Source organism: Bradyrhizobium sp. Leaf396, assembly GCF_001424605.1.
Classification (GTDB): domain Bacteria; phylum Pseudomonadota; class Alphaproteobacteria; order Rhizobiales; family Xanthobacteraceae; genus Bradyrhizobium; species Bradyrhizobium japonicum_C.
In genome coordinates this window covers 224,237-319,926 of record NZ_LMQJ01000064.1, presented here as the reverse complement: position 1 = coordinate 319,926, position 95,690 = coordinate 224,237, and the positions used below count along the sequence as shown (strand labels likewise).

80 protein-coding genes, 1 pseudogene and 1 riboswitch (1 of these 82 cut by a window edge) are annotated in these 95,690 nt (G+C 64.3%); of the genes and pseudogenes, 19 read left to right on the top strand and 62 right to left on the bottom strand.

The features are described 5' to 3' along the window. Positions 1–304: 304 nt before the first annotated feature. The 5 genes from ASG57_RS32805 to ASG57_RS32785 form a co-directional block, all read right to left on the bottom strand. Positions 305–886, bottom strand: coding sequence for a hypothetical protein (locus tag ASG57_RS32805; protein ID WP_057198948.1), 582 nt, complete (start codon positions 884–886; stop codon positions 305–307). Between the two features lie 61 nt (positions 887–947). Then, positions 948–3,173: a TonB-dependent receptor gene (locus ASG57_RS32800; RefSeq protein WP_057198947.1), complete on the bottom strand. Its 2,226-nt coding sequence runs from the start codon at positions 3,171–3,173 to the stop codon at positions 948–950. Positions 3,174–3,286: 113 nt separating this feature from the next. After that, positions 3,287–3,501, bottom strand: a riboswitch (cobalamin riboswitch). Positions 3,502–3,947: 446 nt separating this feature from the next. Next, complete coding sequence (locus tag ASG57_RS32790) at positions 3,948–4,160, bottom strand: hypothetical protein (protein WP_057198946.1); 213 nt, start codon at positions 4,158–4,160, stop codon at positions 3,948–3,950. A 153-nt stretch (positions 4,161–4,313) separates the two neighbouring features. Then, complete coding sequence (locus tag ASG57_RS38875) at positions 4,314–4,490, bottom strand: hypothetical protein (protein ID WP_196232397.1); 177 nt, start codon at positions 4,488–4,490, stop codon at positions 4,314–4,316. A 102-nt stretch (positions 4,491–4,592) separates the two neighbouring features. After that, the gene (locus tag ASG57_RS32785) at positions 4,593–6,329 is read right to left on the bottom strand and encodes an adenylate/guanylate cyclase domain-containing protein (RefSeq protein ID WP_057198945.1); all 1,737 of its coding nucleotides are present in this window, start codon (positions 6,327–6,329) and stop codon (positions 4,593–4,595) included. Positions 6,330–6,646: 317 nt separating this feature from the next. Between ASG57_RS32785 and ASG57_RS32780 the strand changes: the two genes are divergently transcribed. Then, the gene (locus tag ASG57_RS32780; protein WP_057198944.1) at positions 6,647–8,833 is read left to right on the top strand and encodes a lytic transglycosylase domain-containing protein; all 2,187 of its coding nucleotides are present in this window, start codon (positions 6,647–6,649) and stop codon (positions 8,831–8,833) included. Between the two features lie 104 nt (positions 8,834–8,937). Here ASG57_RS32780 and ASG57_RS32775 read toward each other — a convergent pair whose 3' ends face one another. The 16 genes from ASG57_RS32775 to eno all read right to left on the bottom strand — a co-directional run bounded on the left by ASG57_RS32775 (position 8,938) and on the right by eno (position 25,692). After that, positions 8,938–9,909 carry a tripartite tricarboxylate transporter substrate binding protein BugD gene (locus tag ASG57_RS32775; protein WP_057198943.1) on the bottom strand — a complete coding sequence of 324 codons (972 nt, stop codon included), beginning with the start codon at positions 9,907–9,909 and terminating at the stop codon, positions 8,938–8,940. Positions 9,910–9,990: 81 nt separating this feature from the next. Then, the gene (locus ASG57_RS32770; protein ID WP_024341333.1) at positions 9,991–11,232 is read right to left on the bottom strand and encodes a threonine synthase; all 1,242 of its coding nucleotides are present in this window, start codon (positions 11,230–11,232) and stop codon (positions 9,991–9,993) included. Between the two features lie 123 nt (positions 11,233–11,355). Continuing rightward, a complete protein-coding gene (gene lpdA / locus ASG57_RS32765) occupies positions 11,356–12,777 on the bottom strand; it encodes a dihydrolipoyl dehydrogenase (protein ID WP_057198942.1) in 1,422 nt (473 codons plus the stop codon). Between the two features lie 17 nt (positions 12,778–12,794). Continuing rightward, a complete protein-coding gene (locus tag ASG57_RS32760; RefSeq protein ID WP_156402889.1) occupies positions 12,795–13,034 on the bottom strand; it encodes a hypothetical protein in 240 nt (79 codons plus the stop codon). A gap of 16 nt (positions 13,035–13,050) precedes the next feature. After that, positions 13,051–14,421, bottom strand: coding sequence for a pyruvate dehydrogenase complex dihydrolipoamide acetyltransferase (locus tag ASG57_RS32755; RefSeq protein WP_057198941.1), 1,371 nt, complete (start codon positions 14,419–14,421; stop codon positions 13,051–13,053). Between the two features lie 62 nt (positions 14,422–14,483). After that, the gene (locus ASG57_RS32750; protein WP_057198940.1) at positions 14,484–14,936 is read right to left on the bottom strand and encodes a nucleoside deaminase; all 453 of its coding nucleotides are present in this window, start codon (positions 14,934–14,936) and stop codon (positions 14,484–14,486) included. Between the two features lie 3 nt (positions 14,937–14,939). Then, entirely contained in the window at positions 14,940–15,242 is a 303-nt protein-coding gene (locus ASG57_RS32745; RefSeq protein WP_018320291.1) for a DUF5076 domain-containing protein, read from the bottom strand. 3 nt (positions 15,243–15,245) lie between these two features. Next, complete coding sequence (locus ASG57_RS32740) at positions 15,246–16,640, bottom strand: pyruvate dehydrogenase complex E1 component subunit beta (RefSeq protein WP_057198939.1); 1,395 nt, start codon at positions 16,638–16,640, stop codon at positions 15,246–15,248. A gap of 29 nt (positions 16,641–16,669) precedes the next feature. Next, entirely contained in the window at positions 16,670–17,692 is a 1,023-nt protein-coding gene (gene pdhA / locus ASG57_RS32735) for a pyruvate dehydrogenase (acetyl-transferring) E1 component subunit alpha (RefSeq protein WP_024341327.1), read from the bottom strand. Positions 17,693–17,951: 259 nt separating this feature from the next. After that, positions 17,952–19,469: an aldehyde dehydrogenase gene (gene adh / locus ASG57_RS32730; RefSeq protein WP_057198938.1), complete on the bottom strand. Its 1,518-nt coding sequence runs from the start codon at positions 19,467–19,469 to the stop codon at positions 17,952–17,954. Positions 19,470–19,681: 212 nt separating this feature from the next. Next, positions 19,682–20,644, bottom strand: a complete 963-nt coding sequence (locus tag ASG57_RS32725; RefSeq protein ID WP_057198937.1) for a GAF domain-containing protein — start codon at positions 20,642–20,644, stop codon at positions 19,682–19,684. A gap of 200 nt (positions 20,645–20,844) precedes the next feature. Beyond that, positions 20,845–21,162, bottom strand: a complete 318-nt coding sequence (locus tag ASG57_RS32720; protein ID WP_024341324.1) for an FtsB family cell division protein — start codon at positions 21,160–21,162, stop codon at positions 20,845–20,847. Positions 21,163–21,363: 201 nt separating this feature from the next. After that, positions 21,364–21,915, bottom strand: a complete 552-nt coding sequence (locus tag ASG57_RS32715) for an NADPH-dependent FMN reductase (RefSeq protein ID WP_057198936.1) — start codon at positions 21,913–21,915, stop codon at positions 21,364–21,366. A 204-nt stretch (positions 21,916–22,119) separates the two neighbouring features. Beyond that, entirely contained in the window at positions 22,120–23,118 is a 999-nt protein-coding gene (locus ASG57_RS32710; protein WP_057198935.1) for an MBL fold metallo-hydrolase, read from the bottom strand. A 117-nt stretch (positions 23,119–23,235) separates the two neighbouring features. Then, on the bottom strand, positions 23,236–24,369 hold the full coding sequence (locus tag ASG57_RS32705; protein ID WP_057198934.1) for a zinc-binding dehydrogenase: 1,134 nt from the start codon (positions 24,367–24,369) through the stop codon (positions 23,236–23,238). Between the two features lie 39 nt (positions 24,370–24,408). Then, positions 24,409–25,692, bottom strand: coding sequence for a phosphopyruvate hydratase (eno, locus tag ASG57_RS32700; RefSeq protein ID WP_057198933.1), 1,284 nt, complete (start codon positions 25,690–25,692; stop codon positions 24,409–24,411). 128 nt (positions 25,693–25,820) lie between these two features. On the opposite strand from eno, the gene queF reads away from it, so the two are divergent. Further along, positions 25,821–26,309 (top strand): preQ(1) synthase, encoded by a 489-nt coding sequence (queF, locus tag ASG57_RS32695; RefSeq protein WP_024341319.1) that lies wholly within the window; start codon positions 25,821–25,823, stop codon positions 26,307–26,309. 42 nt (positions 26,310–26,351) lie between these two features. Here the strand turns inward: queF and ASG57_RS32690 are convergent, their stop codons facing one another. From ASG57_RS32690 to tpiA, 6 genes are all read right to left on the bottom strand, one after another. After that, a complete protein-coding gene (locus ASG57_RS32690; RefSeq protein WP_057198932.1) occupies positions 26,352–27,557 on the bottom strand; it encodes an MFS transporter in 1,206 nt (401 codons plus the stop codon). After that, complete coding sequence (gene kdsA, locus ASG57_RS32685; protein ID WP_057198931.1) at positions 27,557–28,405, bottom strand: 3-deoxy-8-phosphooctulonate synthase; 849 nt, start codon at positions 28,403–28,405, stop codon at positions 27,557–27,559. The genes ASG57_RS32690 and kdsA overlap by 1 nt, the downstream gene beginning before the upstream one ends. A 118-nt stretch (positions 28,406–28,523) precedes the next feature. Then, positions 28,524–28,850 carry an NIPSNAP family protein gene (locus ASG57_RS32680; RefSeq protein WP_057198930.1) on the bottom strand — a complete coding sequence of 109 codons (327 nt, stop codon included), beginning with the start codon at positions 28,848–28,850 and terminating at the stop codon, positions 28,524–28,526. A gap of 81 nt (positions 28,851–28,931) precedes the next feature. After that, a complete protein-coding gene (gene pyrG / locus ASG57_RS32675; protein WP_024341315.1) occupies positions 28,932–30,563 on the bottom strand; it encodes a CTP synthase in 1,632 nt (543 codons plus the stop codon). Positions 30,564–30,729: 166 nt separating this feature from the next. After that, positions 30,730–31,113 (bottom strand): preprotein translocase subunit SecG, encoded by a 384-nt coding sequence (gene secG, locus ASG57_RS32670; protein WP_024341314.1) that lies wholly within the window; start codon positions 31,111–31,113, stop codon positions 30,730–30,732. 140 nt (positions 31,114–31,253) lie between these two features. After that, complete coding sequence (gene tpiA, locus ASG57_RS32665; protein ID WP_057198929.1) at positions 31,254–32,009, bottom strand: triose-phosphate isomerase; 756 nt, start codon at positions 32,007–32,009, stop codon at positions 31,254–31,256. 221 nt (positions 32,010–32,230) lie between these two features. On the opposite strand from tpiA, the gene ASG57_RS32660 reads away from it, so the two are divergent. The 5 genes from ASG57_RS32660 to ASG57_RS32640 all read left to right on the top strand — a co-directional run bounded on the left by ASG57_RS32660 (position 32,231) and on the right by ASG57_RS32640 (position 39,429). Beyond that, positions 32,231–34,129: a SurA N-terminal domain-containing protein gene (locus ASG57_RS32660; RefSeq protein WP_057198928.1), complete on the top strand. Its 1,899-nt coding sequence runs from the start codon at positions 32,231–32,233 to the stop codon at positions 34,127–34,129. Positions 34,130–34,143: 14 nt separating this feature from the next. Next, on the top strand, positions 34,144–35,157 hold the full coding sequence (trpD, locus tag ASG57_RS32655) for an anthranilate phosphoribosyltransferase (RefSeq protein WP_057198927.1): 1,014 nt from the start codon (positions 34,144–34,146) through the stop codon (positions 35,155–35,157). Between the two features lie 6 nt (positions 35,158–35,163). Then, positions 35,164–35,985: an indole-3-glycerol phosphate synthase TrpC gene (gene trpC / locus ASG57_RS32650; protein ID WP_057198957.1), complete on the top strand. Its 822-nt coding sequence runs from the start codon at positions 35,164–35,166 to the stop codon at positions 35,983–35,985. Position 35,986: 1 nt separating this feature from the next. Further along, positions 35,987–36,520: a cyclic pyranopterin monophosphate synthase MoaC gene (gene moaC / locus ASG57_RS32645; RefSeq protein ID WP_057198926.1), complete on the top strand. Its 534-nt coding sequence runs from the start codon at positions 35,987–35,989 to the stop codon at positions 36,518–36,520. A gap of 176 nt (positions 36,521–36,696) precedes the next feature. Then, positions 36,697–39,429: a bifunctional diguanylate cyclase/phosphodiesterase gene (locus tag ASG57_RS32640; RefSeq protein WP_057198925.1), complete on the top strand. Its 2,733-nt coding sequence runs from the start codon at positions 36,697–36,699 to the stop codon at positions 39,427–39,429. A 114-nt stretch (positions 39,430–39,543) separates the two neighbouring features. Here the strand turns inward: ASG57_RS32640 and ASG57_RS32635 are convergent, their stop codons facing one another. After that, positions 39,544–40,881 carry a S41 family peptidase gene (locus ASG57_RS32635; RefSeq protein ID WP_057198924.1) on the bottom strand — a complete coding sequence of 446 codons (1,338 nt, stop codon included), beginning with the start codon at positions 40,879–40,881 and terminating at the stop codon, positions 39,544–39,546. A 303-nt stretch (positions 40,882–41,184) separates the two neighbouring features. Here ASG57_RS32635 and ASG57_RS32630 point away from each other — a divergent pair, with 303 nt between their 5' ends. The 6 genes from ASG57_RS32630 (at position 41,185) to ASG57_RS32605 (ending at position 46,508) form a co-directional block, all read left to right on the top strand. Continuing rightward, positions 41,185–42,318, top strand: coding sequence for an alpha-hydroxy acid oxidase (locus ASG57_RS32630; RefSeq protein WP_057198923.1), 1,134 nt, complete (start codon positions 41,185–41,187; stop codon positions 42,316–42,318). A 29-nt stretch (positions 42,319–42,347) separates the two neighbouring features. Next, positions 42,348–42,971, top strand: a complete 624-nt coding sequence (locus ASG57_RS32625) for an HAD family hydrolase (RefSeq protein ID WP_024341302.1) — start codon at positions 42,348–42,350, stop codon at positions 42,969–42,971. A gap of 155 nt (positions 42,972–43,126) precedes the next feature. Next, positions 43,127–43,333, top strand: a complete 207-nt coding sequence (locus ASG57_RS32620) for a hypothetical protein (protein ID WP_024341301.1) — start codon at positions 43,127–43,129, stop codon at positions 43,331–43,333. 206 nt (positions 43,334–43,539) lie between these two features. Then, on the top strand, positions 43,540–44,751 hold the full coding sequence (locus ASG57_RS32615) for a molybdopterin molybdotransferase MoeA (RefSeq protein WP_057198922.1): 1,212 nt from the start codon (positions 43,540–43,542) through the stop codon (positions 44,749–44,751). Positions 44,752–44,928: 177 nt separating this feature from the next. Then, positions 44,929–45,630: a transcriptional repressor LexA gene (lexA, locus tag ASG57_RS32610; RefSeq protein ID WP_024341299.1), complete on the top strand. Its 702-nt coding sequence runs from the start codon at positions 44,929–44,931 to the stop codon at positions 45,628–45,630. 443 nt (positions 45,631–46,073) lie between these two features. Then, a complete protein-coding gene (locus tag ASG57_RS32605; protein WP_057198921.1) occupies positions 46,074–46,508 on the top strand; it encodes a hypothetical protein in 435 nt (144 codons plus the stop codon). A gap of 114 nt (positions 46,509–46,622) precedes the next feature. Here the strand turns inward: ASG57_RS32605 and ASG57_RS32600 are convergent, their stop codons facing one another. The 4 genes from ASG57_RS32600 to ASG57_RS32585 all read right to left on the bottom strand — a co-directional run bounded on the left by ASG57_RS32600 (position 46,623) and on the right by ASG57_RS32585 (position 51,402). Then, positions 46,623–48,908 carry a ComEC/Rec2 family competence protein gene (locus tag ASG57_RS32600; RefSeq protein WP_057198920.1) on the bottom strand — a complete coding sequence of 762 codons (2,286 nt, stop codon included), beginning with the start codon at positions 48,906–48,908 and terminating at the stop codon, positions 46,623–46,625. Between the two features lie 97 nt (positions 48,909–49,005). After that, positions 49,006–49,239: a DUF2171 domain-containing protein gene (locus ASG57_RS32595; RefSeq protein ID WP_024341296.1), complete on the bottom strand. Its 234-nt coding sequence runs from the start codon at positions 49,237–49,239 to the stop codon at positions 49,006–49,008. 89 nt (positions 49,240–49,328) lie between these two features. Further along, the gene (locus ASG57_RS32590) at positions 49,329–49,715 is read right to left on the bottom strand and encodes a nuclear transport factor 2 family protein (protein WP_024341295.1); all 387 of its coding nucleotides are present in this window, start codon (positions 49,713–49,715) and stop codon (positions 49,329–49,331) included. Between the two features lie 10 nt (positions 49,716–49,725). Beyond that, positions 49,726–51,402: a glutamine--tRNA ligase/YqeY domain fusion protein gene (locus ASG57_RS32585; protein ID WP_057198919.1), complete on the bottom strand. Its 1,677-nt coding sequence runs from the start codon at positions 51,400–51,402 to the stop codon at positions 49,726–49,728. A 142-nt stretch (positions 51,403–51,544) separates the two neighbouring features. Between ASG57_RS32585 and gltX the strand changes: the two genes are divergently transcribed. Beyond that, a complete protein-coding gene (gltX, locus tag ASG57_RS32580) occupies positions 51,545–52,972 on the top strand; it encodes a glutamate--tRNA ligase (protein ID WP_057198918.1) in 1,428 nt (475 codons plus the stop codon). Between the two features lie 145 nt (positions 52,973–53,117). Then, complete coding sequence (gene gltA / locus ASG57_RS32575) at positions 53,118–54,419, top strand: citrate synthase (RefSeq protein WP_024341292.1); 1,302 nt, start codon at positions 53,118–53,120, stop codon at positions 54,417–54,419. Between the two features lie 660 nt (positions 54,420–55,079). On the opposite strand, the gene ASG57_RS32570 is transcribed toward gltA, so the two are convergent. The 6 genes from ASG57_RS32570 to lpxA form a co-directional block, all read right to left on the bottom strand. After that, entirely contained in the window at positions 55,080–56,402 is a 1,323-nt protein-coding gene (locus ASG57_RS32570; protein WP_057198917.1) for a TRAP transporter large permease, read from the bottom strand. Between the two features lie 15 nt (positions 56,403–56,417). Next, positions 56,418–56,960, bottom strand: coding sequence for a TRAP transporter small permease subunit (locus ASG57_RS32565; RefSeq protein ID WP_057198916.1), 543 nt, complete (start codon positions 56,958–56,960; stop codon positions 56,418–56,420). 121 nt (positions 56,961–57,081) lie between these two features. Further along, on the bottom strand, positions 57,082–58,122 hold the full coding sequence (gene dctP / locus ASG57_RS32560) for a TRAP transporter substrate-binding protein DctP (RefSeq protein ID WP_024341288.1): 1,041 nt from the start codon (positions 58,120–58,122) through the stop codon (positions 57,082–57,084). A 495-nt stretch (positions 58,123–58,617) separates the two neighbouring features. Beyond that, positions 58,618–59,817, bottom strand: a complete 1,200-nt coding sequence (gene lpxB / locus ASG57_RS32555; RefSeq protein WP_156402887.1) for a lipid-A-disaccharide synthase — start codon at positions 59,815–59,817, stop codon at positions 58,618–58,620. Continuing rightward, on the bottom strand, positions 59,814–60,671 hold the full coding sequence (locus tag ASG57_RS32550) for an LpxI family protein (protein WP_057198914.1): 858 nt from the start codon (positions 60,669–60,671) through the stop codon (positions 59,814–59,816). The genes lpxB and ASG57_RS32550 overlap by 4 nt, the downstream gene beginning before the upstream one ends. A 19-nt stretch (positions 60,672–60,690) precedes the next feature. Further along, the gene (gene lpxA, locus ASG57_RS32545; RefSeq protein ID WP_057198913.1) at positions 60,691–61,482 is read right to left on the bottom strand and encodes an acyl-ACP--UDP-N-acetylglucosamine O-acyltransferase; all 792 of its coding nucleotides are present in this window, start codon (positions 61,480–61,482) and stop codon (positions 60,691–60,693) included. Positions 61,483–61,658: 176 nt separating this feature from the next. On the opposite strand from lpxA, the gene ASG57_RS32540 reads away from it, so the two are divergent. Next, the gene (locus ASG57_RS32540) at positions 61,659–62,003 is read left to right on the top strand and encodes a KTSC domain-containing protein (protein ID WP_057198912.1); all 345 of its coding nucleotides are present in this window, start codon (positions 61,659–61,661) and stop codon (positions 62,001–62,003) included. A gap of 5 nt (positions 62,004–62,008) precedes the next feature. On the opposite strand, the gene fabZ is transcribed toward ASG57_RS32540, so the two are convergent. The 16 genes from fabZ to ASG57_RS32460 all read right to left on the bottom strand — a co-directional run bounded on the left by fabZ (position 62,009) and on the right by ASG57_RS32460 (position 83,206). After that, positions 62,009–62,470, bottom strand: coding sequence for a 3-hydroxyacyl-ACP dehydratase FabZ (gene fabZ, locus ASG57_RS32535; RefSeq protein ID WP_024341283.1), 462 nt, complete (start codon positions 62,468–62,470; stop codon positions 62,009–62,011). Continuing rightward, positions 62,467–63,534 carry a UDP-3-O-(3-hydroxymyristoyl)glucosamine N-acyltransferase gene (lpxD, locus tag ASG57_RS32530; RefSeq protein ID WP_057198956.1) on the bottom strand — a complete coding sequence of 356 codons (1,068 nt, stop codon included), beginning with the start codon at positions 63,532–63,534 and terminating at the stop codon, positions 62,467–62,469. Before lpxD ends, fabZ begins: the two co-directional genes overlap by 4 nt. 125 nt (positions 63,535–63,659) lie before the next feature. Next, the gene (gene bamA, locus ASG57_RS32525) at positions 63,660–66,185 is read right to left on the bottom strand and encodes an outer membrane protein assembly factor BamA (protein WP_057198911.1); all 2,526 of its coding nucleotides are present in this window, start codon (positions 66,183–66,185) and stop codon (positions 63,660–63,662) included. Between the two features lie 176 nt (positions 66,186–66,361). Next, positions 66,362–67,513, bottom strand: a complete 1,152-nt coding sequence (gene rseP / locus ASG57_RS32520) for an RIP metalloprotease RseP (RefSeq protein ID WP_024341280.1) — start codon at positions 67,511–67,513, stop codon at positions 66,362–66,364. Between the two features lie 43 nt (positions 67,514–67,556). Next, positions 67,557–68,780 carry a 1-deoxy-D-xylulose-5-phosphate reductoisomerase gene (gene dxr / locus ASG57_RS32515; RefSeq protein WP_024341279.1) on the bottom strand — a complete coding sequence of 408 codons (1,224 nt, stop codon included), beginning with the start codon at positions 68,778–68,780 and terminating at the stop codon, positions 67,557–67,559. A 4-nt stretch (positions 68,781–68,784) separates the two neighbouring features. Next, complete coding sequence (locus ASG57_RS32510) at positions 68,785–69,627, bottom strand: phosphatidate cytidylyltransferase (RefSeq protein ID WP_024341278.1); 843 nt, start codon at positions 69,625–69,627, stop codon at positions 68,785–68,787. After that, positions 69,624–70,382: an isoprenyl transferase gene (locus ASG57_RS32505; RefSeq protein WP_024341277.1), complete on the bottom strand. Its 759-nt coding sequence runs from the start codon at positions 70,380–70,382 to the stop codon at positions 69,624–69,626. The genes ASG57_RS32510 and ASG57_RS32505 overlap by 4 nt, the downstream gene beginning before the upstream one ends. A 10-nt stretch (positions 70,383–70,392) precedes the next feature. Continuing rightward, on the bottom strand, positions 70,393–70,956 hold the full coding sequence (gene frr, locus ASG57_RS32500) for a ribosome recycling factor (protein WP_024341276.1): 564 nt from the start codon (positions 70,954–70,956) through the stop codon (positions 70,393–70,395). Between the two features lie 68 nt (positions 70,957–71,024). Next, positions 71,025–71,741, bottom strand: a complete 717-nt coding sequence (gene pyrH / locus ASG57_RS32495) for a UMP kinase (protein ID WP_024341275.1) — start codon at positions 71,739–71,741, stop codon at positions 71,025–71,027. A gap of 60 nt (positions 71,742–71,801) precedes the next feature. Then, positions 71,802–72,725, bottom strand: coding sequence for a translation elongation factor Ts (tsf, locus tag ASG57_RS32490; RefSeq protein WP_024341274.1), 924 nt, complete (start codon positions 72,723–72,725; stop codon positions 71,802–71,804). A 134-nt stretch (positions 72,726–72,859) separates the two neighbouring features. Further along, positions 72,860–73,855, bottom strand: coding sequence for a 30S ribosomal protein S2 (locus tag ASG57_RS32485; RefSeq protein WP_024341273.1), 996 nt, complete (start codon positions 73,853–73,855; stop codon positions 72,860–72,862). Between the two features lie 203 nt (positions 73,856–74,058). Beyond that, the gene (locus tag ASG57_RS32480) at positions 74,059–76,704 is read right to left on the bottom strand and encodes a caspase family protein (RefSeq protein ID WP_057198910.1); all 2,646 of its coding nucleotides are present in this window, start codon (positions 76,702–76,704) and stop codon (positions 74,059–74,061) included. Positions 76,705–76,922: 218 nt separating this feature from the next. Then, positions 76,923–77,450, bottom strand: a complete 528-nt coding sequence (locus ASG57_RS32475) for a DUF2846 domain-containing protein (RefSeq protein ID WP_057198909.1) — start codon at positions 77,448–77,450, stop codon at positions 76,923–76,925. A gap of 159 nt (positions 77,451–77,609) precedes the next feature. Next, entirely contained in the window at positions 77,610–78,362 is a 753-nt protein-coding gene (locus ASG57_RS32470) for a carbonic anhydrase (RefSeq protein ID WP_024341270.1), read from the bottom strand. Between the two features lie 130 nt (positions 78,363–78,492). Next, positions 78,493–81,996, bottom strand: a complete 3,504-nt coding sequence (gene dnaE / locus ASG57_RS32465; protein WP_057198908.1) for a DNA polymerase III subunit alpha — start codon at positions 81,994–81,996, stop codon at positions 78,493–78,495. A gap of 484 nt (positions 81,997–82,480) precedes the next feature. Next, positions 82,481–83,206, bottom strand: a complete 726-nt coding sequence (locus ASG57_RS32460; protein ID WP_024341268.1) for an outer membrane protein — start codon at positions 83,204–83,206, stop codon at positions 82,481–82,483. Positions 83,207–83,458: 252 nt separating this feature from the next. Here ASG57_RS32460 and ASG57_RS37330 point away from each other — a divergent pair. The 3 genes and pseudogenes from ASG57_RS37330 to ASG57_RS32450 all read left to right on the top strand — a co-directional run bounded on the left by ASG57_RS37330 (position 83,459) and on the right by ASG57_RS32450 (position 85,428). Then, a pseudogene (locus tag ASG57_RS37330) lies at positions 83,459–83,752 on the top strand (DUF3551 domain-containing protein). Between the two features lie 16 nt (positions 83,753–83,768). Continuing rightward, on the top strand, positions 83,769–84,029 hold the full coding sequence (locus tag ASG57_RS32455) for a DUF3551 domain-containing protein (protein WP_057198907.1): 261 nt from the start codon (positions 83,769–83,771) through the stop codon (positions 84,027–84,029). Between the two features lie 172 nt (positions 84,030–84,201). Further along, positions 84,202–85,428, top strand: a complete 1,227-nt coding sequence (locus ASG57_RS32450) for a hypothetical protein (protein ID WP_230646612.1) — start codon at positions 84,202–84,204, stop codon at positions 85,426–85,428. 120 nt (positions 85,429–85,548) lie between these two features. On the opposite strand, the gene ASG57_RS32445 is transcribed toward ASG57_RS32450, so the two are convergent. From ASG57_RS32445 to ASG57_RS32410, 8 genes are all read right to left on the bottom strand, one after another. After that, the gene (locus tag ASG57_RS32445; RefSeq protein WP_057198906.1) at positions 85,549–88,698 is read right to left on the bottom strand and encodes a GAF domain-containing hybrid sensor histidine kinase/response regulator; all 3,150 of its coding nucleotides are present in this window, start codon (positions 88,696–88,698) and stop codon (positions 85,549–85,551) included. Between the two features lie 331 nt (positions 88,699–89,029). Beyond that, on the bottom strand, positions 89,030–89,734 hold the full coding sequence (locus ASG57_RS32440) for an ABC transporter ATP-binding protein (protein WP_024341266.1): 705 nt from the start codon (positions 89,732–89,734) through the stop codon (positions 89,030–89,032). 7 nt (positions 89,735–89,741) lie between these two features. After that, positions 89,742–91,022 carry a lipoprotein-releasing ABC transporter permease subunit gene (locus ASG57_RS32435; protein ID WP_024341265.1) on the bottom strand — a complete coding sequence of 427 codons (1,281 nt, stop codon included), beginning with the start codon at positions 91,020–91,022 and terminating at the stop codon, positions 89,742–89,744. 73 nt (positions 91,023–91,095) lie between these two features. Continuing rightward, a complete protein-coding gene (gene proS / locus ASG57_RS32430) occupies positions 91,096–92,415 on the bottom strand; it encodes a proline--tRNA ligase (protein WP_024341264.1) in 1,320 nt (439 codons plus the stop codon). A 252-nt stretch (positions 92,416–92,667) separates the two neighbouring features. Continuing rightward, the gene (locus ASG57_RS32425; RefSeq protein WP_024341263.1) at positions 92,668–93,204 is read right to left on the bottom strand and encodes a copper chaperone PCu(A)C; all 537 of its coding nucleotides are present in this window, start codon (positions 93,202–93,204) and stop codon (positions 92,668–92,670) included. Between the two features lie 28 nt (positions 93,205–93,232). Next, positions 93,233–93,730 carry a TlpA family protein disulfide reductase gene (locus tag ASG57_RS32420; protein ID WP_024341262.1) on the bottom strand — a complete coding sequence of 166 codons (498 nt, stop codon included), beginning with the start codon at positions 93,728–93,730 and terminating at the stop codon, positions 93,233–93,235. After that, entirely contained in the window at positions 93,727–94,938 is a 1,212-nt protein-coding gene (locus ASG57_RS32415) for a sialidase family protein (RefSeq protein WP_057198905.1), read from the bottom strand. Before ASG57_RS32415 ends, ASG57_RS32420 begins: the two co-directional genes overlap by 4 nt. A gap of 26 nt (positions 94,939–94,964) precedes the next feature. Then, positions 94,965–95,690, bottom strand: the 3' end of a protein-coding gene (locus ASG57_RS32410; RefSeq protein WP_057198904.1) for a TonB-dependent receptor family protein. The gene runs 1,680 nt beyond the window's last position; only the last 726 of its 2,406 coding nucleotides appear in the window; the start codon falls outside the window, past its right edge — the gene reads right to left on this strand; the stop codon is at positions 94,965–94,967.

Here is a 95,690-nt window from a genome sequence, read left to right as displayed (position 1 = left end):
GGCTCACGGAGAGCAATCCGCCCTGCCCCTGACCTCTCGTGCACGACGCTGCCGCGTCCACCGCAAGCCCGGCTCGCGAACATGACGACCACACGATCGCCCCTCAAGGACGAGCCGGGATGAGCCACACATACGCCGTTTCCGAATTTCGGTAAAGCGGAATCTTTTTGCGCGCGGATTGACAGAGGGCGACACAGGCACGCCGCGGCCCCGGTGGAGCGCCGGCGTATTCCGGGCAAGCTCAAGATGCCGGGCGAACCGCCCCGAACTGCGGTTCGCTCCCTACGGGCCAGGAAACGACCGCTCAGGCCGACATCGCACTCTTGCGGCTGAACGGATCGACCAGGCGGACGACCTCGCAGACCGCGACGAGGCCGGCAAGCCAGACCGCGCTGGTCAGCCCGAGGCGTGCCACGATGTCCGCCGTGAAGGCGGCCTCTCCACCCAGGAACGGCGTCGCGGCGAAGAGCGCAAGCTCGTAGGTCGCATAGGCCGCAAACAGCGCAATCGCGAGCATCAGGGCCGCACGGCCCTGCGGCAGTGTGCGCAGCACGGCCGACGCTGCCGCCGTGGACAACAGCGCCGCCGCGCCGATCACAAAGCCCCAGGCGATGCCGTTGCCATCGACCGGATAATGCAGCACGCCGAAGCCGATGGTCTGGTTCACGAGCCAGGCGCCGGTCACGACGAGAAGCGCCGGACGCAGCGGCAGCATCGCGGCCGCCAAGACGGCGAACGCTGCGAAGGGCGTCGCGCAGGCGAACGCCAAGCTTGCGAGCGCGCATGAAACCGTCAACAGCGCAAAGCCGAACATAGGCGCAAGACGCGGCGCCACCGGATGGAGGCGGAAACGGTCAGTGTCGGATGAGAAAATACTGAAAACCATGAGTGATCTCCTTCTTGTCCAATTCTAGATTGATTTGCGGGCACATGACAGCCCCGTGGGATCAAAACGTCGCACCGGCCTTGAGCAGGTAACTGCGACCGGGCAGCGGGTAGGCGTTGAAGCGTCCGTCCGTGAAGGTGCTTGCGATGGCGTAGTCGTAATAGAGCGCGTTCAACACATTGTTGACGCTGAACGACCAGAAGTAGCGCTCATATTGACCACTGACCTTGAGGTCGATCGTGCCATTGGCCGGAATTGGCTTCTGCGTTCCCGCCTGATCGTTGTCCATGCGGCGCTCGCTCCAGAAGCGTGCGGTGGCATCGAGCACCAGATAGTTCTGCCAGATGTTCCAGGTAACGCCTGCACTGGCGGTGTAACGCGAGACCAGCGGCACGTCGTTGCCCGCCCAGATGCCTTCGCGGAAGACAGCTCGTGTGTAGGCCATGCCGGAACGCAAAAGCAGGGCGTCGCTGATGCGATAGGAGATACTGGTCTCCGAGCCGTAACGGCGGGTCGGATCGAGATTGGTGTTATAGAACAGGACCGGATTGAAATGGATCTCGTTGGTGAGGTCCATCAGGTAGAGACTGCTCTGCATCTGCAAGCCACCCCCTCTGATGCGCAGCCCGCCCTCGATGTCCTGCGAGGTCTGGGTCTTGAGCTGGAACGTTTGCGGCAGCGGGTTGAAGAACGGATCGAATGAAGGACCCGACGATACCCGCTCGTCAACGTCAGGGGTGCGGAAGGCGCGCGCAGCGCGGCCAAACAGCGCGACGGTGTCGCTGACGCGATGCTCGGCACCGAGGTGCAGCGCATACTGAGTTTCATCGCTCCGCAGCGGAAGCGCGCCGATATCGGCATTGAACGGAGCCGCCGGGTCGAAATTGTCACGGGCCGTGAGATGGATGCTCTGCACCCGCGCGCCATAGGAGACGTCGGTTGTAGGCGTTACACCCAATGTGTGCTGGACATACCCGGCAACCGTGCGCTGTCTGAGATCGTAATTGTGCCAGGCAGCGAGACCCTGACCTGCCCCGCGGTTCTGCCGAAAGCTCGCATCGTAATAGTCGACTCCGGTCAACAGCTGCGACGGCATTCCGCCCAGCAGGCTCTTCACGCTGAGACGCGGCGTGATCGACCATGTCGCGAGTTCAGCATCGACATAGGTCGACGTGAATAAAGCTGGGACCGGCGTCGGGCTCGAGAAAAACGCGCTCTGCTGCTTCTTGTCACGCATGCCGCCGTCAACGATAAGATCGACGCCGTTCACCAGGGTCTTCGTGAATCCCGCCGTCGCGCCAAAGCCCTGCTGGTTGGCGTAGTTGAATGGCGTGCTGGTGCCTCGACGGTTCGTCGCGAGCTCGTCGAGGCCGATCGAAGGATCGACGAGGCGGCCACCCGGCAGCCGCAGCGCCTGATTGTCGCCGGTGACGGTCAGAAAGGCGGTCAGGCCAGGCGTCGTGTAGTTCAAATTGCCGACGCCGTTCTCCTGGACGTAACGATTGTTGTCTCGGTAGCCATCGGACCTGGCGGCATTGCCGTAGAACGAGGTCGACCAGGGACCAGAAGTGAGCGCGGTCGAGACGTTGCCAAGCCGGGTGTTGAACGAGCCGAAACCGGCCTCGATGCGCGCGGTCGCCGGTGGGCCGCCGACGCCGTTCTTGGTGACGATGTTGATGACACCGCCGACCGCATTGTCCCCGTAGAGCACCGCTCCGGAATTGCCGCGCGTGATCTCGATGCGCTCGATGGCATTGAGTGGGATGGTGGCGAGATCCACCTGCGCCATGTCGATATCATTCAGCCGCCGTCCGTTGACCAGCACCAGCGTATTCGCCGTAGCGAAGGAGCCGAAGCCGCGCAGGTCGACGCTGGTCTTGGCACCGATCGGGCCACCATAGAACGTTGTGATCTGGGCACCTGGCACTTGTGCCGCGATGATTTCGGCCAGATTCTGCGTGGGCGCGTGCGCGACGTCCGCGGCCGTGACGACGGTCGTGGCCGCGCCGACGATGCCGCCATCGTTGTCGGCCTCACTGCCCGGGCCGGCCGAGTTGGTCCCCGCCGGCGCCCCGGTCGGCGTCGCCCGGCGCCGCCCCCTATCGCCTTCGCCGGTTACCCTCGCACGCGTACGGTTCTGATCGTCAGAGTTGGTCACCTCGACCGGCGGCAGTTGCTCGGCGGCAAGCTGCTCGGCGTTGGCGATGGAGAGATTGAGCGAATGAAAGGAAAAGGCCGCAACGATGCCGGCGCAGCAGCGCCTGGCGGCAGTGACGAAACAGGACACAATTCTAGCCTCGGAAGACGTCAGTGGCACGTCACAGCGAACGAGGCTTTACGGCGGAGCGATCGATTGCTCCGGTGAAGCTGATGTCCGTACTCCCCGACCGACATCTTCGCGTGTGACCACGGCTGACGGCAGGTCTCCTGGCTCGCGGGTCGTCACCTCTGCATCGCCTTCCCAGGACCGAGATTCCCAGTGGCATAGGACGAGAGATTCACCGCTTACAGTTGCGGGGGCAGCCGTGGCGTTGAGAAGATCCCGGCGTTGGGAAGACCTCGCACCACATTCCCTTTTGATCTCCGAAAGGAGAACCGTCGGCAGCCAATCTACGGGGCGCAGAAGCCGGGAGTCAATCGATCGGCAGCTGCTACGCGACGATTGCTCGGCATCGACGATTCAGGTCCGCCCCCGTAAACGCTGGGCCCGGGCCCAGGCGACAGCGACGTCGCGTGGCGGATCATCGACGCGCTTGATGGGCATCAACTCGCCGGAGGCGGATACGATCGCTGTTTCCTCGCGCCGGCAGCGCGTGCAGACAAAGCGGACCTCGTTTGGAGACGCCGACCAACTCGACCGCTTGACGTTGGCCGCCATCGGCCAAGCATCGCAGTGCGAGCACGACACCAGAAATCGGCCGGGATCGAGCATACCCATTCCATTGAGCTCCGCGTCTGCCCGCCTCTATCAATGATTGATCCAGGTGAATCGTTCCGGTGCCTAGGCACCAGCCCCTGTGACCTCAGGCCGGAATCGCGAACTCGCGGCTCTCCAAACGGTTCAGCGCGCCCCTTTGAGGGTGCAGGAGGTCGTGCAGGTGACCGTGGTCCCGCGGTCGCACGCTCTGCAGGCATTGACGCACTGGCTCAAGTCGCGTGGATTGTAGCTGTAGTTTCGCATCGGACAGGCTGGCGTCGTCGAGCCGGTGATGTCCTGCTCCTGATCGCAGGCCACCGTCATGAGCGCGATAATGATCACGGCAACGAGGCGCATGGGGTTGCCCTGTCAAGCATGACAAATGACACTCACGAGACACGCTGCAATGCAACGAACCCCGGCCTTACCACCACGAGCCATCACCGGTCAGCGGCAGCTCGCTTGCCTTGAGGATGCGCGCCAAATGTTAAGAACGGATTGCTGCCGGCCTCAGGCCGCAGCCGTGGTGGCGATCGCCCGCCGGATGTCGAGCGCCAGCTGGCGATACTGCTCCCCGAGTTTCAGATAAAACTCGCGCTTGCTGCTGTCGGTCGCAAGCTTGGCGATCAGCTCGCATTCGGCGGTGAGCGTCTCGAACCGTTCCAGCCTGTCCGTAAGATGTGTCATCGGCGTATCCCCGTCAGACGCCTCAGGGGCAACAAACCTAATCCCGGGAAATAGGTCACAGCGAACATCGTTATCGGGTAGCATCAATTTTTTCGCGGCAGACTATTTCTGGTCCAGCCGCCAAGCGCCGTCCCAACCGGCATCGGGCGGATTGGCTGCGAACTGGGCGATGCGGCCGAGCATCGTGCGCGAGGGCCCGTCACCGGGGATCGCCTCGAGCGCCGCGTTGAAGGCCGCACGGGCGTCGTCGAAGCGCCGGGCACGATAGGCAGCGAGGCCTTCGGCATAGTGCGTGCGCAGACCCGCCTGCGCATCGGTGAGTGCGCCGGCCCTGCCCATCACTTCGAAGATCGCCTGGGGCGCGCTCTGGCCCGCCACCGCCAGACGGTCGATCTCGCGCAGTTCAAGGCGCGCGCCGATGGCATCCGCCGTGCCCTGCGCGATCAGGATGCGGGTGCCGTAGACTTTGTTGACGACCTCCAGCCGCGAAGCGAGGTTCACGGCGTCGCCCATGACGGTAAAACTCATCATGAGCTCGGAGCCGATGCTGCCGGTGAGAACCTCACCGGTGGCAATGCCGATGCGCAGGTCGCACAGTGCCGGCATGGCGCGGATGCCAAGCAAATCGGGCAATTGCTTTTGGAGCGCAGGCACCTGGTCGGCCATCTCGATCGCAGCAAGCGCGGCAAGCAGCGCCGCCTCATCCTCCTCGATGAAGGGCGGCCCCCAATACGCCATGATGGCGTCGCCGATATACTTGTCGATGACTCCGCGATTGCTCCTGATCGGGCCGGACATCACAGTGAAATAGTGATTCATTACCTTGACGAGGCCGCGCGGCGTCATGCCTTCGCTCATCGAGGTGAAGCCGCTCATGTCGCAGAACATGATGGTCATCACCCGGCGCTCGCCGTCGATCGCGACCTCCGGCCGGTCGATCAGGCCCTGCACCACCTTGGGGTCGATGTAGCGGCCGAACGTCTCGCGGATGCGCTCGTTGTGCCTGAGCTGCTCGATCATGCGGTTGAAGGCCGCGGCGAGCTCGCCGATCTCGTCCTGCGTGGAGACGGTGATGGGCTTGTCGAACCGGCCTGCCTCGACCTCGCGGGTGCCGGCCAGCAGCAGCCGCACCGGGCGAGTGATGCCGCTTGACACCAACAGCGCGAAGGCAAATCCGACGATCGCCGCGAGCAATGTCACGACACCCGAAACGATGATGGCCTGGTGCTGGCGGCCGATCACTTGTGACGTCGAGAAGAAGACCTGCGTCAGCATGTCGGCGCGGATCGTGTCGATCTTCCGGTTGAACTGATCGCGCAGCACGTCGATGTGCTCCAGCGTGCCGCGGGCCTCGGACATCTGCTTCGCCTCGACCTGCTTGATGAGCTTGGTATGGTCCTCGCTCAGGTCGCGGCGCAGCTCGCTGACGGCGGTCTCGATGCGGCTATCGATCCGCCCCAGTGCGGCGTTGTCGGAATACGTCCTGGGATCATCGATGATCGCGTTGATCAGTTTGCGCGCGGCCTCCGCCTCCTCCTCGATCTTGCGGTCCGACGCCTCGAAGTCGCGAAGGCGCGCCGCGTAGGCCTCCTCATCCGAGGGCGCCTCCATCCGGGTCATGACCATCCGCCGTAGCGCCAGCCCCCGCTCCAGCGAGCGGCTGTTGGCGCGCGCCAGATGGCTATAGGCCGGGATGTATCGATTGGTGAGCTCGTCCAGGAGGACGCCGACCTGGCTCGACATCGCCATCGACAGGATCGACGTGAACAGCATCAGGACGATCAATCCGAGGGCGATACCGACGATCTTGCGCCGGATCGACTGGTTGAAAATCGGCATAGGTGCGCAGGCAAAGGCTGAAGGAAGGAACGATGGAACTCCATACACCTGACTGGCCACTGGAACACGCGTAATCTGCGCCCTGCAGTCGCCCCAGGTCGGGTCTGCCGTCGAGGGAGTCCTCATCGTTAACAAAGGTTAAAGCGCGACCTTTTCGCCCTTGCGCAAGTTCCGCTTATCACAACCGCATTTTGCCGCATTGTTGCGACAGCGTGAGGAATGCGACACGATGATGTCGCGCCGTCCGGTGCTTTGATTCTCAAGCCGCATGCCATCGCGGACCTTGGTTTGTAGTGGTTTCGCAGGGGGACCATCCAATGAACCAGTGCCTACGCTCGCTCGCGTGCGTCGTTGCCGTGGCCGCGATGGCCTTCGTTCCCGCCGAGCTCTCGGCCAAGAGCAGCCACAAACCGTCCGCGCCGAAGAAGACGCATGAGGCCAAAGCCGGCAAGCACGGCCATGCCTCTGCCGGCAAGGCAAGGCGCGGCAAGCACTCCGAGGCGAAACGGAAGCCAAAGAAGACGGCCGACGAGCCCCCGGGCAAGCCGGTACTGCCGCCGCTGACCGGCGACCTCGCTGCACTGAAGGACGCCATCGATCTCGCGCGCAAGGGCAGGACCGATGACGCCAGCGCGGCGCGGGACCGTATCGCGGACCCTGCCGGACAGAAGCTCGCCGACTGGTTCATGCTGCGTCATTCCGACAGCACGGCGAGTTTCAAGCGCTACGCAGCCTTCCTCGCCGCCAATCCAGACTGGCCGAGCCGCACGCTTCTGCGCCGGCGCGCCGAGGCGCGGCTGTGGCAGGAGAAGAGCGACGCCGCCACCGTGCACAAATTCACGTTGGACCGGCCAATCAGCGCCAAGGGCAAGTTTGCGCTCGCTCGCGTACTGCTCGCCGGGGGCGAGACCGACAGGGCGGCGCGGCTCGTACGCGAGGCCTGGCGCGCTGAGGAATTGTCCGAGCGCAGCGAGGAGGATTCCTACGCGACGTTCCGCGACCTTCTGTCCGCCGACGATCACCGCGCGCGCATGGACAAGCGCCTCGGCGCCAAGGATTACGCAGGCGCGAGGCGCGCGGCCAAACGGCTCGGCGAGGACGCGCTCGCGATCGTGAAGGCCTGCGCCGCCGTCACCGGCAAAGCGAGCAAGGCCAAGGATTATCTCGAGGAGGTTCCGGCCGGCGAGCGGCACGATCTCGGCTACGTGCTGTGCCGAGCGCAATGGCATCTTCAGAACGACCGCATCGACGACGCGGCCGAGGTGATCCTCGCTGCCAAGCCCGACATGATGGCCGCGCAGGACACCGATGCCTGGTGGCGCGAGCGCCGCATGCTGGCGCGCAAGCTGCTCGACCAGGGCAAGGCCAGGACCGCCTACGAGGTGGTGCACACGGCCGCGGTGCCCGAAAAGGAAGTCTATCGCGTCGACTATCACTTCATGTGCGGCTGGATCGCACTACGCTATCTCCACGATCCCAAGACGGCGATGGCGCATTTTGCATCGATCGACGCCGGGTCGACCAATCCGATCGCGCTGTCGCGGGCACATTACTGGCGCGGCCGCGCGGCAGAAGCCATGGGGGCGATGGCAGATGCGCGCATGAGCTATCGGGCGGCGGCGCGCTATCACACCGCCTATTACGGCCAGCTCGCCCGCGCCAAGCTCGGCCTCGAAGGCATCGAATTGCGACCGCCCGCACCCCTGCTGGCCGCCGCCGATACACACGTCGCGGACGAGCGCGTGCGCGCCGCCGACATGCTCTACGCCCTCGGCGAGCGCGACATGGTGTTCTACTACGCTCGGGATTTCGCCAAGGAGAGCACCGACGTCGCGGCGCTCGAAGCACTCGGCGAGCTCGCCGGCCGGCACAACCATGCGCGCGTGATGCTCGAGGTCGGAAAGACGGCGCTGGCGCGCGGGCTCGCGCTCGATCATTATGCGTTCCCGACCATCGGCATTCCCGAGCACAAGCAGGTCGCGCCCGCGATCGAGACGAGCGTGATCTATTCGGTGGCGCGGACCGAAAGCTCTTTCGAGCAGCGAGACAAGTCGCACGCCAATGCGGTCGGGCTGATGCAGGTGACACCGGAAGCCGCGCGCGACACCGCAAAACGCTTCGGCCTTAAATACGACTGGGACAAGATGGTCTCCGATCCCGTCTACAACACGCAGATGGGCGCCGCCGAGCTCAGCGCGCTGCTCTCGGAATATCGCGGCAACCAGATCATGACCTTCGCCGGTTACAATGCCGGCCGCGGCCGCGTGCGCGAATGGGTGCAGAAGCGCGGCGATCCCCGGGACCCCAACGTCGATCCGGTCGACTGGGTCGAGCGCATCCCGCTGTCGGAAACGCGCAACTACGTCCAGCGCGTGATCGAGAACGTGCTGGTCTACCGCGCAAGGTTCGAGGGCAGCAGCATGGTCGCCGGCAAGAGCGACCAGCGGGTGGTGACCAAGGACGCGGCCGCGGCAACTCCGGTGGCATCTACGGACGCGGACTAGGTTGGGTTCATAGGGTGGATTGACCGAAGGCGTGATCCACCTCTTCCCCGGCGGCAAAGAAGGTGGAGAACTACGCTTGGCTGATCCACCCTACGCACCTGCGATCAGTCCACCTTGATGTTCGCGGCCTTGATCATCGGCCACCATTTGGCGATCTCGGCCTTCTGACGCATGCCTAGCGCTTCGGGCGTGAGTTGATCCTTCGGTGTCATCTCCAGGCCCTGGCTTTCGAGCTGCTTCCTCACGGCGGGATCGTTCAGCGCCTCGACGGCCGCGGCGTTGAGCTTGGCCACGATTTCCTTCGGCGTGCCCTTCGGAACCCACATCCCCGACCACAGCGTCATGTTGAAGCCCTTCAAGCCGGCCTCGTCCGCCGTCGGGATCTCCGGCGCCGATGCCAGGCGCTTGTCGTCGGTGATGGCGTAGGCACGAATGGTGCCGGCGCGGACCTGACCGATGGAGTTGGAGGTCTGGTCGACCATCAGGTCGATCTGTCCGGCGATGAGATCGTTCAGCGCCGGCGCGGTGCCGCGATACGGCACGTATTGCAGCTTGATGCCGGAAACGTTCTCGAGATAGACGCCGGCGATGTGGCTGCCGGAGCCGGCGCCGGCGGTGCCTGCGGTCGGGGGCGACGGCCGCGATTTCAACCACGCCAACAGCTCCTTCAGCGAGGTCGCGGGCACCGAATTCTTGGTGACCAGGATCATCGGATTGCTCGGCAGCAGCACCACGGGCTCGAGGTCGGCGACGAGATCGAACTTGAGCTTGTAGACGGCACCGTTGGCGACGTGGGTGCCGAGATGGCCGAAGGAAATGGTGTAGCCGTCCGGCGGCGACTGCACGGCGCGGCCGACGCCGATCGAGCCGCCTGCACCGGTGACGTTCTCGATCACCACGGGCTGGCCGAGCGGCACTCTCATGCGCTCGGCAAGCACCCGCGCCATGGCATCGGACGGCCCGCCGGCCGCGAAAGGCACGATGATGGTGATGGGACGGGTGGGATAGTCATCGGCGCGCGCGGCGCCGGTCACAACGAGAATAGCAATCAGCGCAGCCCAGACGGCCTTCGTCATTGTTCTCTCCCCAGCGAAATCTTTGTTTTTGGCCCTCTGCCCGCGTACGGGAAGAGGGATCATTCGTAGCCTATCGCGCCGCTAGAACTGCGCGTAATCGATCGGCTTGTGGCGGTCGAGCGCGCGGGTGACCGGCGGCAGCGGGTACTTCAGGCCAGTCGCGCAGTTGAACAGCATCACGCGGTCACCCTTCGAGACGCGGCCGTCGGCGAGGCTCTGCTTGTAGGCGGCGTAGGTCGCGGCGCCCTCAGGGCACAACAACAGCCCCTCCTCACGCGCAACCTCGTTCAGCGCAGAGGAGATCTTGTCATCGTCGACGGCGATCGCGAAGCCCTTGCTTTCGCGCACAGCACGCAAGATCAGGAAATCGCCGATTGCCTGCGGCACGCGGATACCCGACGCAATGGTCTGGGCGTCTTCCCATCGTGTGGCGTGCTCCGTGCCAGCCTCGTAAGCGCGCACCATCGGCGCGCAGCCGGAGGCCTGCACCGCAACCATGCGCGGGCGCTTGCTTCCGATGAAGCCGATCTTCTCGAGCTCGTCGAACGCCTTCCACATGCCGATCAGGCCGGTACCGCCGCCGGTCGGATAGAAGATCACGTCAGGCACGTCCCAGCCGAGCTGCTCGGCGAGCTCGAGACCCATCGTCTTCTTCCCTTCGATGCGGTACGGCTCCTTCAGCGTCGAGGTGTCGAACCAGCCGACCTTTGCCTTGCCCTCGCCAACGATCTTGCCGCAATCGTCGATATAGCCGTTGACGCGGTAGACGGTCGCGCCCTGCAGCTCGATCTCGCTGACGTTCACTTCCGGCGTGTCGGCCGGACAGAAGATCGTTGTCTTGATGCCGCAGTTCGTCGCATAGGCCGCCAGCGCCGCGCCGGCATTACCGTTGGTCGGCATCGCCATGTGCTTGATGCCGAGCGCCTTGCCCATCGACACCGCCATGACGAGGCCGCGTGCCTTGAATGAGCCGGTCGGCAGCCGCCCCTCGTCCTTGACGATGATCTCGCCGCCGCCCAGCTTTGCGCCGAGCTTCGGCAGCCGGATCAGCGGTGTGGTCACCTCGCCGAGCGAGACGATGTCCCTGCATTTGCGCACCGGCAGCAGCTCACGGTAGCGCCACATGTCGCCGGGACGCTGGCTGAGCGCATCCTTGGTCAGCGCCTGCTTCACGCCGGCGAGGTCGTAGCGCACGAGCAGCGGCTTGCCGGCCTTGGAGAGGTTGTGGACCTGGTCGGCGGCGTAGTGATCGCCTTCCATCGCGCATTCGAGATGGGTGACGAAGGTCGGGCGTTCGATGGTCAGGTTGTCGTTGTCTTTCATCCGTGGGCTCTTTCTTCTTGCTTATTGAAGCAGCTATTTCCTCTCGTCATTGCAAGGAGCTCTTGCGACGAAGCAATTGCTTCGCTTCGCTCGCAATGACGACGGCGGGCGGCGTGCTCGCCGTCAAACATTCAACACCCTTCCATACGCATCCAGCACGGCTTCCTTCATCATCTCCGAGAGCGTCGGATGCGGGAACACCGTGTGCATCAGCTCTTCTTCCGTCGTCTCCAGATTCATGGCGACGACGTAACCCTGGATCAGCTCGGTGACCTCGGCGCCGACCATGTGGGCGCCGAGCAGCTGGCCGGTCTTCTTGTCGAAGATGACCTTGACCAGGCCCTGGTCCTCGCCGAGCGCGATGGCCTTGCCGTTGCCGACGAAGGGAAAGCGGCCGACGCGGGTCTCGCGGCCGCTCTCCTTGGCCTTGGCTTCGGTGAGGCCCACCGATGCGACCTGTGGATGGCAGTAGGTGCAGCCCGGGATCATGTTCTTGTCCATGGGATGCGGGTTGAGGCCCTTGATGGCCTCGACACAGATCACGCCTTCATGTTCGGCCTTGTGCGCGAGCATCGGGGGGCCCGCGACGTCGCCAATGGCATAGATGCCGGGGACGTTGGTCCTGCCGTGGCCGTCGATCACGATGATGCCGCGGTCGGTCTTCACGCCGAGCTTTTCGAGACCGAGGTTCTCGATGTTCCCGGCGACGCCGACCGCCGAGATCACTCGCTCGAACTCGGAGGTAACGGGCTTGCCCTTGCCGTCATCGATGGTGGCGACGACGCTATCGGCCTTCTTCTCCAGCTTGGTCACTTTGGTCGAGGTCATGATCTTGATGCCCTGCTTCTCGAGCCGCTTGCGCGCAAGACCTGCGATCTCGGCATCCTCAACGGGCAGGATCTGCGGCAGCACCTCGACCACAGTGACGTCAGAGCCCATGGTATGGAAGAACGAGGCGAACTCGATGCCGATCGCGCCGGAGCCGACCACCAGCAGCGACTTCGGCATGCGCTCCGGCACCATCGCCTCGAAATAGGTCCAGATCAGCTTCTTGTCGGGCTCAAGCCCGGGCAGCACGCGCGGCCGCGCACCTGTCGCGACGATGATGTGCTTGGCCTGATAGGCACCCTCGCCCAACGCGCCCTTCGGCCCCTCGACGTCGGACTTCTTCACGGTGATCTTGCCCGGCGCGTCGATCATGGCGGCGCCCCAGATTACGCTCACCTTGTTCTTCTTCATCAGGAAGCCGACGCCCTCATTGAGGCGCTTGGAGACGCCGCGCGAGCGCTGCACCACCGCCTTCGGATCGAACGAGACCTTTTCCGCCGAGAGGCCGTAATCCCCGGCATGCTGCATGTAGTGGTAGATCTCCGCCGAACGCAGCAGCGCCTTGGTCGGGATGCAGCCCCAGTTCAGGCAGATGCCGCCCAGATAGGATTTTTCGACGATTGCGGTCTTGAGGCCGAGCTGCGCGGCACGGATCGCAGCAACGTAGCCGCCGGGACCTGAGCCGATGATGATGACGTCGAAGGATGTATCGGCCATGGCGGCTCCCGTTCAACTCAAGAGGCGCCGCGGGCGCGGCGCTTGACGACAACAAACCTGACCAGCCATTCGATGGTCCCAATAAGGACAAGAATGGCCAGCGCGCTCAACACGATGGGTTGAGCGATGTTCCGCGACAGCTGCTCTCCCGACAGGAAGGCGGACTGAAGAAAATCGAGCCCGACCGGGTTGAGCGCGACGCCAGCGCCGAGCAGCAGCGATATCCATGGCCAGCGCGTCCGGGCATGCAAGATCACCCCCTCTGCCGCCGCGTCAGACCATCATCATGACGGGATTTTCGATCAGCTGCTTGAATGCGCCGATCAGCTCGGCGCCGAGGGCGCCGTCGATGGCGCGGTGATCGCAGGACAAGGTCACGCTCATCATGTGCGCGATCTCGATCTTGCCGCCGCGCACCACGGGGCGCTCCTCGCTGGTGCCGACGGCAAGGATCGTCGCATGCGGCGGATTGATCACGGCCGTGAAGTGATTGATGCCGTACATGCCGAGATTGGAGACGGCCGTTGTGCCACCCTGGTATTCCTCGGGCTTCAACTTGCGGGAACGTGCGCGCGCGGCGAAATCCTTCATCTCGTTGGAGATGGTCGAGAGCGTCTTGGTCTCCGCCTTGCGGATGATCGGAGTGATCAGGCCGCCCGGCATCGCCACGGCAACACCGACGTCGGAATGGTGGTGCTTGACCATGCCGCTTTCGGTCCAGCTGACGTTGCAGTTCGGGATCTTCTGCAGCGCGACCGCCATCGCCTTGATGACGAAGTCGTTGACGGAGATCTTGTAGAGCGGCTTCTTCTCCTTGTCCTTCGGCGCGGCGGCGTTGATCTCCTCGCGCGCGGCGAGCAGCTTGCCGATGTCGCAGTCGATGGTGAGATAGAAGTGCGGGACGTTCTGGATCGATGCGGTCAGGCGCTGCGCAATCGTGCGGCGCATGCCGTCATGCGGGATGATGTCGTAGGAGCCGGGCTCGAACAGCGACAGGATCTGCTTGTCCGACATGGTCGGCGCGATCGAGGGCGCGCCTGACGGCGCTGCAGCCGGTGCTTTCAGGCCCTTGCCGGACTTGGCCTGCTCGACGTCGCGGGCGACGACGCGGCCGTGTGGACCAGAACCGGCGATCATCGCAACATCGATGCCTGCTTCCTTCGCAAGGCGTCGCGCCAGGGGCGACGAGAACACGCGACCGCCGTGGCCATTGGCCTGTGCGGCCGGAGCCGCAGCCTGCGGCGCAGCTGTCGCGGCGCTCGGAGCCGCCCTGGGCGCCGCCGGCGCAGGAGCAGGCGCAGCAGCAGGAGGCACAGCGGGCTTGTCTGCCGTCTTTTCAGCAGCTTTCGGGGGCGCGGCCGACGCGCTGGGCTTGGCGCTACCCGCAGCCTTCACGTCCTCGCCTTCGCCCGCGAGCACGGCAATCACATCGTTGACCGGAACATCCTGCGTTCCCTCGGGCACCAGGATCTTCGCAATGGTGCCCTCGTCGATGGCCTCGACCTCCATGGTCGCCTTATCGGTCTCGATCTCGGCGATGACGTCGCCGGATTTGACCTTGTCGCCTTCCTTCTTCAGCCACTTGGCGAGGTTGCCCTTCTCCATCGTCGGCGACAGAGCGGGCATCAGGATGTTGATGGGCATGCTGACCTCACGAAGAACTTCTCAAAACGTCGCCTCCGACAGCGAAGACGACCAGACCAGGTTTAGTTGCCGATGTCGCCCTGCCACAGGCGCTCATTGGCAGCGATGGAACGCCAATTCTTCATCATGGTGATGGAGCGGTCATCGGCGAGGTCGATCCAGGGGATCCCGAACTTGTCGAGGATGTCCTTGGATCCCTCGAAGGTGACGGATTCCCCGATCACGACCAGCCTGACCTTGAACAGCGCGAGCGCGCCGGCGCACATCGAGCATGGCGACAGCGTGGTGTACATGACGGTGTCGTGGAACGAGATCGCGCCCGCTTCGCGCAGGCAGCTCATCTCGCCGTGCAGAATGGGATTGTTCTCCTGCACGCGATTGTTGTGGCCGCGCGCGATGATCTTGTTGTCGCGCGTCAGCACGGCACCGATCGGCAGACCGCCCTGCGCGATCGAAGCTTCCGCCTCGCGGATCGCTTCCAGCATGAAATCGTAGTGATAGGATTCGATAGCCATTCGTCAGTGCCCCTTGCCGCGCGGCGTCGTCGTGCCCGTGTCGGTGGGACGCTCGATCTCGGCCTGGAACATCTCGAGGATCCGGTTCAGCGCGTCCTCCTCGGTATATTCGCTCTCGCGCGCATAGGCGCGCGCGGCGTGACGGGCGAGATCGACCAGCAGGAGGCCCCACATGTCGGGCTCCTCGAAGGCGCGCTGGAACGCCATCGACAGCCCGCCGTCCAGCACGAACACGCGCAGGATCTCGACCGCGTCGTCGCGGGTCATGACATCGGGCGGCAGTGGCTGCTCCTTCGGGCCCGCCATGGTCTACCTGTAACAGACGGCTTTGGCGGCCTCGACGACTTCCGCCGCCGAGGGCAGAGCAAGCTTCTCCAGGTTTGCGGCATAGGGCATGGGCACGTCCTTGCCGGAGACGCGGGTCACCGGCGCGTCCAGGTAATCGAAGGCGTTCTCCATGATGCGCGCGGCGATCTCGGCGCCGACGCCACTCTGGGCCCAGCCTTCTTCCACCGTGACCGCGCGACCGGTCTTCTTGACGGAGTTGATGATGGTCTCGGTGTCCATCGGCCGCAGCGTGCGCAAATCGATCACCTCGGCCTCGATGCCGTCCTTGGCGAGCTCATCGGCGGCCTTGAGCGCATAGGTCATGCCATTCGACCAGGAAATAATGGTGACGTGGCTGCCCGACCGCACGATGCGCGCCTTGCCGATCGGGATGATGAAATCATCCAGCTTGGGCACTTCGCCGGTGTGACCGTAGAGCACCTCGTTCTCGAGGAAGATCACCGGATTGGGATCGCGGATCGCGGCCTTGAGCAGACCCTTGGCGTCGGCGGCCGAATACGGCGCGACGACCTTGAGGCCCGGAACGTGCGAGTACCAGGCCGAGTAATCCTGGCTGTGCTGGGCGGCGACGCGCGCAGCCGCACCGTTGGGACCGCGGAACACGATCGAGCAGCCCATCTGGCCGCCGGACATATAGAGCGTCTTGGCCGCCGAGTTGATGATCTGGTCGATCGCCTGCATGGCGAAGTTGAAGGTCATGAACTCGACGATCGGCTTCAGGCCGGCCATCGCGGCACCGACGCCGACGCCTGCAAAGCCGTGCTCGGTAATCGGAGTGTCGATCACGCGCTTGGCGCCGAACTCCTGGAGCAAGCCCTGCGTCACCTTGTAGGCGCCCTGATATTCGGCCACCTCTTCGCCCATCACGAAGACGTCGGCGTCCCGGCGCATCTCCTCGGCCATGGCGTCACGCAAGGCTTCGCGGATGGTCTGCGTCACCATCTCGGTGCCGGCAGGCACCTCCGGATCGGGCTCGGCGACGGCCTGCTGCGGCACGCCGGTCGGCGCCTTCGACTGCGGCATCTCCGGCTTGGCAGCAGCCGGCGGCGCGGACTCGGCGGCCTTCTCCTGCTTGGCGGGCGCAGGCGCCTTGGCAAGATCAGCCGCGCTTTCGCCGTCGGCCAGGATGGTGGCGATCGGCGTGTTGACGGCGACGTCGGCGGTGCCCTCAGGGATCAGGATCTTGCCGAGCGTGCCCTCATCGGTCGCCTCGACTTCCATCGTCGCCTTGTCCGTTTCGATCTCGGCGATCACATCGCCCGACTTGATCGTCTCGCCCTCTTTCTTCAGCCACTTGGCGAGGTTGCCCTTCTCCATCGTGGGCGACAGCGCGGGCATCAGCACTTGAATTGGCATATCGACTCCAAAGGAAAGCTTGCGCGCGTTCAGCGGTAAACGTCGGTCCAGAGCTCGGCTGCATCCGGCTCGGGATCATGCTGGGCGAAATCGGCGGCGGCGTTGACGACGTCACGCACCTCGGCGTCGATCGCCTTGAGATCCTGCTCGCTGACCTTCGCTGCGAGGAGGCGATTGCGCACCTGCTCGATCGGGTCCTGATCGTGGCGGACCTTCTCGACCTCCTCGCGCGTGCGATATTTTGCGGGGTCGGACATCGAGTGACCGCGATAGCGGTAGGTTTGCATCTCCAGGATGAACGGGCCCTTGCCCGCGCGGCACCAGGCCGCAGCCTCCTCGCCCGCCGCCTTGACGGCGCGCACGTCCATGCCGTCGATTTGCTTGCCGGGGATGTTGAAGGACACGCCGCGCTTGGAAAAATCCTGCTGCGCCGAGGCGCGCGAGACGGAGGTGCCCATGGCGTAGCGGTTGTTCTCGATGACGTAGATCACCGGCAGCTTCCAGAGCTCCGCCATGTTGAAGCTCTCATAGACCTGGCCCTGGTTGGCCGCGCCGTCGCCGAAATAGGTGACGCTGATATTGTCGTTGCCGCGATAGTGATTGGCGAAGGCAAGCCCGGTGCCGAGCGAGACCTGGGCGCCGACGATGCCGTGGCCGCCGTAGAAATGCTTCTCCTTGCTGAACATGTGCATGGAGCCGCCCTTGCCCTTGGAATAGCCGCCGCGGCGGCCCGTGAGCTCGGCCATGACGCCGTTGGCGTCCATGCCGGTGGCAAGCATGTGACCGTGATCGCGATAGCCGGTGATGACCTGATCGCCCTGTTTCAGGGCCATCTGCATGCCGACCACCACGGCCTCCTGGCCGATATAGAGATGGCAGAAGCCGCCGATCGCGCCCATGCCGTAGAGCTGCCCGGCCTTTTCCTCGAACCGCCGGATCAGGAGCATGTCGCGGAACGCCTTGAGCTCCTGCTCCCTGGTGAATTCCGGAGGCGAACCGCCGTCAGTCTTGTCCTGTGGAGTGCTTGCGGCGGCTTTCTTGGGTGCGGCCATAGGAATTCCGGGTCAGAGAAAACTTTCGCCCTCTCTAACCCAAGTCAACCGCGTGCGGAAGCACCGCGGCGGCATGCCACGCCTTTCATTATGCCGCACTGCAACCTGATCGAAATATTGCAAAATCTTTGGCGCGGATCGGGCAACAAATCTATGCAAGCGATCGCGCGCGAATCGTGAGCGGATCAACAACGATTGGCCACATGGCCGCGTTTCAGAGAACGGCGCCGGAACGGCGCCGCCCTCTCGAACTATTCGTTCAGAAGAAGCCGAGCTTCTTCGGGCTGTAGCTGACCAGGAGGTTCTTGGTCTGTTGATAGTGATCGAGCATCATCTTGTGGGTCTCGCGGCCGACGCCCGACTGCTTGTATCCGCCGAACGCCGCATGCGCGGGATAGGCATGATAGCAGTTGGTCCAGACACGGCCGGCCTGGATCTCCCGGCCGAAACGGTAGCAGCGATTGGCATCGCGGCTCCAGACACCGGCACCTAAGCCGTAGAGCGTATCGTTGGCGATCGCGAGCGCTTCCTCGTCAGACTTGAAGGTCGTGACCGAGACGACCGGGCCAAAAATCTCCTCCTGGAAAATCCGCATCTTGTTGTGCCCCTCGAACACGGTCGGCTGGATATAGAAGCCGCCGGCGAGATCACCCGTCAGTTCGGCACGTTGACCACCGGCGAGCACCTTGGCGCCTTCCTGCCTGCCGATGTCGATGTAGGAGAGGATCTTGGACAGCTGCTCGCCAGAGGCCTGGGCGCCGATCATGGTCGTGGGATCGCGGGGATCGCCCTGCTTGATCGCGGCGACCCGCTTCAACGCCCGCTCCATGAAGCGGTCATAGATGTCCGCGTGGACAAGCGCGCGGCTCGGACAGGTGCAGACCTCGCCCTGGTTCAGCGCGAACATCACAAATCCTTCGATCGCCTTGTCGAAGAAGTCGTCGTCTTCGGCGATGACGTCCTTGAAGAAGATGTTCGGCGACTTGCCGCCGAGCTCCAGCGTGACCGGAATGAGGTTCTGGCTGGCGTACTGCATGATCAGCCGGCCGGTCGTGGTCTCGCCGGTGAAGGCGATCTTGGCGATGCGCGGGCTCGACGCCAGCGGCTTGCCCGCTTCCAGGCCAAAGCCGTTGACGATGTTGAGGACGCCCGGCGGCAGGATGTCGGCGATGATCTCGGCCCAGACCATGATCGAGGCCGGGGTCTGCTCGGCAGGTTTGAGCACGACACAATTGCCGGCAGCGAGCGCCGGGGCGAGCTTCCAGCAGGCCATCAGCAGCGGGAAGTTCCAGGGGATGATCTGGCCGACAACGCCGAGCGGCTCGTGGAAATGATAGGCGATGGTGTCGTGGTCGATCTCGCTGATCGAGCCTTCCTGGGCGCGGACGACGCCGGCGAAGTAACGGAAGTGATCGATCGCGAGCGGGAGGTCGGCGGCGCGGGTCTCGCGGATCGGCTTGCCGTTGTCCCAGGTCTCGGCAATCGCAAGGCGCTCGAGATTGTCTTCCATGCGGTCGGCGATCCGATTCAGGATCGCGGCGCGCTCGGCGACGCTGGTACGGCCCCACCCCACCTTGGCGGCATGCGCCGCATCGAGCGCCGCCTCCACATCCTGCGCGTCGGACCGAGCGATCTTGCAGACGATCTGACCGGTCACAGGCGAAGCATTGTCGAAATATTTGCCGGAGGTCGGCGCCACGAACTTGCCGCCGATGAAATTGTCGTACCGTTCGGCAAAGGGAACCTTGGTGACGCTGAGGAATTCCACCTTGTTCATTGATCACTCCCGATGTTTGCTGTTTGCGCAATTCGTCGCGTTGGCGCGACTTGCGCGGACGATGTCGCGGGAGGTGTTTCCTGTCAGCCCGTGGGAAAGCGATGGCGCGGCCGACCTGTCGCAGTTCTGCGACAGTCGCGGGCGAGGCAGTGCGGGATTGCGTGCACGCAGCTTCCACACCGTCGTCGTTGCGAGTGCGCAAATTGCGCGGCTCAATGCGCGTTCAACCCGAACCGCTTGAGCTTCCGGTGCAGCGTGGCTCGGCTGATGCCGAGGGCCTTGGCGGCTGCCGAGACATTGCCGCCGGCGCGGAGCAATGCCCGCTGCAACACCGCGCGCTGACCGCCGGCGAGATGATCGCTCGCGGAATCGTCGCCGAGAAGGTCGGCGGCCGGCACCGGCTGCAATGCCCGGCCGAGCGCCAATCCGAGCGCCACCCGGGCAGAGCGGGTCGCGCCGATCACGAGATCGTCCGCATCGACGGCGATGAGACCGCTGCAACTCCCGTCGGCAGCTTGCGTCAGCACGATGCGGGCATGGGCGAAGGCCTTTCGAAACAGGTCGGCCTCGATACGCTTGGCCGCCTCGCCCGTCGCAAGCGCTATCAGGCCGGCAAAGGCGTCGGTGCGATCTGCGCGGCAGGAGGATACGTCGAGCACGCCCGCAAGCGCCGCATCGTGGTCGTAGATCGGAACAGCGGTGCAGCTCAAAAGTGTGTTGCGGGCAAAGAAATGCTGATCGCGATCGATGGTCAGCGGACGCTGCTCGACGAGGCAGGTACCGATGCCGTTGGTGCCCTCGTGCTCCTCGCTCCAGAGCGCACCGGTCCAGAGGCCCCAGGACTGAAAGGTCGCGTCGTCCGCCACCATGCCGCGGCGATCGACCGGCACGCCCTCCCGGTCGGCGAGCAACACGCAGCACCCCGCGGCGCCGACGGCCTGATAAAGCCGGTCCATTGCGCCTTGCGCCGCGGCCAGAAGAGGCGCGATGCGCTCGCGCGCCTCGCGCAGTTCGGCTTCGGTCAGCCGCATCGGTGCGGTGCGGCCGCCGGGATCGAGACGATGCAATCTGGAGGAACGGCGCCAGGACGCCACGAGCGCGGAACGAGCCGCCTGGCCTGACGCGATGGCGGCCTCGATACGGGCCGCGTGATGCCGGGGCGTTGACCCATTCATCACTGTTCCTCCGGATGAAAGCCTAGAGCGTGCCGGCGCGGCCTGTTTGATCTGCGTCAACTTGGAGCACCGCGACAAAGCCATGGGGCCGTTGCGGCGCTGCCGTCAAGACAGTCACCCGGTTCCCGGCTTACGACTTTCGCCGGAACTCAGACAGGTACATCGGATTTCGGCAGCAGCTTTCGAAGAGCTGCGAATGGCTAATTCGCCGGGATGATCCGAACGAGATCGCGCGGATTGACATAATCGAGCTGGTAGCGCGCCCGCTCATCCAGCATGTCGGGGTCGATCTTCTCGGACCGCAGCAGCGATACCCGATGTTCACTCCTGGCGCGCTCACGCTTGAGCTGGGCCAATTCGCTGGTCAGCGCGATGATCTCCTGATCGAGCTCCTGGCGGGCGTTGAGGCCGTATTTGCCGGTATAGGCATTGACGCCGAAATAGCCGACGATGGCCGCCGCCATCGCATAGAGGGCAAGTCCGGTCAGGATCGATTTCAGGCGGGCGCGCGAGACCATCCCGGGAAGATGGGACAGGTTGGTTAAGAGAGCGCTAATTGCAAGCGGCTCCCCGCCCCACCAGACCCTCATGGTGAGGAGGCGCGAAGCGCCGTCTCGAACCATGCAGGCCCGACTGTCCCCGCGGCCATCCTTCGAGACGACCGCTTCGCGGTCTCCTCAGGACGAGGACCTGGGGTGTGGCCGCGGGGTTATCTGGCCTCAGCCTTGGTGCTTCGCCACGTGCGCAGCGAACGCGTCGATGTACTGCTGCAGCACCGCCTTGAGCGAGTCCTTGGTCAGGTTGCCGTCTGCGTCGAAAGCGTCGCCGACTCCGCTGAGGTAGATTTCCGGCTGCTGGAGGACGGGACCGGAAATGCCCGGCAGCACGTTCTGCAGATGCTTGGCCGCGCTGACGCCGCCGAGCAGCCCAGGCGAGTTGGAGATGATGCCGACCGGTTTGCCGAGGAGCGAGCTCTTACCATACGGCCGCGATGCGACATCGATGGCATTCTTGAGGACGCCCGGGATCGAGCGGTTGTATTCGGGCGTGACGAACAGGATGCCGTTCGACGCCTGGAGCTTTTCGCGGAAGGCGACCCAGTCCGCGGGCGGCGTGCCCTCGAGATCCTGGTTGAAGAACGAGATGCCCGCCGGCGTGATCACCTCGAGCCTGAGCGAGCCAGGCGCGAGCTTGGCGAGCGCATTGGCGATCTTGAGCGAGAAGCTCTCCTTGCGCAGGCTGCCGGCGATGGTGACGATGTTGTAGGCCATTGGGTGTCCTTGAAGGCTTGAGCGAAAGTGCCGGGTGGGGACTTAAGCGAACCGGACCGATGGATGCAAGTGCATGAACCGGTCCGATTTGGAAACGCTACGTTTCGCGAAAGTCGCCTGTCATGGGAGGCCGACATTGATCCTCTCAAAACAATCAGGCCGCCAAGTGGCGGCCTGATGTCACGGCAACCCTGCAGCTCCGGCTCAGATCGTCGGATTCCACGCTGACGGGATCAAGCGATACTTGGCGCCGTCTTTCGCGACGTGACCGATCGAAGGGAAAGTGAAGTGGAAGCCGATCACGGTCGCCTTCTCCGCGGCCGCCATATCGTAGAACTTGTGGCGCATCGCCTGCGCCATCGCGGCATCCATGTCGAACATCACGTGCCAGTCCGGATTGCGCAGGAAGAACTCCGGAATGTTGGTGACGTCGGACTGGATCAGTACCTTGGCATCGCCAGAAGCAACCGCGAACGAGGTGTGGCCGGGCGTATGGCCCGGCGTGGCGATCGAGGTGATGCCCGGCGCGACCTCCTTGCCCCAGTCGTACCTCGTGACCTTGGACTCGAGACCGGCGAAGGTCTTCTTCACGTTGGCAAAGTTGTTCTTCAACGCGGGGTTGGACTCGGCCTTGGCGGCGTTGTCCTCGCTGGTCCAGAACTCCCACTCCTTGCCAGGCACCATGATCTCCGCATTCGGAAAGGCCAGCGCGCCATCGGCCAGGCGAATCCCGTTGATGTGGTCGCCGTGCATGTGCGACAGCAGCACAACGTCGACGTTCTTGGGGTCGACGCCGGCAGCCTGAAGGTTTTGCAGCGTGCGACCGACCGCGCCTTTGCTCGCTTCGAAATTCGCGATGCCGTTGCCGGTATCGATCAGCACAAGCTTGGAGCCGGTGTTGATGAGCTGCGGATTGAACGGCACCGTGACCATGCCCTTTGGCATGTAGGCCGCCTCACCCGCCGCCAGCGCCTCTTCCTTCGAAATGTTGGCGACGAACTTGTCCGGCATCGGGAAGGTTCGCGCGCCATCGTTGATCGAAGTGCACTCGAAGCTGCCGACCTTGTAGCGATAGAAGCCGGGCGCCTGCGTCCCCACCTGCGGCGCTGCGGCATTCGCGGCGATGGGCCGGAGCCCGGTAGCGGCAGCTGCGCCCATGGCGGCAGCGCCTGCGAGCAGGTGACGTCGATTGAGATCGATCATGAAAATGTCCCTTCTGAGCGTCCAGCGGCTGTTCCGCTTCAAATGGCGGCGGAATAATCGCCCGCTTCGCTCAGAAGGCAAGACCTTCCCTTGGTGACGTGCCGTCGCACGCCACGATTATTTATTTGGGTTGATGAGGAATTTTTCGCCGGTGGCGCGTTTGGCGTACACCGCGATGTTGGCGAGATCGAGCGCCTCGGGGAGCGAGACCACCTTGGTGTAGTGGCTGGCGAAGGTCGTCTTGAGCTCGGACGCCACGCGCTGGCGCAGGCGGCCGATCTCGGCAGGACCGATCTTCTGGAGGAACGGGGTGAGCAGCCAGCCGCCGACGCCCCAGCTCAGGCCGAAGGAACGGTTCAGCTCGGTCGGGCGCGGGTCGAGGCTGCCATAGATGTAGACCTGCTTGTACACGTTGGAGCCGTAGCGGCTGTATTCCTTCGCCGTCTTGTTGGCAGCGATCTCCATGGCCGTGAGGATCTGGCCCGCCAGCTTGCCGCCGCCGATGGCGTCGAAGGCGATCGTCGCGCCGGTCTCGACCAGCGCGTTGGTGAGATCGTCCATGAAGCTCGGTGCGCTGGAATCCACGACGTATTTGGCACCGATCTTGTGCAGGATGTCGGCCTGCTCCTTGCTCCTGACGATGTTGACGAGACCAATGCCGTCCCTGATGCAGATCTTGTTGAGCATCTGGCCGAGATTGGAGGCGGCGGCCGTGTGCACGAGCGCCTTGTGGTTCTCCCGCCGCATCGTCTCGGTCATGCCCAGCGCGGTCAGCGGATTGACGAACCAGGAGGCACCGTCGGCGGCCGTGGTGCCCGCCGGCAGCTCCATGACGTCGCGGACCTTGAGCACGCGGTACTGCGTGTACATCGCGCCGCCGATCATCGACACCGTCTTGCCCATCAGCGCTTTGGCCGCGTCCGACGAGCCGGTCCGGATCACCGTGCCCGCGCCCTCGTTGCCGACCGGTAGCGACTGATCGAACCTCGCCGCCATCATCCGCATCGCTCCCTCCGGCATCCTGGCGGTGATGACCGGCATCTCCTTGGTGCCGGACGCCTTGGCGGCGGACATGTCGGCCGGGCCGATCAGGAGGCCGAGATCGGAGGGGTTGATTGGCGTCGCCTCGACGCGAACCACAACTTCATCGTCGGCCGGCTCCGGGGTCGGGACATTCACGAGGAACAATTCCAGCTCGCCGCTCTTCTTCAGCAGCGAACGCAATTCCAGTCCCGTGGTGCCGTCGCTCATGTCGATCCTCCCCTGTGGTTGTTTCCGTGAAGCGCTGGCTTATGCCAGCGCCTTCAGTGCCGCCTTGCCGCCATAGAGTGCCTGCTTGCCGAGCTGCTGCTCGATGCGCAGGAGCTGGTTGTATTTGGCGGTGCGGTCGGAACGTGCAAGGGAGCCGGTCTTGATCTGGCCGCAATTGGTGGCGACCGCGAGGTCGGCAATGGTGGAATCCTCGGTCTCGCCGGAGCGGTGCGACATCACCGAGGTGTAGCCGGCCTTGTGGGCCATCTCGACGGCAGCGAGCGTCTCGGTCAGCGTGCCGATCTGGTTGACCTTGATCAGGATCGAGTTGGCGCGGCCGGCCTTGATGCCCTCGGCAAGGCGCTTGACGTTGGTGACGAACAGATCGTCGCCGACCAGCTGGCACTTCTTGCCGATGAGGTCGGTGAGCTCCTTCCAGCCCTCCATGTCGTCTTCCGACATGCCGTCCTCGATGGTCACGATAGGATAGCGCGCGACCAGGTCTGCAAGATACTTGGCCTGGTCGGAGATCGAGCGGCTCTTGCCCTCGCCTTCATAGACATACTTTCCGTCCTTGAAGAACTCGGTCGAGGCGCAGTCGAGGCCGAGCATGATGTCGGTCCCCGCCTTGAAGCCGGCCTTGCCGATCGCGTTCATGACGAAGTCGAGCGCGGCGTCCGCCGACGGCAGGTTCGGGGCAAAGCCGCCCTCGTCGCCGACATTGGTGTTGTGGCCGGCCTTCTTGAGCTCCGACTTCAGGGTGTGGAAGACTTCAGCACCATAGCGCAGACCCTCGGCAAACGAGGATGCTCCGACCGGCAGGATCATGAACTCCTGGAAGTCGATCGGGTTGTCGGCATGCACGCCGCCATTGATGATGTTCATCATCGGCACCGGCAGGAGCCGCGCCGAGGTGCCGCCGACATAGCGATAGAGGGGCATGTCGAGCGAGTTCGCGGCCGCCTTGGCGCAGGCGAGCGAGACGCCGAGGATGGCGTTGGCGCCCAGCCGGCTCTTGTTTGGCGTGCCGTCGAGGTCGATCATGATCTGATCGATCTGGGCCTGCTGCTCGACGTCGAGACCGCTCAGCGCCTCGAAGATCTCGCCGTTGACGGCGCCGACCGCCTTGGTCACACCCTTGCCGAGATAGCGCGCCTTGTCGCCGTCGCGCAGTTCCACGGCCTCATGGGCGCCGGTGGAGGCTCCCGACGGCACCGCAGCGCGACCGAGCGCGCCGTCCTCCAGCGCGACATCGACCTCGACGGTGGGATTGCCCCGGCTGTCGAGAATTTCGCGTCCGATGATGTCGATGATGGCGGTCATGAGGGCCTCTTTTCGGGAACACAAAGGGGGGCGGTTGGCGGTGCTTCTACCGCAATGCATCGAAGCGGAAAAGGCCGGGTGACGGCCGCCGGATGATTGGCTAAGAGGGCCGCTCGGAGGCGGCCCTCATGTCGAAAAAGCCCAGCAAATCGAAGACCCCGCGCCTGGACCCGGCTGCCCTGCAGCTCGGCCACGCCGTGGCATGGCCGGATGCGCCGGACAAGGCCCAGCTCGACCGCGTGCCCAATCCGCAAAGCGGCACCGATTATCTGGTGCGCTTCACCGTCCCGGAATTCACCTCGCTCTGCCCGGTCACGGGCCAGCCGGACTTCGCGCATCTGATGATCGACTACGCGCCGGGGGCCTGGCTGCTGGAGTCGAAATCGCTCAAGCTCTACATCGCGAGCTTCCGCAACCACGGCGCCTTCCACGAGGACTGCACCGTCATGATCGGCAAGCGCATCGCCAGCGAGATCAAGCCGAAATGGCTGCGCATCGGGGGCTATTGGTATCCGCGCGGCGGCATCCCGATCGACGTGTTCTGGCAGACCGGCCGCATACCGAAAGGCCTGTGGGTGCCGGAGCAGGGCGTCGCGCCCTATCGCGGGCGGGGCTAGAGTCTTTTTTCCCGCGCCCGTGATTTCGCACCCACGGCTTATCTAGCGCGCATCCGCCGGGGCACGCTGCTTGAGAAGCCGCGCGCAGAACAAGCCCAGTACCGCCATGATCAACGCGCTCGTGAACAGGGTCGGCATCTTGCCGGCATGCTGGAGTCCAAATCCATAGGCGAGCGGCCCCACAGTCTGCCCCATGAAGAAGAAGAACGAATGCAGCGACAGCGCGGTGGCGCGCGCCTCGACCGAAAGCTCGCTGGCGAACACCTGCAGACAGCCGTGTGCGATGTAGAAGCCCCATCCCATCACGATGAGGTTCAACGCCTGCACCTCCCAGCGCGGGCCGAAGGCGACGGCGATGAGCTGCGAAGCAACCAGCGTCATGCCTGCGATCATCATGCCCTTCACGCCGAGCCGCGGCAGCAGGCGCGACACCGTCAGCGTGTAGAACAGGCCGCCGACCGCAAAGCCCGCGATGACGATACCGGCGATCGACAGCGAGGTCTGGCCGAGATCGAACAGGAACGAGGCAATGTAGGGAAACAGGCCCAGCACGCAGCAGCCTTCGATGAACACCGCCGAGTAGCAGACATAGGCGTTCGGGTTGGTGAAGATGGTACGATAGCCGGCCCTCAATGCCGACAGGCTCGTCTTCGGCGGATGCTTGACCTTGGCGCCGTGAAAGCCGGCGGCAACCGCGATCGACGCCACGATCACGATCGCACCGAGCACCGCCAGCACGCCGCGCCAGCCGAGAAAATCCCCGATCAGGCCGGAAGCCGAGGCGCCGAGCAGATTGCCGGTCATCGCGCCCGCCAGCGTGCGGCTGATCGCGACCTGGCGCTTGTCGGGACCGACGAGATCGCTGGTGAGACTCAGCGCCACCGGAAAAACCCCGCCTGAACCGATGCCGGCGAGGATGCGGGTCGCAAACAGGACCGAAAACGAGGTCGAGAACGCACCCAGGATGTTGGCGAGGCCAAGCAGCGCGAGGCAGCCGATCATCAGCCGCGTCTTGCCGAACAGGTCGGCGGCGGCGCCGATGATCGGCTGGATGATCGAGAAGGTGAAAGCGAACACCGCGGCGAAGCCCGCAGCGGTGGCGATGCTGACGCCAAAATCCTCGGCGACGTGCGGCAGCACCGGATCGAGCGCGCGAGCCGAGAGTGCCGCGGCGAAGCTCGCGCCTGATATGACGTAGAGCGCTGCCGGCAAGCCCTGATCGTGCGACCGCGTCTCGCCTTGCTGCATTAGCGCGGGTTCTTCGCCAGCGCGTCGAACGCCATCAGCCTGGCGATCAGCCCCTCGAACTCGCGCAGCGGCACCATGTTGGGCCCGTCAGAGGGCGCCCGGTCGGGGTCGGGATGGGTCTCGATGAAGACACCGGCAACGCCGACGGCAACGGCCGCGCGCGCAAGCACCGGGACGAACTCCCGTTCGCCACCCGACGAGGCCCCCTTCCCGCCCGGCTGCTGCACCGAATGGGTGGCGTCGAAGATGACCGGCGCGCCGGTGGTGCGTGCCAGGATCGGCAGCGCGCGCATGTCGGAGACCAGCGTGTTGTAGCCGAAGGAGACACCGCGTTCGGTGACGAGCACGTTGGGATTGTCGCCGCCCGTGATCTTGCCCACGACATTGGCCATGTCCCAGGGCGCCAGGAACTGCCCCTTCTTGACGTTGACGACCTTGCCGGTCGCGGCCGCGGCAAGCAGGAGATCGGTCTGCCGGCACAGGAAGGCCGGGATCTGCAGGATGTCCACCGCTTGCGCCACCTCGGCGCATTGCGCGGCTTCATGCACGTCGGTCAGCACCGGCAGGCCAAGCGAGGATCGGATCTCCGCGAAGATCGGCAGCGACTGCGCAAGGCCAAGCCCGCGCGCGGCGGACGCGCTGGTGCGGTTGGCCTTGTCGAAGGAGGTCTTGTAGACGAGACCTATCTTCAGCCGCGCGGCGATCTCCTTCAGGGCGGAGGCCACCTCCAGCGCGTGCTCACGGCTTTCGAGCTGGCAGGGTCCGGCAATGATCGAGATCGGCAGATCATTGCCGAACTTGACCGTGCCAATGGTGACGACCGGCGCCGCTGACGTCGAAGAGCTCAAGGCAGATCCCTCGTTTCGGCGCGACCATAGCCGTGATGAGGGTCGGATCAACCCTCTTCCGCCCGGGCCGTACGAATAACAGGGTTGCGCCAGGGCTCACCGCTGCCGTGGGCTGCGCTTACCTCACGGCCGAGAAGGCGGTCGGCGCCAGAATCTGGCTGACGATGTTGCCGACGATCTGGCCGTCCGCTTCCGACTTTGCCCGCGCCTCGAGCCAATCCGGATCGGTCATGAACGCGCCCCACTTCTTCTCGCGCTCGGCGAGCGAGTCCCAGGCCAGGAAATAGGTCAGCTCCTGGTTTGACTCACCGATCAGCGTCGTGAAGAAGCCGGCCTGCTTGATGCCGTGCTTTTCCCAGAGCTTGAGCGTGACGGCTTCGAATCGCTTCAGGAGCGCCGGCAGCCGGCCGGGCACGCAGCGATAGACGCGCATTTCGTAGATCATCGAAGTTCACTCCCTGCTCTGTTGTTCTTGCGCAGGGAGTTGTCGCAACAATCCGCGCGGTCGTCAAAGGTCGGAGAAGCGTTACACCAGCCGACTCTGCTTCGCCGCCGCCTCGATGAACGAGGCGAACAGCGGGTGCGGCTCGAACGGCCGCGACTTCAGCTCGGGATGGAACTGGACGCCGATGAACCAGGGATGATCCTCGTACTCGACGATCTCAGGCAGCACGCCGTCCGGCGACAGACCCGAAAATTTCAAGCCGTGCTGCTCGAGACGATCCTTGTAGGCGGTGTTGACCTCATAGCGGTGGCGGTGCCGCTCGGAAATCTCGGTGGCGCCGCCATAGACCTGCGACACCCGGCTGCCGCGATTGAGCGCCGCCGGATACGCGCCGAGCCGCATCGTCCCGCCGAGGTCGCCGGCCTGCGAGCGTTTCTCCAGCTCGTTGCCGCGCAGCCATTCCGTCATCAGGCCGACCAGCGGCTCCTTGGTTGGGCCGAACTCGGTGGAGTTGGCATCCTCGATTCCGACGAGGTTTCGTGCGGCCTCGATCACCGCCATCTGCATACCGAAGCAGATGCCGAAATACGGCACGTCGCGCTCCCGCGCGAACTGCGCCGCCTTGATCTTGCCCTCCGCGCCGCGCTGGCCGAAGCCGCCCGGCACCAGGATGCCATTGACGTGCTCGAGGAACGGCGCCGGATCCTCTTTCTCGAAGATCTCGCTCTCGATCCAGTCGAGATTGACCTTCACCTTGTTGGCGATGCCGCCATGCGAGAGCGCTTCGATCAGCGACTTATAGGCATCCTTCATGCCGGTGTATTTGCCGACGATGGCGATGGTAACGTTGCCCTCGGGATTGCGGATGCGCTCGTTGATCTCCCGCCAGCTGCGCAGCTCCGGCGGGATCCGCGAGGCAATGCCGAAGGCGGCGAGCACCTCGTCGTCGAGCCCGGCGTCGTGGTAGGCCTCGGGAACGGCATAGATGTTGTCGACGTCGCGGGCCTCGATCACGGCGCTTTCGCGCACGTTGCAGAACAGCCCGAGCTTGCGCCGCTCTTCCTTCGGGATCTCGCGGTCGGTGCGGCAGAGCAGGATGTCCGGCTGGATGCCGATCGAGCGCAGCTCCTTCACCGAGTGCTGCGTCGGCTTGGTCTTCAATTCGCCGGCGCTCGGAATGTAAGGCAGCAGCGTCAGATGGATATAGACGGCATGGTCGCGCGGCAGCTCGTTCTTGAGCTGGCGGATCGCCTCGAAGAACGGCAGTCCCTCGATGTCGCCGACGGTTCCGCCGATCTCGACCAGCACGAAGTCGAACTCGTCATTGCCTTCGAGGACGAATTCCTTGATGGCGTTGGTGACGTGCGGAACCACCTGAATGGTTGCGCCGAGATAATCGCCGCGACGCTCCTTGGAGATGATGTCCTGGTAGATGCGCCCCGTGGTGATGTTGTCGGCCTTGGTCGCTGGCCGGCCGGTGAAGCGCTCGTAGTGACCGAGGTCGAGATCGGTCTCCGCGCCGTCATCGGTCACGAACACTTCGCCGTGCTGATACGGCGACATCGTTCCGGGATCGAGGTTGAGATAGGGATCGAGCTTGCGGAGGCGGACCTTGTAGCCCCGGGCCTGCAGCAGGGCACCCAGTGCCGCTGAAGCCAGACCCTTGCCGAGCGAAGAAACCACGCCGCCGGTGATGAATATGTACCGCGCCATGGGACTTAACCTCTAATCCCCTACATTCGATTCGCCAAAGCGATTCGTATTCCGCCCCAAAGATTTTGCGGGCCTGTGGGTGAGCCAGAACTAAGAGTGGTGACAGTGCCTTGATGGGGATTGTTGATGCAGGACGGTAGCAGCCACCCTGCATGGCCCCCCTGCTTTATTGCGAACGCGGCACCTGCGGACCTGACGGCGCCTGGTTCTGCTGCTGCTCGTCGGCCTTCTTCAGCGAATCCAGGATGCCGCCCGAGGTGGGCGGCGCGATCGGCGATCCGCCGGCCGGCTGGGTCTGCGACGGCTGGCCGATGATCGACGACGGCGCCCGGTTGTAACCAGCGTACCAGGAGAGGAACAGGCTGGTGATGAAGAAGCCCACCGCCAGGATGGCAGTGGTCCGCGTCAGAAGGTTCGCCGTACCGCGGCTCGACATGAAGCCGGCGCCTCCGCCCATGCCGAGGCCGCCGCCTTCCGACTTCTGCAGCAGGACGGCGCCAATCATGACGGCGACGATCATGAGGTGGATGACGATGACAACGGTCTGCATGATATCCTTCCGTCACAAGCGGGCGGCGCCTGACGGCGGCCGATCGCGCTTCGCGGGGTTGTCCTGAAGTTGCGCGGTGTTACACGATCGGGAGGGCTATTGCCACCCCCCGATCGGTCCGACCAATGGTTTGGGTTTAGCTAAGGGCAGCCCTTGGCAATGGCAAGGAAATCGGCCGCTTTCAGGCTCGCGCCGCCGACCAGGGCGCCGTTGACGTTCTTCACCGCCATCAGCTCGGCCGCATTCGACGGTTTGACCGAGCCGCCGTAGAGAATCCGCATCTTGGTCCCCTCGTCCTTGAACCTGGAGGTCAGGAGTTCCCGGATAAAGCCATGAATCTGCTCGACATCCTGGGCCGTGGGGGTCAGGCCGGTGCCGATCGCCCAGACCGGCTCATAGGCGACGATCAGATTCGCGGCGATCGAGCCGTCCGGCAGCGAGCCGCCGAGCTGGCCACGCAGGATGTCCAGCGTCTGCCCGGCGTCGCGCTGGGCCTGCGTCTCGCCGATGCAGACGATCGCCGCCGCCCCGGCCCGCCAGGCGGCTTCCGCCTTCTGCCTGACGAGAGCGTCGCTCTCGCCATGATCGGCGCGGCGCTCGGAATGGCCAACGATGATGGCGTTTGCACCCGCGTCCACCAGCATTTCGGCGGCGACATCGCCGGTATGGGCGCCGGAGGCCTTGGGGTGGCAATCCTGGGCTCCGACCGCAACCTTCTTGCCGCGCGCCTTGTCAGCGAAGGTGGCGATCAGGGTCGCCGGCGGGCAGACCAGGAGATCGGCCTTGCCGGCCACGTCTGCCGCGCCGCTGAGCATGGCGTCGAATTCGGCAGCCTGGGCCTTGAGGCCGTTCATTTTCCAGTTGCCGGCGATCAGCGGTCGGATGGCGTCGGTCATGTCATTTCCAGCAGGATGAGGGTTTGCGCATGCGCTAGCAGAGCTGCCGCGGCAGTTCCAGACCTAGAGGCTTTTAACCGCAGGCTCGAAGCGGCGCCCGAGGCGAGGTTGCGGGGGGAAAGCCGCCACTTTATGATGATTGATCAATTTGGTGACGCGCTTTTGCGGAATCTGCATTAAGACGCGCTCCGTTCCCCTCCTGACCAAACAAGTTGGACCAAATGCTTCGAGGAATGCGCAAGGCCTCATCAAACTGGCTCGGCAAGACCATTATGGCCATGGTGATGGGCGTGTTGATCATCAGTTTCGGCATTTGGGGCATCGCCGACATTTTCAAGGGCTTCGGGCAGTCCACGGTGGCCAAGGTCGGCAGCACCGAGATCTCCCTCAACGAGTTCCGCCAGATCTATACCGACCGGCTACAGCAGATCAGCCGCCAGTTCGGCCGTCCGCTGACGCCCGACCAGGCGCGTGCCTTCGGCATCGATCGCCAGGTGCTCCAGCAGACCATCGCCGAAGCCGCCCTCGACGAAGAGGCGCGCAGGCTCGGGCTCGGCCAGTCGGACGAGCAGATCCGCCACGTCATCATGAACGATCCCAACTTCAAGGGCGTCGGCGGAAACTTCGATGCGAACCGCTTTCAGGCCGTGATCCGCAATTTCGGCTACACCGAGCAGCGCTACGTTGCCGAGCAGCGCAAGGTGTCGCTGCGCCGGCAGATCACCGGCACCATCGGTGCCGGCATCAAGCCGCCGAAGACCATGATCGACATGCTGACGCGCTACCAGAACGAACAACGCTCGATCGAATTCGTCCGGCTCGACGCGGCTCAGGCCGGGACCATCGACCCGCCCTCGCCCGAGGCGCTCGCCGCCTATTTCGGGGATCATAAGGTCCAATTCCGGGCGCCCGAATACCGCAAGATCGCCTTCGTCGTGGTCTCGCCGGAGGACATCGGCAAATGGACCGAGGTGTCGGACGAGGATGCCAAGAAGGTGTTCGAGCAGCGCAAGGACCGGCTCGGCACGCCGGAGAAGCGCCAGATTCAGCAGATCGTGTTTCCGAACGTCGCCGAAGCGCAAGCCGCACGCGAGCGCCTCGTCAGCGGGACGTCGTTCGAGGATCTCGGCAAGGAACGCGGGCTGAGCGCCTCCGACATCGACCTCGGGCTCGTGACCAAGTCTTCGCTCACGCCTGCCGTCGGAGACGCCGCCTTCGCGCTTCCCGTCGGCGAGATCAGCCAGCCGATTCAGAGCGGTCTCGGCGTCGCGATCGTCAAGGTCGACAAGATCGAGCCGGGCAAGGAGGCCGACTACGCCAGCCTTGCCGGCGACATCAAACGTGAGATCGCGACCGAGCGTGCGCGCGTCAAGGTCGCCGATCTCCGCGACAAGATGGAAGACGAGCGTGGCGGCGGCTCCAGCGTGATCGACGCGGCGCAGAAGCTCGGCCTCACCGCGGCGACCATCGACGCCGTCGACCGCTCCGGCCGCGCCCCGGACGGCCAGCCGGTCGCCAACATCCCGCAGGGCCTCGACGTCGTATCGCAGGCCTTCAACACCGATGTCGGCGTCGACAGCGATGCGATCTCCTACAAGGGCGGCTATGTCTGGTACGACGTGCTCGCCATCACGCCCTCGCGAGACCGCAATCTCGACGAGGTCCGAGACCAAGTCGAGGCGCGCTGGCGCCAGGACCAGATCGCAGCCAAGCTGAAGACGAAGGCGACCGAGATGGTGCAGAAGCTCGAAGCGGGCGGCAAGCTCGCGGATGAGGCCGCCGCGATCGGCGCCAAGGTCGAGACCGCGACCGGATTCAAGCGCGACGATTCTCCAGCCGGCGTGCCCGGCACGGTCGTCGCGGCCGCTTTCCGCACCGCCAAGGATGGCGTCGGACAGACCGCCGTGAGCGGTGGCAGCGAGGTGATTGTCTTCCGCGTCACCGACATCGTCGAACCCGCGGTCGACGTCGCCTCCGATGCGGTCAAGAAGCTGAAGGAGAGCCTCGACCGGGCCCAGACCGAGGAACAGGTCGCCTCCTACATCAACAAGCTCGAAGCCGACATCGGGACCACCATCAATCAGGCCGCCTTCGCGCAGGTGACCGGCGCGAACCAGTGAGTTGAAAGCACGCGATGGACGACCTGAAATCGATCATTGGAAAAGTCGCGACCGGTGCCAGCCTGTCGCGCGACGAAGCCGCTTCCGCCTTCGATGCCATGATGAGCGGCGAGGCCACACCCTCGCAGATGGGCGGCCTGTTGATGGCGCTGCGGGTGCGCGGCGAGACCGTTGACGAGATCACCGGTGCCGTCGCGGCGATGCGCTCCAAGATGCTGACCGTGACGGCCCCGCCCGAAGCGGTCGACATCGTCGGCACCGGCGGCGACGGCTCGGGCTCGGTCAACGTCTCGACCTGCGCCGCCTTCATCGTCTCGGGCGCCGGCGTGCCGGTGGCCAAGCACGGCAACCGCGCGCTGTCGTCGCGCTCGGGGGCCGCCGACGTGCTGGCCTCGCTCGGCGTCAAGATCGACCTGAAGCCTGAGCAGGTCGGGCGCTGCGTGCGCGAATGCGGCATCGGCTTCATGTTCGCCCCCGCCCACCATCCCGCCATGAAGAACGTCGGTCCGACCCGGGTCGAGCTTGCCACGCGCACGATCTTCAATTTGCTCGGCCCTCTCTCCAACCCGGCCGGCGTGAAGCGGCAGATGGTTGGCGTGTTCTCCAGGCAATGGGTGCAACCGCTGGCACAGGTGCTGAAGAACCTCGGCTCGGAATCTGCATGGGTGGTGCACGGCTCGGACGGTCTCGACGAGATCACCCTCACCGGCCCCACCTTCGTGTCCGCGCTCCACAATGGCGAGATCCGGAATTTCGAGGTGACCCCCGAGGAGGCCGGGCTCTCGCGTTGCGAGGCCGGCGCGCTTAAGGGCGGTGACGCCGATGCCAATGCGGTCGCGCTGCAAAGCGTGCTCGACGGCAAGCCGAGCCCCTACCGCGACGTCGCTCTGATCAATGCTGCCGCCGCGCTGGTCGTGGCCGGCCGCGCCAAGGACCTCAAGGAGGGCGTCGTGATCGGCGCCCGTTCGATCGACAGCGGCGCGGCCAACGCGAAGCTGAAGCACCTGGTGGCAGTCTCCAACAGCTGAATGCGCATGTCGGACATCCTGACCAAGATCGAAACCTACAAGCGCGACGAGATCGCTGCCGCCAAGTGCGCACAGCCGCTCTCGGACCTCGAGGCGAAGGCGAAGGCGCAAGCCGCGCCACGCGGCTTCGTGCGGGCGATCAAGGCCAAGCACGCGCATGGCGATTTCGCGCTGATCGCCGAGATCAAGAAAGCTTCGCCTTCCAAAGGTCTCATTCGCGCTGATTTCGACCCGCCGGCACTCGCGAGAGCCTACGAGGCCGGCGGCGCAGCCTGCCTTTCGGTGCTGACCGACACACCCTCCTTCCAGGGGCATCTCGACTTCATGGTGGCGGCGCGCGCGGCGACCTCGCTGCCGGTGCTGCGCAAGGACTTCATGTTCGACACCTACCAGGTGGTCGAGGCCCGCGCCCACGGCGCCGACTGCATCCTGATCATCATGGCGGCGCTCGACGATGCCGCCGCGAAGGACATCGAAGATGCCGCCATCGCCTATGGCATGGACGTGCTGATCGAAATCCACGATCGCGCCGAGCTCGAACGGGCGCTGAAGCTGCGATCCCCGATGATCGGCGTCAACAACCGCAATTTGCGCACCTTCGAGACTACGCTTGCGACCAGCGAGCTGCTGGCACCGCTGATCCCTCAGGAACGGCTGATGGTCGGCGAGAGCGGTATCTTCACGCCCGAAGATCTCACCCGCCTCGAGCGCGTCGGCATGTCGACGTTCCTGGTCGGTGAAAGCCTGATGCGCCAGGCCGACGTCACTGCCGCGACGCACGCGCTGCTCGCGCGCAAGACCGCGGCGCACGCGACGGGCACGCGCTGAAATGGCGCGCAAGCCAGCCAATACAAAGCCAATCAAGAGGAAGCCGGCTGAATCCGGGGCCGGTCCCGCCCTCACCCATATCGGCGCCTCCGGCGAGGCCCGGATGGTCGACGTCTCGGACAAGCCCGCGACCGAGCGCCTTGCGGTCGCGGAAGGGCGCGTCGTCATGACCAAAGCAACGCTCGACCTGATCGTATCCGGCAACGCCAAGAAGGGGGACGTGCTCGGCACCGCGCGCATCGCCGGCATCATGGCCGCCAAGCGCACCTCTGAGCTGATCCCGCTCTGCCATCCGCTTGCGTTGTCGAAGGTGACGGTCGAGATCGAGCCTGACGTCAAATTGCCGGGCTGCCTCGTTCGCGCCAGCGTGAAGGTGACCGGCCCGACCGGCGTCGAGATGGAGGCGCTCACGGCCGTCTCGGTCGCGTGCCTCACCATCTACGACATGATCAAGGCGGTCGAGCGCGGCGTACGCATCGAGGGCATCCATCTCGTCGAGAAGCTCGGCGGCAAGTCCGGCCATTATCGCGCCTGAAGCACGCTCGCCCTGGAGTGCTCAGCCCTCGTGCCGGCACTGGATCGCCTTTGCGCGCAATCGTTCACGCTTCGTTAACCGCGCTTCCTAACTTTACCTCCACACCGTCCCCGTAAACCAACGGATGTCTTCAGGGTCATGAATTGATCCTGACGTGTGCGCGGCAATGATCCAGCATGAAGATGAAATTCGGAAGTCGTCTCTTTGACCAAATCTTCGTGCGCAGCGGACCGATCCGTTGGCTGGTGGCGGGCGGCACGCTTCTGATCGCAACCATCGCCATCGGCTCGGTCCTGATGGCGCAGAACTTCCGGGAGCGGGCGCTGCGCAACTCCAGCCGCGAGCTGGAGAATACCGTGCTGCTGCTCGCTCATCATTTCGATCAGCAATTGCAGGATTTCGGGGTCATCCAGAAAGCCTTCATCGATCATGTCCGCTCGATTGGAATCACGACCGGAGAGCAGTATCGTACGCGCCTCTCGGGCGAGGACGTTCACCGAATGCTGCGGTCGAAGATCGAGGCCCTGCCCTACATCGGAGGCGTCAACGTCATCGATGCCGAGGGCAATCTGATCAATTCGTCGACGGCATGGCCAGCCCCAAAAGTGAACGTTGCCGACCGCGCCTACTTCCGCACCTTCAAGTACGACCCCTTTTCGCCTGACGTGCTGATCGAGCCGCTGTATAGCCGCCTCTCCGGTGCCTGGACCATTCTGGTAGCCCGCAGAATCGTCGGTCCCGGTGGCGAGTTCCTCGGTGTCGTCGGTCGCGGCATCGAGCCCGCCAATTTCGAGAAATTCTTCGCCTCCGTCGTGCTCGGCGACGGCGCGACCATCTCGATGCTGCATCGGGACGGCACGCTGCTCGCCCGCTATCCGCACTCCCGCGAATTGATGGGACGGAACTTCAAGACCGGCCCGTTCGAGCACCAGAGGGTGTTCGGGCTGGATCATTTTGCCGGCCGCTTTACGAGTCCCGTCGACGGCGAGGACCGGCTGATCTCCTCGCGGGCCCTGCCCCACTTCCCGATCCTGATGATGGCCACCACGACGCGCGCGTCGGCCCTGACGGACTGGCGCGAGCAAATCGGAATTCTGACGTCGGTCGCCGCCTCGTCCGCGCTCGCCATCGCAGGCGTGCTGATCGCGGTCGTGCGCAAGCTGCTTGAGCAGCACCGCCTTTCCCGCGAACGGCTGACGCTGGAAAAGCAACGGCTCGATCACGCCGTCAACAACATGACGCAAGGCCTCTTGCTGTTCGATTCCGAGCGGCGGCTCGTGGTCTGCAACCAGCGCTACATCGAGATGTACGGACTGTCGCCTGACATCGTGAAACCCGGCTCCAGCTTCCACGACATCATCGCCCATCGCAAGGCGACCGGCTCGTTCACCGGCGACGTCGACGCTTACGTCGCGCTCGTGCTGAAGGACATCCATGTCCGCAACTCCATGGTGGTCGACACCGCCGACGGCCGGTCGATCCACATCCTCAATGAACCGCTTGCGGACGGCGGCTGGGTCGCGACCCATGAGGACATCACGGAGCGCCGCCGCATCGAGGAGCGCATCACCCATCTCGCCCACTACGACTCGCTGACGGATCTGCCCAACCGCACCATGTTCCATGAGCATCTGCGCGGAGAGCTGGCTGCGCTCCGCGACGGCGAGCAGATTGCCGTGCACTACATCGACATCGACGAATTCAAGGGCGTTAACGACGCGCTTGGCCATCTCGTGGGCGACGAGCTCTTGAAATCGGTGGCCACGAACCTTCGCCGCTGTGCGGGCCCCGCCGATTTCGTGGCGCGGCTCGGCGGCGACGAGTTCGCCATTGTGCAAAGCGCTGTGACGTCATCGGACCGGGTCAGCGAACTCGTCGCGCGGGTTTTCGAAGCCATCCGCACGCCGTTCGACTGCATGGGCCACCATCTCACCAGCGATGCCAGCATCGGTATTGCGCTCGCGCCGGAACACGGCACGGTGCTCGATCAGATCCTCAAGAACGCGGACATGGCAATGTATGCGGCCAAGTCTGCCGGACGCCGCACCTATCGTTTCTTCGAGCCGGAGATGGATGCCAAGGTCCGCGAGCGCCGCCAGCTCGAGAACGACCTGCGCCACGCCCTTGCCCAAGGGGGTCTGGAAGGCGGGCTCGAGGTCTACTACCAACCCTGTCTCGGCTTGAAGGACGACCGCATCACCGGCTGCGAGGCGCTGGTGCGCTGGCGCCACCCCGGGCGCGGCTGGGTCTCGCCTGCCGAATTCATCCCCATCGCGGAGGACACCGGCCTGATCAACGAGATCGGCGAGTGGGTGCTGGCGACCGCGTGCCGGGATGCAGCAAACTGGCCCGACGACATCCGCCTCGCGGTCAACGTCTCTCCGGTGCAGTTCAAGAGCGGCACGCTGGCGCTCAAGATCATGGCGGCGCTCGCCGCCTCGAACCTGCCGGCGAGCCGGCTCGAGCTCGAGATCACCGAGGCGGTCCTGATCCGTGACGACGATGCCGCGCTGGCGATCCTGCACCAGCTCCGCGCCATCGGCGTGCGCATCGCGCTCGACGATTTCGGCACCGGCTACTCATCGCTGAGCTATCTTCACCGCTTCCCGTTCGACAAGATCAAGATCGATCGCTGTTTCGTCGACGATATCGCCCGCCCCGACGGCTCCGCCAGCATCGTTCAGGCCGTGGTCAATTTGGCGGCCGCCCGGCGCATGACTACCACGGCCGAGGGCGTCGAGACCGAGGAGCAGCAGCGCCTGCTTCGCACGCTCGGCTGCTCGGAGATGCAGGGCTATCTGTTCAGCGCCGCCAGGCCCGCCGACAAGATGCTGGAACTGTTCGCGCTGCACCGCAGCCGGCTCGCCCGGCGCGAAGGCAGCGAGAGCCGCCGCCGCGAAGCCGGTTAGGCTTCTGCGAGACCGAGGGGCTGACGTCGACGCGGAGACAGCGCCCCGAACGAATTCGCCTGGAAGCGGACATCCACTCCCGGGCGATCAAGATCTAAGTCTGAGGTCATCAGATCAGTTCGGCACCGCAGCTTTCGCCGGCCGCTTGGCGGCGATGGCGTTCGCCGTGCCGCCGTGCAGGAAGTCGAACGCTGCATGCAGGGCCTTGTCGTCCTCCTCCTTCGGCGGAACATAGGATTGCGACCCGGTCTGCTCGCCGCCCTCGCCGGCCGAGAGATGCCCGCGCATCTGGGCCTCGGCCATGGTGTCCATCCGGCCCTTCAGCTCCGGCGGCACGTCCTGGAGGATCTCGATGTCGGGCGCGATGCCCTGGGCCTGGATCGAGCGACCCGACGGCGTGTAGTAGCGCGCCGTCGTCAGCGCCAGCGCGCCGTTGCCGGAGCCGAGCGGAATGATGGTCTGCACGGAGCCCTTACCGAAAGAACGCGTGCCGATGATCGTCGCCCGCTTGTGGTCGTGCAGCGCACCGGCGACGATCTCGGAGGCCGAGGCCGAGCCGCCGTTGATCAGCACCACGATCGGCTTGCCCTTAGTGAGATCGCCGCCTTGGGCGGTGAAGCGCTGGGTTTCTTCCGGACTGCGGCCGCGGGTCGACACGACCTCGCCACGCTGCAGGAAGGCGCTGGACACCGACACGGCCTGGTCGAGCAGGCCGCCGGGATTGTTGCGCAGATCCAGCACGTAGCCTGTGAGCTTCTCCGGCGACACCTGCTTGGAGATCGACGCGATCGCCTTCTTCAGGCCATCGGTGGTCTGCTCGTTGAATGAGGTAATGCGGATATAGCCGATGTCGCCGTTCTCGACGCGGAAGCGCACGGGGCGCACGTGGATGATCTCGCGCGTGATCGCGACTTCAAGCGGCGCGTCCGCGCCCTTGCGCACGATGGTCAGCTTGGTCTTGGTGTTGACCGGGCCCTTCATCTTGTTGACCGCCTGCTCGAGCGTCATGCCCTGCACGGCTTCGCCGTCGATCTTGCTGATGAGGTCGCCGGACATGAGACCGGCCTTGGACGCCGGCGTGTCGTCGATGGGCGACACCACCTTGACGAGGCCATCCTCCATCGTGACCTCGATGCCGAGCCCGCCGAACTCGCCGGAGGTGGTCTCCTGCATCTCGGTCCAGGCCTTGGCGTTCATATAGCGCGAATGCGGATCGAGCGAAGTCACCATGCCGGTGATCGCACCCTCGATCAGCTTGGCATTGTCGGGCTTCTCCACATAGCTCGCCTTGACGCGCTCGAACACCGCGCCGAACAGATTGAGCTGGCTGTAGGCATCATTCGCGCCCGCCGCCGCCCGCGCCGCCCATACGGAGCCGTGCGGGCTCGCTACCAGAAGGGTCAGGCAGGCTCCGGTGAGTGCGCCGAGGGGGAACAGCAGGGATTTCCGCATGGATGAGGGTGCCTTTTGCTTGGCGGTTCTCTTGGAGCTGAGGAGGCGCCATACAAATGGCGATCCAGCCCGCTTCTCACAATACCATTCCGGTTTCTTCAAGGCCGGGATGCCACGTTGGCGGGTATGCCGACGAAATCCCTTCGCCCTGGACTAAAATTTTGGCAACGTCCCGGTTGTTGCGCGGCAAGCGCAAACCGGTCGGCCCGCCGCGCCTCGCAGCTATGCGATTTTACGATGGTTTGGGAGGCCCGGACGCGATAGGCGATGACGATAAGGCTTCAAATTCTCGGGAGGATAACAATGAACGAAGCGCCCCGCATCCAGCCGGACCGGAACGTCGAGCTCGGTGCCAGCAACGAGCCGTTCCAGAACCTGCACGAGTTCATCCGGAAAGCGCGCGCCAACCTCAACCAGAATGCCTGGGACTACATCGTCGGCGCCGCCGAGACCGAAACCACGATGCGCCGCAACCGCATGGCTCTGGACGAGATCGCCTTCCGCCCGCGCGTGCTGCGCGACGTCCGCAAGGTCGACGGCGGGGTCGATCAGTTCGGCCGCAGGATGCGCTTGCCGGTCGTGCTCGCTCCCGTCGGTGCCCTCGAGATCTTCGATCCGGATGGCGCGGCAAGCGTGGCGCGCGCCGCCGGCGCTTTCGGTGCGGCGCACATGCTGAGCTCGGTATCCGAACCAGGACTGGAAAAGACCGCCGAAGCCGCGCCCGATGCGCTACGGCTTTATCAGCTCTATGTCCGCGGCGACGATGCCGTCGTCGCCGATGTCGTCAGCCGGGCCGAGAAGAACGCCTATGCGGCCTTCTGCCTGACCGTTGACACCGCCCATTACAGCCGTCGTGAACGCGACATCGCCAAGCGCTACGTTCGCGAGAGCCGCCTGCGCGCCACAGGGGGCGATTTCCAGAAGGGCCTGGAATGGCGGACGGTCAAGATGATCAAGGACAAATTCGAGATACCACTGATTCTGAAGGGCATCGCCACGGCAGAGGACGCGCTGATCGCACTCGATCATGGCGTGGACTGGATTTACGTCTCCAACCATGGCGGCCGCCAACTCGACCACGGCCGCGGTGCCATGCATGTGCTGCCCGAGATCGTCGATGCCGTGAAGGGCCGCGCCAAGATCATGGTCGACGGCGGTTTCGGTCGCGGCACCGACATCGTCAAGGCGATCGCTGCGGGCGCGGACCTCGTCGGCATCGGGCGGTTGCAATGCTGGGCGCTGGCGGCGGCAGGCGAAGCCGGAGTCGCACGGATGCTGGAGCTGCTTGAGGACGAGGTGCTGCGCTGCCTTGGCCTGTTGGGCGCCACCTCGTTCGCCGAGGTGGACAAGTCCTGCCTGCATCCGGCAACCGCCACCAACGCGCCGAGCGTGTTCAGCGCGTTCCCGCTGTTCGACCATGAGCCCTATCGCTACTGACCTGCCAATACTGACGTCAGAAGGAAGCAATGACATCGCTCTCTCCCGGCAGCGCGGATGCGCTTCTGTTCGACCTCGGGCGCGTGGTGCTCGACATCGACTTCTCCAAGGCGATCGCCTGCTGGGCAGGGCATGCCGGTTGCCAGCCGGAGGCCATCGTCGCGCGCTATGTGCGCGACGAGGCCTACCGGCTGCACGAGATCGGGAAGATCAGTGACGAGGACTATTTCGCCTCGCTGCGTGCTTCACTCGGAATCGGCATCTCGGACGCGCAATTCCTGGAAGGCTGGAACGCGATCTTCGCCGGGGAGATGCCTGACATCGCCGAGCTGCTGCCGCGCGCGGCGAAACTGATGCCGCTCTATGCCTTTTCCAACACCAATCGGCCGCATGTGGACTATTTCTCGAAGGAATATGCCAGCGTGCTCGGCCATTTCCGCGAACTGTATTTGTCGTCCAGCATCGGCCTGCGCAAACCGGATGCCGAGGCATTCGATCACGTCGTGGCGGCGATCGGCGTGCCGGCGGAGCGCATTGTGTTCTTCGATGATCTGGCAGAGAATATCGAAGGCGCACGGGCGCGCGGCCTGACCGCCGTCCATGTGACGTCGCCGCGCGATGTCGGCAACGCATTGAGGGCCCTGGGTATCTGAAACCCCCTGCAGGCGTCACGACACGGTTCCCGGAACTGGATTGGCGCAGCTCAGGAACCCGAGGCCTTTGTGCATTTTTATACGGAGTTCCCGGAACAGAATACCACCCAACGGACTCATGAGTCCGTTGGGACTTCTACATTGGACTTATCCACGTGCTGGGCAAAACCTATCTCACCAGGCAGGCTTCTCTGCTGCTTGAATTCGCCAGAACCACCTCGGATTCTGAACTTTCCGCCAAGCTGATCAGCAAGGCCGCCGACCTGAAGTCCCAGGCCGACCCTCTGCCAGACAAGGATCAAGGCCCCAAAGCGCCCGACGTCGCCTCGAACGACGGCTGGGGCCGACCAAGCGGGAGTTGACCGACGTTGGCCGCGGCGCTCGTTCTTCTCGTGCTCGCCGTGGCCATCCTCATGCCGGTCTGTCTCACCTTCCGGACCATGCCCAGGCGGAGTTGAGCCTCATTGATGACGCAGGATAAATCATCCTGCTTCCCGCTTTGCCTCGCGTTCGCACTCCGCTAGAACTCTCGCCGCATTAGCGATCTGCTCAGCAGGAGTTTCCGCCCGTGGCCCTGATGCCGGTTTCTGACGCGCTCGCGGCGGTGCTGGCCGGCGCCGAGCCGCTGGCCGAAGAAACGGTTTCCCTCGAGGGGGCCTACCATCGCGTGCTCGCGCGCGACGTCGCGGCGCGGCGCACGCAACCGCCTGAGGCGATGTCGGCGATGGACGGCTATGCAGTGCGGGCGGCCGATGCGGCCACGATCGATTCCAGGCTGACGGTAACGGGCGAGGTCGCAGCGGGCCGTCCGTTCGCTGGAAGGGTCGGCGTCGGCGAAGCCGTACGAATCTTCACGGGCGGCGTCGTTCCCGATGGCGCCGACGCGGTTGTGATCCAGGAGGACACGATCGCCGAGGGCAAGCTCATCACGATCAAGGAGGCCGCAATTCCCGGCCGTCACATTCGCCCCGCCGGCGTCGACTTCCGCGAGGGCGACGTGCTGCTGCGCAAGGGAACCCGCCTCACCGAGCGCGATCTGGCGCTGGCCGCGGCAATGAATCACCCGCAGCTCGCCGTCTGCCGCCGTCCGAAGGTCGCGATCCTTGCCACCGGCGACGAACTGGTGGCGCCGGGCAGCACGCCCGGTCCCGGCCAGATCGTCTACTCCAACGGCTACGCCCTGCACGCGCTCGCGCGCAGCGAGGGCGCCGAGACCATCGATCTCGGCGTTGCCGCCGATACGCTGGAGTCCACGTCCGCCGGCATCCGCCGCGCCCGCGAGAGCGGTGCCGACATCCTGATCACCACCGGTGGAGCGTCGGTCGGCGACCACGACCTGGTCCAGCAGGCGCTGAGGGACGAAGGCATCTCGATGGCGTTCTGGAAGATTGCGATTCGGCCCGGCAAGCCGATGATGCACGGCCGGCTCGGCGCGATGCGCGTGATCGGCCTGCCCGGCAATCCCGTATCATCTTACGTGTGCGCCTTCCTGTTCATGGTGCCGCTGATTCGTGCGCTCTCGGGCCGCTCGATGATTCATCATCAGCGCGAGCACGCCGTGCTGGGTCGCGATCTCGCTGCCAACGACCAGCGCGAGGATTATCTGCGCGCACGCCTGGAGCTGCGCGACGACGGCGCGCTCGTTGCTGTTCCCGTGAGCCATCAGGACTCCTCGCTGCTTGCGAATCTTGCTGCGGCACAGCTACTTCTCGTGCGCGCACCGTTCGCGCCGAAGGCCGAAGCCGGCACGCCCTGCGTGGTGCTGCGGCTTCCGGCCTGAGCTGCGGGGCCACACGCATTCCGCGAACTCCGCCCCGTTCACCGTAAATTAAGCAGTTGCGGAACACATATCGAACATATAGTGTCCGTTCATGATTTGTTTCGAGATGTAGCGGCCTTATCGCCGAAATTCATCGTCTCGGAATCGAACGACATCAACCGGGGGACTTTGGTCGAGATGTTGACGCGCAAACAATACGAGCTTCTGCGGTTCATCAGCGAACGTCTGAAGGAAAGCGGCGTGCCGCCATCCTTCGATGAGATGAAGGATGCGCTCGACCTGCGCTCGAAGTCAGGCATCCATCGCCTGATCACGGCGCTCGAGGAACGCGGCTTCATCCGCCGCCTGCCAAACCGCGCCCGTGCCATCGAGGTGATCAAGCTGCCGGAGCTCCAGGCCGCTGCCGGCAGCCGCCGCGGCTTCACGCCTAGCGTCATCGAGGGCAATCTCGGGAGGATACGCCCCACGTCCAGCCCGCCTGCGGACGAAGGCGAGCGTCCCGTTGCGGTGCCCGTGATGGGGCGCATCGCAGCCGGCACGCCGATCGAGGCGTTGCAGACCCGGAGCCACACCATCAGCGTGCCGCCTGACATGCTCGGCTCAGGCGAGCATTATGCGCTCGAGGTACGCGGCGATTCGATGGTCGAGGCCGGCATCCTCGACGGCGACATGGCTCTGATCCAGCGCAACGAGAGTGCCAATACCGGTGACATCGTGGTGGCGCTGATCGATGACGAGGAGGCCACGCTCAAGCGCTTCCGCCGCCGCGGTGCCTCGATCGCGCTCGAGCCTGCCAATGCCGCGTACGAGGTCCGCATCCTGCCGCCGAACCGCGTGAAAATTCAGGGCAAGCTGATCGGGCTTTACCGGAAGTACTGAGCGGATCCAGCGTCCGAGCTTTGTGGCGCGGATGAGGATCGCTCCGGCTGGATGGTTTTCTGGTTCTGCGCAGATTATCCGGCCCCTTTTTCTCCCGCGCGATGTCTCAAGCTTGCTTGCGAGCAGCATCGCACCCCGCCGATTCAAGGCGACGACCGCGCGTCGGTTCGCTTTGAGCGGAAGCGCAGCAGCGCTGATGGCAGCATCGGGGTCGCGTGGCTGTTGCACGATCGCCGCATCGTCTGCAGAGCAATCGTATGCGGCTGCCGAAAATGCTCCGAAGCGAGCTTTGTTCCTATTGGATTGGGGAAAGATAATGTGATCGCGGCCTGCGGACGCAGCCGCAGATTTGCCTACAACGAAGCAGAGCGTTGCGTGCTTCCACCCTGTTGGAGGCCTGCGCCTCAAAGAGGTGCGGGTCATCTTCACATGAGGAGCACCCGATGTGTGACTACAGCCTGCATGCCATCGCGACGCGCCCGGCCGAAGTCGGCGAGACCATCGTCACGACAACGTTCCGCGGCACCTCAACGCGCGGCTTCGCGTCTGAAGCCGATCTCTCCGTCGCAGTCTGCCTGCTGCCGGGCACCGAGCTCGCTTTTGCCGACAACGTCCGTTACGATAACCGCTGGATCTGGACGCGCACCGTCAACTCCCGCGTCGGCAAGTTCGGCAAGATCGATCCGCACATTCCCGATCGCCATCATGACGCGATCGAATTCCCGGACGGCAAGTCCGTGCTGGTGACACAGCTGGTCGAAGGCCAGCGCGCGACCGTGCTGCAGCTGCCGGTGACCCAGACAATTGGCGAGCGCGAGCACAAGCCGCAGATCGCCGCCGGGACCCGGTCGACGATCACCCGCCTGCCGATCGACTGAAGCCGTCGTTCCGACCGAGAGGTCGAGAACCAGGATCAAAATGCCATCGCCGGCCGCGGCCGGCGAGATGGTATGGGTGCGTTCATGGAAGCCCGTCGGTTCGCCTGGTCCCGTCTATCCTCCATCGTCAGCCTGCAAGTCGGCATCCGATGGCGTTGCGTCCCGATTGCGGGGCAGTGCCGTCTTCGGCGCGAGGCTGCCGTCGAAGTCTCCCTCGCCGGCGCCCGCCGGCAACCAGGGGCGGCTTGCGCTGCGCGCCCTCACGGCCTGAACCGAGAAGCCTTCGCCGCTCCGCGTCAGAGCCAGTGCACCCTGACTGGCCAGACGCGGCCGGTCGATGACCATCGCCGCGCAATCAGGGGGCACGGGCCGCGCCGTCACCACCAGCGCGGCGCGGCTGCAATCGTCCGCCAGCGCGTCGATGCGGAGAGAAAGCGCGACCAAGCGCCCGTCAGCCAAGGCCGTGACGCAGCCGGACGCGTCGCAAGACACACCGTCGGCCAGCGAGGCACTGCCGGCGTCGCGGGGATCGCCGTCGGCAGCCAGCCATTGCTTGAGCAGGAAGCCATCCCTGCTCGCGCGGATCACATGCAGATGCCCGTCCCTGCCCCGCACGGCGACGCTCGCGCCGTCCCCGGCGATCAGGATATCGGGCTGTCGCACCGACAGCCCCCAGATGATCGCGGCAAACAGCACCAGCGCACCGGACCAGCGCAAGGGCGTGCGCAACAGGCCCATCACGATGACCCCGAGGCTCGCCGCGATCAGCGGCGCGATCCCGAACGCGGGAATGCGGCCGACCGCGCCGGGCAATGCCTCCACCCAGCGCGAGACCGCGACCATCCAGTCGATGCCGATCCCCATCAGCCACCAGAACACGCCGTCGAGCCCGAACGGCGCCGCGAGCAGCCCCAACAGCCCGGCCGGCATCACCAGCGCCGAGACCACCGGCATCGCGCCGAGATTGGCGAGCACGCCGTATGGCGTCACGCGGTGGAAGTGGAAGGCGGCATAAGGCGTGGTGGCAAGCCCGGCGATCAAGGAGGCCAGGAACAATATCGCGATCTCGCGGCCGCCCCACAGCGCGATCCGCGCCGTTGCGGAATGATCGGGCGATGCGAGCAGGTTCGGCATGCCGATCTGCACCAGCGCCACCAGCCCGAGCGTTGCGGCAAATGACATCTGAAAACTGGGATGAACCAGGGCCTCCGGTGCGACCGCGAGCACGATCAGTGCGGCCACCGCAAGCGTCCTGAACGTGATGGCGCGGCGGTCCACCATCACGGCGATCAGCACCACCGCCGTCATGAAGAACGACCTCTGCGTCGCGACCTCTGCGCCCGAAAGCAGCAGGTAGAACGCAGCCGCAACCAGCGCCGCTGCCGCCGACCACTTCTTGATCGCGAAGCCGGCCGCCAGTCCCGGGATCAACGCCAGCAGCGCGCGCACTGCGAAGAATACGACGCCGGCGACGACCGCCATGTGGTAGCCGGAGATCGACAGCACATGGCCCAGCCCCGAGACGAACATGGCGTCGTTGACGGGCGCGGTGATCGCATCACGCCGGCCGGTGAGCAGCGCCGTCGCGATCGCTCGGTTGTCGCCTTCGAGCGTGGCACGGATGCGCCCGTCGATCGCATCGCGCAGGCCCTGCATGAAAGCCGCGTAGCGCAGCCGCAAGCCGCCGGCATCCGGCGGCGTCGACGCCGTGATCGTGCCCATCACGAAGCCGGAGGCGCCGATGCCCTGGAAGAACATGTCGCGTGAGAAATCATAGCTGCCGGGGCGCACCGGCGAGATCGGCGGCAGCAGCCGGGCCTTCAGCTGCACGAAGCTGCCGACCTCCGGTGCCGTTCCCTTCCGAACCGAAAGACGCACGCGCTCGAGCTTGATGTCGCTGCGCTGCGCCTCCATCGCGGTGACGCGCAGCACGAAACGATCGGTGCGCTCGCGGATGTCCCGCGCTTCAACGAACCCCGACAGCGACACCGAATAGAGCGGCTTTGCCAAAACGGTGTGAGCGACGCGCGCGGTCTTCCAGGTCGCGACGGCAAAGCCGGCGGCGACCGCTGCGATCATGATGGCGGGGGCGAACAGGCGGCTCCGCCGCAGCAGCACCGCGCCGAGCATCAGCGCGGCCGCTGTCGTTGCCACGACCCACAGCACAGGCTCGTGATCCGCGGCGAAGTAGAGTGCAATCCCGCCCCCGAAGGCGACCGGCACCCAGGGCAACAACCGGCCGGGCCCCGCCTCGGCGCGGGCCCATCGGCGCAGCGTCTCGACGATGGCGGGCCAAAGGCCAAGGTCAGCCGGCGCGAAGCCGCCAGCGGGCGCGACACGGCCGACTGGCCACGTCCCGGCGACTCCCTGGGAGCGCACTGGCCGGCTCCGCTCCGCCATTCCCCCTGCACCTTGCGATACGCGACGGGCGACGAGGCTACTGGAAGGTGCGACTGCTCAGATAGCGGTACAGATCAGGAACGAGCGGCCGAGCGCCCTACTTTTCCTCTTCCATCGTCACGGCCACCGACGCCTTGGCGGACAGACGGACCTTGTTGCCTTCGACGTCGGCAACGAGGCCCTTGTCGATGAAATGATGGTGACCCTTGTGACTGCCCTCGCCACTGTCCTTCTTGGTCAGCTTGATGCGATTGCCCTCGACGCGATCGACGGTGCCGACATGAACGCCGTCGGCGCCGATCACTTCCATATGCTCTGCAATGTTCTGCATGGCCGGATCCCTGTTTGGATCCCACTCAACGCACCAGTCCCACGTTCGTTTCCAGCACCTGATGAGGATCCTGTGTGCGGCGAGGCGCGTCAGATCAGCGGCGCCTGCGAGGAGGCATGGTGGTTGACGATCTTCCAGTCGCCGTCCTCCCGGACGATCACCCAGCTCATCTTGACCATGAGATCGGCACGCTCGCCGGCAAGATCGAATGAGATGGTCGCAGCCATGTTGATGAGGTCGGGACCCGACTGTGCCGCCTGTACATCCGAGAACGCGGCGCTCGGTTTGCGCCAGCGCGGCAGGCCGTTGAAATAGTCGGCGACGCCGTCCCTGCCCCGATAGAGTTTCGGATTGGAGCCGAAGAAGAACGCGTTCTTCGAATACAGCGACGACAGCGCCGAGGCGTCGAGCTTTGCGAAGCCTGCGCACCATTTCGAGATGATGGCGGAAACGATCTCGCCGGCCTCACTGCTCATGACCGCTCCCTCAGCCTTTGGCGACTTCCTTCGCAAACGTATCACGCAGGCCGATGGTGCGCGAGAACACCGGCTTGCCAGGCGTCGAGTCCTTGTCACGCACGAAATAGCCCTGGCGCTCGAACTGCATCGGCTCGGTCGAATTGCTCTCGGCAACGGAAGCCTCCACCCGCGCGTCGGAGAGAATCTGCAGCGAGTTCGGATTGAGATCGGCTGCAAAATTGGAGGCGTCTGGGGTCGGATTGGCGAAAAGCTGGTTGTAGATGCGGATCTCCGCCGGCATCGAAGTCGCGGCCGGCAGCCAGTGCATGGTGGCCTTGACCTTGCGGCCGTCGGGCGCGTTGCCGCCCTTGGTGGCGGGATCGTAGGTGCAGCGCAGCTCCACCACCTCGCCCTTGTCGTTCTTGATCACGCCGGTGCATTTGACGAAATAGGCATAACGCAGCCGCACCTCGTTGCCCGGCGACAGGCGGAAGAACTTCTTCGGCGGGTTCTCCATGAAGTCGTCCTGCTCGATATAGAGCTCGCGGCCGAAAGTGATCTTGCGCGTGCCGGCGCTGGCGTCGTCGGGATGGTTGATCGCCTCGAGCTCTTCGGTCTGCCCTTCCGGATAATTCTCGATTACGACCTTCAGCGGCCTCAACACCGCCATGCGGCGCTGGGCCGTGCGGTTCAGCTCCTCGCGGATGCAGAACTCGAGCATGCCGACATCCACCACGCTGTTGGCCTTGGCGACGCCGATGCGCCTGACGAATTCGCGCAAGGCCGCCGGCGGCACGCCGCGGCGGCGCATGCCTGCCATGGTCGGCATGCGCGGATCGTCCCAGCCCGCGACATGGCCGTCGCGGACCAGCTGGGTCAGCACGCGCTTCGACAGCAGCGTGTAGGTCAGGTTCAGCCGCGCGAACTCATACTGGTGCGGCTTGGACGGCACCGGCAGCTTCTCGATGAACCATTCATAGAGCGGCCGGTGGTCCTCGAACTCCAGCGTGCAGATCGAATGCGTGATGCCTTCGATGGCGTCGGACTGGCCATGCGCATAGTCGTAGCTCGGATAGATGCTCCACTTCGTGCCGGTGCGCGGATGGTGCGCATGCAGGATGCGGTACAGCACGGGGTCGCGCAGGTTGATGTTGCCCGCGGCCATGTCGATCTTGGCCCGCAGCACGCGCGCACCGTTGGGGAATTCGCCGGCCTTCATGCGGCGGAACAGGTCGAGATTCTCCTCCACGCTGCGGTCGCGGAACGGCGAGTTCTTGCCGGGCTCGGTCAGCGTGCCGCGCGAGAGACGGATCTCCTCCTGACTCTGGTCGTCGACATAGGCGAGTCCGTCGCGGATCAGCTGCTCCGCCCATTCGTACAGGCGGTCGAAATAGTCCGAGGCATAGAACAGGTTCTTGCCCCAATCGAAGCCGAGCCAGCGTACGTCGGCCTGGATGGAATCGATGTATTCCTGTTCCTCTTTGACCGGGTTGGTGTCGTCGAAGCGCAAGTGACAGCGGCCCGGAAACTCCTGGGCGATGCCGAAGTTGAGTGCGATCGACTTGGCGTGGCCGATATGCAGGTAGCCGTTCGGCTCCGGCGGGAACCGGGTCACGATCTCCTTGTACTTGCCCTGCTCGAGGTCGGCCTGGATGATGTCACGAATGAAATCGCGCCCAACCTCAGCTGCCACCGGTTCTGTCATCACGAAAATCCTGTAAGGAAATCAGCGGTCCTTCTGCCAAATTCGCGTCGCCGCGCCAAGGCCTTGCCGTCCGCCGTCGGGCTTTAGTTATGCTCCGGGCCTGCTATACACCACCGCTTCCAATGCATGGGCCCTGCCAAGAATGTCCGATTCCGTCGTCACCCGCTTCGCTCCCTCGCCGACTGGCTTTCTCCATATCGGGGGTGCCCGCACGGCGCTTTTCAACTGGCTCTATGCGAAGAAGCATGGCGGCAAGATGCTGCTCCGGATCGAGGACACCGACCGGGAGCGCTCCACGGAGGCTGCCATCGCGGCCATCCTCGATGGCCTCAAATGGCTGGAGCTCGGCTGGGACGGCGATGTCATCTACCAGTTCGCCCGCGCCGCCCGCCACCGCGAGGTCGCCGAGCAGCTGCTGGCCGACGGCAAGGCCTATCGCTGCTACGCCACCGCCGAGGAGCTCGCCGCCATGCGCGAGAAGGCGCGCGCCGAAGGCCGTACCCGCCTCTATGACGGCATGTGGCGCGACCGCGATCCCGCGACCGCTCCGAGCGATGTCAAGCCGACCATCCGGCTGCGCGCGCCGCAGACCGGCGAGACCGTGATCGAGGACCAGGTTCAGGGCCGCGTGGTCTGGCAGAACGAGAACCTCGACGACCTCGTCCTTTTGCGCGGCGACGGCAACCCGACCTACATGCTCGCCGTGGTGGTCGACGACCACGACATGGGCGTCACCCACGTCATCCGCGGCGACGACCATCTGATCAACGCCGCGCGCCAGAAGCAGATCTATGATGCAATGGGCTGGACGCTGCCCAGCATGTCCCATATCCCGCTCATTCACGGGCCGGATGGCTCCAAGCTGTCGAAGCGGCACGGCGCGCTCGGCGTCGATGCCTACCGCGCCATGGGGTACCTGCCCGCAGCGCTGCGCAACTATCTCGTCCGGCTCGGCTGGAGCCATGGCGACCAGGAGATCTTCTCGACGGAGGAGATGATCGCGGCGTTCGATCTCGCCAGCGTCGGCCGTGCCGCCGCCCGCTTCGATTTCGCCAAGCTGGAGAACCTCAACGGCCACTACATCCGCCACGCCGACGATCAATCGCTCGTGAGGATGTTCGAGGACGTGCTCGACCACGTCGTGCCGAGCCGCGACGAGATTAAGGCCAAGTTAAACGAGACGACACGGGCACAACTTCTCAAGGCCATGCCGGCCCTGAAGGAGCGCGCCAAGACGCTGATCGAGCTGATCGACGGCGCCCATTTCATTTTCGCAGACCGGCCCTTGACCCCCGATCCCAAGGCGCAAGCGTTGCTGACGCAAGATAACCGGAGGCTGATCGGCCGGCTTCATTCCGCGCTGGAGAAAGTCGAGACGTGGAGCGGCCCCACCACCGAAGCCGCGCTGCGCGCCTTTGCCGAGGAAAACGGTCTCAAGCTCGGCGCGGTCGCCCAGCCTTTGCGGGCGGCGCTCACCGGACGGACGACGTCGCCTGGTATATTTGAGGTTTTGGATGTCCTGGGGCGCCAGGAGAGCCTCGACCGGCTTAAGGATCAATCTACGACGTAAGTCGACCATGCGCGCGGCGATCTTGCAGCGCACATAGCAATAATATACCCATCTCCCCGTACATTCTGGAACTTCCGGCCTGCCCCCATGATCTCCCTAGGGGCCTCCGGCTCCGGCCCGTTTCACCACACATCGGGGACCTACGATGGACGCAAAACCAAGCAACAAGACCGCCACTCTGACGGTTGGAAACAAGAGTTACGATCTTCCGATCCTCAGCGGCAGCGTCGGGCCTGATGTCGTCGATATCGGCAAGCTTTACGGCCAGTCCGGCCTGTTCACTTACGACCCGGGCTTCACCTCGACCGCGAGCTGCCAGTCCAAGATCACCTATATCGATGGCGACGCGGGCGTCCTGGAGTACCGGGGCTACCCGATCGAGCAGCTTGCCGAGCACGGCGACTTCCTCGAGACCTGCTATCTCCTGCTCTACGGGAACCTGCCCACCGCCGCGCAGAAGAAGGATTTCGATCATCGCGTGACCCATCACACGATGGTGCACGAGCAGATGGCCCGCTTCTTCCAGGGCTTCCGCCGCGACGCCCATCCGATGGCGATCATGGTTGCGGCCGTCGGCGCGCTCGCCGCGTTCTATCACGACAGCACCGACATCAACGATCCGCAGCAGCGCATGATCGCGTCCATGCGCATGATCGCGAAGATCCCGACCCTGGCGGCGATGGCCTACAAGTACACCGTCGGCCAGCCCTTCGTGTATCCGAAGAACTCGCTGGGCTTTGCCGAGAACTTCCTCAACATGTGCTTCGCGGTGCCCTGCGAGGATTACAAAGTGAGCCCCGTGCTCGCCGATGCGCTGGAGAAGATCTTCATCCTGCACGCCGACCACGAGCAGAACGCATCCACCTCGACAGTGCGTATTGCCGGCTCCTCCGGCGCCAACCCGTTCGCCTGCATCGCGGCGGGCATCGCCTGCCTCTGGGGCCCGGCGCATGGCGGCGCGAACGAAGCCGCACTGAACATGCTCTATCAGATCGGCACGGTCGACAAGATCCCCGAGTTCATCGCCAAGGTGAAGGACAAGAGCTCCGAGGTCCGCCTGATGGGCTTCGGTCACCGCGTCTACAAGAACTACGATCCGCGCGCCAAGATCATGCAGAAGATGTGTCACGCCGTGCTCAAGGAGACCGGCCATGGCGACGATCCGATGCTGAAGGTGGCGATGGAGCTCGAAAAGATCGCGCTCAGCGACCAGTACTTCATCGACCGGAAGCTCTACCCGAACGTCGACTTCTATTCAGGCATCACGCTGAAGGCGATGGGCTTCCCGGTGTCGATGTTCACCGTGCTGTTCGCGGTCGCACGCACCGTCGGCTGGATCAGCCAGTGGAGCGAGATGATCGAGGATCCGCAGCAGAAGATCGGCCGTCCGCGCCAGCTCTATACCGGCGTAACAAAGCGCGATTACGTTCCGATCGACAAGCGCTAACGCCGGCCGTCACGGGTTTCGAAGCGGCGCCATCGCAAGATGGCGCCGCTTTCGTTTGGCGGAACATTGCGCCTGACCCGGCTGCTCGGTCCCGGCAGCATTCGCGTCCACGTGATTGCGAAGGGCGTGGTGATCACCGAGCGCCGCCGCCGGCTGCGGTATCCGAAAGGTGCAGGCCATTGCCAAAGGGCGCTCGCGTCGGGGCGTCCGCGGTGCGGCGAGGCCCGACGACATTGCCACCATGGAGCTGTTCCTCGCCTCCCGGGACAGCCATCGCATCGCCGGTCAGTATTTTCGGGGCGATGCGGGTCTCGCCCAGGGCGTGCACTCGAATTCGTCTCGGGTTCGCGTTGCGCGACGGAGATGTCGCGGATATTGATCCAGGTCGCGATCAAGGTGATCTACGATCGATGGTCTCTTGGGGTGCGAAATGGGCAGGCGTAGCAACGGATGTTTGCCCACCGAAATCGTAAACATCCGCTCCGTGTCAATCGCCTTGGTGTCACGCTAGGCTGCAAACTTCCGGTCACATCCTCGCGGCTGATGATGCCGGCAAAGTCGGAGCGAGCGATGCAAAAACGTAGAACCGCGCGGTAGATGGCTGGAAGTTGTGTTGCGAGCCAGCACAATGCTGCGCCGCGTCCTTCACCTGTTAAGCTGCTATCTCGCCACGCCAAAGAACAGGTTCGGGAAGTACAGCGCGATATCCGGGAAAACGATCAGGATCAGCACACCGACCATAGTCACAAGCACGTACGGAATCACGGACCAGTAGATATCACCCATCGTGACTTCCGGCGGCGCCACGCTCTTCAGATAAAACAGATTGAAGCCGAAAGGTGGTGTCATATAGCCGATCTCCATCATGATGATGAAGATCACGCCGAACCAGATCGGATCAAAATTGTAGGCCTGGACCACCGGCAGGAACACCGGAAGCGTGATCAGCATGATCCCGACCGGGTCAAGCACCATGCCCAGGATCAGCAGCACGAACAACATGAACGCGAGGGCTCCCCATTTTCCGCCGGGAACAAGCGTCATCAGGTGATTCATCAACTCGCTGGCACCCAGCGTCGTGTATGCCGTCGAGAACGCATGCGCGGCGAACAAGATCCACATGATCAGCGCCGTCAGGCGCAGGGTTTGGATCGCCGCGTCGTTCAGCACGGCCATCGACAGCCTGCGATGAACGGCGGATGCGATCAGCGCGCCGAACACGCCCAGCGCGGCAGCCTCAGTCGGCGTTGCAAAGCCGCCGAAGATGGCGCCGAGCACCAGAAACACGATGAACAGCGGCAAGAACACGGCTTTCAGTGAAGCGAACTTTGTTTGCCAGTCGCCGCGCTCCTGGATCGGCAATGCAGGCGCAAGCGATGGCTGCAACCAGGCGCGAACGCCGATATAGATCGAAACCAGCACGAACAGCAGGATGCCGGGACCGATTCCGGATGCGAACAGCCGGCCGACTGATACCTCGGTCAGCAAAGCGTAAAGCACCATCAGGATCGATGGGGGGATCAGGATGCCCCAGCCGCCGCCGCAGTTGATCGCGCCGACAGCGAGCCGCTTGTCGTAGCCGCGCTCCAGCATCCGCGGCAGCGCTATGGTGCCCATCGTCACGACTGCGGCGCCGCTGATCCCGCTCATCGCGGCAAAGATCGCGCAGATCGCTACGGTGCCGATCGCAAGCCCGCCGCGAAAGCCGCCGAACCAGAGATGCATCATCCGGTAAAGATCGTTCGCGACACCCGACTTCTCGAGCAGCATCGCCATATAAACGTACATCGGTATCGCGATCAGCGTGAAGCTCATCATCGAGTCCCAGAACTTGGACGCGACGATGTAGAACCCGACCGGCCCCATCGTGAAGTACAGGAAGACGACCGAGATGCCGCCGAGGGTGAAGGTAAGCGGCGTGCCGATGAAAAGGAAGACCAGCAGCGAACCGAAGAATAGAAGCGTGAGAAGCTCGACTGACACAATGGATCCGTTCGTCTAATGAGAGGGTTCGTCGGTCGCCTGCTTGCCGAACGTATCCGGGTCGTTCTCCAGCCCCTTGACGGTGCGGATGTCCGAGGCAAACCGGACGAGGCCCTGCAACAGCAACAGCACGCCCGCGACTGGGATGATGATCTTGACCGGCCAGATATGCGGATTCCAGAGACTGGACGATCTCTCGAACTTGGCCGCGGAATCCCAGGCCATGTCGACGCCTTGCCAGATCAGCACCCCGAGGAAGAGGAAGAACAGGAATGAAGTAGCGAGATCGACGACCGCCTTGTTCACGCGGCTGAATTTGCCATAGATGATGTCGACGTTGACATGGGCCCGCTCGACCAACAGATACCCGCCGGCAATCACCGCGTACCCGCCGAAGATCAGCTGTGCGAATTCGGCGGTCCAGATAGCCGCACTGCCGACGACGTAGCGCATGATCACGTCGGTCATCAGCAGCAGGAACATCGGCGCGATCAGCCATGCCGCGACCTTGCCGATCCAGATATTCAGGTGCGTGACCGTCCTGGCGAGTTTCAGCATTCTATGACCCGTATTCTGACGACCGCAAGTCAGCGCCGCCTGTTCACGCTGTCGGTGATTCGGAACGATTTTGAAGCAGCCGTGCCGCCTGCCGTGCCCCGCCGGCCGGCGGCCGGTAATGTCAGACGTAACCGAGATCGGTCATTAATGTCGTCAGGGCCTCGCCACCCTTGCTCGCAACAGGTCCCTTGGCGATCTCCTTCTGGAGAATGCCCTTCGAAGCATCGGCGAACTTCTTGAGCACGTCGTCGGGAAAGCGAACTACCTCAACGTTCATCTTCGTCTTGCCGGTGGTCAGCGCAATCGCTTCCTTGTGCAGATACTCGACCGAGCGACGGAAGTAGCGCTCTTCGATCAAGGCGAGAAACTGGAGCCGGAGATCGGCAGGCAACTTGTCCAGCGCAGCGGTGCTGATGATCCAGCAGTCGTTGGTGACGCCGAGCGCCGGTTTCATGTGATAGGGCGCGACCTCCCAGAACTTCATCGACAGCGCGCCGATCGCCGCGCCCCAGTGAGCGCCATCGACGACGCCCGTCGAAATCGCCTGGTAGATCTCGGGGCCGGCGACCTGTTGCGGCGAGGTGCCCGCGGCCGACAGGTAATCAAGCATCGTGCCGGCCGAACGCACCTTCAGGGTCCCGAGGTCTGCCGCAGAGGTGATCTTCTTCTTCAGCACGATCTCGGTCGGATAGGCCTTTTCGCCGAGCAGGATCACGCCCTTGGGTCGCAGTTCATCGTTGACCATCTTCTCGATGCCGAGATTCTTGGTCAGGTGCATCAGCTCCCAGGTCTCGCGCAACGTACCCGGAACTCCGTAGTACAAACCCATCGCCTGCGCCTCGCCGAGGATATAGGCCGGCGAGATCGTGCCCATCTGAACGACGCCCTTGCGGACTACGTTGAAGATCTCGCGATCCTTCGCGATTTCGCCCGCGCCGTACAATTCCATCTTGAAGCGTCCGCCGGTACGTTCTTCCAGCTCCTTCTGCAGTACGACAAGACTGTCGTTGAACGAGCCCGATGCTTTGGGCCAGTGCGACTGCACCTTCCAGGAAACCTTTTCCTGCGCGTGCGCGCTTCCAATGATCGAAGGCGTTGCAAGCGTTGCTACGGAACCCATCAACACGTTTCGGCGATTGAACTTGCTGTTCTGATCCGACATGTCTCTCTCCCTTGCCAGCCCGTCTGAATAGCTGAGCCGTTCTTTTTAGAAATGAGAACATGAGACAACTCGGCAAGTCAATCAGCGTTCGTCTTTGCCGTTCCGCGCAGCGGAACACGTTGGGATGGCTGAGCGCTTTCGGATCAAGTGGCCGACGTGACGGGCCAGCATGTCAATCAAAGCGTGTGGCTCCAGCGTGCCGTCGAGCCAAAGCCAGTCGGCCGAGACATTTTCATGCCACCGGTCCATGCCTTGGTGGAGCGTGTACGTATGAGATTGCCGGTAAGCCAATTGCGGTCGCCCACTGGCGGCGTCTTCTGCAGCAATCCAGACGACAGTGGTATTGATCGCCGTCTTAGCTGGCAGTAACTGAAACTGGACGCTTACACGTTGTACTGGGTGTCGAAGGCGCTGGTTGCTGTCCCGTTGAGCGCATGTTGTACGTTGCGCGCATACACAATCGTTTGTTCGCTCCCGCTTTCCTCAAGCAGACGCTTATGAGGACACGCCCGAGCCCGTTCGCACGCCCTTTCGCATCGCGGCCAGCACGATGTCGGCGGCGAGCACGCTAGGCGATGTGTTACCCGTCGACATGATCTGATCGAGCTGGGCGAATGCTTCCACCTGTCGCCGGCGAAGCGGCGAATCCATCAGCAGTTCGGCGAGCGCCGGCGCGAGCTTATCCGGCGTGCAATCCTCCTGCAGAAACTCCGGAATGATGTCCTTGCCGATCACGAGATTGGCAAGGATCACCGACGAGACGCGGATCGCGCGGCGCAGGATGAAAGCTTCGATAGCGCCGACGCGATAGGCGGTCACCATCGGAATGCCCGACAGCGCGAGTTCGAGAGTCACCGTCCCGGATTTGGCCAGCGCGGCGCGCGCGATCCGGAAGGCGGCACGCTTCTCGTTCTCCCCGATCACGAGCTGCGGCTTGACCGGCCAATTGGCAATGCCTTCACGGATGGTGGGTTCGAGATGCGGCATGGTCGGCAGCATCAGCTCGAACGCGCGCCCCTCCGCCTGCAACCGGCCGAGTGCCGCGCCGAACACATCGAGGTGATGCCGGATCTCGCTGCGCCGGCTGCCTGGCAGCACCAGCAGCACCGGCGGCTCGCCATCGCGTCGTGTCTGCTCCTCCGCGGTCGGCCGCAGCGACGCCAATTGCTCGATCAGCGGATGACCGACATAGCTGCAGGGCGGCCCGCCGAGCTTGCGGTATTCCTCCGGCTCGAACGGCAGCAGGCCCAGCACATGGTCGACGTAGCTGAGCATGGTCCGCGCCCGTCCCGGCCGCCACGCCCAGAGCTGCGGCGAGACGTAATCGACGATCGGGATCTCGGGGCTGCGCGAGCGCACGCGGCGGGCGACGCGATGGGTAAAATCGGGGCTGTCGATGATGACGAGCGCGTCGGGCGCGGCATCGGTCACGGCGTCGGCCGTCTTTCGGATGAGCCGCAGGATCTTCGGCAATTGCTGCACCACCGCGGCAAAGCCGACGATCGACAGCTCCTCGATCGGAAACAGCGTTGCAAGGCCCTCGCGGGCCATGGTGCGGCCGCCAACGCCGACGAACTGCACACCGTCGCCGAGGCGCTGGCGCAGTACCTTCATCAAGGAACTGCCGAGCCGGTCGCCGGATTCCTCCGTCGCGATCAGGAAGATCTTGCGCTTGGGATCACGCGACTGCATCACGCGCTCAGCCCTATGACGAAGAGATATTTTGCGTCGGCAAGCGCGATCATCGCCTGCGGCTCGGCGGCAATGGTGTTGCCGGCGCTGACCGCGATGCCCGCAAGGCCGGCGGCCGCGACGCCCTCGATTGTGCGCGGGCCGATCGTCGGCAGGTCGAAGCGCAGATCCTGGCCGCTCTTCGGTGCCTTCACCAGCACGCCGCGTCCGGTGGCAGCGCGGATGCGCCCTTCCTCCCGCAGCCGCGCGACGCGAGCGAGCAGCGCGTCTGTGCCCTCTATGTCCTCGACGGCCACCACGTGGCCGTCGATCACCACGACAGCCTGGCCGATGTCGAACGGGCCGAGCGCGGTCAGCACCGCGCGGCCGCGTTCGATGTCGGCCTTGCTGGTGTCGCTGGGCCAGGCGCGACTGATGCAGCCCTCGGGCATCAGCAGATCCGGCGCGACATCCTTGATGCCGACCATGCGAAAGCCATCCTGCTCGAGCATGCGGCCGACACCGGACAAGAGATGGTCGTCGCCCCCGCGAAAGGCGCGGATGACGTTGCCGAGCAGGCGCAGCGTCTTGATGTCGAACCGGATCTCCGCCAGCGACGGCCGCACCAATGTGCCGATGAAGATCAGGTCGCGGCAGCCTTCCTGGCGAAACAGCCGCATCGCGCGGCCGAGCTGGCCGACCGAAATCCAGCGATGGCGGAACTGCTCCACCCGCGCCGGATCGCAGGCCCCGCGCAGCGGAAACAGCACCGGCGTGATGCCGCGCGCCGCGAGCGACTCGGCGACCGCAAACGGCATTGCGCCGCCGCCGGCCACGATCCCGACCGGTGACGAAACTTCCGGAGCCGCCGATGTCATTCCCGCGGCCATCGCAGGGTCACTTCGCGATAGCGGGAAGACAGAGCGGGCGCTTGCCCTTGCCGATGAAGTCGAGGATTTCGGCGATCGCAGGGTCCTCGCCCGCCAGCGGACGCGCCGCCTCCAGCCGTTCGGCGAATGTGCCGGAGCCATGGAAAAGCTTCTGGTAGAACGCACGCACGGTCGCGAGCCGCTGCTTTGTGAACTTGCGCCGCTTCATGCCGATCAGGTTCAGGCCTTCCAGCACCGCATATTGACCGTTGACGAGACCGAACGGAATGATGTCGTCGCGCACCCCACAGACGCCGCCGACCATGACCTGCGATCCGATGCGGGTGAACTGGTGCACCGCGGACAAGCCGCCGATGAAGACGAAATCGCCGATCTCGCAATGACCGCCCAGCGTCGCCGAGGTCGCGAAGATCACGTCGTTGCCGACATGACAGTCGTGGCCGACATGACTGCAGTTCATGAAATAGCCGCGGTCGCCAACGGTCGTGACACCGCCGCCGGCAACAGTGCCGGCGTTCATGGTCACGGACTCGCGGATGGTGCAGCCCGCGCCGATCCGGAGCTGCGTCAGCTCGCCACGATAGCCGAGCGACTGCGGCGGCGTGCCGAGCGAGGCAAAGGGATAGATGGTGCAATCGTCACCGATGGTCGTCTGCGCGGTGATGTGCACATGTCCGATCAGCTTGCAGTTCTTTCCGATCGCGACGTTCGGCCCGATGATGCAATAGGGTCCGATCTCGGTACCCTCGCCGATCACGGCGCCGTCCGCGACCCGTGCGGTGGGATCAATCTTGCTCATCAAGCCAATCTTACTCGTCAAGAAGGTCTGGTTATCTATTGAAGTCGCTCGCTTTTCCGGTGGTTAGCGCGACTATGCCCGATCTGTCCAGTGACGTATCATCTCGCCGTGTTTCAAGTGCCGGATGAGGCGGCCTTCCCGGTCCATCAGGACGTTCATGCGGAGCTTCAATTGTCGTGGTCAGGGCCCTGGTCCTCTTGCTAGCGCAGCTCGCGGGTACACCGATCGTGTCAGAGACGATCGAGACTGGCGAGCAGCGGATCGTCGATCTCGTCACGTTTGAATGCCGGGACATCACCCGCAGCACGGTGCTTCAGCGGGTCTGTTACGATCGCGCGCAGCAGGACCTGATTGTCGCGAGCAACGGCGCCTATGTCCGTTATTGCGGCGTGGCGGCGGACACCGTCGAACGCCTCATGGGCGCACCGTCCATGGGTCAGTTCTTTAGCCGGAATATCAAACGTGAGGCGACCACCGGGCGCTACACGTGCCGGACGCGCGAGCCGGTCCAGAAGAGCTGATCCGCTCAGTCCGTCAGCATGGCGCCGACGTCGGCCTCCGCCACCACCTGGCCGTTGACCTTGGCATCACCGTGAAACCACCACATGGCTTTGCGGCGCCCCAGCGAGCGCATGTGATATTCAATGGTGTCGCCGGGCAGCACCGGCTTGCGGAACTTGCACTTGTCGATCGTGAGGAAATAGACCGCCCGCGGTTTCTCGGTGCCCTCGACCGACTTGATGCCGATCACGCCCGCCGTCTGTGCCATTGCCTCGATCATCATGACGCCGGGATAGACGGGGCGCTCGGGGAAGTGCCCCTGGAAGGCCGGTTCGTTGAAGGTGACGTTCTTGATGCCGATGCCGCTGTAGTCGGCCCGGATGTTGATCACGCGGTCGATCAAGAGCATCGGAAAGCGGTGCGGCAGGGTCTGGAGGATGGCGTTGATATCCACCAGCTCGAACTTAACAGGTGATTCCGCCGTCATTCCCGTCCCTCGTCTTTCGGCTCCGCCTTGCTGTCGCGTACCAGGCGCTCCACCGCGATGATCTCTTTGAACCATTGTTTGGTCGGCTTGGCGAAATGCCCGCCCCACCTGCCGCCCGGGGGGATGTCGTCCTTGACCGCGCTCATGGCCGTCACCTGCGCTCCGTCGCCGATCTTGAGGTGATTGTTGATGCCAACCTTCGCTCCCAGCGCCACGTTGTCGCCGATGGTCAGGCTGCCGGCGAGACCGATCTGCGCCGCGAGCAGGCAATGCCGGCCGATCGTCACATTGTGGCCGATCTGGACCTGATTGTCGATTTTAGTCCCCTCACCGATCACGGTATCCCGCAAGGACCCACGGTCGATCGTGGTGTTGGCGCCGACCTCGACGTCGTTCTGGATCAGCACCCGTCCGGTCTGCGGCACCTTCAGATGGCCTTCGGGGCCGAAGAAGATGAAGCCGTAGCCGTCCTGACCGATCGAGCAGCCGGGGTGGATCAGCACGTTGTTGCCGATCAGGGCGCACTGGATGGCGGTTCGGGCACCGACATTGCAGTCGCGGCCGATCTTGACGCCCGGGCCGATCACCGCGCCGACGCCGATCACGGTGCCGCTGCCGATCTCGACGTCGGGGCCGATCACGGCCAGGGGATCGACGACCACGCCATCCTCGAGCCGGGCCGTGGGATCGATGATGGCGGATGGCGCGATACCGTCGTTGCCGACCCAGGATTGCGGCCTCAGCGCGTCTCCATGCCATTCCCGCGCGATCCTGACGAAGGCGCGGAATGGCTGCGCCACCCGCAACACGGCCACATGCGCAGGCACCTCGGCCTCGAATCGCGGGCTGACCAGGCAAGCACCAGCCCTGGTCGCCCGGAGCTGATCGGCATATTTGAGGTTGTCGAAGAACGCCAGATGCATGGGGCCCGCCTCGTCCAGCGAGGCAAGGCCCGTGATGACGTGGCCGCCCCTCGCGGGGTCGACCAGCTGCGCCTTGGTCAGCGTGGCAATCTCGGCCAACGCTGTGGCAGGCGGCTTTGTGAAGAAGATCGACTGCGCCATTCCACCCCGTCGCGGTCCGGCTTCGGCATGAAGCGGCCAGGCCGCATCATGCCTCATGACTTGGATTGGCACGATCCTCTTCGGAAACCGGCTCCACTGATCCGGATCGTGCCGTATTGATCGAACTAGAACGTGGTGCCGCCGCCGAACCGGAATTCCTGCACGCGATCGTACTTGCCCTTGCTGAGCGGCACGGCGTAGTCGAAGCGAAGCGGACCGAACGGCGACTGCCAGATCAGGCCGACGCCGACCGAGGAGCGCACAACCTTGCTGTCATCATACACGAGGCCGGTGCAGGTGCCGCTGCTCGCCGGATCGATGGTCGACGGGATACAGCCGGGCGCATTGACTTCGTTGGTCGTGGTCCAGCTCGTCGGCCCCCTGTAGTCGTAGAGGCCGCCGGCATCGGCATAGACCGCGCCCTTCAGGCCCACTTCCTTCGGCAGGAACCAGAACGGCATCTGCAATTCGAGCGAAGCGCCCCAGTACTGGGTGCCGCCGAGCGCATCCCGCGAACCGTACGGGTTCAAGTCGCGCGGGCCGATGCCGTTCGGGGCAAAGCCGCGAACGAGATTCGGGCCCATCTGGAAGTGGTCGAGCATGCGCAGATCGCTGCCGATCTTGTTCAGCATGCCGCTCTGCAGGCGCACGATGCCGACGATGTCGGAGACGAGCGGCGTGTAGTACTTCGCATCGATGACCGACTTCAGATAGGAGACGTCCCCGCCGACGCCGGCAAAATCCTGCCGGAAATCGACAAGCAGACCGTCGGTGGGGTTCTTGTTGTTGTCCAGCGTGTTGTAGGTCAGCGTGTAGCCGAGCGCCGAGGTCAGGGTCTTGCCGTTGGCCAGCTCCCTGCGCACCGGCAGCGAGGCTTCGCCATCGTTGTAGCAGCCGAGGCCATTGGTGGACGGATCCAGAGGTATACCAGTGGCAGCAGAGAAGGCCGGGCTGGGATTGAACGCCGCCGAACCGACCACGTTGTTACAGTTCGCAAGGTAATACGGAAGCGTGATCTCCTGCTGGTAGATCGAGTAGCGCACCTGGAGCGCCAGATCTTCACGCAAGGAGAAGCCGAGGCGCGGCGAGAAGCCGAGCGTCTTGGTGCCGTAGGAGATGTAGCTGTTGGACAGCTGCTGGCGCTGATAGAGGTCGAGACCGAGCGCCACGCGGTAGTCGAGCAGATAAGGCTCGACGAACGACAGCGAGTAGCCGCGGGCATACTGGCCATACGTCACCGACGCCTTGGCGAACAGGCCGCGGCCGAGCAGATTGCGCTCGGAGACCGACACTTCGGCCAGCGCGCCGTCGGTGGTGGAGTAACCGCCCGAGATCGAGAAGTCGCCGGTCGATTTCTCTTCCATGTCGACATTCAGGATGACGCGGTCGCTCGACGAGCCCGGCTCCGTCGTGATCTTCACCGTCTTGAAATAGTCGAGGTTCTTCAGGCGCCGCTCGGCGCGGTCGACCAGCGCGCGATTGTAGGCGTCGCCCTCCGAGATGTCGAACTCGCGGCGGATCACGTAGTCCCGCGTGCGGGTGTTGCCGCGCAGGTTGATGCGCTCGATGTAGGTGCGCGGGCCCTCGTCGATGTTGAAGACGACAGAGACCGTGTGCGCCTCGAAGTTGCGGTCACCGCCGGGCCGGACCACGGCGAAGGCATAGCCGCGACGCGAGGCCTCGATCTGCATCTCCTCGACCGACTTTTCGACCGACTCGACGTTGTAGAGCGAGCCGACATTGACGCGCGAATAGGCGCGCATCGACGCGGGATCGAAGTTGGGAATGCTGGAGCGGAAGTCGACCGTGCCGACGCGGTACTGCGCGCCTTCCTCGATCTTGAAGGTGACGTTGAAGCCCTTCTTCTCCGGATCGTACTCAGTGAGCGCGGCCACGACCTGGACGTCGGCGAAGCCGTTCTTGAGATAGAAGCGGCGGATCAGGTCGCGGTCGGCCTCGACGCGATCGGGATCATAGATGTCGCCGCTGGCGAGGAAGCTCAAGAGGTTCGATTCACGCGTCTTGATGACGTCGCGCAGGCGGTAGGACGAGAAGGCGTTGTTGCCGACGAACTCGATCGACTTGACGCCGGTCTTGGCGCCCTCCTCGATTGTGAAGATCAGGTCGACGCGATTGTTCGGCTGCTCGATGATCTCGGGCGTGACGCGCACGTCATAGCGGCCGGACCGGCGATAAATTTCAGCGATTCGCAGCGTGTCGGACTGCACCATGGCGCGGGAGAACGTGCCGCGCGCCTTGGACTGCACCTCGGCGGAGAGCTGCTCGTCCTTGATCTTCTTGTTGCCCTCGAAGGCGATCCGGCCGATCACCGGGTTTTCCACCACCGAGACGATGATCTGACCGCCGGGGCCGCGGTTGATCCTCACATCCTGGAACAGGCCGGTCTCGATCAACGCCTTGAGACCGTCGTCAATGGCGCCCTGATCCAGGCGGCCGCCCGGACCCGGCCTAAAATAGGAACGGATCGTCTCCACTTCGACGCGGCGATTTCCCTCGACGGAAATCGACTGGACGCTCTGAGCGAGCGCAGACGAAGACAGGAAAACAGCCCCGACCGGGGCAATTACCGGCGCGCCGAACATGATCAGGGTTGCGAGCAAGCCCCCCCGGAGTCGCAGTCCAAACTTCATCGCGCAACGCGCCCTTATCATTCCGTGCCAGACCCAACCCCAACGCCGGTCCGGAGATTCCCCAAGTTCAGGCTGCTTGTAGCCAATTTCGCCGACTCCGCAAACGGCGGAAAGCGCCGTAATTTCAATTTCATTGCAAGACGTTGCTCAACAGCAACGCCACAAAAAAGCCCCTATCAGGAAGCGGCCATCCGCAGGATGTCGTTGTAGGTCGCAAACACCATCAGCATCAGCACCAGGCCGAGACCGATTCGGAACCCCATTTCCTGGGTTCGCTCGGACAAGGGCCGACCGCGGAGCACCTCGGCCGCATAGAACATGAGATGGCCGCCATCCAGCAGCGGGATCGGGAAGAGGTTCAGCAGACCAATCGAGACCGACAGCACCGCACAGAGATTGATCACGAACTGGAACCCGGCGCTCGCCGCCTGCCCCGACATCTTCGCGATTCCCAGAACACCGCTGACCTCGTTCGGATTGCCCTGTCCGACGAAGAGGGAACCAAGGAACTTGAAGGTGCTGGTGATGATGAACCAGACCTGCTCGACCCCGATCTTGAGCGCTTCGCCGATGCCGACCGGCGCGGTCGACGCCTCCCCGGCCTGCGACTTGTGCTCGATGCCGAGCACGCCGAGACGGTGGCTGTTGCCGAACGGATCCTTGCGCTCGAGCAGCGCCGGGGTGGCGGTCAGCGTGACAATGGCGTCATCGCGTTTCACCTGGAAAGTAAGCGCCGAACCGGCGTTCATCGCAACGATTCGCTGCATGTCGGCAAAGCTCTCGATCGGCTTGCCGTCGATCTGAAGGACGACGTCCCCGACCTTGAAGCCGGCCGCCGCCGCGGCGCCGGTGGCGACGACGCCGTCGACGCGGGCGATGGTGCTCGGCTTGCCGTAGTAGAGGGCCATGCCGGCGAAGATCAGCGCGCCCAGGATGAAATTGGCGATCGGTCCGGCAGCGACAATGGCAGCACGCGGGCCGACCTTCTTGTGGTGGAAGCTGCCGGCGCGCTCCTCGGCCGTCATGGACGAGAGTGTCTGGGCCGACGGGGTGGAGGCCTCGCTCTCGTCGCCAAAGAACTTGACGTAGCCGCCGAGGGGGATCGCCGAGATCTTCCAGCGGGTGCCATGGCGGTCGTTGAAACCGACCAGCTCAGGTCCGAACCCGAGCGAAAAGGTTAACACGCGCACGCCAGCCCAGCGCGCGACCAGGAAATGGCCGAGCTCGTGGAAGAACACGACGATGGTCAGGACGAACAGGAAGGGAACGGCGTAACCGAGGAGCCCATGGCTCAACGTGTTGAAACTATGGACGAAAAAGTCGATCATCGATTTCCCTCACCCAGCGCCGCAAGGCCCTGGCCCGAACCAACTAGGATGCCTTTAAGGCAATTTGAGGCAATAGGGCGGCCGCCCTATTTCGCGCAACATGGTCAACGGAGATTGCATCGTCGGCGGACGTCAGAGGGGCCTGGTTCCCGCCTTTGATCCAATCCTCGAGGGTCGCCTCGACCAGCCGGGCAATCGCCCCGAAGCGGATCTTGCCGGCGATGAAGGCGGCCACAGCGACCTCGTTGGCGGCGTTGTAGACGGTGGTCGCCCCCTTCCCTGTCCGGAGCGAATCGTAGGCCAGCCGGAGACCTGGGAAACGCTCGAAGTCCGGCGCTTCGAAAGTCAGCTGACCGATCTTGGCGAGGTCCAGCTTTGCTGCCGGCCCCTTGATCCGATCGGGCCAGCCGAGGCAATGCGCGATCGGCGTCCTCATGTCGGGCGCGCCGAGCTGGGCCACCACCGAGCAGTCGGAAAACTCGACCATGCCGTGGATGATCGACTGCGGATGCACGAGCACGTCGATCTCGTCCGGCGAGAGCGCAAACAGATACGACGCCTCGATCACCTCGAGGCCCTTGTTCATCATCGAGGCTGAATCGATCGTGATCTTCTGGCCCATGCTCCAGTTCGGATGCTTCAGGGCCTGCGCAAGGGTCGCCTGCTCGATGTCCGCCGGCTTCCAGGTCCGGAACGGGCCGCCGGAGGCCGTGATGATGACGCGGACGAGCTCGTCGCGATTGCCCGAGCTGAGCGCCTGGAACAGCGCATTGTGCTCGGAATCGGCCGGCAGGATGCAGGCGCCTGCCTTTGCCGCGCGCTGCATGAAGAAATCGCCGGCGCAGACCAGGCACTCCTTGTTGGCGAGCGCGACATGGGCGCCGCGGTCGACCGCGGCCAGCGCCGGCTTCAGGCCCGCAGCGCCGCTCACGGCGGCCATCACCCAGTCGGCCGGGCGCGCGCCGGCCTCGATCACCGCGCTTTCGCCGGCGCCGCATTCGGTGCTGGTGCCTGCGAGTGCAGCCTTGAGTTCGGCGAGCTTGGAGGTGTCGGCGATCGCGACGTAGCGGGCGGAGAATTCCTTGGCGAGCTTTGCCAGGGCTGCGACATTGCCGTTCGCCGTCAGCGCCTCGACACGGTAGCGCTCTGGCGTGGCCCGCAGCAGGTCCATGGTGCTATCGCCGATCGAGCCGGTAGCGCCGAGAACCGTGACACTGCGGACGTCGGACGCCGCAAGCCTGTTGTTACGCAATGGGACCGCGCTCATGTGCTCACCAAACCATAAGACCGCTTCCGGCGCTATGCACACCATGGCGGAGAAAGCCGATAATCCAGGCCGCCAGGATGGCGGCGACAAAACCGTCCAGGCGGTCCATTAGCCCGCCATGTCCGGGAATTAAGTGACTGGAATCCTTGACACCGAAGCGCCGCTTCACCGCGGATTCGAACAGGTCGCCCAATGCCGATACCACCGAGAGGACGGCGCTGACGAGCAGCAATGGTCCCATCTTCCCAAAGCCGAAGACCGCAAAGCCCACCGCGACCAACAGGCTCGCGCCAAAGCCGCCGAATGCACCCGCCCATGTCTTCTTCGGGCTCACGCGCGGCCACAGCTTCGGTCCACCAATGCTGCGGCCGGCGAAATAGCCGCCGATGTCGGTCGCCCACACCACCAGCAGCACGAACATCAGCGCGGAGAAACCGTTGACGAGATCCTTCCGCACCAGGATCGCGGCCAGCAGCGCCGCCGCCGCGTAGGCGAAGCCGGTAGCCGCCCACAAGAACTTGCCGCGCGCGATCAGCGTCACAATCGCCCCGCCGATGAGACCGGTGATGACGGCGGTCTTCAGCGCGCCAAACGCGACAGCGGCCCCCATCATGGCGATCACGACCGTCCCTGCCCCGGTCAGCGCAGCCGATCCCGCGCCCACCACCATCAGCCATTCCGCGAACAGTCCGATCGAGACCAGGGTGACGAGAAGGGCCCACAGCCAACCGCCGGCATAAGCGATCGCAATCGTCAGCGGCGCCAGCACCAGCGCCGCGAGGACTCGCACCACCAGATTGCTTGGGGCAGGCTTGGCGCCTGCCGATGCGGCGTCGGGTTCGCTCACGAGGCTGTTTTCGCGACCAGGCCGCCGAAACGGCGCTCGCGCCTGGCAAATTCGGCGATCGCGCTTTCGAGCGCCGCCTTGTCGAAATCGGGCCAGTGGATCGGCACGAACACGAGCTCGCTGTAGGCGGCCTGCCACATCAGGAAGTTGGACAGACGCTGCTCGCCGCTGGTGCGAATGATGAGATCGGGATCGGGAATGTCGGGCGCGTCGAGATACGCCCCGAGCGTCTCGGCGTCGATGGTGGCAGGATCGCGCTTGCCCTCCGCGACCTCGCGGGCGAGCTTCTGGGCCGCCTTCGCGATCTCCTGCCGTGAGCCGTAGTTGAAGGCCACGACGAGCGTCAGACGCGTGTTGTCGCGCGTCAGCTCTTCGGCCTCATTGAGGAGCGCACAGATGTCGCTCTCAAGGCCGTCGCGCTCGCCGATGATGCGAACCTTGACGCCGTCACGATGCAGGCTCGCCAGATCGTTGCGGATGAAGCGTCGCAGCAGCCCGAACAGGTCGCCGATCTCGCTCGCCGGGCGCGACCAATTCTCCGAAGAGAACGAGAAGATGGTGAGATAGCGAATTCCGAGCTCATGCGAGGCGCGCACCACCCGGCGCAGCGCGTCCACACCGCGGCGGTGCCCTTCCGCACGCGGCAAGCCGCGCGCCGCCGCCCAGCGCCCATTGCCATCCATGATGATGGCGACGTGCGCAGGCGCCTCGGACCGGTCGGGCCCTTCCGTTGCTGGCGCGGCGGCGTTGGACATGGAGGTGGCCCTAAACGGTCAGGATTTCTTTTTCCTTGATGGCCAGCAACTGGTCGATCTCGGCGATGGTCCCGTCGGTCGCCTTCTGCACCTCGTCGGCGTGACGCTTCTGATCGTCCTCCGACATCTCGTGATTCTTCTCGAGCTTCTTGAGCACGTCGAGGCCGTCGCGGCGGACATGGCGCGCGGCGACCTTGGCGGCTTCCGCGTATTTGTGCGCGACCTTCACCAGTTCCTTCCGCCGTTCCTCGTTGAGCTCGGGGATGCGCAGGCGCAGCACCTGGCCTTCGGTCGCCGGCGACAGGCCGAGATTGGAATCGACGATCGCCTTCTCGACCGCCTTGACCATCGACTTGTCCCAGACTTGCACCGAGATCAGGCGCGGCTCCGGCACGCTGACGGTGGCGAGCTGATTGAGCGGCATGTGACTGCCATAAGCCTCGACCTGGACCGGGTCGAGCATCGAGGCGGAGGCGCGCCCCGTCCGCAGGCCGCCAAGCTCGTGCTTGAGCGATTGGACGGCGCCCTGCATGCGGCGCTTCACTTCGTTGAGGTCGAAATTACCCGTGGCCATCACGTTTCTCCTTCAAAATCCCGGCGACCGCTCCGCGCCCTTCCCTTTCGGGCGCGCCAGACGAGCCGTCAGCCGGCGACGATGGTTCCGTGGCCGACGCCACGCAGCATCGCGCCTATCGATCCCGGCTCCGCGATCGAGAATACGATGATAGGCAGCGAAGTCTCGCGGGCAAGCGCGAAGGCAGTCGCATCCATCACCTTGTAACCGCCTTCGATCGCCTGCGAATGCGTCAGGCGGTCGAATCGCGTGGCGGTCGGATCCTTCTTCGGGTCGGCCGAGTAGACCCCGTCGACATTGGTCGCCTTCAGCACCGCCTGCGCGCCGATTTCGGCGGCGCGCAGCACCGCGGTCGTGTCGGTGGTGAAGAACGGATTGCCGGTCCCGCCGCCAAGCAACAGGATCCGGCCCTCGGCCAGGTATTTGTGTGCTGCAGTGCGGGTGAACAGCTCGGAGATCTCGGGCATGACGAAGGCTGACAGCGTCCGTGCCGGCGTGCCCTTGCGCTCGATCGCTGCTTCCAGCGCGAGGCAATTCATCATGGTGGCGAGCATGCCCATGGTGTCGCCGGTGGTGCGCGTGACGCCGCGGGAGGAGACCTCGACGCCGCGAACCATGTTGCCGCCACCGATCACGACTGCGACCTCGGTGCCGAGATGGCGGGCCGCGATCAGGTCGTCCGCAACCCGGTCGACAGTCGGTTGATCGATGCCAAAGCCTTGCTGCCCCGCGAGATATTCGCCGGACAGCTTGATCACGACGCGACGATAGACCGGATCAGTCATGAGCACTTTCCTTGTCCGCGCGCCGCTTCCGGCGGCACGCCGGAAGGAACGTTCCGGCGCTTACTTCTTGCCGCTGGCCGCGGCGACCTCGGCTGCGAAGTCGCTTTCCTGCTTCTCGATTCCCTCGCCGAGAGCATAGCGCACGAAGCCGGCGATCTTCACAGCGCCGCCGACCTTGCCTTCGGCCTCCTTCACGGCCTGCGCCACCGACTTGCCGGTGTCGTGGATGAAGGCCTGCTCCAGCAGGCAGACTTCCTTGTAGTAGGTCTTGAGGCCGGACTCGACGATCTTCTCGATCACGTTCTCGGGCTTGCCCTGCTGCCGGTATTTGTCCGCGAGCACGTCCTTCTCGCGCTTGACCACGGCCGGATCGAGGCCGGACGGATCCAGCGCCAGCGGGTTGGCGGCCGCGACATGCATTGCGATCTGGCGGCCAAGCGCGGCGAGCTCGTCGGCCTTGCCTGGCGATTCCAGCGCCACGAGCACGCCCATCTTGCCGGCGCCCTCGATGACGGCGCCGTGGACGTAGTGCGAGACCACGCCCTGGCTCACCTCGAGCTGGGCGGCGCGGCGCAGCGTCATGTTCTCGCCGATGGTGGCGATCGCATCATTGATTGCGGTGTCGATCGTGACGTCGCCGACCTTGGCGGCCTTGATCTTCTCGACATCGGCGCCGACGTCGAACGCCACCTGGGCGATCATCTTGACGAGGCCCTGGAACTGACCGTTGCGCGCGACGAAGTCGGTCTCGGAGTTGACCTCGACCACGACGCCCTTGGTGCCCTTGGTGAGCGCGCCGATCAGGCCCTCGGCCGCGACGCGACCCGACTTCTTGGCGGCCTTGGACAGACCCTTCTTGCGCAGCCAGTCCTGGGCCGCTTCCATGTTGCCGTCGTTCTCGGTCAGCGCGGCCTTGCAGTCCATCATGCCTGCGCCGGTCGACTCGCGCAGATCCTTGACCATCGCAGCTGTGATCGTTGCCATCGTTGAAAATCCTTTGTGCCTGCCGGTTTGCCGCGGCGCGGCATCCAATTGGCCCCGCCACGGTCCATTTCAGGAATTCGCGTCAACTGAAATGGTGGCCGGATCCTATCCGGCCAACCCATCGTTCTTTTTGACTATTCCGCTTCCGCGGTCAGCGCCTTGGCCTTGGCCACCCAAGCATCCGCGCGGCTCGGCAGACCGACTTCTTCGCCGATCGTGTGCGCGGTGTCGTGGTCGAGCTCGGCGAGCTGCCAGTAATGGAAGATGCCGAGGTCGTTGAACTTCTTCTCGATCGCACCCGACACGCCCGGGAGCTTCTTGAGGTCGTCGGCGGTGCCGCGGGGACCCGCAAGGCCCTGGAAGCCGCTGGACGACGCGGCCGGCAGCTCCTCGGCGACAGGCTGAGCGGAGGCACCGATGTCGATGCCCGAATCGCCCTGGGCGCGCGAGATTCCGTCGATCGCCGCACGCGCGATCAGATCGCAGTACAGCGAGATCGCGCGGCCGGCGTCGTCATTGCCGGGGACAACATAGGTGATGCCCTTAGGGTCCGAATTGGTGTCGACGATAGCGGCGACCGGGATGTTGAGCCGCTGGGCTTCCTGGATCGCGATGTCTTCCTTGTTGGTGTCGATCACGAAGATCAGGTCGGGCAGACCGCCCATATCCTTGATGCCGCCGAGCGAACGATCGAGCTTGTCGCGCTCGCGCTGCAGCGTCAGGCGCTCCTTCTTGGTATAGGAATTGGCTTCTCCGCCCGAGAGCACGTCGTCGAGGTGACGCAGGCGCTTGATCGAGGCCGAGATCGTCTTCCAGTTCGTCAGCGTGCCGCCGAGCCAGCGCGAATTGACGAAGTACTGCGCGCAGCGCTTGGCCGCGTCAGCAACGCCGTCCTGGGCCTGGCGCTTGGTGCCGACGAACAGGATGCGGCCGCCCTTTGCCACCGTGTCGCTGACGGCCTGAAGGGCCTGGTGCAGCATCGGCACGGTCTGAGCGAGGTCGACGATGTGGATGTTGTTGCGGGTGCCGAAAATGAACGGAGCCATTTTCGGATTCCAGCGGTGGGCCTGGTGGCCAAAGTGCACGCCAGCTTCGAGCAGCTGACGCATGGTGAAGTCGGGTAGCGCCATCGTTCTAGTTCTCCGGTTGGTTCCTCCGGAAACGTGTGAGCAAAACGGAGCGTTCTCGCCCCGGCTGCCACCGGACGGCCTTGTGAGCCATGTTTCCGTGTGAGATGGCGCGCTATATAGCGCCATTTCGGCCAGAAGCAAGGAAATAAGGGCCATCCGGGACGCCGGAGAGCTTCAGTCGCTTCTTGATGCCTCTTCGCTTCCTAGCACCTCGGCTGACCGGGTGGGCAGCTTTTGGGTGCCGGCCCTGCGGGCCGCGCCGGCGGAGGTGGAGGCGGCGCCGCACGCGGCGGCGCGGCCGCCATTGGAGGTGGCGCCGGCCGGGCCACGGGGGGTGGAGGTGGCGCGGGCCGGGCCATTGGAGGCGGAGATGGCGCCGGACGCGCCATCGCAGGCGGAGGCGGTGCCGGTCGGGCAATCGGCGGCGGTGGCGCCGGTCGAGCCACGGCCGCAGGTGGAGGCGCTGCGCGCGGCGGCGGAGGTGGCGCGACCCGCGGCGGAGGCGGCGGCGTCGGCTTCGCCAAGGCCTGAGGATGCGGTGGGGGTGCGGCAGGCCTTGCAGCCTGCGGCGGTGCCGGCCGGTGATCCTGAACTCCGGACGGCCCTCTCGCCGCCACGGGCGGCGGTGGCGGCGCGATCCTGGCGGTGGGCGGGACCGCCGGCTTACCGGAGGCCGCGCTCGAAGGCGGCGCAGCGACCGGCTGGGACCCGGGTGCCCTGCCGCGCAGCTCAGACGCAGGCGGGTTTATGGTCGCCGGCGGCTTCGGCAGGCCTGCGGAGGGCGACGCCGCACCTCGGGGAGCCGGCGGAGGGTTGGGCGCCGCAGCGGTTGCGGCGTTCGGCTGCGCCGCCGGGATATTGCCGGCGGGAGCCGTGACGGTCGCAGCCGGCCTGCCATGAGGCGGGGCAGCGCCCGGCGCGCCCCCTGCCCGGGCCGGCGGCGGCGGCCCGCCCGGGGTTCCGGGCACCGGCAGCGTATTGGCCTGCGGCAGCTTGGCAGGCGCCGTTGCTTGCGGCGTCGCAGGAACGTTGCCGGCTGGAGCGGTCGCCGTCGAACCCGGCCTGCCGTTCGGCGGGACATTGCCGGGCGCTGCTCCCGGACCGGCCGGCGGCACTCCGGAAGTCCCTGGTGCCGTCAATGTATTGGCTTGCGGCGTGGCCGCAGCCGGCGGCTGCGCTGTCGTGCCAGGAGCGACATTGGCCGGAGCGGGTGCCGCGATCGCGGGCCTCACCGTCGGCTGGATCGTCGCGCTCGGCGGCATCGGCGCCTTGCCTTGCTGGATCAGGGCGGCGCGTTGCGCGACCGCCTGCGGCACGGCGGGACCTGCCGGCGTGGCGCGGCCGGCAACCGCCGGCGCCAGATTGCCCGGACCAAGCGCCGGCCCCGCGGCCGGCGGCGGCGGCGGGCGATTGATCACGGTGTTGATGACCGTCGTGTTGTGGATGTTCTGATAGATGATGTTGTTCGGCGGCGGCGCGACATAGACCGGCGCCCTGACGAACACCGGGATCGGCACGAACACCGGCTGCGGCAGCACGAACAGCCCGACCACCGGCAGCGGCGGCGGCAGCACGACGAAATCCGGCGGCGGTGGCGGCAGATAGTACACGGGCGGCGGCGGTGGCGGCACGAAGCCGAAATCGGGATCGCTGAAGTACAGCACCGGACGATCGACATAGAACACCTCCTCCGGCGGCGGCGGCGGCACGTCGTAATCCAGCATTGTGAAGGTCGGCGGCGGCTCGAGCGGCGCAGTCAGGATCGCAAGCCTCCGCCGGGCATCTCCCGCATGCGGCCCGCGCGGGTACCGGCGCAGATACGACCAATAGGCGTCCGGCGTATCGGCGCGATAGGTCCGCCGCCAGGTAAGCGCCTCGCGGCGTGCCGCCACGATCGCCCTCACCCGCTTTGCGAGCGGATCATTCGGATAGGCCGCGAGGAATTCCTCATAAGCCGCCAGCGTGTCGCGTTCGAGCGCCGCGGCATAGGCATCCTGCACGCCGAGATCGCGGATCGGCTTGTTGCGGATCGCGGCGACCTGGTCGGGCGCCGTCTCCGGCGGCGCGTCGGGCCCGCGCTCGAAGAACGAGAACTGCGCCGATATCTTCTGCTCGTTCCAGGGCACCTGCGCGCCCTTGCTGGCTTCGTTGACGCGGAGGCGCACGCGGTCGAACACCTCGGGCAACGGCAGTCCGCCGGTGCGGATCATCTCGGCGAGCGACTGCGCGTAGATGCCGTACGGCCCGGGCTCCTCCGGCGCCACCGTGCCGGGCGCCGCATTGAAGGCGATCAGCATGTTCGCCTCCGGCTCAACCAGCGCGAGGCCGCTCGCGATGTGCTGACCGCCCTCGATGAAAGGCTGCGCGCGGGCCGCGTCGAGCACGACGATGTTGGCCTTGAGCGGAATGGACGCGAGCTGGCGCGCATAGTCGCTGATCCGCAAGGCCTCGGTCGGTACGTCGGTATCGCGGGCGATGCTGGAATCGACCGGGATGAAATAGTTCTCGCCGGCAAGCTGCACGCCGTAGCCGGCAAGATAGATCATCGCGACGGTGCCCGGGCCGGAAGCCTGCGCCTTCTGGATGAAATCGCGCAAGCTCTTGCGCAGCGTGTCGCCATCGAGATCGCGCGCGCCGATCACGTCGAAGCCGGCCGCCTGGAGCGTCTGTGCGATCAATCCGGCATCATTGGCGGTGGTCGCGAGCGGCGCCTTGGCATAAGCGCCGTTGCCGACCACGAGCGCGATGCGCTTTTCCGGCTGCTGCGCGCGCGCCGTCTCGGGCGCGCCGGCGGCAAGGGCCACGATCGGCAGAAGAAGGCAGATGAAGGTTCTGAGCGTCCCACGCATGGCTTGCTTGCCCGTTATTGCAGTTGACGTGCCACCGCGCATGAGGCGCGCTGCCGGCTGAACGGCGCTTGAACGAAAAGCCCGGATTGAGGCGGCGGCGTGGCCACGCCGCTGCTGGCGCCAGCACCAGTCGGCCTCACGTCGGCTTGAAAAGGCGCAGGCTCCTTCAAGCACCGAAACTATGCGCATCCGATCGAACATCGGTCGTGCAGCGCACCTCACTCCACGGCTTGCAGTTCGGCAAGCTTCGTTCGCGCGGTCGCCTCGTCCAGCGCAACGAGTTCGGCCGGCCCGGGATTGGCCTCTCCCGCCGTTGCAATGGAAACAACGGCAAGCCCGGCCAGGCCGCCGAGGATCGCGCCGCCCGTTGCGGCATCGTGCCTGGCGCTGCTCTTGATGAGATAAAAGTGCGTGCGGCCGGCTTCCATCACGATCTCGCGCTTGGTGTCGCCCGGAAACATCAGTTCGGTCACCAGCAATTCGTGCCGACCCGCAGGCCGATCGGCAAAGGCATATTTTCCGGCCACGACCTTGCCGAGCGGCGCGCCATCGAGCTTCACCTCGCAGGCGCAGACCTGCATGCTGAGGCCGTTCCTCTTGTCCTGGAGCAGAACGATGCGAGAGTGCCCGACGCGCGGAGGCCCCACCTTCTGCGATACAGACGCAAAGTCGGTCCCGACCTGATTGCTGACACAGCCCACCAGCATCGCACCGACGGCCAGCAACAACGCGGCTCGTCGCAGCATCGCACACCCCGTTTCATTCCCCGGGATGCATGGTAGCTGGAATCAGCGACAGGTTGCAACTACATCCGACGACCACTGCGCGGATCGCGCGGGACCTGTGCCCGGGGGCCGGCCTCTGCTGAAAAGAGGCGCGACTGGCCCCATGCTCCGGAATCTGGCTCAGCCCTGCGTAAGCAAGTCGACGGCCCCGGTGCTCAGCCGATAGATCCCGCCGACCACCTTGAGCTTGCCCTGCTCGACCGCAGCGTTGAGGATCGGGGCGGCCGATTTCAGCTTCGCGACATTGTCCATGACGTTCTGGCGAATGGCGTTGTCGAGCGCATTCCCGCTCTGCTGGGCTGCCGTCTTCACCGCCGGCGCGATCGCGGCGACGAGGGAGGGAATGTGTCCCGGCAACGGCTTGTCGTCCTTCAGCGACTTGATCGTCGCATCGACGGCGCCGCAATTGTCATGGCCGAGCACCAGGATCAGGGGCGTGCCGAGCACGGCGACGGTATATTCCATGCTTGCAACGGTCTCATCGCCGGCGAAATTTCCGGCGACGCGGCACACGAACAGGTCTCCGCGTCCGCTGTCGAACGCGTATTCAGGCGCGATGCGGGAATCGGCGCAGCTCAACACGGCTGCGTATGGATTCTGGCCGCCGACCAAAGCTTCGCGCTCGTGCTTGAAGTCGTGGCGGCGCGACACGCCCGACACATAGCGTGCATTGCCTTCCATCAGCCGCTTCAGCGCAGCATCGGGCGACAGCACGTTCTGCGGCTTCGGCGGCGCCTTCGCCTCCTTCGCCTCCTTCGCCAGCGCGGACCCGCCAAACGCCGCCGCCGCAAGTGCCGAACCGGCGAAAAGCATCATCGCGCGCCGGGAGGGAGCAACAGCTTGATGCAGATTTTCAGAGCATTTGTCGCACATGGTTGTTCTTCTTCCTGGCTTCCCGCCGAACGAGATTGTCGAGCCAGCAACTGATAGCTGCGCTCGCGCAAGTTCGAAACCTCGTGCGAGCCAAATAGTTAAGCTTTGGTTTGGGCGCTGCAGGCAAACGTCAGAGCTGCTGCACGTCCACCACGCCGGCGACCGCCTTGATCGCTCCGGCAATCTGCGGCGAGACCTTGAAGCGACCAGGCAGCTTCATCTCGACCTCGGTCTCGAGGTCGAGCATCATCACCAGCGAGATCTCGCCGTCGCCATTGGATCGCGGCGCCATGGCGGGACTGCCGGGCTTTGGTGCGCTGCCGTTCGAGCCGGCCATGTCGGGGCCGGCCAAGCGCTTGGCGATCGAGTCCAGCGGCTTGGTGTCGCGCAGGAAGATGCGAAGGCCCTTCTGCGTCTTGGCAGCCGCGTCATCGAGCGGCTCGGCGTGCAGCACGCGGGCACGGACGTCCTCGCCCTGCAGCTCGGCCCCCAGTTGCAGCAGCACGGCAGCGCCCGGCTCCAGCACGTCACGATATTGCGCAAGCCCTTCCGAGAACAGCACGGCCTCGAAGTGGCCGGTTGGATCAGAGAGCCCCATGATGCCCATCTTGTTGCCGGTCTTGGTGCGCCGCTCCATCCGCGAGACCACAGTTGCCGCAACCTTGCCGGCGGTAGCGCCGGTCTTCACCGCGCGCGAGAACTCGGCCCAGCTCTGCACCCGCAGCCGCTTCAGCACGGTGGCGTAATCGTCGAGCGGATGGCCCGATAGGAAGAAGCCGATCGCGTCGTATTCGCGTCGCAGCCGCTCCGCCGGCAGCCACGGCTCGACCTGCGGCAGCATGATGGTCGGTGCATCCGCCGACATCCCGAACATGTCGTTCTGGCCGATGGTCTCGGCCTGGTGCGCCCGCTGACAAGCTGCGAGAATCGAATCCGCGCCGGCGAAGACGCGAGCCCGGTTCGGCTCCAGCGTGTCGAAGGCGCCTGCGGCCGCGAGGCTTTCGATGATGCGCTTGTTGATCGCACGCGGATTGACCCGCGCGGCGAAGTCGGCCAGCGAGGTGAACAGCCCCCGCTTGGTCCGCTCCTCGATGATCTGCTCGATCGCCTGGATGCCGACGCCCTTGAGCGCTGCGAGCGCGTAGTAGATCGTCTTCTCGCCGACCTCGAACGTGGCGCCGGACCGGTTGATGTTTGGCGGTTCGACCTTGATGCCGAGGCGCTGCGCCTCGGAGCGGAATTCGGAGAGCTTGTCGGTGTTGTTCAGATCGAGCGTCATCGACGCCGCGATGAACTCCACCGGATAATGCGCCTTCATGTAGGCGGTGTGATAGGACACCAGCGCATAGGCGGCCGCGTGGCTCTTGTTGAAGCCGTAGTCGGCGAACTTGGCCAGCAATTCGAAGATGGTCTCGGCCTGCCCCTTCGGCACCCCGTTCTTCACCGCACCCGCGACGAAGATATCGCGCTGCTTGTCCATCTCGGCGCGGATCTTCTTGCCCATGGCGCGGCGCAGAAGGTCGGCGTCGCCGAGCGAATAGCCCGACATCACCTGCGCGATCTGCATCACCTGTTCCTGGTAGATGATGACGCCGAAGGTCTCTTTCAGGATCGGCTCCAGCACGGGATGCAGGTATTCTGGCTCCTCGTCGCCGTGCTTGCGCGCGCAATAGGTCGGAATGTTCGCCATCGGGCCCGGGCGATAGAGCGCCACCAGCGCGATGATGTCCTCGAAACGGTCAGGGCGCATGTCGATCAGCGCCCGCCTCATGCCCTGGCTTTCAACCTGGAACACGCCGACCACGTCGCCGCGCGCCAGCATCGCGTAGCTCTCGGCATCGTCGATCGGCAGGGTCGCAAGATCCACATGGATGCCGCGCGGCTTGAGCAGCTTGCAGGCGACGTCGAGCACGGTCAGTGTCTTCAGGCCGAGGAAGTCGAACTTCACGAGGCCCGCGGGCTCCACCCATTTCATGTTGAACTGGGTCACCGGCATGTCGGATTTCGGATCGCGGTAGAGCGGCACGAGCTCGCTCAAGGGGCGATCGCCGATCACGATTCCGGCGGCGTGCGTCGAGGCGTGGCGTGTCAGGCCTTCGAGGCGCTGGGCGATGTCGAAGGCACGCGCGACCACCGGATCTTCGTCGCGGAACGCCTGGAGCTTCGGCTCGCTCTCGATCGCTGCCGCCAGCGTCACCGGCGCAGCCGGATTCTGCGGCACCAGCTTCGTGAGCTTGTCGACCTGGCCATAGGGCATCTGGAGGACGCGGCCGACGTCGCGCAGCACCCCGCGCGCCTGCAGCGTACCGAAGGTGATGATCTGCGCGACCTGGTCGCGGCCGTAGCGCTGCTGCACGTAACTGATCACCTCGCCGCGGCGATCCTGGCAGAAATCGATGTCGAAGTCCGGCATCGAGACGCGTTCGGGATTGAGGAAGCGCTCGAACAGCAGGCCGAACTTGATCGGATCGAGGTCGGTGATGGTCAGCGCCCACGCGACCAGCGAGCCGGCGCCGGAGCCGCGGCCCGGCCCGACGGGAATGCCTTGGCTCTTTGCCCATTTGATGAAGTCGGACACGATCAGGAAGTAGCCCGCGTATTTCATGCGGGTGATGACGTCCAGCTCGAAGGCGAGCCGCTTGGCGTAGGTCTCCTCCGTCGTGCCCTGCGACAGGCCGTGCACGCGCAGGCGCTTGGCAAGCCCCTCCTCCGCCTGGCGCTTCAATTCGGCGGCCTCGACGGCGGCAGCATCCGAGCTCGAGGCGGCGCCGACGGTGAAGAACGGCAGGATCGGCTTGCGCGTCATCGGCCGGAACGAGCAGCGCTCGGCGATCTCCACCGTCGAGGCCAGCGCCTCCGGAATGTCGGCGAACAGCAGCGCCATCTCGGCGCGAGTCTTGAAGCGATGATCCGGCGTGAGCTGCTCGCGCTCGGTCTCGGCGATCAGTCGGCCGCCGGCAATGCAGAGGAGCGCGTCATGCGCTTCGTAGTCATCTGTGGCGGCGAAATACGGCTCGTTGGTCGCAACCAGCGGCAGGCCTTTGGCGTAGGCGATGTCGATCAGGCCGCTTTCGACCCGCCGCTCCTTCTCCGTGTTGTGACGCTGCAATTCGACGTAGAGGCGGTCCCCGAACAGACCGGCCAGACGCTCGCAGCGCAGGGCGGCAAGCTCGCTGAGCCCGCCGGCGAGCGCCAGCGAGATCGGCCCGTCCGGTCCGCCCGTCAGCGCTATCAGGCCTTCGGTCTCGCCCTCGAGCCAGTCGAACTTGATGAACGGAGCATGGCTGTCCGGCGATTCGAGGAACGCGCGTGAGTTCAACCGCATCAAGCTGCGATAGCCGCGCTCCTGCGCGGCCAGCAGCACCACGCGCGAGGGGCCCATCGCGTTGCGCGCATTGGGATCCTGGTCGGCGAAATCGATCGCCAGATCGCAACCGACGATCGGCTGGATGCCGGAGCCCGCCATCTTGTCGGAGAACTCCAGCGCACCGAACAGATTGTCGGTATCGGTCAGCGCCAGCGCGGGCTGGTGGTCTTTCTTCGCCAGCTCGGCGAGCTTGGCGATCTTGATCGAGCCTTTGAGCAGCGAATAGGCCGAGTGAACGTGAAGGTGAACAAATCCGGCGCTCGGCATGGTCGCGTGACGGCCTCTTGCAGATGAGATGGCGCGGTCGCCGGCTCGTCAAGGCATCAAGCACTCTCCCGGCCGACTCGCCACCCAATGGTGAGGTGTCACAGCTTCAGAGTCCACGCCGGAGCGGCCGATCGGCTGCGTCGTCCCGCTTTTCCCCAAGGCACCGGTAGAGACGCGCACCGGCGTAAGGGACCACTGCGTTAGACTCGCAGAATCAGAGCTGCGGGATCACCTGCGCCCAGATCGCGATCATCCCGACGAATAGCGTGATCGACGCCAGTGCGGCGGCTTCTTCGACAAAAACCCTGAACATGTCTCGCTCCTACCAGAACGTATGAAGAACATTGTTCTCTTTTCGTTCTTAGGAGTCAAGCTGTCTGAACCGCTCTGGAAAAGAATGGTTAACTCGCTGATCTGCAACAATAAAAAAGCCCCGGCACAAGGCCGGGGCTTTCGACGATCGCTCCCTGCGAAGCGGTTCGCCTTAGTAGCGGGCAATCATCGGGCCGCCGAACTTGTAGTTCAGGCGGACGAGGCCCATGTCGACGTCCTGACGGATGCGATCGGTTCCGGCGAAACCAGCAAAGGTCACGTCCTTGTCGGCCAGGAAGATGTGATTGTACTCCACACCAACCGACCAGTTCGGCGCAAAGCCGAACTCGAGGCCTGCGCCGACGGTACCACCCCAGCGCGTGTCGCTGGTCGAGGCGAGCAGCGGACCGCCGACGGCGGACAGCTCGTACTTGTTGCTGACGACGGCCGCGCCGCCCTTCACGTACAGGAGCACGTTATTCCAGGCATAGCCGACCTGACCGGTGATGAGACCAAATGCATCCATCCGGGTCCGGTTACGATTGGCGGGGAAGATCAGGCTGACATTGTCGCCCGAGAAATCGGCCCAGTTGCCCTGGCCCTCAACGCCGAACACGAACTGACCCGACTGCATGCGATAGCCGATCTGGCCACCAACCGTGCCGCCCGACGCATCGTGGGAACCTTCACGACCGACGCCAACCAGATCCCAGGTCGTGCGAGCCGAACCGCCGCCGCCGTTGATGCCGATGTAGAAGCCGCTCCAGTCGTAAACGGCAGCGATCGCCGCCGGCGGAGCTTTGGTGTAAGGCCGCGCCGCGAGGTCAGCAGCCAGCGCCGGCGCAGCCGCGCTGAGCGCGACGAGGCTGACAGCGGCAAGCAACAAATTCTTCTTCATTTGATTCCCGTTCCAGTTTCTTAGAGGCCCCCGGGCCGTGACGTCGTCATAACAGCGATCGACAGAATTGCTGTAACCGTGACGCAACAGTCCGGTCGAAAGGCCTCTGCACATTAACGAATGTTTATCGGCGCATGCGCGGAAACCCTTTGAAACAAGAGTCTTCCTGAGTTCCAGTGTGGACTACAGGGCACAGGCCTCATGCGCGCGGCACGACGTTGTGCGCACATTCGCGTGATTGGAGAAAATGAAATGCGCGGCCGAGTTCCACACCCCATTGTCGCCACATTATTGCTCGCATTCGTCACATTTGTACTCGCATCGATTGCAAGCACACCCGCACGCGCATTCGGCAAGAACCATACATTCTGCCTCACCGGAGATGAATAACCGGGTCTCAGCAATTGCAGGTTCGATACCTACGCTCAGTGTCAGGCGAGCGCGTCCGGCCGCGCCCTCGCCTGCATCGCCAACCCGTATTTCGTCGGACAGACCGACGACCCATACGCGTATCAGAATCGTCCGTGCGCGCAGACGCCGGGCTAGGTTCTGCCGCGCTGAGATGCACCGCGTCTGCCTCGCTTTCGCGCTCGCCCTGCTGGTGGCCAGCCAACATGCGCATGCTCAGACCTACGATCCGCGTTACCCTGTCTGCATGCAGATCTACGGTCCGGTCGGCTATTTCGACTGCGGCTACGATTCGCTTGCCCAGTGCAGACATCTCGCCGTCGGACGCTCGGCGAGTTGTACCGTGAATCCATACTTTCCGAGGTCGAAGTCGACACCGCCTCGCCGCTCGGGACGCGCCGCTGGTGCCGGATGATCGACAGCTGCCTATCAGCGACATGCGGCAACGCACGCCGGGGGCGTACTCCAAGCGCTTGATTGCCGGCCGGACGCAATAAAACGCGGATCGACGGGCGACCGCAAGTTGTGACCGCGCCAGTCCTCGTATAGCCTCGGTCCGAGCTTCCTTACGCGTAGTCGATCCCTCCATGTTCGCCCGTATCCTGCTCCTCGTGGTCTCGCTGCTGCTTCCCAGCACCTTGGGTGCACAGGCGGCCCCGGCGGAACAAGCCGGCCTTGCGTCGAGGTTGACGATCTATCTCGCCAAGGGTTCGCCCAACGCATGCGGCCCGGGCTGCGATCGCTGGATCGCCATCGAGGGCGAGATCGATCGGGAGGCTGCAGCGCGCATTCGCCGCTTCCTCGCCGCCGTCAAGGACCTGCAGCGTCCGATCTATCTTCATTCGCCCGGTGGCAACGTCGAGCAATCCTACGCGATCGGGCGACTGCTGCGCAGCCGCAGAGCAATTGCCAGGATCGGCCGGACGATCCCGACCGCCTGCGCCGCGGGCAAGCAGGCGGATGCCGCGTGCCTGAAGATCAAGAATGCGCGCGGCGAGGTGGAGGCCGAACTCACCACTCAGCGTGCCATGTGCAATTCAGCCTGCGGCTACCTGTTTCTCGGGGCGACATCGCGCGAGGTCGCCCCCGACGCGGTAGTGGCGGTCCATAGTTCCAGGCTGGTGCTGGCCTTTGACGGGCGGCCCGACCCGGCGGCAGTCGCGGAATACAGACGGCGGCGGCTATTGGCGGCCGATCGTGACCGGGCCGCCTTCATCACCGCGATGGGAATCAACCGCGAGCTCGATGCTCTGATCCGGACAGTGAAGTTCGAAAGCCTGCACGTGCTGACGCGATCCGAGCTCTACGGTTTCGGCATCGATACGCGACCGCTTGCCGAGACGAACTGGACGCTGGAGAAAGAGGCGCGGCCGTTCGTTCGCAAGATGGCGACGACGAAGAAGGAGAGCGCCTCCAAGTTCAGAACGATGGAGTTGCGCCTGTCCTGCGAGAACAGCAAGGGCGTGCCGCTGACGTTCGCGTCCGAGGTCGACGAGACGGCTCGCGGCAAAAGCACGATCCTGATCGCGGCCGACACCGAGAAGGTGACCGGAGGATCTCCGCTTCGCTTCGGCAAGTACGCGGTGTGGCGCGGCAACATCGACGCCGACATGGTCAACACGATATTGGCTTCGCGCTCCCTCCAGGTCCGCGAAACCACGCAGATGCCGGACGACAAGACGAGCAACACGAAATTCGAGATAGACCTGACGGGCCTACCGTCAGTGTGGGACCGGCTGAGGGCATCCTGCGCATCGCCGGCGGCAGGCCCAGCAAGTCTCTTGCCGGCGATGCTTCGGCATACGGCTCCCTAACAGGCGGCTCATTCGCCCGCGAGCCCCTGGACCGCTCCCCAGCCGACCGCCAGCACGAAGCCTTCTTCCGCACCGTCGCCGTAAGATGCGGACGGCAGCGCTCGACTCGAAGCTTATTAGCTAGCCCTCGTCGAGCAGTTGACGAACCTTGGCGGCCAAGTCTTCGATTGCAAAGGGCTTGGACAGCAGATGCTTGCCGGCGTCGAGCATGCCGTTGTGAACGATCGCGTTGCGCGTGTAACCCGTGGTGAACAGCACTTTCAGTTCCGGAAGTCGCTTCGACAGTTCGGTCGCAAGTTCCGCTCCGGTCATGTCGGGCATGACGACATCGGTGAACAGCAGATCGGGGATGAAACCGCTTTCGATTTTCCTGATCGCCTCGTTGGCGCTCGCGGCCTCGACAACGGTGTAGCCAAGCTCGCGCAGGCTTTCGGACGAGATGCTGCGGACGCGCTCATCGTCTTCCACGACGAGAATGGTCTCGCTCTGCAGACTTGCACCGGGATGTGTCACGCCTTGTGATGGAGTTGGGATGGCCTCCTCGCCCGCGAACCGCGGAAGATAGATCTTCACCGTCGTGCCGACATCGATTTCCGAGTAGATCTTCACATGGCCGCCGGACTGCCGCACGAAACCATAGACCTGGCTGAGGCCGAGGCCGGTGCCCTTGCCCACGACCTTGGTCGTGAAGAACGGATCGAAGACCTTCCCCAGCACGTCGGCCGCAATTCCTGTTCCGTTGTCCGTCACGGCAATGAGAACGTACTGCCCGGGTGCCAGGGCGTATTCGCGGGCATATTTTCGATCGATCGAAGCGTTGCCGGTTTCTATGGTCAGTCTGCCGCCCTTCGGCATGGCATCCCGCGCATTGACCGCAAGATTGATGAGAGCGCTTTCCAGCTGAGCCGGATCGGCCTTGACGCGCCATAGGCCGACCGCAAGCACCGTCTCGAGGCGGACGAGCTCGCCGAGCGATCGCTCGAGCAGCTCACTCATCCCGCCAACCATCTTGTTGACGTCCACGACCTCAGGCGCGAGAGGTTGCTGACGCGAGAACGCGAGCAGCCTTTGCGTCAACGTGGCCGCACGGTTTGCACCATCGATGGCGCCCTCGATGAAACGATCGATGTTGACCTCTCCCTTGCCGAGCCGCCGCTTGGCAAGGTTCAAGCTGCCCAATATCACGGCCAGCATGTTGTTGAAGTCGTGGGCAATGCCGCCGGTCAATTGCCCGACAGCTTCCATCTTCTGGGATTGCCGCAGTTGCTCTTCGGCCTTCATACGCTCGGCGATCTCATCGGCGACCCGTTGCTCCAACTCGGCATTGAGGGCCTCGAGCCGGGTCAAAAGCCTCGCGTTATCGATAGCCGTCGCGGCATGACCGGCAATTCCGAGCAGTGCGGCCTCGTGCTCGGCCTGGAATTTTCTGACATCCGCATGGCCGAAGAAAAGTCCTCCGAGCACCTCGCCGCTGCGCGAGATAACGGGGACCGCCAGGTAGGACCGAACCGGAAGATGGCCCGCCGGCATTCCGTAGTGCGGCGTGTTCTTGCCATAACGCGGATCCTTCAGGATATCATCGGACCTGACCACGCCCAGCCCCTTGAACGTCGGCTCGAACACGCCGGTGGCGCGCGGCATCGGGAAGCTCTCGAAAGCCGATCGGGGTACGCCGGACAGCGAATAGAGCATGTAGCTGCCGCCATCCGCAGCGAGGACGTTGTAGAAGAAAGCTCCGAACTGAGCGCCGGTCAGCTCGACGCCGGCGTCCGTTACGATCTGCACGATCCTGCCGAGATCACGTTCGCGAGCGACCGATGCTCCTGTGTCGTTGAGTATCCTGAGATGACGTTCGGTTTTCTTTTGCGCAGAGATATCCAGCACGGTCCCGATGAATCGAGTGGCCTGGTCGTCGGAAAAAATTGCGTGACCAGTTGCGGCGATCCAGCGCTCGATGCCATCCTCGATACCGATGGTTCGGTATTCGATGTTGTAACTTCCCGGAGAACGAGGCTGTAGGGCCGCTGATACGGCTTGATGCGCGCGCTCCCTGTCGTCGGGATGAATGCCCCTCAGGAACGACCCTTCGTAGCTCACGTCGGCGTCCGGTGAGAGACCGAATACCTCCTTGCAGCGGTTATCCCATCGGAGGACGTCGTTGACCGGGTCATAGTCCCACGTCCCGATGCCGGCCGCCTTGTTGGCAAGGACCAGGCGTTCGGCAGCTTCGCGGGCCGCCTGCTCCGATCTGACCCGCTCGATGTGCGCCCATGACCGCTCCGTCACCTCGGTAAGCAGGGCAAGTTCGTGCTGTCTCCAGCGATACGGGCCCCGGTGATGTATCGCCATCAAGGCGGTCAGTCGCCCTTCCTTCACCAAGGGCATGCAGATGGTCGAGCCTATCCCGATGCGCTGGAAAGCGGCGGCTTCCTCCGGCGCAATCTCCGTCAGGTTATCGTTGATGATGAGCGGTCTGCCCGCACCCAGCTCTCGAACCGCCTTCTTACCGAAATCAGCAAGGCTGTAGTGCCCGAGGATGTGCATCGCACCCGGAGCTGCCCAATCCCCGCGTATGGTGAAGCCGTCCTGATCAGGATCCATGTCGGCATAGGCGCAGTTTGAGACCCCGAGATGCTCACCGACCATTCTCGTCGTCACCGCCATGACGCTATCCGCATCGCGGGTTTTGGCTGTTTCCTTGTTGAGAGCGTCGAGGAAGAGCAGCCGTGCCTCGTTCTCGCGCACTGCCGTCTCAGCACGGCGGCGTTCGACGGCAGTGCGGGTCCGCTCGGCGACCTCGCGGATTAGCGCCAGCTCGGCGGGGCTCCATTCGCGCGGCTTGGCATTGTTGAGGTAGAGCAGCGCCACGACCCCGTCGGGCTCGGAGATAGGCATGTTGACGAAGGCGCGCGCCGAAATTGCCTCGAGAGCTCGGGCGCGGTCGCCTACGCGAGGGTCCCTCTCTGCATCGGCGCAGATGACCGTCTCGCCCCGCTTCAAGTCTTCGATATAGCTGCCATAGTCGCGAAAGCGCAGCACGCCGGCCAGGCTCAATATCCCGGGAGCGTTCCAGTCGCGCGCGATCGTGATGGTCTCGGCTGATGTATCAACGGTACCGTAGCCTGCCCGGCTGACGTTGAGGCTGCGGCCAAGCAGCTCAGCCGCGGCATAGGCGAGATCGTCGGGGTTACCGATCTCCCGAATATGGTCGCCGAGGGTGGCTAAGACGGCGTTACGGTCGGCCGAGGGTACCCCGGTCGCTGTCGTCATCGGTCTTCCCCGGACACTTCCCTCGCTCCACCAAACACACCGATGACACGGTAACCGTAGGACGGCGCTTAGGTTCCCGGCGTCAGGCGCGGCTCAGCAACCAGACCGGCCTCTCCGAATATCGCGTGCCTCTCACCATTTGACGAATTCCGGAGCTCGATCTCGTCAATGCCAATGAAGCGGTCGCCCACGCCGCGGCCAATCCCGGCCCGTTCAAATGACGGTCATCAGGCCTTGAGCCCGCAGTCGGCGGCAGAGCACTGTTGCGGTTTTCTTTAGGTAATTCCGCCAAGCACTTGGCTACTGTGCATGGGGTTGTTTTCGCGTGACCTTAGTCGAGCTCGACCACCTGACCGTTCGACAACGAGACGCGCCGGTCCATGCGGCCGGCAAGCTCCATGTTGTGGGTCGCGATCAGCATCGACACCTGCGTCGCCTTGACCAGCTGCATCAGAGCCTGGAACACGTGCTCGGCGGTACCGGGATCGAGATTTCCGGTCGGCTCGTCCGCAAACAGCACACGCGGCGCGTTGGCCACCGCGCGCGCGATCGCGACGCGCTGCTGCTCGCCGCCCGACAGCTCGGCAGGGCGGTGGGTGATGCGGTCGCCGAGGCCAAGATAGCCAAGGATCTCCTTGGCGCGCTTGACGCTCTCGGACTTCCTGAGGCCGCGGATCATCTGCGGCAGCATCACGTTCTCCAGCGCCGAGAACTCAGGCAGCAGCCGGTGCGACTGGTAGACGAATCCGATGTCGGTGCGGCGCAGCTGCGTGCGTTCGATGTCGGGCAACTGCGAGGTCGGCGCACCCGAGACGTAGACTTCGCCGGAATCGGGCGCCTCCAGAAGGCCGGCGATATGCAGCAGGGTCGACTTGCCCGAGCCCGACGGCGCGACCAGCGCGACCGACTGGCCGGCCCACAGCGCCAGCTTGGCGCCATCGAGGATCGTCAGCGGCACCTCGCCCTGCAAGTACTGCCGCTTTATCTCGTGGAGATAAATGACCGGTACATCTTCCGCCCCCTGCTGCTGCTCCATCAGCCCCTCACTCGTACCGCAGCGCTTCGACGGGATCGAGGCGCGCGGCGCGCCACGACGGATAGAGCGTCGCCAGGAACGACAGCGTCAGCGCCATGATGACGACGGCCGTGGTTTCGCCGACATCGATCTCGGCGGGCAGCTTCGACAGGAAATAGAGCTCCGGCGAGAACAGTTCGGTGCTGGTCAGCCACGAAAGAAATTGCCGGATCGATTCGATGTTGAGACAGATCACGAGGCCAACGCAGAAGCCGACCAGCGTGCCGACCACACCGATCGACGCACCCGTAATCAGGAAGATGCGCATGATCGAGCCCTGAGAGGCGCCCATCGTGCGCAGGATCGCAATGTCGCTGCCCTTATCCTTCACCAGCATGATCAGGCCGGAGACGATGTTGAGCGCGGCGACCAGCACGATCATGGTCAGGATCAGGAACATGACGTTGCGCTCGACCTGGAGCGCGTTGAAGAAGGTCGAGTTGCGCTGGCGCCAGTCGACCAGGAATATCGGCCGGCCCGCCGCCTCCGTCACGGCCTTGCGGAAGGCATCGATCCGGTCGGGATTGGTGGTGAACACCTCGATCGAGGTGACGTCGTTGCTGCGGTTGAAATAGGCCTGCGCCTCGGCGAGCGGCATGAACACGAAGCCAAGATCGTATTCGGACATGCCGATCTCGAACACCGCCGCGATCTTGTACGGCTTGATCCGCGGCGTGGTGCCCATCGGCGTGACCGCGCCCTTTGGCGCCACCAGCGTCACGCTGTCGCCGGCATGCAGCGACAGCTGGTCGGCGAGCCGCCGGCCGATCGCAACGCCCTGCCCTTCGTCGAAGCCTTCGAGCGAGCCCTGCTTGATGTTCTTGGCGATCGAGGTGAGATTGTTGAGATCGTCGGAGCGGATGCCCCGCACGAGGACGCCGGATGCGTTCCAGGGCGATGATGCCAGCGCCTGACCATCCACTACGGGCGCAGCGAGCCGGATGCCCTCGACTTGACTGAGGCGGTCGGCGACGTCCTTCCAGTCCGTCAGCGGCGATTCCAGCGGCTGGACAAGGATGTGGCCGTTGAGCCCCAGGATCTTGTCGAGCAGTTCCTTGCGAAAGCCGTTCATGACCGCCATGACGATGATCAGCGTCGCCACGCCCAGCATGATGCCGAGAAAGGAGAACCCGGCGATAACCGAGATGAATCCCTCCTTGCGGCGCGCCCGCAAATAGCGCGCCGACAGCATCCACTCGAATGGCGCAAAAGGCGCGGTTTGCACGGTCTCGGTCATGGTCTCATCCATCGCTCGATAATCCCATGATTCGGGGTCAATTGTGGCCGGATTGGCGGCCTCGATATCGCGCGATGAACAATATTCAGCCGACCAGGCGGGCGACCGCATCCGCAGGCGACATGGTCTCGCGGGAGCCGTCACTTCGCCGCTTGATCTCGACCTTGCCGTCGGCGAGGCCCTTCGGCCCGATCATGATTTGCCAGGGGATGCCGATCAGATCGGCGGCGGCGAACTTGGCGCCGGCGCGCTGGTCGGTGTCGTCGTACAGCACGTCGACCCCCTTGGCCGTGAGTTCGGCATAAAGCTTCTCGCTTGCCGCATCGACCGCGGCGTCGCCCTGCTTGAGGTTGAGGATCGAGACGCGGAACGGCGCCACGGCCTCGGGCCATTTGATGCCGGCATCGTCATGGCAGGCCTCGATGATGGCACCTAACAGGCGCGAGACGCCGACGCCGTAGGAGCCGCCATGGATCGGCACATCAACACCGTCGGGCCCCGCTACCAGCGCCTTCATCGGCTCGGAATATTTCGTGCCGAAATAGAAGATCTGGCCGACCTCGATGCCGCGGGTGTTGACGCGCTTGTCCGCCGGCACCTCCCGCTCGAAGCGAGCGGCGTCGTGGACGTCCTCGGTCGCCGCATAGACCGAGGTCCATTGCTTGATGATCGGCGTCAAATCGCTCTCATAATCGACGTCCTCGCCCGGCACCGGCAGGTCCAGCACGTCACGGTTGATGAATACGCCGGATTCCCCGGTCTCGGCCAGCACGATGAACTCGTGGCTGAGATCGCCGCCGATCGGGCCGGTCTCGGCCCGCATCGGAATCGCCTTCAGCCCCATCCGCGCGAAGGTGCGCAAATAGGCGACGAACATCTTGTTGTAGGCGACGCGCGCCGCGGCCTCGTTAAGGTCGAACGAATAGGCGTCTTTCATCAGGAACTCGCGGCCGCGCATCACGCCGAAACGCGGACGCTGCTCGTCGCGAAATTTCCATTGGATATGATAGAGATTCAGCGGCAGGTTCTTGTAGGACTTCACGTAGGCGCGGAAGATCTCGGTGATCATTTCCTCGTTGGTCGGTCCATACAGCAGCTCGCGCTTGTGGCGATCGGCAATGCGCAGCATCTCCGGCCCATAGGCGTCATAACGGCCGCTCTCGCGCCAGAGATCGGCGAGCTGCAGCGTCGGCATCAAGACCTCGATCGCCCCGGAGCGGTCCTGCTCCTCACGCACGATCTGCTCGATCTTCTTGAGCACGCGAAAGCCGAGCGGCAGCCAGGCATAGATGCCGGCCGCCTCCTGCCGAATCATGCCGGCGCGAAGCATCAGTCGATGCGAGACGATCTCCGCCTCTTTCGGGTTTTCCTTCAGGATGGGCAGAAAGAACCGCGACAACCGCATGGTAATACTCTGGGAATCAGTGATCGCCTGCAGTGAAACCGGATTGGGAGCGAAAACACAAGGCCGGGAATGAGGAAAAGCCGCTAACGCCGCGAAATTCCTTGTCATTTTTCCGTCGGCTTCAGGTTCAGCTCGAAGCCGCCGTGGGCAACCTCACGGCGGCTTCGGTTCAAGAACGTCGTCCAGCGCGGCCTACTGCAAATCGGCTACCCGCCCGTCGATCCGCACGTGCAGCGGCCGGCCAGATCCGCCTCACTTCATCTTCATTCCCGAATGATCCGGCATTTTCTTCATGTCCATATGACCTGAATGCCCGGCGTCGCCCGGCGACTGCGCGCCGACGCCCTGGACGTCGAGGGAGACGGCAACATTGCCGGCCTTCTCGAATTGCAGCATCACCGGCACCTTGTCGCCCTGCTTGAACGGGCCCTTCAACTCCTGGAGCATGAGGTGATAGCCGCCGGGCGCAAGCTTCACGGTCTTGCCGGGGTCGATCACCAGTCCCTTGTCGAGCGCTCGCATCTTCATCACGCCGTTATCCATTGCCATCTCGTGGATCTCGGACTTGCCCGCAATATCGGCGGAGACGCTGACCAGCCTGTCCGGCGCCGTCCCCTTGTTCTCGATAACGAGATAGCCGCCGGCAACCTTTGCGCCGCCCGGAGTCGCACGGCTCCACGCCTGCGAGATGACGAGATCGCCGGCCTTCACGTCGTCGGCGAGCGCCGGTGCGGCGGAGATCGCGAGAGCGAACGCAGCGAGCAGCACGTTTTTCGAGATTGTCTTCATTTCGGTATTTCCTTTTCAGATCTAGATTTCAGTGTTTGGAGAACTGCTGCGCCGACCATTTTTCCAGATCGGCGATTTCAGCCGAGCCTTCGATCGTCGTGATGGTCCCGTCCCGCGAGATCAGCATGGTCCGAGGGATGTCGCCCTGCCAGGCCGGATCGATCTCGAACCGCAAGCGCTCGACGAAGCCGTCGTTGAAGATGAAATTTTCGGTGGACGACAGACCCGCCTTGTCGAGCATCGATTGCGTCGCCGCCGGCAGGTTCGGCACGAGATCGGCGCTGACCGTGACGACGTCGATGTCAGGATGATCCTTGGCGAACTGCCCGAGCAGCGGCAGTTCGACTTTGCATGGGCCACAGGTCACGCCCCAGAAATGCACCAGTACCGGACGGCCGGCATGCCCCCTGATGACGCCTTGCCAGGTGCCGCGTTCGAATGGCTTCAAGGCGGGCGAAGCTCCGAAAGCAGCCGCGGATGCGATCAGAACGTTCAGACTCGCAATGCCTGCAAATCGAAATCTCATGGCTGATCCTCGATAGCTGTCAACCGATAGCCGTCCGCCTTCGTCATCCACGATAGATAGGTCTGCTTGTCATTGGAGACCAGCAAGGGGTGATCGGACGTGTCGCTCGTACTCGCTATCGCCTTCGGCGGCGACCACGTCTGGCCGTCATTGCGGGAGATCGTCATCTGGACCGAGGTCTTTTCGCCATCGAACTCCTTCCACACCATCACCGTTCCCGCCGGGGCCGAAAGCACGAAGGGGCGCGTCGGACTGCGATCCAGGCGCCCGAGCGCGATCGGCACAGAGAATGTGCGCCCCTCGTCACGCGAGTGGGCGTAGAATAATCCCTTACGAGTCTTCCCGTTCGTGTACCAGGCGACATGATAGGTTCCGTTCGGCCCGATGGTGAGGCTAGGCCCGTGGTGCGGGCAGGCATTGATCTGCCAATCGTCGTTGCTGACCCGACGGATTTCGCCTGGTGTCGAGACTGCGGTGAAGGTCATGACCGCATGATCTCGCACGCCGCCTTCGAAGATGTTCCTGAAGATCACGGCCGGCCGCCCCGGCGCCGCGAACGCCAGCCCTAATCGGCAGCACTCGCAGGTGCCCTCGTGCGCGAGACGGGCCTCCGCGTAGGTGGCACCGCCATCGCGTGACGAGGCAAAGAACAGCGCCGCGCCCTCGTACTTCCGCCCCGCCTCTTTCGCAGAGACACGATTGCGCTTGTCGAGCCAGGCCGCGAGCACCGTTCCATCCTGATCGAGCGCCAGCGCCTCGAACCGCTGGCTCTCGTTGTTGGCGGTGATGGGCTTAAGCTCGGCAAAGCTCTTCCCGCCATCAGCCGAGCGCGTGTAGAGCACCTGACCATTGAAGGCCTCGTCCCTGAAGATAGAGAACGTGAGCGCGATGCCGCCCTTGCGATCGACCACGATCTTCGGGCGCGCATCCGGTCCCCAGTCGAGGTTCAGCCGCTTCGTCGTGACTTGGGTGGGCGGCGAAAAACTGCGGCCCGTATCCTGCGAGCTTGCGACCGAGATCTGCCCTCCCGCCATCCAGACCAGCCACAACGTGCCGTCTGGACCGAAGGCCGACGTCACCTTGGTGGCACAGCGCAGCGTCGGCTCCTCGCACGCCGCTCCGGATGCAGGCGGGGCACGCATCTGTGCGAGCGCCGTGCCCACCGCGAGTCCGAGGGCCACGAGCGCGAGCAAACTGGTTCGGATCATGGCCCCACTCCCTTCCAGAGCGCGGATCATCTGAAGGCCACCTTCATACCCGCAACGAATGTGCGCGGCGAGCCCGCATAAATGGATCCCGTCGTGTTTGCGAGAACGCTCGCAGGGTTTTGAAGGCCTGTCGCCGTGACTGTGTTCGCGATGTTGTTCGCCGAAGCGACGTAGGTACGGTCGAGCACGTTTCTGACCTCGAGAAACAGATTGAGCGATCTGACGGTGTCGGACACCAGATCGGCTTTGTAGTGGACGTTGACGTTGACCAGTTCATAGCCCGGTGCCTTCAGCAGATTGGCGTTGTCCATGTAGAAGGAATCCTTCCATTGAACCTCGACGAAGCCTCCGAGGCCGGTCAGCGGTCCGACGAACTCGTCGTAGCCAATTCGAGCCGTTAGTTCGTTGGGCGATATCCCGGGAATCTTGTTGCCTGCACGGTTGAAGCTGAACACGGCGCCATTGGTGATGCTCTCGACATACTCGGTGTAGACCTCGTCGAGATGGGTGTACGCCGCCATGAACCGCCACCCCGGATGGAACTTCCAGTCGGCGGCAAGCTCAACGCCGCGATGCTCCGATCGCGGCGCGTTGAACGTGTAAGTCGCGTTGGGCGAGCCGGCAGGCGTCGCCTGACTGACGATCTCGTTGCGGAAGAACTCGTAGAAGCCGGTCGCGCTGAGCTTGAGCGTATTGTTCGGCGTCCAATCGAAGCCGAGATCGTAGCCGAGATTCTTCTGCGCCTGAAGCTG

Excerpts from the sequence above, each read along its gene's own strand:
- ASG57_RS32805 (WP_057198948.1), bottom strand. The coding sequence starts at position 886 with ATGGTTTTCAGTATTTTCTCATCCGACACTGACCGTTTCCGCCTCCAT.
- ASG57_RS32790 (WP_057198946.1), bottom strand. The coding sequence starts at position 4,160 with ATGCGCCTCGTTGCCGTGATCATTATCGCGCTCATGACGGTGGCCTGC.
- ASG57_RS38875 (WP_196232397.1), bottom strand. The coding sequence starts at position 4,490 with ATGACACATCTTACGGACAGGCTGGAACGGTTCGAGACGCTCACCGCC.
- ASG57_RS32785 (WP_057198945.1), bottom strand. The coding sequence starts at position 6,329 with ATGCCGATTTTCAACCAGTCGATCCGGCGCAAGATCGTCGGTATCGCC.
- ASG57_RS32780 (WP_057198944.1), top strand. The coding sequence starts at position 6,647 with ATGAACCAGTGCCTACGCTCGCTCGCGTGCGTCGTTGCCGTGGCCGCG.
- ASG57_RS32775 (WP_057198943.1), bottom strand. The coding sequence starts at position 9,909 with ATGACGAAGGCCGTCTGGGCTGCGCTGATTGCTATTCTCGTTGTGACC.
- ASG57_RS32770 (WP_024341333.1), bottom strand. The coding sequence starts at position 11,232 with ATGAAAGACAACGACAACCTGACCATCGAACGCCCGACCTTCGTCACC.
- lpdA (WP_057198942.1), bottom strand. The coding sequence starts at position 12,777 with ATGGCCGATACATCCTTCGACGTCATCATCATCGGCTCAGGTCCCGGC.
- ASG57_RS32755 (WP_057198941.1), bottom strand. The coding sequence starts at position 14,421 with ATGCCCATCAACATCCTGATGCCCGCTCTGTCGCCGACGATGGAGAAG.
- ASG57_RS32750 (WP_057198940.1), bottom strand. The coding sequence starts at position 14,936 with ATGGCTATCGAATCCTATCACTACGATTTCATGCTGGAAGCGATCCGC.
- ASG57_RS32745 (WP_018320291.1), bottom strand. The coding sequence starts at position 15,242 with ATGGCGGGCCCGAAGGAGCAGCCACTGCCGCCCGATGTCATGACCCGC.
- ASG57_RS32740 (WP_057198939.1), bottom strand. The coding sequence starts at position 16,640 with ATGCCAATTCAAGTGCTGATGCCCGCGCTGTCGCCCACGATGGAGAAG.
- pdhA (WP_024341327.1), bottom strand. The coding sequence starts at position 17,692 with ATGGCCGCACCCAAGAAAGCCGCCGCAAGCACTCCACAGGACAAGACT.
- adh (WP_057198938.1), bottom strand. The coding sequence starts at position 19,469 with ATGAACAAGGTGGAATTCCTCAGCGTCACCAAGGTTCCCTTTGCCGAA.
- ASG57_RS32725 (WP_057198937.1), bottom strand. The coding sequence starts at position 20,644 with ATGAATGGGTCAACGCCCCGGCATCACGCGGCCCGTATCGAGGCCGCC.
- ASG57_RS32720 (WP_024341324.1), bottom strand. The coding sequence starts at position 21,162 with ATGGTCTCGCGCGCCCGCCTGAAATCGATCCTGACCGGACTTGCCCTC.
- ASG57_RS32715 (WP_057198936.1), bottom strand. The coding sequence starts at position 21,915 with ATGGCCTACAACATCGTCACCATCGCCGGCAGCCTGCGCAAGGAGAGC.
- ASG57_RS32710 (WP_057198935.1), bottom strand. The coding sequence starts at position 23,118 with ATGATCGATCTCAATCGACGTCACCTGCTCGCAGGCGCTGCCGCCATG.
- ASG57_RS32705 (WP_057198934.1), bottom strand. The coding sequence starts at position 24,369 with ATGAGCGACGGCACCACGGGACTGGAATTGCGTTCGCTGCTGAAGAAG.
- eno (WP_057198933.1), bottom strand. The coding sequence starts at position 25,692 with ATGACCGCCATCATCGACATCATCGGACGCGAAATTCTCGACAGCCGG.
- queF (WP_024341319.1), top strand. The coding sequence starts at position 25,821 with ATGTCGAAAAAGCCCAGCAAATCGAAGACCCCGCGCCTGGACCCGGCT.
- ASG57_RS32690 (WP_057198932.1), bottom strand. The coding sequence starts at position 27,557 with ATGCAGCAAGGCGAGACGCGGTCGCACGATCAGGGCTTGCCGGCAGCG.
- ASG57_RS32680 (WP_057198930.1), bottom strand. The coding sequence starts at position 28,850 with ATGATCTACGAAATGCGCGTCTATCGCTGCGTGCCCGGCCGGCTGCCG.
- pyrG (WP_024341315.1), bottom strand. The coding sequence starts at position 30,563 with ATGGCGCGGTACATATTCATCACCGGCGGCGTGGTTTCTTCGCTCGGC.
- secG (WP_024341314.1), bottom strand. The coding sequence starts at position 31,113 with ATGCAGACCGTTGTCATCGTCATCCACCTCATGATCGTCGCCGTCATG.
- tpiA (WP_057198929.1), bottom strand. The coding sequence starts at position 32,009 with ATGACCGACGCCATCCGACCGCTGATCGCCGGCAACTGGAAAATGAAC.
- ASG57_RS32660 (WP_057198928.1), top strand. The coding sequence starts at position 32,231 with ATGCTTCGAGGAATGCGCAAGGCCTCATCAAACTGGCTCGGCAAGACC.
- trpD (WP_057198927.1), top strand. The coding sequence starts at position 34,144 with ATGGACGACCTGAAATCGATCATTGGAAAAGTCGCGACCGGTGCCAGC.
- trpC (WP_057198957.1), top strand. The coding sequence starts at position 35,164 with ATGTCGGACATCCTGACCAAGATCGAAACCTACAAGCGCGACGAGATC.
- moaC (WP_057198926.1), top strand. The coding sequence starts at position 35,987 with ATGGCGCGCAAGCCAGCCAATACAAAGCCAATCAAGAGGAAGCCGGCT.
- ASG57_RS32640 (WP_057198925.1), top strand. The coding sequence starts at position 36,697 with ATGAAGATGAAATTCGGAAGTCGTCTCTTTGACCAAATCTTCGTGCGC.
- ASG57_RS32635 (WP_057198924.1), bottom strand. The coding sequence starts at position 40,881 with ATGCGGAAATCCCTGCTGTTCCCCCTCGGCGCACTCACCGGAGCCTGC.
- ASG57_RS32630 (WP_057198923.1), top strand. The coding sequence starts at position 41,185 with ATGAACGAAGCGCCCCGCATCCAGCCGGACCGGAACGTCGAGCTCGGT.
- ASG57_RS32625 (WP_024341302.1), top strand. The coding sequence starts at position 42,348 with ATGACATCGCTCTCTCCCGGCAGCGCGGATGCGCTTCTGTTCGACCTC.
- lexA (WP_024341299.1), top strand. The coding sequence starts at position 44,929 with ATGTTGACGCGCAAACAATACGAGCTTCTGCGGTTCATCAGCGAACGT.
- ASG57_RS32605 (WP_057198921.1), top strand. The coding sequence starts at position 46,074 with ATGTGTGACTACAGCCTGCATGCCATCGCGACGCGCCCGGCCGAAGTC.
- ASG57_RS32600 (WP_057198920.1), bottom strand. The coding sequence starts at position 48,908 with ATGGCGGAGCGGAGCCGGCCAGTGCGCTCCCAGGGAGTCGCCGGGACG.
- ASG57_RS32595 (WP_024341296.1), bottom strand. The coding sequence starts at position 49,239 with ATGCAGAACATTGCAGAGCATATGGAAGTGATCGGCGCCGACGGCGTT.
- ASG57_RS32590 (WP_024341295.1), bottom strand. The coding sequence starts at position 49,715 with ATGAGCAGTGAGGCCGGCGAGATCGTTTCCGCCATCATCTCGAAATGG.
- ASG57_RS32585 (WP_057198919.1), bottom strand. The coding sequence starts at position 51,402 with ATGACAGAACCGGTGGCAGCTGAGGTTGGGCGCGATTTCATTCGTGAC.
- gltX (WP_057198918.1), top strand. The coding sequence starts at position 51,545 with ATGTCCGATTCCGTCGTCACCCGCTTCGCTCCCTCGCCGACTGGCTTT.
- gltA (WP_024341292.1), top strand. The coding sequence starts at position 53,118 with ATGGACGCAAAACCAAGCAACAAGACCGCCACTCTGACGGTTGGAAAC.
- ASG57_RS32565 (WP_057198916.1), bottom strand. The coding sequence starts at position 56,960 with ATGCTGAAACTCGCCAGGACGGTCACGCACCTGAATATCTGGATCGGC.
- dctP (WP_024341288.1), bottom strand. The coding sequence starts at position 58,122 with ATGTCGGATCAGAACAGCAAGTTCAATCGCCGAAACGTGTTGATGGGT.
- ASG57_RS32550 (WP_057198914.1), bottom strand. The coding sequence starts at position 60,671 with ATGACATCGGCGGCTCCGGAAGTTTCGTCACCGGTCGGGATCGTGGCC.
- lpxA (WP_057198913.1), bottom strand. The coding sequence starts at position 61,482 with ATGAGCAAGATTGATCCCACCGCACGGGTCGCGGACGGCGCCGTGATC.
- fabZ (WP_024341283.1), bottom strand. The coding sequence starts at position 62,470 with ATGACGGCGGAATCACCTGTTAAGTTCGAGCTGGTGGATATCAACGCC.
- lpxD (WP_057198956.1), bottom strand. The coding sequence starts at position 63,534 with ATGGCGCAGTCGATCTTCTTCACAAAGCCGCCTGCCACAGCGTTGGCC.
- bamA (WP_057198911.1), bottom strand. The coding sequence starts at position 66,185 with ATGAAGTTTGGACTGCGACTCCGGGGGGGCTTGCTCGCAACCCTGATC.
- rseP (WP_024341280.1), bottom strand. The coding sequence starts at position 67,513 with ATGATCGACTTTTTCGTCCATAGTTTCAACACGTTGAGCCATGGGCTC.
- dxr (WP_024341279.1), bottom strand. The coding sequence starts at position 68,780 with ATGAGCGCGGTCCCATTGCGTAACAACAGGCTTGCGGCGTCCGACGTC.
- ASG57_RS32505 (WP_024341277.1), bottom strand. The coding sequence starts at position 70,382 with ATGTCCAACGCCGCCGCGCCAGCAACGGAAGGGCCCGACCGGTCCGAG.
- frr (WP_024341276.1), bottom strand. The coding sequence starts at position 70,956 with ATGGCCACGGGTAATTTCGACCTCAACGAAGTGAAGCGCCGCATGCAG.
- pyrH (WP_024341275.1), bottom strand. The coding sequence starts at position 71,741 with ATGACTGATCCGGTCTATCGTCGCGTCGTGATCAAGCTGTCCGGCGAA.
- tsf (WP_024341274.1), bottom strand. The coding sequence starts at position 72,725 with ATGGCAACGATCACAGCTGCGATGGTCAAGGATCTGCGCGAGTCGACC.
- ASG57_RS32485 (WP_024341273.1), bottom strand. The coding sequence starts at position 73,855 with ATGGCGCTACCCGACTTCACCATGCGTCAGCTGCTCGAAGCTGGCGTG.
- ASG57_RS32480 (WP_057198910.1), bottom strand. The coding sequence starts at position 76,704 with ATGCGTGGGACGCTCAGAACCTTCATCTGCCTTCTTCTGCCGATCGTG.
- ASG57_RS32475 (WP_057198909.1), bottom strand. The coding sequence starts at position 77,450 with ATGCTGCGACGAGCCGCGTTGTTGCTGGCCGTCGGTGCGATGCTGGTG.
- ASG57_RS32470 (WP_024341270.1), bottom strand. The coding sequence starts at position 78,362 with ATGTGCGACAAATGCTCTGAAAATCTGCATCAAGCTGTTGCTCCCTCC.
- dnaE (WP_057198908.1), bottom strand. The coding sequence starts at position 81,996 with ATGCCGAGCGCCGGATTTGTTCACCTTCACGTTCACTCGGCCTATTCG.
- ASG57_RS32460 (WP_024341268.1), bottom strand. The coding sequence starts at position 83,206 with ATGAAGAAGAATTTGTTGCTTGCCGCTGTCAGCCTCGTCGCGCTCAGC.
- ASG57_RS32455 (WP_057198907.1), top strand. The coding sequence starts at position 83,769 with ATGCACCGCGTCTGCCTCGCTTTCGCGCTCGCCCTGCTGGTGGCCAGC.
- ASG57_RS32450 (WP_230646612.1), top strand. The coding sequence starts at position 84,202 with ATGTTCGCCCGTATCCTGCTCCTCGTGGTCTCGCTGCTGCTTCCCAGC.
- ASG57_RS32445 (WP_057198906.1), bottom strand. The coding sequence starts at position 88,698 with ATGACGACAGCGACCGGGGTACCCTCGGCCGACCGTAACGCCGTCTTA.
- ASG57_RS32440 (WP_024341266.1), bottom strand. The coding sequence starts at position 89,734 with ATGGAGCAGCAGCAGGGGGCGGAAGATGTACCGGTCATTTATCTCCAC.
- ASG57_RS32435 (WP_024341265.1), bottom strand. The coding sequence starts at position 91,022 with ATGGATGAGACCATGACCGAGACCGTGCAAACCGCGCCTTTTGCGCCA.
- proS (WP_024341264.1), bottom strand. The coding sequence starts at position 92,415 with ATGCGGTTGTCGCGGTTCTTTCTGCCCATCCTGAAGGAAAACCCGAAA.
- ASG57_RS32425 (WP_024341263.1), bottom strand. The coding sequence starts at position 93,204 with ATGAAGACAATCTCGAAAAACGTGCTGCTCGCTGCGTTCGCTCTCGCG.
- ASG57_RS32420 (WP_024341262.1), bottom strand. The coding sequence starts at position 93,730 with ATGAGATTTCGATTTGCAGGCATTGCGAGTCTGAACGTTCTGATCGCA.
- ASG57_RS32415 (WP_057198905.1), bottom strand. The coding sequence starts at position 94,938 with ATGATCCGAACCAGTTTGCTCGCGCTCGTGGCCCTCGGACTCGCGGTG.